The 113,816-nt window shown below is 64.5% G+C and carries 103 protein-coding genes and 1 tRNA gene (1 of these 104 running past the window's edge); 41 read left to right on the plus strand and 63 right to left on the minus strand.

Features of this window, described 5'->3' with window-relative positions:
- On the plus strand, positions 1 to 582 hold a 582-nt coding region (locus OSH05_RS18335; protein WP_266352766.1), incomplete at its 5' end, for a GDP-mannose 4,6-dehydratase.
- Positions 583 to 921: 339 nt separating this feature from the next.
- On the opposite strand, the gene rpmG is transcribed toward OSH05_RS18335, so the two are convergent.
- The 7 genes from rpmG to OSH05_RS18370 all read right to left on the minus strand — a co-directional run bounded on the left by rpmG (position 922) and on the right by OSH05_RS18370 (position 7,512).
- A complete protein-coding gene (rpmG, locus tag OSH05_RS18340) occupies positions 922 to 1,089 on the minus strand; it encodes a 50S ribosomal protein L33 (protein WP_073058119.1) in 168 nt (55 codons plus the stop codon).
- Positions 1,090 to 1,203: 114 nt separating this feature from the next.
- The gene (locus OSH05_RS18345) at positions 1,204 to 2,370 is read right to left on the minus strand and encodes an MFS transporter (RefSeq protein WP_104218190.1); all 1,167 of its coding nucleotides are present in this window, start codon (positions 2,368 to 2,370) and stop codon (positions 1,204 to 1,206) included.
- Between the two features lie 84 nt (positions 2,371 to 2,454).
- On the minus strand, positions 2,455 to 2,907 hold the full coding sequence (locus OSH05_RS18350; protein WP_104218189.1) for a DUF983 domain-containing protein: 453 nt from the start codon (positions 2,905 to 2,907) through the stop codon (positions 2,455 to 2,457).
- A gap of 70 nt (positions 2,908 to 2,977) precedes the next feature.
- Positions 2,978 to 3,949, minus strand: a complete 972-nt coding sequence (locus OSH05_RS18355) for an ABC transporter permease (protein WP_104218188.1) — start codon at positions 3,947 to 3,949, stop codon at positions 2,978 to 2,980.
- Positions 3,946 to 4,965: an ABC transporter permease gene (locus OSH05_RS18360; protein ID WP_104218187.1), complete on the minus strand. Its 1,020-nt coding sequence runs from the start codon at positions 4,963 to 4,965 to the stop codon at positions 3,946 to 3,948. Before OSH05_RS18360 ends, OSH05_RS18355 begins: the two co-directional genes overlap by 4 nt.
- Positions 4,962 to 6,425, minus strand: coding sequence for a sugar ABC transporter ATP-binding protein (locus OSH05_RS18365; RefSeq protein ID WP_104218186.1), 1,464 nt, complete (start codon positions 6,423 to 6,425; stop codon positions 4,962 to 4,964). The genes OSH05_RS18360 and OSH05_RS18365 overlap by 4 nt, the downstream gene beginning before the upstream one ends.
- A gap of 61 nt (positions 6,426 to 6,486) precedes the next feature.
- A complete protein-coding gene (locus OSH05_RS18370) occupies positions 6,487 to 7,512 on the minus strand; it encodes an ABC transporter substrate-binding protein (RefSeq protein WP_104218185.1) in 1,026 nt (341 codons plus the stop codon).
- A gap of 206 nt (positions 7,513 to 7,718) precedes the next feature.
- On the opposite strand from OSH05_RS18370, the gene OSH05_RS18375 reads away from it, so the two are divergent.
- The 4 genes from OSH05_RS18375 (at position 7,719) to dprA (ending at position 11,895) form a co-directional block, all read left to right on the plus strand.
- A complete protein-coding gene (locus tag OSH05_RS18375; RefSeq protein ID WP_104218184.1) occupies positions 7,719 to 8,696 on the plus strand; it encodes an aspartate carbamoyltransferase catalytic subunit in 978 nt (325 codons plus the stop codon).
- Entirely contained in the window at positions 8,693 to 10,012 is a 1,320-nt protein-coding gene (locus OSH05_RS18380; protein ID WP_104218183.1) for a dihydroorotase, read from the plus strand. Before OSH05_RS18375 ends, OSH05_RS18380 begins: the two co-directional genes overlap by 4 nt.
- A gap of 59 nt (positions 10,013 to 10,071) precedes the next feature.
- Positions 10,072 to 10,677 carry a glycerol-3-phosphate 1-O-acyltransferase PlsY gene (gene plsY / locus OSH05_RS18385; RefSeq protein WP_104218182.1) on the plus strand — a complete coding sequence of 202 codons (606 nt, stop codon included), beginning with the start codon at positions 10,072 to 10,074 and terminating at the stop codon, positions 10,675 to 10,677.
- A gap of 72 nt (positions 10,678 to 10,749) precedes the next feature.
- Positions 10,750 to 11,895 (plus strand): DNA-processing protein DprA, encoded by a 1,146-nt coding sequence (dprA, locus tag OSH05_RS18390; protein ID WP_104218181.1) that lies wholly within the window; start codon positions 10,750 to 10,752, stop codon positions 11,893 to 11,895.
- A gap of 20 nt (positions 11,896 to 11,915) precedes the next feature.
- Here dprA and OSH05_RS18395 read toward each other — a convergent pair whose 3' ends face one another.
- Positions 11,916 to 12,113 carry a hypothetical protein gene (locus OSH05_RS18395; protein WP_104218180.1) on the minus strand — a complete coding sequence of 66 codons (198 nt, stop codon included), beginning with the start codon at positions 12,111 to 12,113 and terminating at the stop codon, positions 11,916 to 11,918.
- 239 nt (positions 12,114 to 12,352) lie between these two features.
- Here OSH05_RS18395 and topA point away from each other — a divergent pair, with 239 nt between their 5' ends.
- The 3 genes from topA to OSH05_RS18410 all read left to right on the plus strand — a co-directional run bounded on the left by topA (position 12,353) and on the right by OSH05_RS18410 (position 19,291).
- Positions 12,353 to 15,028 (plus strand): type I DNA topoisomerase, encoded by a 2,676-nt coding sequence (topA, locus tag OSH05_RS18400; RefSeq protein ID WP_104218179.1) that lies wholly within the window; start codon positions 12,353 to 12,355, stop codon positions 15,026 to 15,028.
- 153 nt (positions 15,029 to 15,181) lie between these two features.
- Positions 15,182 to 17,545 carry a ribonuclease R gene (gene rnr / locus OSH05_RS18405; RefSeq protein WP_104218178.1) on the plus strand — a complete coding sequence of 788 codons (2,364 nt, stop codon included), beginning with the start codon at positions 15,182 to 15,184 and terminating at the stop codon, positions 17,543 to 17,545.
- Between the two features lie 102 nt (positions 17,546 to 17,647).
- Positions 17,648 to 19,291 (plus strand): acyl-CoA dehydrogenase family protein, encoded by a 1,644-nt coding sequence (locus OSH05_RS18410; protein ID WP_104218177.1) that lies wholly within the window; start codon positions 17,648 to 17,650, stop codon positions 19,289 to 19,291.
- Here OSH05_RS18410 and ruvX read toward each other — a convergent pair.
- From ruvX to OSH05_RS18425, 3 genes are all read right to left on the minus strand, one after another.
- Positions 19,270 to 19,785, minus strand: coding sequence for a Holliday junction resolvase RuvX (ruvX, locus tag OSH05_RS18415; RefSeq protein WP_104218176.1), 516 nt, complete (start codon positions 19,783 to 19,785; stop codon positions 19,270 to 19,272). The two genes, OSH05_RS18410 and ruvX, sit on opposite strands and share 22 nt — an antisense overlap.
- A 3-nt stretch (positions 19,786 to 19,788) precedes the next feature.
- Entirely contained in the window at positions 19,789 to 20,409 is a 621-nt protein-coding gene (locus OSH05_RS18420) for a YqaA family protein (RefSeq protein ID WP_266352767.1), read from the minus strand.
- A 117-nt stretch (positions 20,410 to 20,526) separates the two neighbouring features.
- Complete coding sequence (locus OSH05_RS18425; protein ID WP_104218175.1) at positions 20,527 to 21,954, minus strand: SIMPL domain-containing protein; 1,428 nt, start codon at positions 21,952 to 21,954, stop codon at positions 20,527 to 20,529.
- A 360-nt stretch (positions 21,955 to 22,314) separates the two neighbouring features.
- Here OSH05_RS18425 and OSH05_RS18430 point away from each other — a divergent pair, with 360 nt between their 5' ends.
- Both OSH05_RS18430 and OSH05_RS18435 read left to right on the plus strand, forming a co-directional pair.
- Positions 22,315 to 22,878 (plus strand): inner membrane-spanning protein YciB, encoded by a 564-nt coding sequence (locus OSH05_RS18430; RefSeq protein WP_104218174.1) that lies wholly within the window; start codon positions 22,315 to 22,317, stop codon positions 22,876 to 22,878.
- 204 nt (positions 22,879 to 23,082) lie between these two features.
- Entirely contained in the window at positions 23,083 to 23,784 is a 702-nt protein-coding gene (locus tag OSH05_RS18435) for a metal-dependent hydrolase (protein ID WP_104218173.1), read from the plus strand.
- A gap of 60 nt (positions 23,785 to 23,844) precedes the next feature.
- On the opposite strand, the gene sciP is transcribed toward OSH05_RS18435, so the two are convergent.
- Entirely contained in the window at positions 23,845 to 24,120 is a 276-nt protein-coding gene (gene sciP / locus OSH05_RS18440; RefSeq protein WP_104218172.1) for a CtrA inhibitor SciP, read from the minus strand.
- A 324-nt stretch (positions 24,121 to 24,444) separates the two neighbouring features.
- Between sciP and mnmA the strand changes: the two genes are divergently transcribed.
- The 4 genes from mnmA (at position 24,445) to OSH05_RS18460 (ending at position 27,477) form a co-directional block, all read left to right on the plus strand.
- Positions 24,445 to 25,638, plus strand: a complete 1,194-nt coding sequence (gene mnmA / locus OSH05_RS18445) for a tRNA 2-thiouridine(34) synthase MnmA (protein ID WP_104218245.1) — start codon at positions 24,445 to 24,447, stop codon at positions 25,636 to 25,638.
- A gap of 27 nt (positions 25,639 to 25,665) precedes the next feature.
- Positions 25,666 to 26,355, plus strand: coding sequence for a class I SAM-dependent methyltransferase (locus tag OSH05_RS18450; protein WP_104218171.1), 690 nt, complete (start codon positions 25,666 to 25,668; stop codon positions 26,353 to 26,355).
- A 93-nt stretch (positions 26,356 to 26,448) separates the two neighbouring features.
- Positions 26,449 to 26,525, plus strand: a tRNA-Met gene (locus tag OSH05_RS18455).
- A gap of 346 nt (positions 26,526 to 26,871) precedes the next feature.
- Positions 26,872 to 27,477 carry a BRCT domain-containing protein gene (locus tag OSH05_RS18460; protein ID WP_104218170.1) on the plus strand — a complete coding sequence of 202 codons (606 nt, stop codon included), beginning with the start codon at positions 26,872 to 26,874 and terminating at the stop codon, positions 27,475 to 27,477.
- Between the two features lie 82 nt (positions 27,478 to 27,559).
- Here OSH05_RS18460 and OSH05_RS18465 read toward each other — a convergent pair whose 3' ends face one another.
- The 6 genes from OSH05_RS18465 to OSH05_RS18490 are packed head-to-tail and all read right to left on the minus strand — an operon-like array spanning position 27,560 to position 33,824.
- Positions 27,560 to 28,012, minus strand: coding sequence for a GtrA family protein (locus OSH05_RS18465; protein ID WP_104218169.1), 453 nt, complete (start codon positions 28,010 to 28,012; stop codon positions 27,560 to 27,562).
- The gene (locus tag OSH05_RS18470) at positions 28,009 to 29,325 is read right to left on the minus strand and encodes an NAD(P)/FAD-dependent oxidoreductase (protein WP_104218168.1); all 1,317 of its coding nucleotides are present in this window, start codon (positions 29,323 to 29,325) and stop codon (positions 28,009 to 28,011) included. The genes OSH05_RS18465 and OSH05_RS18470 overlap by 4 nt, the downstream gene beginning before the upstream one ends.
- A gap of 10 nt (positions 29,326 to 29,335) precedes the next feature.
- A complete protein-coding gene (locus OSH05_RS18475; RefSeq protein WP_104218167.1) occupies positions 29,336 to 30,262 on the minus strand; it encodes an NAD-dependent epimerase/dehydratase family protein in 927 nt (308 codons plus the stop codon).
- Positions 30,259 to 31,014, minus strand: a complete 756-nt coding sequence (locus tag OSH05_RS18480; protein WP_104218244.1) for an SDR family NAD(P)-dependent oxidoreductase — start codon at positions 31,012 to 31,014, stop codon at positions 30,259 to 30,261. The genes OSH05_RS18475 and OSH05_RS18480 overlap by 4 nt, the downstream gene beginning before the upstream one ends.
- A 5-nt stretch (positions 31,015 to 31,019) precedes the next feature.
- Positions 31,020 to 32,354 (minus strand): FAD-binding oxidoreductase, encoded by a 1,335-nt coding sequence (locus OSH05_RS18485; protein WP_104218166.1) that lies wholly within the window; start codon positions 32,352 to 32,354, stop codon positions 31,020 to 31,022.
- Positions 32,355 to 33,824, minus strand: a complete 1,470-nt coding sequence (locus tag OSH05_RS18490; protein WP_104218165.1) for a UbiA family prenyltransferase — start codon at positions 33,822 to 33,824, stop codon at positions 32,355 to 32,357.
- A 41-nt stretch (positions 33,825 to 33,865) separates the two neighbouring features.
- On the opposite strand from OSH05_RS18490, the gene OSH05_RS18495 reads away from it, so the two are divergent.
- Both OSH05_RS18495 and OSH05_RS18500 read left to right on the plus strand, forming a co-directional pair.
- Positions 33,866 to 35,572 (plus strand): ArnT family glycosyltransferase, encoded by a 1,707-nt coding sequence (locus tag OSH05_RS18495; RefSeq protein WP_266352769.1) that lies wholly within the window; start codon positions 33,866 to 33,868, stop codon positions 35,570 to 35,572.
- A gap of 229 nt (positions 35,573 to 35,801) precedes the next feature.
- Positions 35,802 to 37,904, plus strand: coding sequence for a hypothetical protein (locus OSH05_RS18500; RefSeq protein ID WP_165801517.1), 2,103 nt, complete (start codon positions 35,802 to 35,804; stop codon positions 37,902 to 37,904).
- A gap of 60 nt (positions 37,905 to 37,964) precedes the next feature.
- Here OSH05_RS18500 and OSH05_RS18505 read toward each other — a convergent pair whose 3' ends face one another.
- The 6 genes from OSH05_RS18505 to OSH05_RS18530 all read right to left on the minus strand — a co-directional run bounded on the left by OSH05_RS18505 (position 37,965) and on the right by OSH05_RS18530 (position 43,489).
- The gene (locus tag OSH05_RS18505; RefSeq protein WP_104218162.1) at positions 37,965 to 38,357 is read right to left on the minus strand and encodes a DUF2934 domain-containing protein; all 393 of its coding nucleotides are present in this window, start codon (positions 38,355 to 38,357) and stop codon (positions 37,965 to 37,967) included.
- Positions 38,358 to 38,616: 259 nt separating this feature from the next.
- Positions 38,617 to 39,384, minus strand: coding sequence for an ABC transporter permease (locus OSH05_RS18510; RefSeq protein WP_104218161.1), 768 nt, complete (start codon positions 39,382 to 39,384; stop codon positions 38,617 to 38,619).
- Entirely contained in the window at positions 39,381 to 40,313 is a 933-nt protein-coding gene (locus tag OSH05_RS18515; protein WP_104218160.1) for an ABC transporter ATP-binding protein, read from the minus strand. Before OSH05_RS18515 ends, OSH05_RS18510 begins: the two co-directional genes overlap by 4 nt.
- On the minus strand, positions 40,310 to 41,518 hold the full coding sequence (locus tag OSH05_RS18520) for an ABC transporter permease (protein ID WP_104218159.1): 1,209 nt from the start codon (positions 41,516 to 41,518) through the stop codon (positions 40,310 to 40,312). Before OSH05_RS18520 ends, OSH05_RS18515 begins: the two co-directional genes overlap by 4 nt.
- Positions 41,519 to 41,531: 13 nt before the next feature.
- Positions 41,532 to 42,473, minus strand: coding sequence for a glycine betaine ABC transporter substrate-binding protein OsmF (osmF, locus tag OSH05_RS18525; protein WP_104218158.1), 942 nt, complete (start codon positions 42,471 to 42,473; stop codon positions 41,532 to 41,534).
- Positions 42,474 to 42,712: 239 nt separating this feature from the next.
- On the minus strand, positions 42,713 to 43,489 hold the full coding sequence (locus OSH05_RS18530; RefSeq protein WP_104218157.1) for a cysteine hydrolase family protein: 777 nt from the start codon (positions 43,487 to 43,489) through the stop codon (positions 42,713 to 42,715).
- Positions 43,490 to 43,765: 276 nt separating this feature from the next.
- On the opposite strand from OSH05_RS18530, the gene OSH05_RS18535 reads away from it, so the two are divergent.
- From OSH05_RS18535 to OSH05_RS18545, 3 genes are all read left to right on the plus strand, one after another.
- On the plus strand, positions 43,766 to 44,296 hold the full coding sequence (locus OSH05_RS18535) for a nucleoside deaminase (RefSeq protein WP_266352770.1): 531 nt from the start codon (positions 43,766 to 43,768) through the stop codon (positions 44,294 to 44,296).
- Between the two features lie 82 nt (positions 44,297 to 44,378).
- A complete protein-coding gene (locus OSH05_RS18540) occupies positions 44,379 to 46,544 on the plus strand; it encodes a hybrid sensor histidine kinase/response regulator (RefSeq protein ID WP_266352771.1) in 2,166 nt (721 codons plus the stop codon).
- Positions 46,545 to 46,594: 50 nt separating this feature from the next.
- Positions 46,595 to 48,235, plus strand: coding sequence for an FMN-binding glutamate synthase family protein (locus OSH05_RS18545; protein ID WP_104218155.1), 1,641 nt, complete (start codon positions 46,595 to 46,597; stop codon positions 48,233 to 48,235).
- Positions 48,236 to 48,237: 2 nt separating this feature from the next.
- Here the strand turns inward: OSH05_RS18545 and OSH05_RS18550 are convergent, their stop codons facing one another.
- From OSH05_RS18550 to OSH05_RS18560, 3 genes are all read right to left on the minus strand, one after another.
- Positions 48,238 to 49,407: a cystathionine gamma-synthase gene (locus OSH05_RS18550; protein ID WP_104218154.1), complete on the minus strand. Its 1,170-nt coding sequence runs from the start codon at positions 49,405 to 49,407 to the stop codon at positions 48,238 to 48,240.
- Positions 49,404 to 50,810, minus strand: coding sequence for a pyridoxal-phosphate dependent enzyme (locus OSH05_RS18555; protein ID WP_104218153.1), 1,407 nt, complete (start codon positions 50,808 to 50,810; stop codon positions 49,404 to 49,406). The genes OSH05_RS18550 and OSH05_RS18555 overlap by 4 nt, the downstream gene beginning before the upstream one ends.
- Positions 50,811 to 50,952: 142 nt before the next feature.
- Positions 50,953 to 51,177: a hypothetical protein gene (locus OSH05_RS18560; protein ID WP_104218152.1), complete on the minus strand. Its 225-nt coding sequence runs from the start codon at positions 51,175 to 51,177 to the stop codon at positions 50,953 to 50,955.
- 214 nt (positions 51,178 to 51,391) lie between these two features.
- Here OSH05_RS18560 and OSH05_RS18565 point away from each other — a divergent pair, with 214 nt between their 5' ends.
- Both OSH05_RS18565 and OSH05_RS18570 read left to right on the plus strand, forming a co-directional pair.
- A complete protein-coding gene (locus OSH05_RS18565) occupies positions 51,392 to 51,586 on the plus strand; it encodes a hypothetical protein (protein WP_104218151.1) in 195 nt (64 codons plus the stop codon).
- Positions 51,587 to 51,755: 169 nt separating this feature from the next.
- On the plus strand, positions 51,756 to 52,043 hold the full coding sequence (locus tag OSH05_RS18570) for a hypothetical protein (protein WP_104218150.1): 288 nt from the start codon (positions 51,756 to 51,758) through the stop codon (positions 52,041 to 52,043).
- Between the two features lie 6 nt (positions 52,044 to 52,049).
- Here OSH05_RS18570 and OSH05_RS18575 read toward each other — a convergent pair whose 3' ends face one another.
- Genes OSH05_RS18575 through OSH05_RS18585 form a run of 3 tightly spaced genes read right to left on the minus strand, consistent with a single transcriptional unit; the run spans position 52,050 to position 54,783 of the window.
- Complete coding sequence (locus OSH05_RS18575; RefSeq protein ID WP_104218149.1) at positions 52,050 to 53,114, minus strand: D-TA family PLP-dependent enzyme; 1,065 nt, start codon at positions 53,112 to 53,114, stop codon at positions 52,050 to 52,052.
- A 23-nt stretch (positions 53,115 to 53,137) separates the two neighbouring features.
- On the minus strand, positions 53,138 to 54,019 hold the full coding sequence (locus OSH05_RS18580) for a MurR/RpiR family transcriptional regulator (protein ID WP_104218148.1): 882 nt from the start codon (positions 54,017 to 54,019) through the stop codon (positions 53,138 to 53,140).
- A gap of 2 nt (positions 54,020 to 54,021) precedes the next feature.
- The gene (locus OSH05_RS18585; RefSeq protein WP_104218147.1) at positions 54,022 to 54,783 is read right to left on the minus strand and encodes an SDR family oxidoreductase; all 762 of its coding nucleotides are present in this window, start codon (positions 54,781 to 54,783) and stop codon (positions 54,022 to 54,024) included.
- Positions 54,784 to 54,918: 135 nt separating this feature from the next.
- Between OSH05_RS18585 and OSH05_RS18590 the strand changes: the two genes are divergently transcribed.
- Together OSH05_RS18590 and OSH05_RS18595 are read left to right on the plus strand one after the other, a co-directional pair.
- Entirely contained in the window at positions 54,919 to 55,290 is a 372-nt protein-coding gene (locus OSH05_RS18590; RefSeq protein ID WP_104218242.1) for a RidA family protein, read from the plus strand.
- Positions 55,291 to 55,302: 12 nt separating this feature from the next.
- Positions 55,303 to 56,781, plus strand: coding sequence for a M81 family metallopeptidase (locus OSH05_RS18595; RefSeq protein ID WP_104218146.1), 1,479 nt, complete (start codon positions 55,303 to 55,305; stop codon positions 56,779 to 56,781).
- Between the two features lie 16 nt (positions 56,782 to 56,797).
- Here the strand turns inward: OSH05_RS18595 and OSH05_RS18600 are convergent, their stop codons facing one another.
- Positions 56,798 to 58,051 (minus strand): YwqG family protein, encoded by a 1,254-nt coding sequence (locus tag OSH05_RS18600; protein ID WP_104218145.1) that lies wholly within the window; start codon positions 58,049 to 58,051, stop codon positions 56,798 to 56,800.
- Between the two features lie 143 nt (positions 58,052 to 58,194).
- Here OSH05_RS18600 and OSH05_RS18605 point away from each other — a divergent pair, with 143 nt between their 5' ends.
- The 6 genes from OSH05_RS18605 (at position 58,195) to OSH05_RS18630 (ending at position 67,260) form a co-directional block, all read left to right on the plus strand.
- A complete protein-coding gene (locus OSH05_RS18605) occupies positions 58,195 to 59,631 on the plus strand; it encodes an MFS transporter (RefSeq protein WP_104218144.1) in 1,437 nt (478 codons plus the stop codon).
- A gap of 55 nt (positions 59,632 to 59,686) precedes the next feature.
- On the plus strand, positions 59,687 to 60,940 hold the full coding sequence (locus OSH05_RS18610; RefSeq protein ID WP_104218143.1) for an aminopeptidase: 1,254 nt from the start codon (positions 59,687 to 59,689) through the stop codon (positions 60,938 to 60,940).
- Positions 60,941 to 61,212: 272 nt separating this feature from the next.
- On the plus strand, positions 61,213 to 63,831 hold the full coding sequence (mprF, locus tag OSH05_RS18615) for a bifunctional lysylphosphatidylglycerol flippase/synthetase MprF (protein WP_266352778.1): 2,619 nt from the start codon (positions 61,213 to 61,215) through the stop codon (positions 63,829 to 63,831).
- Between the two features lie 2 nt (positions 63,832 to 63,833).
- Positions 63,834 to 65,243 carry a virulence factor family protein gene (locus OSH05_RS18620; protein ID WP_165801516.1) on the plus strand — a complete coding sequence of 470 codons (1,410 nt, stop codon included), beginning with the start codon at positions 63,834 to 63,836 and terminating at the stop codon, positions 65,241 to 65,243.
- A gap of 161 nt (positions 65,244 to 65,404) precedes the next feature.
- A complete protein-coding gene (locus OSH05_RS18625; RefSeq protein WP_104218141.1) occupies positions 65,405 to 66,130 on the plus strand; it encodes a virulence factor family protein in 726 nt (241 codons plus the stop codon).
- 80 nt (positions 66,131 to 66,210) lie between these two features.
- The gene (locus OSH05_RS18630; RefSeq protein ID WP_104218140.1) at positions 66,211 to 67,260 is read left to right on the plus strand and encodes an endonuclease/exonuclease/phosphatase family protein; all 1,050 of its coding nucleotides are present in this window, start codon (positions 66,211 to 66,213) and stop codon (positions 67,258 to 67,260) included.
- A 14-nt stretch (positions 67,261 to 67,274) separates the two neighbouring features.
- Here the strand turns inward: OSH05_RS18630 and OSH05_RS18635 are convergent, their stop codons facing one another.
- From OSH05_RS18635 to OSH05_RS18665, 7 genes are all read right to left on the minus strand, one after another.
- The gene (locus OSH05_RS18635; protein ID WP_266352780.1) at positions 67,275 to 69,164 is read right to left on the minus strand and encodes a DUF2207 domain-containing protein; all 1,890 of its coding nucleotides are present in this window, start codon (positions 69,162 to 69,164) and stop codon (positions 67,275 to 67,277) included.
- An 11-nt stretch (positions 69,165 to 69,175) separates the two neighbouring features.
- Positions 69,176 to 69,724, minus strand: coding sequence for a LemA family protein (locus OSH05_RS18640; protein WP_165801523.1), 549 nt, complete (start codon positions 69,722 to 69,724; stop codon positions 69,176 to 69,178).
- Between the two features lie 302 nt (positions 69,725 to 70,026).
- On the minus strand, positions 70,027 to 70,497 hold the full coding sequence (locus tag OSH05_RS18645; protein WP_104218138.1) for an HXXEE domain-containing protein: 471 nt from the start codon (positions 70,495 to 70,497) through the stop codon (positions 70,027 to 70,029).
- 79 nt (positions 70,498 to 70,576) lie between these two features.
- Entirely contained in the window at positions 70,577 to 71,782 is a 1,206-nt protein-coding gene (locus OSH05_RS18650; protein WP_104218137.1) for a lytic murein transglycosylase, read from the minus strand.
- A gap of 95 nt (positions 71,783 to 71,877) precedes the next feature.
- On the minus strand, positions 71,878 to 72,276 hold the full coding sequence (locus OSH05_RS18655; protein WP_104218136.1) for an MmcQ/YjbR family DNA-binding protein: 399 nt from the start codon (positions 72,274 to 72,276) through the stop codon (positions 71,878 to 71,880).
- 28 nt (positions 72,277 to 72,304) lie between these two features.
- Entirely contained in the window at positions 72,305 to 73,888 is a 1,584-nt protein-coding gene (locus OSH05_RS18660; RefSeq protein WP_104218135.1) for a peptide chain release factor 3, read from the minus strand.
- Between the two features lie 76 nt (positions 73,889 to 73,964).
- Positions 73,965 to 74,315 carry a DUF423 domain-containing protein gene (locus OSH05_RS18665; RefSeq protein WP_165801514.1) on the minus strand — a complete coding sequence of 117 codons (351 nt, stop codon included), beginning with the start codon at positions 74,313 to 74,315 and terminating at the stop codon, positions 73,965 to 73,967.
- Positions 74,316 to 74,399: 84 nt separating this feature from the next.
- Between OSH05_RS18665 and OSH05_RS18670 the strand changes: the two genes are divergently transcribed.
- Both OSH05_RS18670 and OSH05_RS18675 read left to right on the plus strand, forming a co-directional pair.
- Positions 74,400 to 75,242 carry an NAD-dependent epimerase/dehydratase family protein gene (locus OSH05_RS18670; protein ID WP_104218133.1) on the plus strand — a complete coding sequence of 281 codons (843 nt, stop codon included), beginning with the start codon at positions 74,400 to 74,402 and terminating at the stop codon, positions 75,240 to 75,242.
- 25 nt (positions 75,243 to 75,267) lie between these two features.
- Positions 75,268 to 75,840: a TMEM175 family protein gene (locus tag OSH05_RS18675; protein ID WP_104218132.1), complete on the plus strand. Its 573-nt coding sequence runs from the start codon at positions 75,268 to 75,270 to the stop codon at positions 75,838 to 75,840.
- A 9-nt stretch (positions 75,841 to 75,849) separates the two neighbouring features.
- On the opposite strand, the gene OSH05_RS18680 is transcribed toward OSH05_RS18675, so the two are convergent.
- Positions 75,850 to 76,617 carry a glucose 1-dehydrogenase gene (locus tag OSH05_RS18680; protein ID WP_207778710.1) on the minus strand — a complete coding sequence of 256 codons (768 nt, stop codon included), beginning with the start codon at positions 76,615 to 76,617 and terminating at the stop codon, positions 75,850 to 75,852.
- Positions 76,618 to 76,801: 184 nt separating this feature from the next.
- Between OSH05_RS18680 and mgrA the strand changes: the two genes are divergently transcribed.
- The gene (gene mgrA, locus OSH05_RS18685) at positions 76,802 to 77,809 is read left to right on the plus strand and encodes an L-glyceraldehyde 3-phosphate reductase (RefSeq protein ID WP_104218131.1); all 1,008 of its coding nucleotides are present in this window, start codon (positions 76,802 to 76,804) and stop codon (positions 77,807 to 77,809) included.
- Positions 77,810 to 77,821: 12 nt separating this feature from the next.
- Here the strand turns inward: mgrA and OSH05_RS18690 are convergent, their stop codons facing one another.
- The 3 genes from OSH05_RS18690 to OSH05_RS18700 form a co-directional block, all read right to left on the minus strand.
- The gene (locus tag OSH05_RS18690; protein ID WP_104218130.1) at positions 77,822 to 78,406 is read right to left on the minus strand and encodes a hypothetical protein; all 585 of its coding nucleotides are present in this window, start codon (positions 78,404 to 78,406) and stop codon (positions 77,822 to 77,824) included.
- A complete protein-coding gene (locus tag OSH05_RS18695) occupies positions 78,403 to 79,050 on the minus strand; it encodes a TerC family protein (protein WP_104218129.1) in 648 nt (215 codons plus the stop codon). The genes OSH05_RS18690 and OSH05_RS18695 overlap by 4 nt, the downstream gene beginning before the upstream one ends.
- A 123-nt stretch (positions 79,051 to 79,173) precedes the next feature.
- Complete coding sequence (locus OSH05_RS18700; RefSeq protein WP_104218239.1) at positions 79,174 to 80,175, minus strand: aldo/keto reductase; 1,002 nt, start codon at positions 80,173 to 80,175, stop codon at positions 79,174 to 79,176.
- 202 nt (positions 80,176 to 80,377) lie between these two features.
- Between OSH05_RS18700 and OSH05_RS18705 the strand changes: the two genes are divergently transcribed.
- Together OSH05_RS18705 and OSH05_RS18710 are read left to right on the plus strand one after the other, a co-directional pair.
- Positions 80,378 to 81,226, plus strand: coding sequence for a GNAT family N-acetyltransferase (locus OSH05_RS18705; protein ID WP_104218128.1), 849 nt, complete (start codon positions 80,378 to 80,380; stop codon positions 81,224 to 81,226).
- Positions 81,227 to 81,282: 56 nt separating this feature from the next.
- Entirely contained in the window at positions 81,283 to 82,515 is a 1,233-nt protein-coding gene (locus OSH05_RS18710) for an SAM-dependent methyltransferase (protein ID WP_104218127.1), read from the plus strand.
- Here the strand turns inward: OSH05_RS18710 and OSH05_RS18715 are convergent.
- The 6 genes from OSH05_RS18715 to OSH05_RS18740 all read right to left on the minus strand — a co-directional run bounded on the left by OSH05_RS18715 (position 82,512) and on the right by OSH05_RS18740 (position 89,282).
- Positions 82,512 to 83,609 (minus strand): DUF1513 domain-containing protein, encoded by a 1,098-nt coding sequence (locus OSH05_RS18715; protein WP_266352784.1) that lies wholly within the window; start codon positions 83,607 to 83,609, stop codon positions 82,512 to 82,514. The genes OSH05_RS18710 and OSH05_RS18715 overlap by 4 nt on opposite strands.
- A gap of 2 nt (positions 83,610 to 83,611) precedes the next feature.
- Positions 83,612 to 84,718, minus strand: a complete 1,107-nt coding sequence (locus OSH05_RS18720) for an imelysin family protein (protein WP_104218126.1) — start codon at positions 84,716 to 84,718, stop codon at positions 83,612 to 83,614.
- Positions 84,715 to 85,932, minus strand: a complete 1,218-nt coding sequence (locus OSH05_RS18725; RefSeq protein WP_266352786.1) for a di-heme oxidoredictase family protein — start codon at positions 85,930 to 85,932, stop codon at positions 84,715 to 84,717. Before OSH05_RS18725 ends, OSH05_RS18720 begins: the two co-directional genes overlap by 4 nt.
- On the minus strand, positions 85,929 to 87,386 hold the full coding sequence (locus OSH05_RS18730; RefSeq protein ID WP_104218125.1) for a multicopper oxidase family protein: 1,458 nt from the start codon (positions 87,384 to 87,386) through the stop codon (positions 85,929 to 85,931). Before OSH05_RS18730 ends, OSH05_RS18725 begins: the two co-directional genes overlap by 4 nt.
- Before the next feature lie 88 nt (positions 87,387 to 87,474).
- A complete protein-coding gene (locus OSH05_RS18735; RefSeq protein ID WP_104218124.1) occupies positions 87,475 to 88,746 on the minus strand; it encodes an imelysin family protein in 1,272 nt (423 codons plus the stop codon).
- A gap of 35 nt (positions 88,747 to 88,781) precedes the next feature.
- The gene (locus OSH05_RS18740; protein ID WP_104218123.1) at positions 88,782 to 89,282 is read right to left on the minus strand and encodes a hypothetical protein; all 501 of its coding nucleotides are present in this window, start codon (positions 89,280 to 89,282) and stop codon (positions 88,782 to 88,784) included.
- A 322-nt stretch (positions 89,283 to 89,604) separates the two neighbouring features.
- Between OSH05_RS18740 and OSH05_RS18745 the strand changes: the two genes are divergently transcribed.
- From OSH05_RS18745 to OSH05_RS18760, 4 genes are read left to right on the plus strand one after another with little or no spacing between them, the layout of a single operon-like run.
- Positions 89,605 to 89,865, plus strand: a complete 261-nt coding sequence (locus OSH05_RS18745) for a hypothetical protein (RefSeq protein WP_266352787.1) — start codon at positions 89,605 to 89,607, stop codon at positions 89,863 to 89,865.
- Positions 89,866 to 89,872: 7 nt separating this feature from the next.
- The gene (aztA, locus tag OSH05_RS18750) at positions 89,873 to 90,628 is read left to right on the plus strand and encodes a zinc ABC transporter ATP-binding protein AztA (protein ID WP_104218121.1); all 756 of its coding nucleotides are present in this window, start codon (positions 89,873 to 89,875) and stop codon (positions 90,626 to 90,628) included.
- A gap of 44 nt (positions 90,629 to 90,672) precedes the next feature.
- Positions 90,673 to 91,497: a metal ABC transporter permease gene (locus OSH05_RS18755; RefSeq protein ID WP_104218236.1), complete on the plus strand. Its 825-nt coding sequence runs from the start codon at positions 90,673 to 90,675 to the stop codon at positions 91,495 to 91,497.
- A gap of 30 nt (positions 91,498 to 91,527) precedes the next feature.
- The gene (locus tag OSH05_RS18760) at positions 91,528 to 92,451 is read left to right on the plus strand and encodes a metal ABC transporter substrate-binding protein (RefSeq protein ID WP_104218120.1); all 924 of its coding nucleotides are present in this window, start codon (positions 91,528 to 91,530) and stop codon (positions 92,449 to 92,451) included.
- 31 nt (positions 92,452 to 92,482) lie between these two features.
- Here OSH05_RS18760 and OSH05_RS18765 read toward each other — a convergent pair whose 3' ends face one another.
- Positions 92,483 to 93,403 carry a sugar kinase gene (locus OSH05_RS18765; protein ID WP_211199043.1) on the minus strand — a complete coding sequence of 307 codons (921 nt, stop codon included), beginning with the start codon at positions 93,401 to 93,403 and terminating at the stop codon, positions 92,483 to 92,485.
- A gap of 90 nt (positions 93,404 to 93,493) precedes the next feature.
- Entirely contained in the window at positions 93,494 to 94,372 is an 879-nt protein-coding gene (locus tag OSH05_RS18770; protein ID WP_104218119.1) for an aldo/keto reductase family oxidoreductase, read from the minus strand.
- 94 nt (positions 94,373 to 94,466) lie between these two features.
- On the opposite strand from OSH05_RS18770, the gene OSH05_RS18775 reads away from it, so the two are divergent.
- A complete protein-coding gene (locus OSH05_RS18775; RefSeq protein ID WP_104218118.1) occupies positions 94,467 to 95,375 on the plus strand; it encodes a LysR family transcriptional regulator in 909 nt (302 codons plus the stop codon).
- 30 nt (positions 95,376 to 95,405) lie between these two features.
- Here the strand turns inward: OSH05_RS18775 and OSH05_RS18780 are convergent, their stop codons facing one another.
- The 5 genes from OSH05_RS18780 to OSH05_RS18800 all read right to left on the minus strand — a co-directional run bounded on the left by OSH05_RS18780 (position 95,406) and on the right by OSH05_RS18800 (position 102,140).
- Positions 95,406 to 96,581, minus strand: a complete 1,176-nt coding sequence (locus OSH05_RS18780) for an iron-containing alcohol dehydrogenase (protein ID WP_104218117.1) — start codon at positions 96,579 to 96,581, stop codon at positions 95,406 to 95,408.
- A 41-nt stretch (positions 96,582 to 96,622) separates the two neighbouring features.
- Complete coding sequence (locus OSH05_RS18785) at positions 96,623 to 98,026, minus strand: aldehyde dehydrogenase family protein (RefSeq protein WP_104218116.1); 1,404 nt, start codon at positions 98,024 to 98,026, stop codon at positions 96,623 to 96,625.
- 33 nt (positions 98,027 to 98,059) lie between these two features.
- On the minus strand, positions 98,060 to 99,424 hold the full coding sequence (locus OSH05_RS18790) for a glutamine synthetase family protein (RefSeq protein WP_104218115.1): 1,365 nt from the start codon (positions 99,422 to 99,424) through the stop codon (positions 98,060 to 98,062).
- A gap of 119 nt (positions 99,425 to 99,543) precedes the next feature.
- The gene (locus tag OSH05_RS18795) at positions 99,544 to 101,121 is read right to left on the minus strand and encodes an amino acid permease (RefSeq protein ID WP_104218114.1); all 1,578 of its coding nucleotides are present in this window, start codon (positions 101,119 to 101,121) and stop codon (positions 99,544 to 99,546) included.
- Positions 101,122 to 101,309: 188 nt separating this feature from the next.
- Positions 101,310 to 102,140, minus strand: a complete 831-nt coding sequence (locus OSH05_RS18800; protein ID WP_165801512.1) for an N-formylglutamate amidohydrolase — start codon at positions 102,138 to 102,140, stop codon at positions 101,310 to 101,312.
- Positions 102,141 to 102,303: 163 nt separating this feature from the next.
- Between OSH05_RS18800 and OSH05_RS18805 the strand changes: the two genes are divergently transcribed.
- Positions 102,304 to 103,161 carry a MurR/RpiR family transcriptional regulator gene (locus tag OSH05_RS18805; RefSeq protein WP_266352792.1) on the plus strand — a complete coding sequence of 286 codons (858 nt, stop codon included), beginning with the start codon at positions 102,304 to 102,306 and terminating at the stop codon, positions 103,159 to 103,161.
- Between the two features lie 7 nt (positions 103,162 to 103,168).
- Here the strand turns inward: OSH05_RS18805 and OSH05_RS18810 are convergent, their stop codons facing one another.
- From OSH05_RS18810 to OSH05_RS18845, 8 genes are all read right to left on the minus strand, one after another.
- A complete protein-coding gene (locus OSH05_RS18810; RefSeq protein ID WP_104218112.1) occupies positions 103,169 to 103,585 on the minus strand; it encodes a DUF4260 domain-containing protein in 417 nt (138 codons plus the stop codon).
- 111 nt (positions 103,586 to 103,696) lie between these two features.
- Positions 103,697 to 105,247, minus strand: coding sequence for a serine hydrolase (locus OSH05_RS18815; protein ID WP_104218111.1), 1,551 nt, complete (start codon positions 105,245 to 105,247; stop codon positions 103,697 to 103,699).
- A gap of 69 nt (positions 105,248 to 105,316) precedes the next feature.
- Positions 105,317 to 106,699, minus strand: a complete 1,383-nt coding sequence (locus tag OSH05_RS18820; RefSeq protein WP_104218110.1) for an FGGY-family carbohydrate kinase — start codon at positions 106,697 to 106,699, stop codon at positions 105,317 to 105,319.
- Positions 106,700 to 106,780: 81 nt separating this feature from the next.
- On the minus strand, positions 106,781 to 107,884 hold the full coding sequence (locus OSH05_RS18825; RefSeq protein ID WP_407660445.1) for an autoinducer 2 ABC transporter substrate-binding protein: 1,104 nt from the start codon (positions 107,882 to 107,884) through the stop codon (positions 106,781 to 106,783).
- Positions 107,885 to 107,970: 86 nt separating this feature from the next.
- Positions 107,971 to 108,936, minus strand: a complete 966-nt coding sequence (locus OSH05_RS18830) for an ABC transporter permease (RefSeq protein WP_104218108.1) — start codon at positions 108,934 to 108,936, stop codon at positions 107,971 to 107,973.
- 2 nt (positions 108,937 to 108,938) lie between these two features.
- Complete coding sequence (locus OSH05_RS18835) at positions 108,939 to 109,922, minus strand: ABC transporter permease (RefSeq protein ID WP_104218107.1); 984 nt, start codon at positions 109,920 to 109,922, stop codon at positions 108,939 to 108,941.
- Positions 109,919 to 111,448: a sugar ABC transporter ATP-binding protein gene (locus OSH05_RS18840; protein ID WP_104218106.1), complete on the minus strand. Its 1,530-nt coding sequence runs from the start codon at positions 111,446 to 111,448 to the stop codon at positions 109,919 to 109,921. Before OSH05_RS18840 ends, OSH05_RS18835 begins: the two co-directional genes overlap by 4 nt.
- Positions 111,445 to 112,257 (minus strand): DeoR/GlpR family DNA-binding transcription regulator, encoded by an 813-nt coding sequence (locus OSH05_RS18845; RefSeq protein WP_104218105.1) that lies wholly within the window; start codon positions 112,255 to 112,257, stop codon positions 111,445 to 111,447. The genes OSH05_RS18840 and OSH05_RS18845 overlap by 4 nt, the downstream gene beginning before the upstream one ends.
- 267 nt (positions 112,258 to 112,524) lie before the next feature.
- Here OSH05_RS18845 and OSH05_RS18850 point away from each other — a divergent pair, with 267 nt between their 5' ends.
- A protein-coding gene (locus OSH05_RS18850; protein ID WP_104218104.1) for a bifunctional rhamnulose-1-phosphate aldolase/short-chain dehydrogenase crosses the window boundary here: on the plus strand, positions 112,525 to 113,816 show its 5' portion. The gene runs 811 nt beyond the window's last position; the window shows 1,292 of its 2,103 coding nt (coding positions 1–1,292); it begins with the start codon at positions 112,525 to 112,527; the stop codon falls past the right edge of the window.

A 113,816-nucleotide genomic window follows, 5' to 3' on the forward strand; every position in this document is an offset into this window, starting at 1 on the left:
AAGCTCTATGCCTACTGGATCGTGGTGAACTACCGCGAGGCTTACGGCATGCATGCCTCGAACGGCATCTTGTTCAACCATGAGAGCCCGCTGCGGGGCGAGACCTTCGTGACGCGCAAGATCACGCGCGCCGTCGCGGCGATCCATCTGGGTCGGCAGGAGAAGCTGTATCTGGGCAATCTCGACGCCAAGCGCGACTGGGGCCATGCCAAGGAATATGTGCGCGGCATGTGGCTGATGCTGCAGCAGGACAAGGCCGAGGACTATGTGCTGGCGACGGGCGAGACGCACACGGTGCGCTCCTTCGTCGAGAAGGCCTTCGCCGAGGTCGGAACCCAGATCGACTGGATCGGCACCGGGGTCGAGGAGAAGGGCCTGGACAAGGCGACCGGCAAGGTCCTGGTCGAAGTCGATCCGCGCTATTTCCGTCCGACGGAAGTCGACCTGCTGATCGGCGACCCGACCAAGGCGCATGAGAAGCTAGGCTGGCACCACGACACCGGCCTCGACGTCCTCGTCAAGGACATGGTCGCCGCAGACCTCGTCGTCATGGCCAACGCACCCGTGTTGCATAATGCCTGAAGCGGCAGCGCCTTAACCTTAAACATTTACGCAAATTCAAGCTTTGTGGCTCGGCCGGCGCGTTTCGCTGTCGTGGGGCCCCGAAGCGCGATAGAGCTTGCCGATAGCGGTCCCATTGGCGGGGCGGCCCGGCGGCAAGCCGGCGAACCGTTCCTGGCGCGATACCCTACGGAGTGCTCAGGTCCGCCGCATCTCCTGGGTCCGTAGGGTCGGCCCGGCCGGGTGGCGAGAGTGGCCTCCTCTATGACCCATTTCGGCCGGGCCACGACGCTTTCCGACTAGCCTCAAAAGAAAAAGGCACCGCGAGCGGTGCCTTTGCAGTTCAATCGAAGCGAGGTCTTACTTGATCTTCGCTTCGCGAAACTCGACGTGCTTGCGCACGACGGGGTCGTACTTCTTGACCGCGAGCTTCTCGGTCATGGTGCGGGAATTCTTCTTCGTGACGTAGAAGAAACCGGTGTCGGCCGAGCTGACGAGCCGGATCTTGATGGTAGTGGCCTTAGCCATGGTCGAACCTCTGAAATCTATGCCTAAGCGATCCGGAGACCGGCCCGGCGCAATCGTGGGCGCACCCTACGGATTCAAAGCTGATTGTCAAGAAAGCATCACGCTGGCCCACGCTTATGTCCCGCGCGCCAGCACGATGCGGCCGATGACGAGTGTCAGATAGGCGATGAAGAAACCGGCTATCGCGATAACAAAGCCGTGCGGGGAATAGGCGTCCATCGCCGCGCCGATCACCGCGGGACCCGCGAGACCGCCGAGGGAATAGCAGAAGATGAAGGCGGCGTTCGCCGCGGCGAGATCCTCGCCGCTGAAGCGCGAGCCGAGATGGGCGAGGCCGACGGTGTAGAGCGCTCCGACGACGCCGCCCCAAATGGCAAGCATCAGCATGAAGGGCCAGAACGACGCCGCGACCATGGGCAGCAGCGCTGCGCCGACGATGCCGAACCCGGCGATCGCGAACAGCAGCTTGCGGCGATCGACCCGGTCAGAGAGAAGCCCCATCGGCATCTGCAGCGCGATATTGCCGATCGTCACGCCAACGCCCAGCAGGATGACGACGTCGCGGGCATGGCCGACCCTCTGGCCATAGAGCGGCAGCAGCGCGAAGGCCCCGCTTTCGATCGTGCCGAAGAGCAGGGCTGCGCCGGTGGCGACAGGAGCCAGGACGAGGAAACGCACGAAGGATGTCTTGTGCTGGTCGGTCAGGACCGGCGCGACCTTGAGGCCCGACAGGACGGGCAGCGTGCCGACGGCAAGCACCACGGCGCCAACCAGGAACGGAAATATGCCGCGCGTGCCGGTGAACCACAGAATCAATGGACCCAGGGCAAACCCCACGGACAGCATCGTCGCATAGATCCCCATGACGATGCCGCGCTTGCCGGGCGGGGCGGCGGTGTTGATCCAGAACTCGGACAGCACGAAGGTGATCGTCAGCGCCGCACCGGCCACGAGGCGCAGCGGAAACCAGAGCCAGAACGGCGACAGGAAGAAGATCGGAAGCGCGGCGGCGAGCACGAGGATCGAGGCGGCAAGCGTCTGGGCGGTGCCGAAGCGGGCCGCCAGGCGCGACACGAAGGGCGTGATCGCGAGGGAGGACAGGCCCCAGAACGCGGTGTTGATTCCGATCCAGGTCGGCGAGATGCCGCGGTCTTCCAGCGTCAGGGCGAGAAGGGGGAGGGTTATGGAAAAGCCGAGGCCGACGCCGGCGATCGAGCCGATGGCGGCCACAAGGCCACGCATCCCGCCGCCGTCCTGGTCGCGACTCACTGCACTAGTCATTGGAAGTCTCTGGATTCGTCGTAGGCGGCGAGAGAGCTTGGCGGCTCGCCGTTTGCGCCGGGCAGTCTGACCTGCTGCCTCAGGTCAGCCGATATCCGGCCGCCATGCCGCTGGCGCCTCGTCCGAGACGCCGTCCGGATCGAATCCATGCATATAGAGCGCCCATTGCAGGCCGACGACAGCGCCTTTGATCGGCCGCAGCAGGCCGAGCGTCAGGATCAGCGTCAAGGGCAGCCAGATCGCCAGATTGGTGAAGTTGGACAGATGCCATGTCATCTCGACCATCAGCATCAGCGGCACGATGATGTGGCCGACGGCGAGAATGGTGAAATAGGGCGGGGCGTCATCGGCGCGCTGGTGCGAGAGATCCTCGCCACAGGCCTCGCAGCGGTCGACGACGGTCAGATAGCCGCGGAAGGCCTTGCCCTTGCCGCAGGCCGGGCAACGACAGGCGAAGCCGCGCAGCATGGCCTGCTGGACCGAGCGCGGCGGCCGCTTGGCTTTCTCACTTTCGCTGCTGCTTTGCCACGTCGTCATCAGGTTCTCCTTGCCCCTTCATATCGTGGCGGGGCGCCGTCCCACAAGACGATGCGACGAACTTGCTCCCTTAGCGTGTCGAGCGCGGCCGGCTCGCGGCAACGATGACGGCGATGATGATGCCGCCCGTGGCCAGATAGCGCAGCCCCGCGCCGAAACCGTAGGTATTCAGCATGGTCACGACCAGGAACAGGAACAGCGCCGCCCCCCAGAGGCCGGGTACGTTGGAGTTGCCACCTGCCACGGACGAGCCGCCGATGACGACCAGCGCGATCGAGGTCAGGAGATATTCCTCGCCCATGGAGAGCGACGAACCGCCGGAAAAGCCGGACAGAAGATAGCCGCAGAGCCCGGCGAAGACGGCGCTCATGATGTAGGCGGCGAAGCGCGTCCTGCCCACGGGCACGCCGGCGAGGCGGGCGGCGCGGATATTCTGGCCGATCGCCGTCACCCAGCGGCCATAGAGCGTCCGTCGCAGCACCAGTTCCATCACCGCCGCCAGCGCGATCACGCAGATCGCCAGCACCGGCATGCCCAGCACCTGACTGGTGGTGAAATCGGCGAGGGCTGGCGGCGGCTTGATGCGGATGCCGCGGCCATAGGCGATCGCCGCCGACTGGACCAGGAAGCTCGACGAGAGCGTCGCGATGATTGGCGGAATGCGCAGCAGCAGGATCAGCGCATAGTTGAAGATGCCGACGCCGATCCCGCAGGCGAGGGCGACCAGCAGCCCGACGAGGATCATGCCGTCCTGCGTATCCATCACCTTGGTGGCGACGGCGCCAGCAAGCGTGATTGTCGCTGGAATCGATAGATCGACATTCCCAGGCCCGAGCGTCACGACATACATCTGGCCGATGCCGACGATCACCGAGAAGGTCGCGAAGGTGAAGGCGGCGGTCAGCACCTCGCCGCCGCTGCGTCCGCCGGTGAAGAGGATCGTGATCACCCAGACGACCATGGCCGCGACATAGGCCCAGAGCCATGGCCGCGACATGAGGCGCTTCAGCGGGGAGGGCACGGCCGGCGCGGCGTCGCTCATTTGCGCTTCTCCGCATGGTCGATGAGCGCACGCAGCGCCAGGACGAGGATCAGGATCGCGCCCTGGGCGCCGATCTGCCAGTCCGGCGAGATGCGCAGGAAGGAGAGAAACGAGCCGGCGAGCGTCAGCGTCACCGCGCCGATCACCGCGCCGACGGGCGAGATCCGGCCGCCGACGAACTCGCCACCGCCGAGGATGACCCCGGCGATCGACAGCAGCGTATAGCGCAGCGCGATATTGGCGTCGCCTGATGTGGTGAGCCCGATCAGCGACAGGCCGGCCAGCATGCCGAAGAAGCCGGCGAGGGCGAACATTGTCATCTTGACGCGCAGCAGCGACCAGCCGGCCCGCTCGATGGCGCGCGGATTGCCGCCCGCGCCGCGCAGCACGGCGCCATAGGACGTTCGCATCACGAGGAAATGGGCGCTGATCGCGATCACCGCCACGGCGATGATGGGGAACGGAATGTAGAGCGGCTTCAGCGTCATCAGCGAGCGGATCCATGTCGGTGCCTGCCCGCCTGGAACCGGGAGGATCAGCACCGAGAGGCCGAGCCAGACGAAAGACATGCCGAGCGTGACAACGATCGACGGGAGGTCGCGCCAGTAGATGAGCGCGCCGAGCAGAGCGTAGACCGCAATACCGAAGAGAAGGACAATAATCCCGGCGATCGGCGTCGTGAAGATCCAGGGCAGTTCTGCCGGCAGCGTGCCGCTGGCCTGCAGTTCCTTCACAAAGGGGAGGGCTTCCATTCCGCCCGAAAGCAGTGTCGCGCCGACGCAGGCGACGAAGCCGACATAAGTGCCGATCGAGAGATCGAGATCGTTGACGGTAATGACGCACATCTGCGCGATCGTCGCGAAGGCGATCGGGATCGCGAGGTTGAGCATCAGGTTGAAGCCGACATAGCTCATCGCGCGCGGCTGCAGATAGAAGATCGCGGCGAGCAGGGCGGCGAGCGAGAGTGCGGGCAGCAGGCTGCGCAGCATTTTCGGCGAGAGGATCTGGCCGTTCATGCGACCTCCGCGAAGGATGCGTGCAGCACCTTTTCCTCGGTCAGTTCGCCTCGCGGCAAATCGGCGACGATGCGGGCATCACGGAAGACATAGACGTGATCGCAGTGCCGCAGTTCGTCCATCTCGGTCGTGTACCAGAGAAAGGTGCGGCCCCCCGCCGCCTCGGCGCGAATCATGTCGTAGACTTCCTGCTTGGTGCCGATGTCGACGCCGCGCATCGGATCGTCCATCAGCACCGTCTCGGCGGTCGAGCCTAGCGAGCGCGCGAACAGGGCCTTTTGCTGGTTGCCGCCCGAAAGCGACAGGATCGGATTATCGACGTCGGGCGTGCGGATCGCGATGCGCTGCCGCCATTCCCCGGCCATCGCTGCCGTCAAGGCCCGGTCGATCAGGGGACCACGGCGCAGGCGCGCGAGCGAGGAGATCGTTATGTTCTCGGCAATCGACCAGAGCGGGAAGACGCCATCGGTTTGCCGGTCGCCGGCGACGAGCGCCACGTCGCCCTCGACCTCGATGCCGCGGCGGGCGCGCCGGGCGCCGTCGAAGATGCGTACCAGCATTTCGGACTGGCCCTGGCCGCCCAGCCCGGCGAGGCCGACGATCTCACCGCGATGGGCGAGAAGCTCGATGCCGCCGGCCTGAACTTCGGAGCGGGCGCGGACCCGAGGCTGGCCTTGGCGCTTGCTCGGCGCCGTCGTGGCAGCCGTCTCCTCGCGCGCCACCGAACCCATCGCCGCGACGAGCGAGGTTCGGTTGAATTCGGCAGCCGGCCGCTCGGCGACGACGCGGCCATCCTTCATGACGACGACGCGGTCGGCGGCCGAGAGAATTTCGCCGAGAAGATGGGAGATCAGCACGACGCAGCCGCCTTCGCCGACGAAGCGGCGGACGAAGGCGAGCAGCTGCTTCGCCTGATGCGCGTCGAGCGAGGAGGTCGGCTCATCGAGGATGACGAGGCGGGCGGCGGCCGTCGTGACGGTGAAGGCGCGCGCGATCTCGACCATCTGGCGCCGCGCAATGGGCAGATCGCCGACAATGTCGCCGGCCGTGATCCCATGGCCCGGAAACACGGCGTCGAGCTGGCTCAGGATCAGTGTTCCCGCACGGCGGCGCCAGCCGACGCCACGCAGCGAAGCATGCATGATGCGGGCATTCTCGGCCACGGTGAGGTTCGGGCAGAGCGAGAGTTCCTGAAAGACGCAGCGTATGCCATGGGCCTGCGCCACCGCGACGGAATAGCGCGAGCCAATCTCGACGCCGTCGAGCGCGATCCGGCCTTCGGCGCCGAAGACGCCGGCGAGCAAATTCATCAGGGTCGATTTGCCAGCGCCGTTATGACCGACGAGGCCGATGCACTCGCCGACGCGGCAGGCGAGATCGACGCCTTGGAGGGCACGGACGGCGCCGAAGCTTTTTTCGACGCCGTCCAGGCTGATGATGGGCACTTCCACGCGGGACATTCACGCCTTCCAGTTCGAACGCGTTTCCCGCGCGACAGGGCTTGGCCGGGGCTAGCCGAGACTACTTCTTGGCTGCGGCGTCGACGACTTTCTGGGCGTCCTCGGCCGTGTATTCGACATTGGCGACGCCGCCCTTTTCCGTCGTCTCGAGGGCCTTCTCCAGCCCATCCTGGTCGATGCGCAGGAACGGCACGACGAGATCCTTCGGCACTTCCTTGCCGTCGAGGATCTGCTGGGCGACCCAGAAGGCGAGGGTGGAGACGCCCGGCGCGATCGACGAGGAATAGGTCTGGTAGCCGTTGGCGTCCTTCTGTTCCTTCCACCAGGCGAGCTCATCCTGGCGATTGCCCATGATGATGGTCGGGATGGTGCGGCCGGCGGCCTTGAAGGCCTGCGCCGCACCATAGCCGTCACCGCCCTGCGTCACGACGGCAACGATATCGTTCGGCAGCGATGGCAGGATGCCGGCGACGGCGGCCTGGGCCTTGGCCTGGTCCCAGTCGCCATGGACCGAGCCGACGATCTTGAACTGCGGGTTCTCGGTGGCGCCCTCATGGATGCCCTTCGAGATTTCGTCATCGACGAAGACGCCGGCAAGACCGCGAATCTCGAGCACGTTGCCGCCGGCCGGGATCTTCTCCTTCAGATAGCTGATCTCGTCCTTGCCCATCTGCTTGAAGTCGACCGCGATGCGCCAGGCGCAGGGCTCGGTGACGATGCCGTCGAACGAGACGACGATGACGCCGGCGTCGCAGGCTTCCTTGACCGCGCCATTGAGCGCGTCCGGGGAAGCGGCGTTGAGGACGATGGCGTTATAGCCCTGCAGCACCAGATTCTGGATCTGGGCCGCCTGCTCGGTCACCTGGTTTTCGGCCGTGGTGAACGGATCGGCCGCGGCGACGATGCCGGCCGTCACGGCAGGCTTCGTCACCTTGTCCCAGCTGCGCAGCATCGCCTGCCGCCAGGAATTGCCGGCATAGTTGTTGGAAAGGGCGATCTTCTTGTCGGCCGTCGCGGCGAGTGCCGAGCCGGCGAGCAGAGTTGCCGCGAGGGCGGCAAGCGAAATGGTTCCCGCAAATCGGGTCATGGCGTATCTCCTCCAGGCTCGGCTTTGACTTTGGCCTATCGTTGCGATCGTGGCCTTTCGCGAGCTTCCCGCAGTCAGGCCGACAGGAGACATCTTGTCAAGAAGAAGGCGCGCTCGCTTTGTTTCCAAGGAGCGGTGAACAAGGTCTTCGAGTTCGCGGCTTTGCCTTGCCGTCCTGGCCCTTTCCCCCTATAGGCATCGCTTCGATGACAGAGCCTTCTTCCCCGGTCGCGGCCTCACCCGCGGCGGTGTTCGCGCACCGCCACCTGCTCGGTATCGAAGGTCTCCTTCCCGAGGAAATCGTCGCCCTGCTCGACCTTGCCGAAGAGGCGGTCGAGGTCAGCCGGCAGGTCGAGAAGAAGAAGTCGGTCCTGCGCGGGCGCACGCAGATCAATCTGTTCTTCGAATCTTCGACGAGAACCCAATCTTCCTTCGAACTGGCGGGTAAGCGGCTCGGCGCCGACGTCATGAACATGTCGGTCGCCTCGTCCTCGGTGAAGAAGGGCGAAACGCTGATCGATACGGCGATCACGCTGAACGCCATGAACCCCGATCTCCTGGTGGTGCGCCATCACGCCGCCGGCGCCGTCCATCTCCTGGCCCAGAAGGTCGGCTGCTCGGTGATCAATGCCGGCGACGGGGCGCATGAGCATCCGACGCAGGCGCTGCTCGACGCCCTCACCATCCGCCGCCACAAGGGTCCGATCCACGATCTGACGATCGCGATCTGCGGCGACATCCTGCATTCGCGCGTCGCCCGGTCCAACATCCTGCTTTTGAACGCGCTCGGCGCGCAGGTGCGCTGCGTCGGTCCCTCGACTCTGCTGCCGCGCGGCCTCGACAGGCTCGGCGTCGAGATCTTCACCGATATGCGGAAGGGACTGGCCGGCGCCGACATCGTCATGATGCTGCGCCTGCAGCGCGAGCGCATGGATGGCTCCTTCGTGCCTTCCGTTCGCGAATATTTCCATTTCTTCGGCCTCGATGCCGAAAAACTCGCCTATGCCCGGCCCGGTGCTCTCGTGATGCATCCCGGCCCCATGAACCGTGGCGTCGAGATCGATTCGGCGATCGCTGACGGGGCGCACAGCCTCATCCGCGAACAGGTCGAGATGGGTGTCGCCGTCCGCATGGCGGTGCTGGAGGCACTCGCCCGCAACCTCCCGAACGGGGCTGGAATATGAACGTCGGCAAGCCAAGCGACGTGCGCCCGGTCGTCCTGACCGGTGGGCGGGTTGTCGATCCCGCGCGCGGCTTCGATGCTCCGGGCGTGGTGATCGTCGCCGATGGACGCATTGTCTATGCGGGGCCGGAAGCCGGCGCTCCGCCAACGCCGGCCGGCGCCGAGACGATCGATTGTCGTGGCGCGGCGGTGTTGCCGGGCCTCATCGACATGCGCGTCTTCATTGGCGAGCCGGGGGCGGAGCACCGCGAGACTTTCGCCTCGGCAGGGCAGGCCGCGGCAGCGGGCGGCGTGACGACCATCGTCATGATGCCCGACACGGATCCCGTTATCGACGATATCGCGCTGGTCGATTTCATCGGCCGCCGAGCCCGCGATACGGCCGTCGTGCGCGTGCTGCCGATGGCGGCGATGACCAAAGGACTCGAAGGCCGCGAGATGACTGAGCTCGGCCTGCTGATGGAAGCGGGCGCCGTCGGCTTCACGGATGGCCGCCATTCCGTGACCAATGCGCTCGTGCTGCGCCGGGCGTTGACTTATGGCCGCGATTTCGGCGCGCTCATCGTCAATCAGCCGGTTGATCCGCATCTGTCAGGCGCCGGCGTGATGAACGAGGGCGAGACGGCGACACGGCTGGGGCTACCTGGCATTCCGAAGGAAGCCGAGATCATCGTCGTCGAGCGCGACGTTCGCCTCGCGGCCCTGACCGGCGGGCGCTACCACGCCGCGCAGATCTCCTGCGCCGAATCGCTCGACATCATCCGCCGTGCCAAGAAGGCGGGGCTCGCCGTGTCCTGCGGCGTCTCGGCGGCGCACCTGGCGCTGAACGAGCGTGACGTCGGGCCGTATCGCACTTTCTTCCGCTTGTCGCCGCCGCTCCGGTCGGAGGATGACCGATTGGCCATGATCGAGGGCATCGCCGACGGGACGATTGACGTCATCGTCTCCAGCCATGATCCGCAGGACGTCGACACCAAGCGCCATCCCTTCGCGGAGGCTGCCGACGGGGCCGTCGGGCTCGAGACGTTGCTCGCCGCCTCGCTCCGCCTTTATCATAATGAAGAGGCGGGCCTACAGGCGATCCTGAAGGCGCTGACCGTGCGACCGGCGGAACTTCTCGGTATAGACAGCGGCCGGCTCAGTGCCGGTGCGCCGGCCGATATCATCGTCGTCGATCTGGGCGCGCCGTGGGTTTGCGAGGCAGAGAATCTGCATTCCCGCTCCAAGAATACGCCCTTCGAGGGCGCACGCTTCGAGGGCGCCGTGTTGCGAACGATCGTCGCCGGGCGCACCGTCTATGAAAGCGGCGCGGCTTGAGCTAATTCCGGTTGCATGGGACGCGGCTCGAGGGGGCGGCGCGAGAGCCGGGGGCAAGCATGATGGAGTGGCAGATCGGACCCGGGCTGACGCTCGCCATGCTGGCGCTCGGCTATGCGCTCGGATCCATTCCCTTCGGCCTGCTGCTGACCCGGGCAGCCGGGCTCGGCGATATCCGCTCGATCGGGTCTGGCAATATCGGCGCCACCAATGTGCTGCGAACCGGCAATCGATGGCTGGCCGCCGGCACGCTGCTCGGCGACGCGCTGAAGGGTACGGTCGCCGTGATGCTGGCTGACCAGTGGGGACCCGACGCGGCGCTTGTCGCTGGCCTCGGTGCCTTTCTCGGGCACATCTTCCCCCTCTGGCTGGGTTTCAAGGGCGGCAAGGGGGTCGCGACCTTTCTCGGCATCCTGATTGGGATCTCCTGGCCGATCGCGATTGTCTTTGCGGCGATCTGGCTGGCCGTCGCCCTGGTCACCCGCTACTCCTCGCTCGCCGCGCTCCTCGCCGCTCTGGCGGCCCCGCTCGTGCTCGTGGCGCTCGGCGACTATCGAAAGGCGCTGCTGTTCGCCTTGCTAACAATCCTGATCTGGTACAAGCATAGCGCGAACATTTCGCGCCTCCTGGCCGGCAAGGAAAGCCGTATCGGGCAGAAGGGCTGAGATCTGTCGGATTGTCCGGACGGGTTCCGTCCGAGGGGGCGCGGTGCAGCAGCCGGATCGGATGGGGGCTCGATGACGGACGCCGAGCGTCGCACGGCCGGCATGCGTTTGACGGACGACCAGCGCATCTCCTGGCTGCGGCTTATCCGCAGCGAGAATGTCGGCCCGGCCACGTTCCGCGAACTCGTCAACCATTTCGGTTCGGCCTCGGCCTCGCTCGCGGGTCTTCCGGATCTTGCCGGACGAAGCGGGAGGCGTATCCGCATCGCCGAGACCCGCGACGCAGAGCGCGAGCTCGCGGCGCTGGATTCGATAGGTGCGCGCCTCGTCGCGATCGGAGAGCCCGACTATCCGCCGTGGCTGCGCGAGATCGACGCCCCGCCGCCGCTTCTCTCCATCCGTGGCGGTGCCGAGGGGTTGATGCGGCGGCCAATGGTCGCAATTGTCGGTGCGCGCAACGCCTCCGTCGCCGGTCGCAAAATGGCGCAGATTCTGGCGCGCGATCTCGGCCGGGACCATTTCGTCGTTGCCTCGGGGCTGGCGCGCGGCATTGATGCCGCGGCGCATGAGGCGGCGCTTGATGGCGGAACGGTTGCCGTCTTTGCCGGCGGCCTCGATCGGCTCTATCCGCCGGAGAACGCCGATCTGGCAGAGCGAATCCTGGCCAAGGGTGGCGCGCATGTCTCGGAGATGCCGCATGGCTGGGAGCCGCGGGCGCGCGACTTCCCGCGCCGCAACCGCCTTGTCTCCGGCATGTCGGCCGGCGTGGTTGTCGTCGAGGCGGCGGAGCGTTCCGGCTCGCTGATCACCGCGAGGCTGGCGGGGACCCAAGGACGCATCGTCTTCGCCGTCCCGGGGTCACCTCTCGATCCGCGCGCGACAGGTGCCAACCGCCTGATCAAGGAAGGGGCGCATCTCGTCACGTCCGGCGAGGACGTGGCCGAATTGCTGGCGCCGATGCTCGGCCGCAGCTTCTCCCCGCCGCCCGACTGGTCCGAGCCGTCGCTGGAAGGCGAATTCGCCAGCCGGCAGCCTCCGGATGACAGCGACCGGGCGCTGCTGATCGAGGCGATGGGTCCGGTGCCGACCTTGATCGACGATCTGATCCGATTTACCGGCCTTTCGGCTTCGTCGGTGCAGGTTCTGCTGCTCGAACTCGACCTCGCCGGCCGCATTGAGCGTCATCCGGGGCAAAGGGTGGCTCTGATCGAGCCATAGCGCCAAAGGCCTGGGCTCGTTCAGCGATCCTGGCTCGCCGCGCTCTGGCGCGAGGCCTCCTCTTCGACCATGCCGAGTAGATAGGCGAGAAAGCCGAGATCGGCCTTGGCGGAGATCAATCGCAATTCGGAGGCCATGCGCCCGACATATTCAGCCGTCTGGCGCTGGTCGCTGCGCATGGTCGGCGTCTCCTGGCTTTTTTCCTTCGGCAGTCCCATATCGAGCCTTCCTCAAGCTGACAGAACGAGGTTGCGAGCCTCTATAGGTTGCAAAACAACTATTCAGCAATCTTTGAGAGTGGGCAATGGGTTTCTGCAGCTTCATTGACACGCCCTGTGCTTTCCGGGATTGTCCTGCCCGGTCGCGACCCTGCCGGCCGACCCGGCGCGATCCTTGATTTTCCGCCGGCTCGTCGTCGGGTTTGACCGACCGATCCGGCCTCTTGCAAATGGCACACATGAATCTCGTCATCGTCGAATCGCCTGCGAAGGCGAAAACGATCAACAAATATCTCGGCCCGGCCTATCAGGTCGTGGCCTCCTATGGTCACGTCCGCGACCTGCCCTCCAAGGACGGCTCGGTGCTCCCGGACGAGGACTTCGCCATGAGCTGGGAGGCTGACCCGAAGTCGGCCAAGCGCCTCTCCGAGATGGCAATCGCCGCCAAGGCTGCCGACCGCATCATTCTGGCAACCGACCCGGATCGCGAGGGCGAGGCCATCTCCTGGCACGTGCTGGAGGTGCTAAAGCAGAAGCGGGCGCTGAAGGACAAGCCGGTCGAGCGCGTGGTGTTCAACGCGATCACCAAGCAGGCCGTGCTCGAGGCGATGAAGAATCCGCGCCCGATCGACGAGGCGCTGGTCGATGCTTATCTGGCGCGCCGGGCGCTCGACTATCTGGTCGGCTTCACGCTGTCGCCGGTTCTGTGGCGCAAGCTGCCTGGCGCGCGCTCGGCAGGCCGCGTCCAGTCGGTGGCGCTTCGCCTCGTCTGCGACCGCGAGAGCGAGATCGAGACCTTCAAGCGCCGCGAATATTGGTCGCTGGTCGCGAGGCTCGCGACGCCGCGCGGCGATGAATTCGAGGCTCGGCTCGTCGGCGCCGACGGCAAGAAGATCGCCCGTCTCGATGTCGGCACGGCCGATGAGGCCGAGGCGTTCCGCAAGGCGCTCGATGCCGGCCGGTACAGCGTGGTCGACGTCGAATCGAAGCCAGCCAAGCGCCATCCCTTCGCCCCGTTCACGACCTCGACGCTGCAGCAGGAGGCGAGCCGAAAGCTCGGCTTCGCGCCGAACCGCACCATGCAGATCGCCCAGCGCCTCTATGAAGGCGTCGATATCGGCGGCGAGACCGTCGGTCTCATCACCTATATGCGAACCGACGGCGTCGATATCGCACCGGAGGCGGTCGCCTCCATCCGCGGCGTGATCGGCGAGGATTTCTCGGCCCGCCACCTGCCCGGCGCGCCCCGCCGCTATCAGGTGAAGGCCAAGAACGCGCAGGAAGCGCATGAGGCCATCCGCCCGACGGATCCGCGGCGTCGGCCGCGCGAGGTGGCGCGCATGCTGGATGCCGACCAGGCCAAGCTCTATGAGCTGATCTGGAAGCGCACCATTGCGAGCCAGATGGAATCGGCCGAGCTGCAGCGCACGAGTGTCGACATTCTTGCCGAGGCAGGCGGGCGAAAGCTCGACCTGCGCGCTTCCGGTCAGGTCGTCACCTTCGACGGTTTCCTCGCGCTTTATAATGAAGACAAGGACGAGGACGCCGACGACGAGGAGGGCCGTCTGCCGCGCATCGACAAGGGCGATGCGCTGGAGAAGCGGGCCATCCAGGCGACGCAGCATTTCACCGAGCCGCCGCCGCGCTACAGCGAGGCGACGCTGGTGAAGCGGATGGAGGAGCTCGGCATCGGCCGGCCCTCTACCTATGCGGCGACGCTGACCGTTCTGCGCGACCGCGAATATGTCCGCATCGAGAAAAAGCGCCTCGTGCCGGAGGACAAGGGCCGCCTGGTCACGGCGTTCCTGCAGAGCTTTTTCTCGCGCTATGTCGAATATGATTTCACCGCCGACCTGGAAGAGAAGCTCGACCAGATCTCGGCCGGCGAAATCTCGTGGAAGGATGTTCTGCGCGAGTTCTGGAAGCAGTTCTCGTTCGATGTCGGCGAGACGAAGGAATTGCGCGTCACGCAGGTCCTCGACGCGCTCAACGATCTGCTCGGACCGCACGTTTTCCCGGAGCGGGCCGATGGCGGCGATCCGCGCGCCTGCCCGACCTGCGGCACAGGCAAGCTGTCTTTGAAGCTCGGCAAATTCGGCGCCTTCATCGGTTGCTCGAATTATCCCGAGTGCCGCTATACGCGTCAGCTCGCCGTGACCGGCGAAGAAGCATCGCCCGGCGAGGCGGGGGAAGGTGGTTCCGTCCTCGGCGCCGATGGCATCAAGGTGCTCGGCAAGGATCCCGAGACGGGCCTCGACGTGACGCTGCGTTCGGGCCGCTTCGGCAATTATGTCCAGCTCGGCGAAGCCGAAGGCAAGGAAAAGCCGAAACGCGCCAGCCTGCCCAAGGGCTGGGAGGCGGCGAGCCTAGATCTCGACAAGGCGCTGGCGCTGCTGTCGCTGCCGCGCGAGGTCGGGCTGCATCCCGAGGATGGCAAGCCGATCCAGGCCGGCATCGGACGCTACGGTCCGTTCGTGCTGCATGACGGCAAATACGCCAATCTCGATAGCGTCGATGAAGTGTTCATCGTCGGGCTCAACCGAGCCGTCGCGGCGATCGCCGAGAAGCAGGCTAAGGGTCCACGCGCCGGCCGCGGTGGCGCCGAGCCCTTGAAGAACCTCGGTGACCACCCGACATTGACAGGAGCGATCACGCTGCATTCGGGCAAATATGGCCCCTATGTGAAGCATGGTGCAGTCAATGCGACCCTGCCGAAGTCGCTTTCGCCCGAGACGATCGGCCTCGACGCCGCCGTCGCCCTGATTGCCGAAAAGGCTGCCAAGGCACCGGCCGGCAAGACGCGGACGACCACCGCCCGCTCCAAGGCGCCGGCCGCCGCCAAGACGAAGAAGGCTGCCGCCCCGAAGAAGACGGCCCAGCCAAAGAAGACGGCTCGAAAGGCCGTGGCGGAATAGACCGCTTCCGGCAGTCTTCGACCCTGAAGCTTCGCCCGCGCGGTATGCCGCCGGGCGAAACGATCATTCGCATAAATCGCCCGGACGGCGTAACTTCCGAGGGCGGCGAACGGTCCCCGTTCAATCCCCCCATAAACCATTGGAATTCACTACTTGGCCAAGACGCCAGAAACACAAGATAAAACACGGCGCGTACGAACCGCCGGCGCGAGGAACGCGACCGGTTCGAAGCCCAAAACCCAGCCGATCGAACGCAAGGCTGACGAGCTTCCCTCTCGTGAGGCGTTGCTCGCTTTCATCGCCGAACATCCCGGGCAGGCCGGAAAGCGCGAAATCGCACGCAATTTTGGCATTGCGGGCGGTGCCCGCATTGCGCTGAAGCGGGTTTTGAAGGAACTCGGCGAGGAGGGGCTGGTCCAGAAGGATCGCCGCCGCCTCGTGCGGGCCGGCGATCTGCCGACCGTCAGCGTGCTCGTCATTCTGGAGCGCGACAAGGATGGCGATTTCATCGCCCAACCGGTGAGCTGGGATGACAAACATTCCGGGCCGCCGCGCATCCTGATCGAAACGCATCGCGGCCGCCCACTAACGCCCGCCCCCGGAATCGGAGACCGCGTGCTGGCCAAGGTCCAGCCGGCCGCGAAGGACGAGACCGAGGTCGCCTACACGGCGCGCGTCGTGAAAGTCATCGAGAAGCGCCCTGCCTCCATCCTCGGCGTCGTTCGCACCGCCTCGGACGGCGTGCTGCGCATTGAGCCGGTCGACCGCAAGCAGAAAGAGTTCATCGTAGATCCCGAGGATCTGAACGGTGCCAAGAACGGCGACCTGGTTGCCGTCGAGGTGAAGCATGTCGGACGGTTCGGGCTTGCCCGCGTCCGTGTGGCGGAAGTCGTCGGCGAGGTCCATAGCGAGAAGGCGGTCAGCCTGATCGCCATTCACCACCACGACATTCCGCACGTCTTTCCGCCGGCGGTGCTGGAGGCGGCGGACAAGGCCAAGGCCGCACCGCTGTCCGGCCGCGAGGATTGGCGCGCGGTTCCGCTCGTCACGATCGATCCGGCCGACGCCAAGGACCATGACGACGCGGTCTATGCGGAAGCCGACACCGATCCGGAAAATCCGGGCGGCTTCCTCGTCACCGTCGCGATCGCCGATGTCGCCTGGTATGTGCGGCCCAATTCGCCGCTCGACCGCGAAGCGCTGAAGCGCGGCAATTCGGTCTATTTCCCCGACCGTGTCGTCCCGATGCTCCCCGAGCGAATCTCGAATGATCTCTGCTCGCTGCGCGAAGGCGAGGACCGGCCGGCGATCGCCGTGAAGATGCAGTTCACGGCCGAGGGTAAGAAGCAGTTCCACTGGTTCCATCGCATCATGATGCGGTCGGCGGCGAAGCTCTCCTATCCGCAGGCGCAGGCGGCCATTGATGGCCGTCCGGACGAGAAGTCCGGGCCTTTGCTGGAGCCGATCCTGAAGCCGCTCTGGGCGGCCTACGAAGTCATGCGGCGCGGCCGCGATAGCCGCGAGCCGCTGGAACTCGACCTGCCGGAACGCAAGGTGATCGTTGGCGCGGACGGCGCGATCGAGCGGATCGTGATTCCGGAGCGGCTCGATGCGCATCGCCTGATCGAAGAGTTCATGATCCAGGCCAATGTCGCCGCGGCGGAGACGCTGGAGCGGCGGAAGTCGCCGCTCGTCTACCGCGTCCACGATGCGCCCTCGCTCGCCAAGCTCGAAGCGCTGCGAGAATTCCTCGCATCAATCGAGATGAACCTGCCACGCAGCGGCAATCTCCGGCCGAGCCATTTCAATCTAATTCTCGGCCGCGTGAAGGACAGCGAGCATGCCGCGCTCGTGAACGAGGTCGTGCTGCGTTCGCAGAGCCAGGCTGTCTATAGCCCCGAGAACATCGGTCATTTCGGCCTGAACCTGCGCCGCTATGCTCATTTCACCTCGCCGATCCGCCGTTATGCCGATCTGATCGTGCATCGCGCGCTGATCCGCTCGCTCGATCTGGGCGAGGGTGGGCTTCCCGATGGGATGGAGCGGGAGCTTGAGGCGATCGCGCAGGAGATTTCCGGCGCCGAGCGTCGGGCGATGGCGGCCGAGCGCGATACGATCGACCGCCTCGTGGCGCATTGGCTGGCCGATCGGATCGGCGCCAATTTCCAGGGCCGGATCGCCGGCGTGACGCGCTCCGGGCTGTTCGTGAAGCTCGCCGAGACCGGCGCCGACGGCTTCGTGCCGATCGGGACGCTGGGCGCCGATTTCTATCAGTTCGACGAGGCGCGCCATGCGGTGATCGGGACCCGCACCGGCGAGATGTACCGCCTTGGCGACATGGTCGAAGTCAAGCTGGTCGAAGTCGCGCCGATCGCCGGCGCGCTCCGGTTCGAGATCGTCAGCGAAGGCAAACGCCTGCCGAAGGGTCAGCGAAAAGTCACGGAACGCGGTTTCAGGTCGTCCTCGGGCGGTCCGGCACGGCCTGCCAAGGGTCGTCCGGGTCCGAAGCGGCGATGAACGTTGCGCTTTCGAGGCGCGAGGGCAGACTCTCGCGCCTTTTCCACATATTAACCTAGTAGCGGCAGTATCGCGCCGACATCGGACGGGGCAGGGAGTGGCATGGTTTCGCCGGACTTCGAGACGCATGAGGTCAGCAACCAGGTCTCCGTGCGATCGGGGGTCAATCTCTATTCTTCCGATCCGGTCCTGGCGGCCCTGATCGAGGGCCTGCCGCAGCCTGTCCTCGACACGCTGTCGACCCACGGCGCGCAGTGGGGGTCGGCCGAAATGGCGGATCTGGCCCGGCTGGCCAACACCGTGACGCCGATCCTGAAGACGCATGATTCGGTCGGCCGCCGCATCGATCTCGTCGAATATCACCCTGCCTATCACGCGCTGATGCGCCGTAGCGTTGCGTCTGGCATCCATGCTTCAATCTGGGATGCGAGCGGACCGGAGGCTAGCGTGCGCGCCATGGCACGCGGCGCGCGGATCTACATGTCGGCGCAGGTCGAGGTTGGCCATCTCGGCGTCATGTCGCTGACCAGCGGCGGTATCGCGGCGCTCGCCCATGCCCCGGCGCTGGCGCAGGGATGGCTCACGCCGCTCCGCTCGCGCCGCTATGATTCGCGCGTTCTCCCGGTCGAGCAGAAGAGCGGGGCGCTCCTCGCTTTCGCGACAACCGAGAAGCAGAGCGGCTCGGATCTGCGCGCCGGCTCGACGCGGGCGGATGCCAGCAGCGATGGCACCTATCGCCTCATCGGCCATAAATGGTTCGTCACGGCGCCGATGAGCGACGCCATGCTGGTGCTCGCGCAGACGCTGGAAGGCCTGTCGCTGTTCCTCGTCCCGCGCTACCTGCCGGACGGCAAGCGCAATCCCATGCGCATGATGCGCATCAAGGACAAGCTCGGCACGCGGTCGACCGCCAGCGCCGAGATCGAGCTGCCCGGCACGGCCGGCTTCCTCGTCGGCGAGGCGGGACGCGGCGTGTCAACGATTGCCGAAACCGTGACGCTGCTTCGCCTGGATCAGGGTCTGGTAGCGGCGGGCCTCCTGCGCGCCGCACTTGCCGACGCCGTTCATGCCGTTCGCCATCGCCGTGCCTTCGGGGCACCGCTCATCGACCAGCCGCTGATGACGCGCGTGCTCGCCGACATGGCGCTTGACGTCACCGCCGCCGCGGCGTTGGTCTTCCGCCTTGCCGAGGCGATCGACCGCTCGCACGACAATCCGGCAGAAGCCGCCTTCGCGCGGCTGATGACGCCGGTCGTTAAATATTGGATCACCAAGATCGCCCCGGCTTTGGTCGCCGAGGCGATCGAATGCGCCGGCGGCAATGCCTATGTCGAAGAGGGGCCGATGGCACGGCTCTATCGCGACGCGCTGTCGCTTTCCCTGATCGACGGTCCCGGCAACGTCCTCTGCCTTGATGTGATGCGCGTGATGCGGCGCTCCTCAGAGCCGCTCGAGGCGGCGCTGCGCGTGATCGAGGATGGTCTCGGACCGGCGGCGCGCTCGACGCTCAACGTGCTTCGGGCCGCGACAGCCGTCGCCCTGGCCGATGAGGGCTCGGCACGCATCCTGACCGAGCAACTTGCGATGACCGTTGCCGCCGCGACCTTGCGCCGCCGCTTCCCGGCCGTCATCGCCGATGCCTATCTCGAATCGCGCCTCGGCAAGCCGTGGCGGTCGACCTACGGCATGCTGGATGCTCGCTTCGATGCGCGCGCCTTCCTGGATTATGTCTGCCCGAGGGGCTGATCTGCATCGTCCCGGCGATCGCGGGCAAGCTTCTGCAGGCGGTCCAACGCGCCCTGCAGGATGAAGGCGGCGGCCATCTTGTCGACCAGTTCGGCCCGGCGCTTGCGACTGGTATCCGCTTCCAGAAGTGTCCGCGTCACCGCGACAGTCGACAAGCGTTCGTCCCAGAAGGCAATCGGCAGTTCCAGCTTCGGGAGCAGGCTGCGGACGAAGGCGCGCGTCGCCTGGGCGCGTGGGCCTTCCGAACCATCCATGTTGAGCGGCATGCCGACGACGAGGGCCGCCGCCTGCCGCTCGGCGAGCAGTGCGATCAGCGTCTCGGCATCCTGGGTAAACTTCTTCCGCTCGATCAGTTTGAGCGGCGACGCCATGCGCCGGCCGAGATCGGAAATCGCGACGCCAATTGTCTTGGTACCTAGGTCGATGCCACCGATCGTCGCCGTGCCGGGGAGGATGGTGGCGAGGTCGGTAAGCTCAATCAGTTGTCCTGCCATGGGTCAGATATAGACGATCAGGACGAAGCCCAGGACGACGAGGATGGTTCCGGCGATCATTACCTTGGAAAAATGCTCGTCGATGATGGTGCGTGCCTGCGGGCCGAACCGGTAGAACAGCCAGGCGACGAGGAAGAACCGCAGCCCGCGTGTCGCGAGCGCGGCGACGACGAAGGTCAGGAGGTTGAGGTGCACGACGCCTGAAGCGATCGTCACCAGCTTGAACGGGATCGGCGTCAGACCCTTGGCGACAATGATCCAACCGCCCCATTCGTCGAATTTGAGCTGAAAGTTATGGAACGCGTCCTGCAGATGATAGAAATCGACGAGTGGCTGGCCGATCGCCTCATAGAGGCCGGCACCGATGGCATAGCCGGCGAGGCCACCGACCACCGAGGCGATCGTGCAGACCGCGGCTGCGATCCAGACGCGATCGCGCCGCGCCAGGACGATGGCAGCAAGGATCGGGTCTGGCGGAATCGGGAAGAACGAGGCCTCGGCGAAGGAGACGGCAGCCAGAAGCCACAGCGCATGCGGGCCGGCAGAAAGCGCCATGATCTTGTCGAACAGGCGCTTCAGCGGCCCGCGGGGTTCCTGTATGGGGGTCGCTTCCAAGTCCGTCACGCGCGCACCTCGTTTCTGTCCGTGGACCTTATCGGCCATCGCGCGCCCGTCGGCAACCGGCGGCCGGGGTCCGCTCGTCGAACCCTCTAGGCCGCAGTGGGGCTCGTTGCGGGTCCTTCAAGCCAGTTCGATCCGGATCGGCTCGGAGGGCTCCGCCAGAAGCTCTCCGGTGCCGGCATCGACATAGCGATCGCCCAACCGCACGAAGCTCTTCGATTCGCCAAAGAGCGTCGTGACCGGCCCGGGTGATCCCGTGCGAGCGCCAATATGTTCGGCCACGACATGCAGGAGCAGCGCCTTGTCCCTGTCCGTTCCCGAGCGGAAGCGCAGGGTCTCGTCCGGCATGGCGATCCGGTTGCGGCTGCCGAAGATGGAAGCTGCGTCGTCGATGGAGCGAATGACGTCGATGGCATCCTCGACCGCCGACAGCGTGCCGGCCAGCCGCCGGCTGTTCGGCTGTTGCCGCGCGACCGCCAGATAGGGTCGCAGGTCTTTCACCAGGGTGGAACGGAATGCATAGAGAACGCCCTGGGAAGCCTCGCTGTCGTCGTCGTCCAGCATCCGTTGGACAGACTCAAGCGAGGCCGCTCCCAGAAGCGCCCGCAGATACCGCGCCAACGGATCCTCTGGGCGCCTTATCCGCGGTCGCGACAGTGCAAATTCGACCTGTCGTAAGCGAACGCCGAAGAAGGCGTCTATCCTCGCCACGATCTCCTCGAGCTGGTCGTCCGGGAGATTGGTCTCTCCGGATTCCAGATCGAACGTGCCTGCCACAGCGATGATCCGGTTCATGTCCTCATGCAGCCGGTCGAACGCCTGCTGCGCATCGCCCGATCGCGCCTGCGTCACCCAATTCCGCCAGTCTTGCGGAAAGTAGAGCCTGTTCTTGCCGTAGAACCACCAGGGCTCGCCATTGGCGTTCCAGCCGAAGGCCGACGTATGGGATGGGCTGCTCAAGGCGACGATATGGGCGACAGATCCTTGCGGCATCGTCATGGCCAGAGCGGCGAATATCGCCGTCTCGTCGACGCATGACGTCACGCCGCGAACCGAGGCGTGCGACTTTCCGGTCAGCCTTCTATTGGCCCGGACCAGGTCGATGTTGCCATAGATGTAAGCGGGAAAACGGCCTCCCGTCATGCGATCGATTGCGGGCTGAAGCGCTTCGGGCGGAATATCTCCGGTCCGAATTCTGGCTTCGAACGTGCGAAGAATCTGTCGGAGCGCCGCATCGACACTTTCATCGCCGAGCCGGGTCCGCTCCTGCGCGATGTCGATCTCCCCGTAAAGTTCGGCCACCTGCGCGACATGCAGATGCTGGAAGTTGCGGTCCAGGATCTTCTGGATCTCACCAACCAACGATCGGCTCGAAGGCTCGCCGGTCCCAACTGCCTCCGCGGCCCGCTTCTGGATCTTGTCGGATAGATCCCAGGTGGCCGGTGACAGGAGATTGCTGGCGACGAGGTAGAGCAGCAGGTTGGGATCGGCATAGGCGTCGAAGATATTCGGCGCCACAAGCGATTTGAAATGCGGGGTCGATGTCATGAAGCCGTCCTGGCATTCGATCGGGGCAAAGCGCGGTCGATGGGCGAGCCTGCAAGCCGACGAAGGACCCGGGTTCCTGCTGCGCTGTCCATCGCCAAGTCATAGCATCCGGGCGATTTCCTTGTCCTCAGCGGGCGATAATCGGCGCTGCCAAAAGGAGTTCCAGGCGAGGCCAGAGGCGGCTGGAGGGCCGCATGGTGGTGTGCGCGGCGCGGCATCGAGGGCTCGTCGTTCCTAGGCCGGCCGACGGCCCGCGACCGGATCCCTAGCGTTGCTCGCCATCGCTGTCGCTGGTGGCACGGCACGGACTGCACTGCAGCGCTATCGATGCTACTGTCGCAGCCGGGAACGGGGCATCAGATGAAAAGTCTATTTTCAGCGGCGTCCGTACTGCTCGCCGACATGGCGTCGACGTTTCTTTTCCTGGTCGTTTATCTGGTGACGAAGAACCTGCCGCTGGCCATCGTGCTCGGCATGGCTCTCGGAATCGGCCAGATCGGCTGGCGGCTCGTGTTCAAGAAGCCGATCGAGACGATGCAGTGGATGAGCCTGTTCCTGGTGCTGGGCTCGGGCGCCGCCACGCTTGCCACCGACGATCCCCGCTTTGTCATGTTCAAGCCCAGCGTGATCTACGTCATCGTCGGGATTGTGATGCTGAAGCCGGGTTGGATGATCCGGTATCTCCCGCCGGTTGCCACTGCGCTCGTGCCCGACATCGCGGTGATCGTCGGCTATGCGTGGGCTGGCCTGATGTTCTTCTCCGCAGCGTTGAACATCGTGGTCGCCATGAATTTCAGCCTCGTGACGTGGTCGGCGTTCATGTCGGTCTACGCCATCCTCAGCAAGGCCGGGCTGTTCCTGATCGGCTACGCCACCATGCGCTATGTCGGATTTCGTCGCCGCGTCCCCGAGGCGGTGCCCTGAACCCGCCGTCGGACGACCTCTCCCAGAGGCCCCGCGGTCGCGCGACCCGCAGGTTGACTTGGTGAACCGCAATTTCGAGCTTGGTTGTCGGTCGGCGGCCAGGCTGGTTCCTGACGGCCGCCCGCGGCACTTGAATCACCCGTCGTCAGCCCGGAGAATCTCTCCTAAGAATTGGGTACCAGTCCCCACTGATGGAATTCACGCATGAAACTGACCTGGCTCGGCCATTCCGCCTTCCGGATCGAAATCCGCGGCGCCAATCTTCTCATCGACCCGTTCTTCAGCGGCAATCCGAGCTTCCCCGGCGACCGCGCCGCCGCTACCGCGGGGCTGACGCACATTCTCCTGACCCATGGCCACGGGGATCATCTCGGCGACACGCTGGCGATCGCCAAGGAGACCGGGGCGAAGATTATCGCCGATGCCGATATCGTGGCCTATCTCGGCGCCCATGGCGCCAAGAATCTCGATCCGATGAATACGGGCGGCACGACGGACCAGGACGCCTTCCGCGTTTCGCTGACGGTGGCGCACCACTCATCGGGCTTCCTCGCGCCGACAGGCATGTCGCATTCCATGGGGCATCCGCATGGCATCGTCATCCGCGCCGAGGGCGAGAAGACGCTCTATCATGCCGGCGACACCGACATCTTTTCCGACATGGCGCTGATCGACGAGATCTATGAGCCGAAGATCGGCATCCTGCCGATCGGCGACCGCTTCACCATGGGCGGGGCCGTGGCGGCGATGGCGGCCCGCCGCTTCTTTCATTTCGAAACCGTGCTGCCCTGCCACTACGGGACGTTCCCGCTGCTCGATCCGACGGCGGATCGCTTCGTTGCGGCGATGCAGGGGTCTTCGACGCAGGTTCTCGTCCCGAAGCCCGGCGAGACATTGTCGCTTTAGGCTGCCATGACAAAGGGGCCGGTAGAAGCCGGCCCCTCGCAGACGGGATCAGAGCATAATTTACTGGCGATATTGCTGAATTCGGGTCGTGCGAAGACCTGCAAGGCCGTGTTCATCGATCGACTGTTGCCAGGAGATGAATTCTTCGACGGTCAGCGTATAGCGCTGGCATGCTTCTTCCAGACTGAGCAGTCCGCCACGAACCGCGGCGACGACTTCGGCCTTGCGGCGGATAACCCAGCGCTTCGTGTCCCGCGGCGGGAGATCCGCGATCGTCAGCGGACTTCCGTCCGGTCCGATCACATATTTAACGCGCGGACGAATTGGATCGGTCATTCTACACTCACACTCAACCTGACCTTGTCATCCACGAGACTACGGATCGGCTCTTAAATTTTGGCTAAGCGCAATCTAACAATTTGCTAAGATATGCAGTTATTTGCGGCGCTTCATGGGGCGCCGCGACGGCCGAAACCCTCGCTCGGGATCGTCTATCCAACGCCTTGCCTTGCGCGTTGATCGTCTGATTCGCCGGCGCATCGTCTTGAAGATGGCTCGATCGAGGTTATATTCGCCGCGGACCCGGCTGTTGCCGCCGGAGCCCTATCCTGGCCGGCCTTGCTGCCGAGTGCCAAGTCGGAAAAGGCAGAGACAGCGGCCATGCTCAACAGCCTCGATCTTCCTGGACGCCCGCAGGACAACCGCGTCGTCGTCGCGATGTCGGGCGGCGTCGATTCCTCCGTGGTTGCCGGCCTGCTGAAGCGTGAGGGCTATGACGTCGTCGGCATGACGATGCAGCTCTATGATCATGGCGAGGCTACACACCGTCCCGGCGCCTGCTGCGCGGGGCAGGATATCCGTGATGCGCGCCGCGTCGCGGAGCGCCTGGGCATCCCGCATTACGTGCTCGACTATGAGGATCGCTTCCGAACCTCCGTCATGGATCGGTTCGCCGAGAGCTATATGGCCGGCGAGACGCCGATTCCCTGCGTCGCCTGCAACCAGACGGTCAAGTTCTCCGATCTGCTGGTGACGGCGCGCGAGCTCGGCGCCGCGGCGCTCGCCACCGGGCATTACGTATCGACCCGGCGCCTTTCGGACGGACGACGCGGCCTGTTCCGGCCGGCCGATCTCGCTCGCGACCAGAGCTATTTTCTCTTCGCTACGACGCCGGAGCAGCTCGGCTTCATCCGCTTCCCGCTGGGCGGACTGACCAAGCCGGAGACGCGCGATATCGCCCGCGAGCTCGGATTGGAGATCGCCGAGAAGCCCGACAGCCAGGACATCTGCTTCGTGCCGGGCGGTCGTTATTCGGACGTCATCGCCAAGTTGAAGCCCGGCGCCGCCGAGCCCGGCGATATCGTCCATGTCGATGGCCGCGTGCTCGGCACGCATCGCGGGATCATCCACTTCACCGTCGGCCAGCGCCGTGGCATCGGCATCGCGCAGGCGGAGCCGCTCTACGTGCTGCGGCTGGACGCGGATCGCCGTCAGGTCGTTGTCGGCCCGCGCGAGGCGCTGCTTGTGCGCCGCCTGCGCCTGCGCGACGTCAACTGGCTCGGCGACGAGGCTCTTGACGCGCTGCCGGCGGAGGGCCTGCCAGTCTTTGCGCGCGTTCGCTCGACCCGCCCGCCGCAGGCCGCCAGGCTCAGCCTCGTCGAGGGCGAAGTCGCTGTAGATCTGCTGGGCGAGGAGACCGGCGTCGCGCCCGGCCAGGCCTGCGTCCTCTATGAGCATGCCGGCGAGGGCGCTCGCGTCCTCGGTGGCGGGTATATCAGGCGCAGCGAAAGGGCAGGGGAAACGGAACGCGCATCGGCGCCCACCGTTGAACCCAAGGTTATGCTGGCCATCTGAGCCGAAACGGCCATCTGAGGGAGCGAGATGCCGGATTTCTTCGAGGATGTTGCGCGAAAGTGGAAGTCGTTCTCGGGCGGGCGCCATCCGTCGACCCGGATCGACGAGGAGGCTGTCCTCACGACTTATGCGCGCTGGGCACCGGTTTATGATGTGGTCTTCGGCGCCGCGTTCCGCGCCGGGCGCCGCGCCGCGGTCGGCTTCGTCAATGAGCTGCCGCCGGGCCGCATTCTGGAATGCGGCGTCGGCACCGGTATATCGCTGCCCTATTACGCGAATGATCACCGTATCCATGGCATCGATCTCAGCCCGGAGATGCTGGAGATCGCCCGGCAGCGTGTCGCCGACCAAGGACTGCCAAATGTTGACGCGCTGGTCGAGGCCGATGCGTCGGATCTTCCCGATGGCGACGCAACCTTCGATGCCTCCGTCGCCATGTTCGTGATGACGGTCGTACCCGATCCGCAGGCCGTGATGTCCGAACTGATCCGCGTCACGAAGCCCGGCGGCGCCGTCGTTCTGGTCAGCCATTTCGCCGATCAGAAGGGCTGGCGCAAATGGTTCGGCGAGAAGCTCTCACCGCTTTCGGCCTCGCTCGGCTGGCACATGGATTTTTCCGTCGAGCGCATCCTCGGCCGCAGCGAATTGCGGCTTGTGCAGCGCCGCCGCGTCGGTCCGTTTGGGTTTTTCACGCTGATCGTGTTCGAGCGGCTGTGAGTGACGGGCCCGGAATGGCCAAGCCCGCTTGACACGATTTGCCTGCACTCCCTATAAGCGGGCCGTTCGCGCCTCGGCGGAACGGCCTTTCGGGGCGGGGTAGCTCAGCTGGTTAGAGCAGCGGAATCATAATCCGCGTGTCGGGGGTTCAAGTCCCTCTCCCGCTACCAAAATTTCTCAATGAATTAGGTGACTTGTTGACTATGCTGCGTCGGGCAGCTTCAAGGGAGTGCTGCGGCTTGTCGTGAATTTCGACGGTCACTACCCATTAGGCGTCTGATCCTATCGAATGTGGCACGTGGCCCTAATGAGGATGTTGGATAGGTCCTTCGTCAAAGCCGGCACCAAGAATGAGTTGGCGGGTGGCATTCATACGGCGAGGTGCCACCTTTGCCGGGAATTCCAAATGAACCTTCGGTCTGGCCACAGTGCGGTATAGCGGCATTTGATCTATGGGCTGACTCGACTCGTGCGTGTATAGTGTTAACCTACACAAGTTGGCGAGAGGGGGACGTGATGGACGATGCTTTTCTCAACCGTGTCGGCAACGATCGCATCTCGAATCGCCAAGTCAACGAACTAATCGGCATTTCTCGAGGGCTTGTCGCGGATGGGATAGTCAATCAAGCTGAAGCTGAATTTCTACAGCGATGGTTGGCAGCCAATTTCATTGCAGGTGATCAGCCACTAATTCGCGACCTATACAATCTCGTCGCTGGATTTCTTCAAGATGGAGTCTTGGACGACGAGGAGCGCGCTACACTCTTTGATACATTGAGAGAATTTACGGCAGAACAATTTGAACTTGGAGAATTATTGAAGCCAACGACACTCCCACTGTGCCGTCCGGCACCCAAACTGGTATTTTATGGCAAGCAATATTGCTTTACGGGTACTTTTGTTTACGGGCAGCGCAAAGCGTGTGAAGAGGCCGTGTTGGAAAGAGGGGCGGATGTAGGAAGTCTGACGCAAGGAACAGACGTCTTGGTCATTGGGTCCTACGTCACAGACTCGTGGAAGCACTCGTCCTTCGGTACTAAGATTTTGAGAGCAGCTGAGTGGCGATCAAAGGGGCGCCCCATTTCGATTGTCTCAGAAGACCATTGGCGGCAGCATTTATAGAATCGCCGGGCTACGAGTTTCTCGGCTGGACTTCTTTATTTTTGTATTATGAGTAACGTCGAGAATAACCGGTGAATATCCTTCAATTCCCCACACCCCTGAACGTCACCATCTTATGCGCGACGAAGTTCACGAACACCGGCAGGACGATCGCACAGCCGTGTGAAACCGCGCGGGCGAGGCCTTCGGGCAGGAAATGCGAGAAGACATACCGGTCGAAGCCGATCGCGGCGAGAATGACGACCGGGAAGGCGAGGGCGTTGAAGAGGAAGAACCAGGCCATTTCCTGATGCAGCGGCTTGCCGGAGGCCGGGAAGACGAAGACGCGGTTCAGGAAGAAGGCGGTCAGGAAGCCGACGACATAGGCGGCGGCGACGGCAGCCCAGAAGCCCATGAAGGGCTCGAAGGCGAAGCGGCTGGCAAAATTCGCGATGGCCGCGAAGCCGCCGGCGATGAGGAACTTGCCGAATTGCCCCGTGAAATAGAGCGAGGCGAGGCGGCGGAGGCCGGTCGGGGTTGCGGACGCGTCGCTCATTGGAAGATCGGCTCCCGGCGCGGCTGGTGATCGGTGCCGATCGCCTTGGCCATTTCGATGGCGAGCCGCGCTCCCTCGGAAACGCCGCGGTCCTCTGGGTAATAATAGCAGGTATCGGCAATCTGGAGGCCGGCGATCTCGGTGCGGATCGGCGGGATGCGGGCCGCGAAGCCCGGCTCGCAGAGCGGCTGCGCGTGCTTCAGCCGGCCAACGGTCGACGATATCCGATCGGCATCGGTAAGCGACGGGTTGACCCGCTTCAGATAGCCGAAGCTCTCCTCGATGAAAGCCTCGTCGCTCGCCGCGAATTTCGGGTTCGTCGTCGGCATGTAATAGGGGATGTAGACCACGGTGTCGTCGACCGGGCGCAGGTTGGAGAACTCGATGAACCCAGGGATCTGCATGGTCTCATCGACGACATTGACCCAGAAATGCGGCGTCACCGGTTTCTTCAGCTTGTGCAGCACGCAGACGACGCCAATGTTCTCGATGCTGTCATACGAGGCTTTTGTCGCGTCGGTGAAATCCGGCACGAGGCGCGAGACGTAGGGCGTCGGCACGGTGGCGATGACCGCGTCGGCTGGGATGAACTCGCCGCCAGCCACGACGCCGGTGACACGGCCATCGGCCGAGACGACATGGGTTGCGGCGCTCGCCAGCCGGATGCGCCCGCCGAGCCGCTCGATCGCGGCGACCAGCGCCTTCACCAGCGTTTCGGAACCGCCTTCGATATAGCCGAGTTCTTCCTGGAACATGGAACGGCGGGACGAGCCGACGCGCTTCACGCGTGTCGCGATCCAGGCGGCCGAGACATTGTCGGCATATTCGTAAAACTTCAGCTCCATCAGGCGGCGCCACATGCGCTCATAGACCCTGCGGCCGGCGCCCTTCTCGATCCATTCGCGCGCCGAGACGTTTTCGAGGTCGTCGAAGCTCTTGCGCTTTGTCGTCAGGAAGGCCTGCGCGCCATAGCGGATCTTGTCGACGAGACCCAAATGAGGAAAGCGGAGCAGCGAGATCGGATCGCCCCATTTGTAGAGCGCGCCTTCCGTCCAGTAGCCCATCGATGTCGGCCGCCAGCGCATCTTGTCGCCGATGCCGAGTTCGTCCAGCAGGGCGAAAGTCGGCCGGTCCGTCTTGCAGACGAAATGATAGAAGCGCTCGATCGAGAGGCCGCCAAAATCGAAATGCGCGGCCATGCCGCCAGCGATCTTGTCGGCCTCGACGACATCGACCTCATGTCCCGCCTTCAAAGCATGGTAGGCGGTGGCAAGGCCCATGGCGCCGGCGCCGATGACGACTGTCTTGACCATGGTGGCCCCTTCAGAAGGAAAGCGTGATTTCGGCGTAGCGCTCGTCGAGGAAGGTTTCCTCTATCGCCTTGCGAAGCGGCGTTTCCGTGACGCTAAAGATACCCGGCCAATCGATCACCGGAAATGTCTCGGGAATGACGAGCGCCTCAAGCTGGCGGACGGTGAAAGGCGGATTGCTGTCGACCTTGGTGTAGGCCCAGAGCAGCACCCAGAACAGCCGGTAGGGGATGTGGACGATCCGCGCCTTGGCGTGGGTAACGTCCTTGATCAGGCGGATCAGATCGCCATAGCCGATCGGCGTCCGGCCGGAAATGTCGTAGCTCCCGGTGATCCGCGTCTCGACCGCCGAGGCGATGATGGCGGCAAAGTCGCCGGCATAGAGCGGCTGGCGCACGAAGCGGCCATCGCCGGGAATCGGGAACACCGGCGCCTTGTCCATGAAGCGGCGCAGCCAGCCGAGATGCTTGCGGTCGAACCAGCCGAACATCAGCGTCGGCCGGAGAACGACATGCGGGATTTCGACCGTCGCGAAGAGCTTTTCCTGCGCCGTCTTGGTGCGGGTGTAGAAATCGTCAGCGCGCGAATTCACCACCGAGGAGGATATCTGCACGATATAGCCAACGCCATGCGCCCGGGCGGTTTCGATCAGCCGTTCCGTCGCGGTGACGTTGTTGCGGACGAACTCGCTCTCGTCGAGACCGCCGATCTGCGCTTGCAGGATGATCAGCGTGTCGGTTCCGACGAGATGGTCCTGCCAGGTGCCGGCCACCGAGAGATCCGCTTCGACGACCTCGATATCGGGATGGAGCTCGCGCAAGATCGCCGTATTCTCGCGATGCTTGTCGAAGGCGACGATGGAATAGCCGCGCGCCTTCAGCCGCGGGACGAGATTCTGGCCGACGAGACCCGCTGCACCGGTGATGGCAATTCGCTTCATAGACGGGTCTTGTGAAAGATCGGCGCGGGAACCAGGCGGATGATGAGCAGGATGAAGCGCCAGAACCATGGCGCATAGACGATGGGCCCGCTGCCCGCCGCCGCCTTGCGGATGATGGCCGCGACCTGCTCGGGCGTCGCCCAGAGCGCGCCGCCCTTCTTGAGGCCATCGGTCATCGGCGTATCGACGAAGCCCGGCTTGACGAGAACCGCGTGCAGGCTCTTGCGGCGCTTCAGGGCGAAGCGATGCGCGATGCCCTGGACCAGCACTCCGAGCCCGGCCTTGGCGGCGCCATAGACATAGTTGGATTGCCGGCCACGGTCGCCGGCGACCGAGCCAACCACGACCAGCGCGCCGCTGCCCTGCGCTTCGAGGTGCTTGGCCGCCGCGAGCGACCAGAGCGCTGCCGAGGTGAAGTCGATGTCGAGGATCTTCCGGGCTTCCGATAGATCGCGTTCTGCCTCCGCCTGGTCGCCGAGTACGCCGTAGAAGAGCAGGACATGGTCGATGCCGCCGAGGTCGGCGACGACGCCATCGAAGGCTGCCTCGATGCCTTCCATTTCCGCCAGATCGCGGGCGAGGATCGACGTGGCGCGGGCACCGCGTGCCGACAGGTCTGCCGCGATCGTCGCGAGCCGTGTGGGGTCGCGCCCGGCGAGCGCTATGGCGGCGCCTTCGACTGCATAGAGCCGCGCGGTGGCCTCGGCCATGGCGGATGTCGCGCCGAGGATGAGTATGCGGAGGGTCTTCATGTCCGTCACGGGGCGACGCGCCTCCAGAATGCCGAAGAGAAATGCGGATCGACGTGGGGGGTGAATTCCGCCAGGCGAGGATAGCCGTTTTGGAACAGGCGTGCACTCATTCGCCCATCCTTGGCCGGGTAGAGGCGGCCACCGGCGGCGAGTACGATTTCGTCCAGTCGCGCCATCAGGGCGAGTGTCTCCGTGCCGCGATTGCGGAAATCCAGCGCCAGCGTGGTGCCCTCGCGCGGGAAGGAGAGCATTCCCGGCGATGCGCGGTCGCCAAAGGTCTTCAGCACCGCGAGGAACGAGCCCTCGCCGCTGGCCGCGATGGTCTGCAGGAGTTCCGCGATCACGGGCAAAGAATCGGTTGGCGGGACGACGCATTGATATTGATACATGCCGGGCCGACCATAGAGCCGGTTCCAGTTCATGATGCTGTCCAGCGGGAAGAAGAACGGCGCGTAATGGGTGAGGCTCCTCCCCGCCCGCCAGCGGCCGAGGCGGAAATAGAGATCGTTGAAGAGGCGCAGGCTCAGCGGGTTCAGCGCAAAGCTCGGGAATTCGATCGGAATGCCGGCCTTCGGCTTGGCCGGATGGGGCAGGCGGGCCGGGTCGCGGCTCCAATTGCCGCGCGAGAACAGCCCGCGCATGGCTGTGCCTTCAACGCGGGTGCAATCGATCCAGGAGACGGTGAATTCGTGGCTCGCAATGCTCTCGTCGGAGAGCGCGAAGAACTCTTCCAGCGAATGGAAGGGAACCGTCTCGCCGTCGATCGACGATCCGTCGATGCGGGTGAGTTCGAGTTCGACCCATTCTACGAGGCCGGTGAGTCCGAGGCCGCCGATCGTTGCGGCGAAGAGGCCGGTCGAATCGTCCGGGCCGAGTTCATGCAGGCTGCCGTCCGAACGACGGAGGCCGAGCTTGCGGACGTGATTACCGAAGGAGCCGGACCTGTGGTGGTTCTTGCCATGCACATCGTTGCCCACGGCACCGCCGAGCGTGACGAAGCGCGTGCCCGGTACGACGGCCGGAAACAGGCGATGCGGCAAGGTCGTGCGGATCAACGCGTCGAGCGATAGTCCCGCATCGGCGCGCAGAACGCCGCTCCGTGGATCGAAGGCGTGGATGCGGTCGAGCGCCGTCATGTCGACTACAGCGCCACCAGGATTAAGATTGCTGTCGCCATAGGAACGCATCAGCCCGACGGCGAGGAGCGGTGTGCTGCCCCTCACCGCCTCGCCGACGAGCGGCGGGACCTCGTCGGGGAAATGCGGCTTCGCCACCTTCTGCGTCGGCCGCGTGACCCGTCCCCAGGATTGTCGCCGATCGGTCGAGATGAATCCGCTCATTCAGACGGCCAGCAGGAAAGCGACGACGACCACGAGACCGAGACCGAGGCTCAGCCTGTCTTTGAGCGCGAAGATGACGGGGTCGTCTGTCATGAAGCCGCGATGGGAAAGCAGCCATACCCGGCTGATCCAGAGAAAGATGACGGCGGGTACCGCCCAGAGCCAGTTCGCGTTTGAATAGACGTCGCGGGAGAAGACTTCCGCCATCAGGAACTGGACCATGATCAGGATGGACGCAATGGCCGAAGCCACGCCGAAGGCCAGCGTCACCTCGCGATCCTCGACATGATAGCCGCGTCCGCCAATCTTTCCGGTGGTCCGTTCGCCGGCCCGGAGGATTTCGGTGTGCCGCTTGGCGATCGCCAGCGAGAAGAAAAAGAACATCGAGAAGGTAAGCAGCCAGGGCGACGGCTCGAGAGCAGCGGCTTCAGTACCGATCAGCAGGCGCAAGGAGAACAGCGCCGCGATGATGAAAGTGTCGAGGATGGCGACGCGCTTCAGGCCGAAGGAATAAGCGAGCGTGATGACAACATAGGCGAGCAGGCCGAGGCCGACCCCGGGCGACACGAACGCACCAAGGATGAGTAGCAGCGGAATGCCGAGGGCCGCCGCGATCATGCCGTCGCGAACCGGGATGCGGCCTGAGGCAAAGGGTCGATTGCGCTTCGACCAGTGACGCCGGTCGGCGCCGAGATCGGCAATGTCGTTGACGCAGTATGTCAGTGAAGCAACGGCACAGAGCAGCAGCGCCGCGATCAGCGTCGACACCAGGTTCGTCATACCGATCTGCGTCCAACCTAGGGCCGGCGGGATGAAGACCAGGGCGTTTTTGGCCCATTGGTGCGGCCGAAGCGCCTTCCACCAGGCGGCGATCTTGTCGGAAGGCTCGGGGAATATCCGCTCGATCGGCGTCCCCAGAGCGTTCACCTTCTTCGGCAATCCGTCGCCCCGATCGACGATGAGCGCAGCCTTCGCCGCAGCCCAGACCGGCAGGTCGGTCGTACTGTCACCGACATAGGCATATCCATCCGGAAAATGCTCGGCGAGGCGGGCGGCCTTGCTCGATCCCTTCAGATTCCGCGTCCCATCGCTCGCGTCAAAACCATCAAAAAGCTGGTACTCCTCGACGACACGCGCCGCGATGCGCCGGTTCGCGGCCGTAGCGAGATGAATGTGTCGTCCCTTGCCGCGTTCCTGGCGGATGAACTCCACCAGATCCTCGCGGACCGGCATGATCTCCGCGTCGGGCACGGCAATGTCCGACAAAGCGGTCTTGAATCGCGCGATTCCCAGCGGCAACTTGCTAAAAGCTGCAAAAGCCCGCCACGGCTGGCTGAAGACCGCCAGTGCGAAGGTTTCGTATAGCGTGTCGACCTTGAGGAATGTCCCGTCCATGTCAACGACCAGGGGCCAAGAGCGCTCCGCGGTTGTTGATTCCAGACGGTCCATATCGGGTTCTAGACGGTCCATGTCTGCCTGCTGCTGCGTGTAACGCTCTCTATGTCAGGCCGATGCAACAAGCAATTGTCGATTCCGGACACGGCGGAAAGAACGCGGCACTTGCGACCCTTCTGGCGTTTCGACTTCACAGGGTGCTTCTTCCTAGGTCACCGCTCTTGCCAAGATGGGCAAAGCGTCCCTTTATCCCGGCCTCAGCACCAAGAACGGAACCGCCGTCAATGCAACTTGCGATGCCCTCATCTCTTGCTCGGCCGCTGGTATTTGTGCTGGCGGCCTTGGTGCTGGCTCTCGTCGCCTATGACGTCTATTGGCTGGTCATCGGTCTTGACCAACCTATTCTGGGGAGCCATGCGTTCCGCCAGACGCAGACCGCTATCTCGGCATATTGGCTCAAGCAGGGCGGTCCCCTCTTCGCTTATGAGACTCCGGTCGTCGGTGCGCCCTGGTCGATCCCGTTCGAGTTTCCTCTCTATCAGTGGTTGGTCGCGCTGCTGTCTTTGACCGGCCTTTCGATCGAGGTCTCGGGTCGTCTGATCGCGTTTGGCTTCTTCCTGGGCTGCCTCTGGCCGATGCGCATGCTGTGCCGGCAATACAAGCTGCCGGATACGACGTTCCTCTTCGCGGCCGCGCTCTTTCTGGCTTCGCCGATCTACACGTTCTGGTCCCGAACGTTGATGATCGAGACGACGGCACTCTTCTTCGCGATGGTGTGGCTGGCGCTTTTCGCCAGAGCTCTCGACCGACAGTCCGTGCTGGTGGGCATCGCGACGTTTGTTTGCGGCACGGGTTCGGTTCTTGCGAAATCGACGACGTTTCCGGCATTCGTCGTGTGCGCTTTCTGTCTCTTTGTCGCGCGTGTCTGGCCGTTGGTAACTCGGCGTAAATGGCGCCATGCGATCGGTCTCAGCCTCCTTGCGGGAATCGTCACGCTTGGGCCGTTGGCAGTCGGAAGCTATTGGGTTCACTTCTCCGACATCGTCAAGCTACGTAGCCCGGGCGGTACGTTGCTAACGTCTTCCGCCTTGACCGATTGGAATTTTGGCGCCTGGGACGCGCGCTTCTCCGCCAAGCTCTGGGTAGAGACTATTGGCAACCGCGTCGCCAACGATTCTTTCGGAAAGCTGGCCGTTGTAGCGCTGATCCTCACGCTCTTTGCCCTGACCCAGCGGCGCTACGTCCTGCCGACGTTAATTTGCCTGCTCGGCTTCCTGACGCCGTTCCTGCTTTTTACCAACCTCCACACGACGCACAATTACTATCAGGTCGCCAATGTGGTCTTCGCCATCGGGGCCTGCGCGCTTGGGATCCAGGCCCTGTTTGATCGCGCATGGATTGCTGGAATTGCGGTGCTGGTCCTCGTGCTGGCCTCGCAGATCAGTTTCTTCGGGCAAACTTTCGGGAAGGAGGTGGTGGAGGATTTTACGACCAATGAGGTCTACCAGATCGGCCAGATCATCCAGCAGAAGACGCCTGATAACTCTGTGATCGTGGTCTTCGGTCAGGACTGGTCTTCCGCTGTCCCTTATGAAGGCAAGCGTCGCGGTGTCGTCCTGGCAACTTGGTTCCCGCGGACGATGTTCGAGGCTCTGGTCCAGCAGCCAGACGCGTTGCTTGGCAGTCTGTCGCTTGGCGGCATCGTTGATTGCGGCACCAACGGCTACGACGATGTCATGGATCTAGTCGGACCCTATCTCGCCGGTCGCTCGGTTCTTGGCGAGGCCGGAAAATGCCGGCTTCTGTCGCCCGTCAAGCCTTGACTCGCGGCGGAGCGGAAGAGGCGTGAGCAAATCATGGAGCTATTCAGCTTTGGCGGCGGATACGGCGCGGTCTAGGATTTTTCGGCTCGGGATCTGGGGCCTTGTCGTGGTTGCGCTTGCCTGGGCGGCGGCTGGTCTTTGGACGGGGCTCAGTTCATCCGGTGCGCCCCGTGCGTTGGTCATGGCCGATGGCTGGACAGCGACTGGCGATTTTGCCGAGACAGCGGGCATGTCCAACGAGCAATCCATCCCATCCGCTTTCTTCCTCGATCCCAACTTTCGCTTCTGGCAGGCGATCGGCGACAAGGCCAAGCCGGCACGAGGCACCGTCGTATCCGCATCTTTCGCGGCGCCCGGCTTTCTCGCCGTTCCTTATGCCGGGTTTCCCGACGAGGTGATCGGAAATCGGATCGCAATCCAGTGTGTGGCTTCGGGAGACGAGTTTCCCGTGTCACGGTTCCGGATGAACGATCAGCGCGCCACCAGTTTTGTCCAATTGCCCGGAGAGTTCTGCTCGGGTCCCGTGCGGGTCGTTGCCTCCATTGATGGCAGTGAGTTCATCTCCGTGGGAACGCCTTTTGCGATCTCGGAAGCGATGTATGTAGGGCAGACCGGGATACACTCCCGCGCCATGGTTGTCGCTGCAACATGGGCGATGGGGCTCATCATCTGGTTCCTGTCGGCATTCGCCGTTTCGCGCGGTTCAACCCAAATCGGAGCGGTCACATCAGGGATGGTGGGGACCGCTGTCGTCGGTATGGTGTTGATTGCTGCCTTCACGATCGGGCCCGTGTCGGGAAAGGCGGTGGTCTCCACCCTGGCTGTCGCGGCTCTGGTCGGCGCAGCGCTCGTCTCCTGGAAATGGCGGGACTGGTCGATCGGCTGGCTGCGGAATGTCGCCCTCCCGGCCTCGCTTTGGCTCTTGTTCGCGTTGTTTGCCGCCGGCCTCGTCACCGCAGCCGACAATGGCAGTGGCGCGTGGTGGATCAATTCGCTCTTCACTCCGCTTCGATGGTCTTCGGACAATCAGATTCCCTATCAGTTCGCAGAGGCTCTTGTTACCGGCACGCCTCCGTCCGATATCCACTGGGGCCCCTGGCTGGCGACCGATCGCACGCCGCTGCTGAGCGGATTTCTCCTCGCAGCGCGCGTATTGATAATCACGCCTTTCCAGCGCAGCTTCGGACCGACCTTTATCCCGATCGCCTACATGATGAGTTCGATCGTGTTCTTGACGGCCTGGGTCGCCGTCTTGGTAGAGATTGTGCGCAGGGCCGATGTAAAGGCCTTGGCGGTCGTCGTACTTCTGGCCTGCACGACCCCCTTCCTGCTGTTCAATTCCGTCTATGCTTGGCCGAAACTGCTTGGCGCGGCCTATGTGCTGATCGCGTTTGGCCTGCTTATGGACCTGTCGGTTCGCCGCTCGCGCAATCCGATCGCTCTCTATCTGGTCGCTCTCGCCGCCGTGAGTGCAATACTGGCCCATTCGAGCAACGCTTTTGCGCTCTTCCCGATCGCGCTTCTGTTTGCGCCAACGCTACTGCGTCAAGGGATTGTGCCCCTGTTCTGCGCTGCGCTCGCCGCGATACTCGTGACGTTGCCATGGCTCTATTGGCAGGCCATTCTGCAGCCTGGAGGGAATGCCCTTCTGCGCTTCGCTCTCGCCTTCGACTATGAAGCGGGCAACCGCAGCCGTCCGCTGCTTTCGGCCATTCGTGATGCCTATTCGTCCATGACGTTCAATGGCTGGCTGGCTGGGAAACGGTCCTCCGCGGCACTTATGCTCGGGTTGGAGGCGCCTGATTTCGGAATGCCGGAAATGGCGGCGCATTCCGCCGGGGCAGGGCCGCTCGGGGCGGCCCGCGTCCTCGACTTTCTTTCTGTCGGCCACGCGCTATCCATCGCTGGCCTGGGTCTGCTGGCGGTCCCGTTCCTCTCGCACTTTGCCCGCACGGGATTTGCGGCCTCTTCCATGGCGCGGATGGCAGCGCTCGCCGGTGTGACCGGTGTGCTGCTCGGTCTCCTTGTCATGCTCCCGCCGGGGATCGTGCACCACCAGCCTTATGGCTCGCTGCTGCTCCTTGTTTTGGCGGGAGCACTTGCTATTGCCGCTGCGCCGGCCTGGCTCACGGCGAGCGCGACAGTACTGTCGGTTGGCTATTTCGCGGTTGTCTGGGTCTGGCATCCCATTGCTACGGCGGTCACCGTCCATGGATCCGCCATCGCGCTCATGGTCTGGTCGGCCGCGGGGATCGGCTGGCTGCTCTTCATGTGGCCGAGAGATGACGACGCGGTCCTCCGCGGCTCCAGCGTGGAGGCCAAAGAAGCATAGCCGGCTTACGAACTTTACGCGGCGCTGCCGACGACCAGAATACGGCGGCTCTTCCCTTCGCTATTCGACAGGCTTCGCGGTCACCTTGCTTGCCGCCGTGCCTTCCTTCGCCTTAGGCTCGGCCTTTGCTTTCGGCGCTGCCTTCGTCTTGGGTTCGGCTTTTGCCTTGGGCTCGGCCTTGGGCTTCGCTGGCTTCTCAGCCCTCTCGGCGGCGGGCGCTTCCGAGGGCGCGAGTGCGGCAGCCTTTGCCTTCGCCTTGGCCGGCTTCTTTTCGGCTCGCTCGGCCACATCGGTCTTGACCGGGCTGGCTTTCTTGGCTCTTGGCGTCAACTCGATTTCGAGCTGCGAGCGGGCGAGCCACCAATGGTCGTTGTCGCGGCCATGGGGCCGGCCTTCCGCGACCCAGATCTCATAGGCTCTGACACGGATCTGTTCGTCGTTCGGTCCTGGCATGCTCGATCTCCTTGTCGTCCGCGAAACGGGGCGTTTGCCAACGCCTCAAGGCCACCAGAGTTCCAGGATGGCCGCCCCAGACCATACTGCCATCGAGGCGGAGTCCTTAGGAAGTCTTACTTGTCGTCATCTGGCCCGGTTTTGCAGCTTTGGTTGCCCGAAGATTCATCCTGCGCGTTGCAAGCCGGGAGATGAATAAAGGCGCGACAAGACAAACGGATGTAGCGGCGCGCCGTAGAACGGCGCCTCGCCACGGCTCTCAGCCTTTCCAGGAGCCAAGATGCCGGCCGAGACGATCGAAGGCGAGGTCGGTGACGATGGCGAGCAGGGCGACGACGAGTGCGCCCTGCAGCACATAGGCCGTGTTGAAGCCGGAGAGGCCGACGATGATCGGCAGGCCGAGCGTCTTCGCGCCGACCGTCGAGGCGATCGCCGCCGTTCCGATGTTAATGATGACAGAGGTTCGCACGCCCGACAGGACGACCGGCGCTGCCAGAGGCAGCTCGACGCCGAACAGGATGCCTCGCTTTGTCATCCCGATGCCGCGTGCTGCTTCGCGCACGCTAGCGGGAACGGATTCGATGCCGGCGACGGTCGCCTCGGTGATCGGCAGCAGTCCGTAAAGCGCCAGTGCGATCAGCGCCGGCGCCGGCCCGAAGCCGAGGAGGGGAACCGCGACAGCGAGGACCGCGACGGGCGGAAAGGTCTGTCCCATGGCGACCACGGTCTCAAGCAGCGGCCGAAACTCGCGCCCGGACCGGCGCGTGACGAAGATCCCGCCCGCAACGCCGACCAAGGTCGCGGCGGCGCTGGAGATGGCGACGAGGCCGATATGAGCGAGGGTCAGGCTCCAGAAGCTGTCCTGCTCGAAAAGCGGTCGCTCCTGTCCAGGGAAGAGCGCCGCGAACACCGGCTTCAGCCACGGCATGCCGAAGACGAGCGCGACCAGTGCGAGGAATGCGACTACCAGCGGATCGATCGCGAACGGGCGCCGGGCTGGCGCTGGATCGGCAGGGGCAAGGCTCATGATCGCGGCACCGCGAGGTCGGCGAGATGCAGGACGCCGAGCGGCCTGCCGTCGGGACCGACCACCCCCAGCTTGTCGACGCCGCGCGACACCAGCAGCGACAGCGCCTGGCGCAGGCTCGTGGACGCCGCGACCGGCTCGCCCGGCGCCGTCTCCCCGGGGCGCAGGCGCTCGGCGACGGTCTCGATGGCCAGCAGCTTGATGCCGATGTCTTCGCGGCCCACGAAATCGGCGACAAAATCGTTGGCTGGCCGGGTCAGGATCTCGCGCGGGGTTCCGGTCTGCGCAATCCGGCCGCCTTCGAGAATTACGATGCGCGAGGCCAGCCGCACCGCCTCGTCCATGTCGTGCGTGACGAGGACGATGGTCGTTCCCGATCCCGCGTGGATGCGGAGCATTTCGGCCTGCAGCGTATCGCGGGTCACCGGATCGAGCGCGCCGAACGGCTCGTCCATCAGGAGGATCTGAGGGTCAGCTGCCAGCGCCCGTGCCACGCCGACGCGCTGCTGCTGACCGCCCGATAGGTGGTGCGGATAGCGGGCGCGATAGGTTTCGGGGTCGAGGCCGAGGAGGGTGAGGAGTTCGGTGACGCGGTCGCGGATACGCGCCTTTGGCCATTTCAGCAGCTTCGGCACCGTCGCGATATTCTCCTCCACCGTCCGGTGCGGAAAGAGGCCGATGGACTGAATGGCGTAGCCCATGCGGCGGCGCAGTTCCTCGATCCGGAACGACCGGATCTCTTCGCCGGCGAAGAGGATGCGGCCGCGGTCGTGCTCGATCAGGCGGTTGATCATCTTCAGCGTCGTCGTCTTGCCGGAGCCGGACGGGCCGATCAGCACGCAGAACTCGCCGGCCTCGATCTTGAGAGAAAGATCGTCGACGGCGGCAAACTCGCCATAATGCTTGCCGACATGTTCGAACTCGATCATGCGGCGTTCCTCCTCATCATCGATATGGCGAGCTTCAGCAGGACATCGGCGGCAACGGCGAGCGCGACCAGCGGCACGACGCCGAGCAGCACCAGATCGAGAGCGCTCGCCGCGAGGCCCTGAAAGATGATGGCGCCGAGGCCGCCGGCGCCGATGAGGGCGGCGACCGCCGTCATGCCGACCGCCTGGACTACCGTGACGCGCAGCCCCGCCAGCAGCACGGGCAAAGCGAGCGGCGCCTGGACGCTGCGGAAAATCTGGCCGCGCGTCATGCCCATTCCAGTGGCGGCATCGACGGCGGAAACGGGAACCTGTTCGAGCCCCGCCGCGGTACTCCGCGCGATCGGCAGCAGCGAATAAAGCGTCAGCGCGATGATCGCCGGGGTCGCACCAATGCCGGAAATGCCGAGCGCTCCCAGCGCTGGGGCGATCGCGACGAGGCCGGAGAGCGGCGCGATCAGCAGGCCGAAGAGGGCGATGGAGGGGATCGTCTGGATGACGTTCAAGACGGCGAAGAGCGGGCCTCGCAGGCGGGCGCTCCGAAAGGCGGCGATGCCGAGCGGGATGCCGATGAGAAGCGTCGGAACAAGCGTCGCGCCCACGATCTGGATGTGGCGGAGGACCGCCTCGGCGAAGACTTCGCGGCGATTGGCATATTCCTTGAGGATGGAAAGGCTGTCGGCGCCGCCCAAGAAAAGCACGGCGAGCGTCGGCAGCGTCAGCGCCAGGCCGGCCGCGAGCCTTGCGGCGGGAGAAAGACCCAGGCGCTGCATCGCGTCGGCCGCGATCAGGACAGTCGCCGCCTCCAGGATCCAGAACGCGCCGCCGAAGGAGGTTCGCGCCGCTGGCGCAGCCGGATCGAACAGCCGAAGCGCGGCGTCGCCGGCAAGCCAGAGCAAGGAGGCCGCGAGGATCGCGGCCGCAAGCGCCACGGCGAGGTGAAGCCCGCGTCGTCCCGGCATGAAGATGCCGACGAGGATCACCACCGCCGGAGCGAAGGCGACGATACGGCCGCCCTCAATGATGACGCCCCACGGCACGGGCTGGCCGGAGAGGAGCCGATTGGGCGAACGCGACAGGAAGTCGAGCGCAACGGCTCCGATGAGGCCGATGGCGACGAGGAGGAGACGGACCCGGTTCAGCCGCGGCTCCGCCTCGCCCTGATCACCTTCGACTTCGCCAGCCGGCTCCGATGCGGATCGCATCGAACCCTACCGCCTATTTCAGCAATCCCTTCGACTTCAGATAGTCCGTCGCGACCTGCTTCGGATCGAGGCCGTCGACCGCAATCTTGGCGTTGAGGCTCTGCAGCGCCGGGCCGTCCAGCGTCTGGAAGACGGGCGCCAGAAGGTCGGCGATCTGCGGATAGTCCTTCAGCACGGCCTCACGAATGATCGGCGCGGGCGCATAGACTGGTTGGACGCCCTTGTCGTCGGCGAGCGCAATGAGGCCGAGCGCGGCGAGCGCACCATCCGTGCCATAAGCGAGAGAGCCGTTGACGCCCGAGGTCTGCTCGGCGGCCGCCTTGATGAAGGTCGTGGTGTCACCGCCGGCCAGCGTCACGATCTGGTCGGATCCGAGCTTGAATCCATAAGCTGTCTGGAAGGCCGGCAGGGCAGCAGGGCTTTCGACGAACTCCGCCGAAGCTGCCATCTTGAAGGTGCCGCCCCCATTGATCCAGGTCGCGAACTGCTCCAGCGACGCCAGCTGGTTGGCGTCGGCCACGTCCTTGCGGATGGCGATCACCCAGGTGTTGTCGGCCGGGGCGGGCGTCAGCCAGACAATCTTGTTGGCGTCGAAGTCGAGCTGCTTGACCTTCTCGTAGCCTTCTTTCGCATTCTTCCAGACCGGATCGCTGTCGACCGAGAAGAAGAAGGCGCCATTGCCCGTATATTCGGGATAGATGTCGATCTCGCCGGCCGTGATCGCGCCGCGCACGATCTTGGTATTGCCGAGCGACACCTTGTTCACCGTCGGGATGCCGTTCGCATCGAGCACGGCGATAATGATGTTGCCGAGAAGCGACCCCTCGGTATCGATCTTGGAGCCGACTTTGACGGGTTCGGCTGCGAAAGTCGCGGAAGGAATGGCCAGCGGTAGCCCGGCGGCCAGCGTGATCGCGGCCGCGAGGAGCGTGCGGCGGCTGATGAAGGGGGACATCGCGTTGTCTCCAGTGGGGGCGGCGAAAGCCGCGTCGGATGACGGTACGGGGTTGCAACGCCTGAGGACCGGCAGGCGATCCATTGTCTAAGTTTAACCTGACGGAGGGATGAAATCATCGGTCGATAGGCGAACGTTCGTGCTTTGTTCCTTAAACGATTAGAATGATTTTCCGTATCCGTGCGGAGCTAGGAACATCATTCCCGAACGGTGTCAGTGGCCTTTGCCGGGGATGCCCGTTATGCCGAAACAATGCCGGCGAGAACATCCGCGGAGCGCGTCACGAATCCGAAGCATTGGCGAACATTGTAGACCGTTGCCTGCATGCAGTAGTCGGGCGACGTCGTCGCCGAGCAATCTTCCAGCAGCAACGTGTCATAGCCATGGAAATTCGCGTCCATCAGGGTCGCGAGCACGCATTGGTCGGCGTTGACCCCGGCGAAGAGCAGCGTCGTCAGGCCGAGATTGCGCAGGATGCTGTCGAGAGCAGTGTCGACGAAGCCGGACATGCGATATTTCGCGATATGGATGTCGGAGGGCTCCGGCACGAGTTCATCGACGATCGCCGCCGCCCAACTCCCCGCTTCCAGCACTGGTGCGCCATTCTTCGGGAGCGGGTCGCCGAGGCCGATGCCGGCGCCCGTCGGATTATAGACGTGGAGAAGGGCCGGGCTGAGATTGAGCTTGTCGGGCCGGTTGCCCCAGTTCACCCACAGGACGCAGACGCCCTCACGGCGCAAAGCTGGCAGCAGGTGCGCCAGCGGTTCGATCGGGCGACGGGCCGGCTCGACGTCGACGCCGATGCCGGCGAGCCATCCATCCGGATGGCAGAAGTCGTTCTGCATGTCGATGATGACGATGCCAGTCCGCGCCAGGTCGATGCTGATTTGTTTGGGCGGGGCCGCGAAGGTGATCGGCCGCACTGGACGGGGAGCGCGCGCGAGATCGGCGCTCGTATCGCTCACCTGCCAGACGTTGCGCTCGCTGGATCCCAGAGGCCTCAGCCTTTCATTCATGTCGCTCTCTTCCGTGTCGCATTCGAACTGGTGCCGATGGGCCGGCACAGATTTTAGGCAGGTAGGACCCGTGCTTCGACGCAATTTCACGTCGATTTGGATCCCGATGGCGCAAAACGCGAACTGCGTTCAACACAAGCAATCCGTTCAGCAAGAATCGAGCCGGCAGAGCCGCGCTCGTGCATGGTACAGTGGGTTATAGATGCTCGTGTGCCAGACCCTGAAGGAAAGACCTTCCGGGGACGCACCATGGCCGCGCATCCACAGGAGAACGACGTGTCGTCCGAACCCGCCCAGCCTGCCGTGACCGGTCTCGATCACGAGCATTTCCTTCGCCTCGCCTTCGTGGTTGCCGAGCGCTCGCTCGCCAGCGGCCAGCACCCCTTCGGTGCCATTCTCGTCGATGGCGCCGGCAAGGTTCTGATGGAGCAGGAAAACGGCTTCATGCCGTATCACGACATGACGGGGCACGCCGAGCGCGTGCTGATGACGCGCGCGGGCATCGCCTTTGGCGCGGAGACGATGGCGGACTGCACGCTCTACACGTCGGCGGAGCCGTGCGCGATGTGCGCGGGCGCTGCCTATTGGGTAGGTGTGGGCCGGGTCGTCTACGGCCTCAGCGAGAAGCGCCTGAAGGCGATGACAGGGAATCATCCGGAGAACCCGACGCTGGATCTGCCCTGCGAGGTCGTTTTCGCCGCGGGACAGCGGAAGATCGAAGTTATCGGGCCGTTGCTGGAGGACGAGGCGGCAAAGCTCCATGAGGCGGCGTGGGCCAAACATGGCCAAGGCGATGTCGGCGGCTGAAACGTTGCAGCGCCTTCTGGCGCGATGCCGGATCCGCCTATAGGTTCTCCGTGGATGGTTGCGATGGGACGGGGCGGGCCAGGTGGCGGTGGAACTTCTGAAGCGTATCCGGGCGCGGTTGGATGTGACTTCGCTCGTCGCGGCCATCGGGCTTCTTGGAATTTTCCTGACGATCGCCGGCTCCGCCATTTTCGCGCGGATGGAGTATTCGCGGCGATTTGATGATATTCGCGCCCAGCTTCGCAGCGAAGACTTCTTCCTGACCGATCACGCCAATCGGCTCTTCGAAGTGGCCCGAGTGGCCCTCAAAGGTTCGTCAGCGTTAACCGTCGGCCTGGATTGGGACGGGATCGCGTCTTCGACTGAACTTAGCCGGCAGATGACAAGTCTCGTCCGAGCGATTCCCTATATCGAGGACGTCTGGTTCAATGATGAGACGGGGGAACTGCGCGCCACGACGTTCGACTGGCCGGCTCCGAAATCGAATGCGGCGGATCGAGAGAACTTCAAGGCGGCGAAGTTGCCGATCGACGATCTTTTCATCGGGCCGCGAATCGTCGGCCGGGTAACGCACAAGCCGACTTTCCTGCTGTCTAGCCGGCTCGAAAATCCGGACGGCAGCTTTCGGGGCATGGTCTCCGCAACGGCGGGGATCAGCTATTTCAATGATTATTGGAGCGGCATCGCGCTTCCCTATGATGCACGGGTGACGCTGGCCCGAGCGCCGATGGCCGAGGTCGTCGCTCAATTTCCAGATCAAGGTCTGGTCCAGCCCGATGGGCTTGCCGAGCAGATCGCCGAACTGCCCGCATCCGGGAGCTATTCGAGCCAGGGCGAGGATGAGCGCTTCGGCCAGTTTCGCCGCGTCGGTGACCATCCCCTCTATCTGAGCGTGGATGTCTCGCGCAGTGCCGTTGTCGCCGGCTGGCAGCAATGGCTCCTGCGCATGCTGGCCTTGCCGGCGATCGCGGTCGTATTGCTCGCGATACTGACGGGGCTCGCTATCCGCGATGCGCGGCGCGAGCAGAATGCCCGGCGTTCCCTCGCCGTCGCCAATAACGAGCTGACTTTCGAGATGACGCGCCGGGAGCGCGCCGAGGATCAGGTTCGCCAGCTTCAGAAAATCGAGGCGATCGGACAGCTTACGGGCGGCATCGCGCATGATTTCAACAACATGCTGGCGATCATCGTCAGCAGTCTGAATCTGATTGAACGACGGCTGCAACGCGGCGACACCGATATCGGCAAATATGTTTCGGCCGCGCAAGAGGGCGCGCAGCGCGCTGCCTCCCTGACGCAGCGCCTCCTCGCCTTTGCGCGCAAACAGCCGCTCTCACCCCAGACTATCGATCCGAACCGGTTCGTTGCCGGCATGTCCGAATTGCTGCAGCGAACGCTGACAGAGGCGATCCAGATCGAGACGGTTCTGGGTGCCGGGCTATGGAAGACGCACGCCGACCCGGCCCAGCTCGAGAACGCCCTTCTCAACCTCGCGGTGAATGCCCGTGATTCCATGCCTGAAGGCGGTAAGCTGACGATCGACACAGCCAATGCGAGCCTGGACCCTGGATACGCTTCCGAGCATGCGGGAATACCGGCCGGTCAGTATGTGCTGATCGCCGTGACGGATACCGGCTCCGGCATGACGCCGGAGGTGGCCAGCAGGGTTTTCGAGCCGTTCTTCACCACAAAGGCCGTCGGCAAGGGCAGTGGGCTGGGCCTTTCGCAAGTCTATGGCTTCGTCCGGCAGTCCGGCGGCCATGTGAAGATCTATTCCGAGGTGGGACAGGGCACGACGGTCAAGATCTATCTGCCGCGCTATTATGGTTCCGACGCGGAGGCCGGACAGGAGCGTTCCGCGTCGGTGCTGGTTCCAGGGGTGCCAGGCGAGGTTGTCCTCCTGGTCGAGGACGAGCCGGAAGTGCGGCGCCTCACCGTCGATGCGCTGCGCGAGCTGGGTTACACGGTGGTCCACGTCGATCGCGCCGCCGCTGCGCTCGACATTGTCCAGTCCGACCGGCGTATTGATCTGTTTTTCACCGACATCGTCATGCCGGAGATGAACGGTCGCCAACTGGCCGAGATGGTGCTCGCGGTTCGGCCTGGGCTGAAGATTCTCTACATGACGGGCTATACGCGCAACGCGGTCGTGCACAATGGTCTGCTCGACCCCGGCGTCCGCCTCCTCGGCAAGCCGTTCTCGATGGAACAATTGGCCGCCAGCGTACGAGGCGCGATCGACGGCTGAGTTGAAGCGGTCGGCGGAGGCGGGGAATTCCCGGAAAGGGATGTCGAGCAATGCAGCGATATCATGGCTTTGTCGTGCCCTCTATTCTGAATCGGTACATCATCTTCGGGCTCTGTTGGCTTCTCGCCGTGATCGCGCTCATCCTCGTGGTCGATACAGGACGCTACTGGGTGCCGCTCGGGATATTCCTAGGGCTTGGACTTCTCGGCCTGTACGATATTGTACAGACCCGTCACGCCGTGCTGCGCAATTATCCGGTCATCGGCCATGCGCGCTATCTCTTCGAGTCCGTGCGACCGGAGCTTCGGCAATATCTCTTCGAGAATGACAGCGACAAGGTCCCGTTCTCGCGCGTCCAGCGCTCGCTCGTCTATCAGCGGGCGAAGAACGAGCCGGATCAGCGCCCCTTCGGAACGCTGCAGGATGTCTACCAGCGTGGCTATGAGTTCATCGGCCATTCGGTCCGCCCCGCCCCGGTTGCGGACCCGAAGACCTTTCGGGTGACGATCGGGAATGATCAGTGCTCGCAGCCCTATTCGGCGTCGGTGCTCAATGTATCGGCCATGAGCTTCGGCTCGCTCTCGGCCAACGCGATCCGGGCGCTCAATCGAGGCGCCAGCCTGGGCGGCTTCTGCCACGACACGGGCGAGGGCAGCGTCAGCCCCTATCATATGGAGAATGGCGGCGATCTGGTCTGGCAGATTGCGAGCGGCTATTTCGGCTGCCGCACCGAGGCGGGGCTGTTCGACCCCGAGAAGTTCGCGGCCCGCGCTGCCAGCCCACAGATCCGCATGATCGAACTGAAGCTGAGTCAGGGCGCCAAGCCCGGCCATGGCGGCATCCTGCCCGGACACAAGGTCTCGGCAGAAATCGCAGCGGTTCGCGGCGTGCCGGAGGGCGTCGACTGCATCTCGCCGGCCAGCCATCCAAGCTTCGATACGCCGATCGGCATGTTGCACTTCCTGGCCGAACTCCGGCGGCTCTCCGGTGGCAAGCCGGTCGGCTTCAAGCTGGCGATCGGCCACCCCTGGCAATTTATGAGCATCGTGAAGGCGATGCTCGCGACCGGGATCGTTCCGGATTTCGTGGTCGTCGATGGTTCCGAAGGGGGGACCGGCGCCGCGCCGGTCGAGTTCACCGATCACATCGGCGTGCCAATGCGCGAGGGACTGCTGTTCGTCCACAACACGCTCGTCGGCGTCGGATTGCGGCATCGGGTCCGCGTCGGCGTCAGCGGCAAGATCATCTCGGCCTTCGACATGGCCCGCGTTTTCGCGATCGGTGCGGATTGGGCGAACTCGGCGCGAGGCTTCATGTTCGCGATCGGCTGCATCCAGTCGCTGCACTGCCACACGAACAAATGCCCGACCGGCGTCGCCACGCAGGACAAGTTACGCCAGCGCTCGCTCGTCGTTCCGGACAAGGCCGATCGCGTCGCCGCCTTCCACCGTCATACGCTGGGCGCGCTTGCCGAGATGCTGGCGGCGGCCGGTCTTAGCCATCCCTCCGAACTCGGGCCGCAGCATCTGGCGCAGCGGGTCTCGTCTTCCGAGATTCAGCTGCTGTCGCAGCTGCATGTCTTCCTGAAGCCCGGCGAACTCCTCGATCCGCCCGAGAGCGCCAGCACAAGCTTCTACCATCGCAGCTGGTCGCTCGCGCAGGCGGAATCCTTCGACGTGCTGCCGAGCTGAACTCAGCCGAGCGCCTGCTCGATATCGGCGATGAGGTCGTCGGCGGATTCGATTCCCGCCGAGAATCGGACGAGCGAGTCCGATATGCCGATCGCGGCGCGCTGATCGGCGGGAATCGAGGCGTGGGTCATCGTCGCCGGGTGCTCGATGAGGCTCTCGACGCCGCCAAGGCTTTCGGCGAGCGTGAAGATCTCCACCCGTTCCAGGAAACGCTTGGTGCCGGCAAGGTCGCGGTCGAAGTCGACGCTGATCATGCCGCCGAAGGCGTGCATCTGCCGCTTCGCCAGCTCGTGCTGCGGGTGGCTTTCGAGCCCTGGATAGACGACGCGGCGCACGTCGGATCTCTGCTCCAGCCAGCGCGCGATGGCGAGGCCGTTCTCCGAGTGCCGCTGCATGCGGAGCGCGAGGGTCTTGAGGCCACGCAGCGCCAGAAAGCTGTCAAACGGTCCCGAAATGGCGCCGACGGCGTTCTGCAGGAAACGCATCTGGGCGACGAGGTCCGAATTGTCGCCAACCACGACCGTGCCGCCGATCATGTCCGAATGGCCGTTCAGATATTTGGTCGTCGAATGCACGACGATGTCGAGGCCAAGCTCCAGCGGGCGCTGGACGTAGGGGCTGGCGAAGGTGTTGTCGGCGACGGCGATCAGGCCGCGGCGCTTGGCGAGTGCGGCCACCGCTTCGAGGTCAACGATGCGCAGCATCGGATTGGTCGGCGTCTCGACCCACAGCATCTTCGTCGTCGGGCGGATCGCCGCCTCGACGGCGGCGAGGTCGGTGAAGTCGACAAAGTCGACCTCCAGCCCGGCCGAACGCTTGCGAACGCGCTCTAGCAGGCGGAACGTCCCGCCATAGATGTCATCGGTCGCGACGACATGGTCGCCTGAGGAAAGCAGTTCGAGCGTCGTTGCGATCGCCGCGAGGCCTGAGGCAAAGGCAAAGCCCGCCGTGCCGCTTTCGAGGTCGGCAATGGCCCGCTCGAAGGCGAAGCGCGTCGGATTCTGCGAGCGCCCATACTCGAAGCCCTTGTGGACGCCGGGGCTCTCCTGCGCATAGGTCGATGTCGCATAGATCGGCACCATGACGGCGCCGGTCAGCGGATCGTGGCTCTGCCCGCCATGGATGGTCCTCGTAGCGAAGGCGAGGCGGTTCGGTCTTTCGGTACGGGTCAAGGCGCGAGTCTCACGTGGTTGATCAGGTCCATGCGCGTGATGAGGCCGACAAAATCCTGGCCGTCCATGACGATGGCGACCTCATTGCGCTCGAACACCGGCAGCAGAGCTTCGATCGGGGCGTTTGCGGGCAGCGTGTTGAGCGTCGTCACCATGGCGTCGGCGACCTTGGCCGCGAAGCTCGGGCCGCTGCCCTCGTGCGAAATGTGGAGCGAGTTCAACACGTCGCTTTCGTCGAGGATGCCGACCAACTGCCCGTGCTCGATGACGGGAAGCTGCGAGACATCGGCGGAGCGCATGCGGGCATAGGCGGTCGAGAGCGTGTCGCTGGGCGCAACGGTGACGGCGGCGCCGCCGGCCACCGAACGGGCGACGAGATCGCGAAGATTGCCATGGCGGACGCGGTCGGAAAGGCCCTGCTCGGCGACCCAGACGTCGTCGAAGACCTTTGACAGATATTTGTTGCCGCTGTCGCATACGAACGTCACGACGTTCTTGGCCGTCGTCTGCTCGCGGCAATAGCGCAAGGCTGCCGCCAGCAGCGTACCGGAGGATGAGCCGGCCAGGATGCCCTCGCGGGCGAGAAGGTCTCGCGCCGTGGCGATGCTCTCGCTGTCGGAAATCGTGAAGGCGCGCGCGACGAGCGAAAGGTCGGCATTGGGCGGCACAAAGTCCTCGCCAATGCCTTCGACCGCCCAACTGCCCGCCTCGATCATCTGGCCGGTCTCAATCAAGGGAGCCAGCACCGACCCCTTCGGGTCGGCGAGCACCATTTGCGTCGTCGGCGAGACGCGCTTGAAATAGCGGCCGATGCCGGAAAGCGTTCCGCCGGAGCCGACACCAACGACGATCGCGTCGACCTTGCCGCCCAGCTGCTCGAAGATCTCCGGGCCGGTCGTCGTCTCATGCGCCAGGGGGTTGGCCGGATTGCCGAACTGGTTGACGTAGAAGCCGCCGGTCTCCTCGGCGATACGCTCGGCCATGTCTTGGTAATATTCGGGGTGACCCTTGCCGACATCGGAGCGCGTGGTCCGCACTTCGGCGCCGATGGCACGCAAATGCTGAACCTTTTCACGCGACATCTTGTCGGGAACGACGAGGATCAGCCTGTAGCCCTTGGGCAGGCCGACCTGGGCGAGACCGAGGCCCGTATTGCCGGCGGTAGCCTCGACAATGGTCCCGCCCGGCTTGAGGCGGCCGTCACGCTCTGCCGCGGCGATCATCGACAGCGCGACCCGGTCCTTGATGGAGCCCCCGGGATTCTGGCTTTCGAGCTTCACGAACAGCCGACAGGGGCCGACATCGAAGGTCGACAGCTCCAGCATCGGCGTCTTGCCGATCAATTCCAGGCTGGAATGCACCAGCTTCGGGATTGGCGGGGAAGAAACCTCAGTCGTCGTCATGAGTCACATCCTGCTGCGGGATCGCAGCGATCGAGTTCGGCATGACGTCTATTCGGAGGCAGCGGCCGGCTCAAGCTCAATGCGGGGTGCGGCGGTCCGGCCTGTGGAACGATTTTTCTACAATCGGCCCGTCCGGGAGCGACTATGCCGCATGGCTCGCATTTATGGCCCTCGATTCATGCAGCGCCACGCGTTCGATCTTCGGGATCAGTTCTTCCTCATACAGATTTCGCTGGTTCTCGTTGAGCACGGTAACGCCGTTCTCGATCACCAGCTTCATCACGCGGAAGGCATTCGATCGGCGCCGGATCTCGCCTTCTTCGATGAGGCGATCAAGAGCGGCCGTCAGAAACATGCGGCGCATCATGGCGAATCTCCCATCGCATTGATTCGTTAATGAAAGAATCCGCCATGGATCCACGGCAGGTCAAGCCGAAGCGGCCCTTATCCGGGCAGAGAGGTCGGTATTCCCCAGCAACGACGTGCTATGTCTCGGAATGAAGGCGCCATGGTCTCAAATCCGCCATTGCCGGCTAGGGCGTGGGTCCTATAATGCGCGCCGTTGTAGGAGTAGTGATTTCATGAACAAGAAGCTTACCGTTCTTCGGAGCCGTCTCGTCGAGCAGCAGCAGAAGCTGATCAGCCAGGCGGCCCTCGCAGATGGGCTGCCAACGGACAGCGCCATCCGGAAGATTTCGGATCTCGAGAACGTGATCATGGCTGTAGAGCACATGATCGAGGAGCTTGGCCCGTCGGGCGCGGGCAAGGGACGCTGACACCGTCGGTGTAACAGGGCCGCGCGGGTACTCGGCGCGGACGCGGGTTGCGCAAGCGAGCGGTAGTCGCGTCAGCAAAGTGCAGGGGGCGCATGTCGTGCTTTTTCCACGGTTTCGGTCCAGGGAGAGAGATCTCCGAGCCGACATAGAGCGGCTTTCGACGATCCAGGTGGCGATCGATCGGGCCATTGCCGACGCCGCAAGCGAACGAACGGGGCTGGCCAACCGTGTGGAAGATGCGAGATCGCGCGCGGCCTTTCTCTACGGCGATGTCATCGACGGTGAAGTCGAGGGCGACCGCAAGAGCGCGGCGATGATCGTCGATGCCGAGCAACTCCTGGTCAGGGGCGAGCTTCGGCGCGAGGAGCTCGAAGCTCACTTCGAGATCCTGCAGGATTTGAAGCGCAGGATCGACGCGGCGATCCAGGCGCTTGCCGAGGAGAACGTCGAGGACTGAGCGGTCCTAGTCGACTCGTCCCCGCGCCTCGACGCGTTCGGTGCGAACAACTCGGCCTCCCGAGACGAGATGGACGCGGTCAAACAGATTGACCACCGGGCAGACGTGGTTCGGCAGAATCTGTACCCGCTCCCCGATAGCCGGCTTTTCCTTGGAGGCCGAAAGGTCGATCGTGCCATGCTCTTCGCTGAGGCCGGCGATCACGGCGTCGGGGTAGCCGAGCATCTGACCATAGCCCGACATGCCGAGCAGGTCGCTGGTGAGTGATTTGGAGCCGGCATCGACGATCGCCCGTCCGTCGTTGGGGCGGCTTACCACCGTGGTGAGCACCGTCAGCGCGCAGTCATCGATCGTGCCGACGCCCTTCGCGACCTGGAAGCGGTCGAGATAGATATAGGTGCCCGGACGATATTCGGTGGCGGCGGCCGTCTCGTGCGCATGCCAAAGATCCGGCGTACCGCCGGTCGACACGATCTTGGGCGGGAATCCAGCATCCGTCAGTGCTGCGACGGCCGCATCGAGCCAGGCGCGGGCTTCTGCTGCCTTGCCCGTCGCGGGATAGGTCATGATGCCACCGAAGACGAGGCCCGGCGTCGAAGCGATATGGCGAGCGAGCGCCAGGGCTTCCTCCGGGGTCTGTACGCCGGCACGCCCCATGCCCGTATCGCATTCGACGAGCACGACGAGGGGCGTGGCGCTGTCGGCGAAGGCGCGCCCATAGCCGTCGATGACGAAGGCGCTGTCGGCGGTCACGGCGAGCTTCACCCGTTCGGAAAGCTGGCGCAGCCGGGCCAGCTTCGGCTCGCCGATCAGATTGTAGGGCAGGAAGATATCCTCGATGCCGGCATCGGCCATGACCTCGGCCTCGCCGAGCTTCTGGCAAGTGATGCCGATGGCGCCGAGTTCGACCTGGCGCCGGGCGAAGGAGGGCAGCTTGTGCGTCTTGATATGGGGCCGCAGATGCACGCCATGGGCGTCGGCATAGTCCTGCGCGCGTTTCAAATTCGCCTCGGCCTTATCGAGGTCGATGAGGATGCAGGGCGTTTCGAGCGCGTCGATGGATTGGGACATTGTCGTTTCCTTGCTTGAAAAGGTCAGTCGCCGATCGGCAGGCGAGGGTCGTTGTGCTTCAGTGTGTTGATGCTCTGCTTGATGCGGCGCAGCCGTTCCAGGACCTGCGGACCCAGCGCCTCCGCCGTTGCGATCGCCAGCATGTCGACGCAGCCGATCAGCGCATAGCGGGTTGGGGAGGGGCGCAGCAGCAGGCCTTCGTCCTCCCCGACCAAGAACGGCACGAGAATTTCGCCGGCATCCGCCAAAGGCGAGCCGGGGGCGGTGACCACGATGGTCGAGGCGCCGTACTGACGGGCGATGGTGACGGCATCGATGATCGGCCGCACATGGCCGGAGATCGAGAAGGCCACGACCGTCGTTTCCGGACCGGCGGCCGATGCGGTCATGCGCTGCAATTCGCCATCGGAATAGGCGGCGATCGCGAGGCCCAGGCGAAAGAGGCGATGCTGCAATTCGCTGGCGGCAATCGATGAAGATCCGCCGGAGCCGAAGGCGAGCACCGAGCGCGCGCCGGCCAGACGCTGCGCCGCGGCCTCGATCCGCTCGGGATCCGCGCTGGCCCTCAGCGTCTCGATCGCGAGGATTGCGCCGTCGGCGATGGTGTCGACGATCCGCCGGCGACCTTCGGTGCCTTCGGCGCGCGGATTGAGAAAGACGCCGCCGACAGCCAGTGCCTGGGCCAGGCGGAACTTGAATTCGCGAATCCCGTCAGCCCCGAGCGTCCGGCAGAATCGCGTCACCGTCGGCTCGCTGACGCCAGCGCGTGCGGCGAGATCGACGATCGAGGCCTTGGAGGCGAAATCGAGGTCGCCGAGCACCGTCGTTGCGAGTCGGCGGTCGGCGCGGCTGCCGTCCGCCTCGATCTCGCGAAGGCGCGCGATGACGTCGATGATCGGCACCATGGTCAGGCGCCGATGATCTCGCGCACGAAGCGCAGATTGCCCGCCATCAGCCCGGCGTCCACCGGCAGGGCTACGCCGGTAATCCCGCCCGACAGAGGCGAGGCGAGGAACAGCACGGCCTGCGCAACCTCTTCCGGCGTCACGATGCGGCCGAGCGGATAATATTTCGACACCTCGGTGATGAGGTCGGGTTCCTTGGATAGGCGATGGTCCCAGGCGGGGGTACGCACAGAGCCGGGGCAGACGACATTGGCGCGGATGCCGGAGCGGCCGCATTCGACCGCCAAGGAGCGCGCATAGCCGATCAGGCCCGCCTTCGCCGCCGAATAGGCCGGGTTGCCAAAATGGGCGAGGCCATTCACCGAAGAAACGAAGACGATCGAGCCGCCGCCGGCCTCGGTCATAGCTGGCAGGAAAGGGGCAACGAGATTGTAGCCGCCGGTCAGGTTGATCGCGATTTCCAAGTCCCACACGGCAGGCGTGACATTCGCCATGCCTTCGGCGCGGGTGAAGCCGGCATTGCCGATGATGACGTCCGGCGCGCCCGAACGGGCCAGGATCGCCTCAGCGGCGCGCTGCGACGCCTCGTGATCCGTGAGCTCAAAGCACTCCGTCTCGACGCCCGAAAGCGCGGCCAGAAGCGCCGGATCTCGGTCGCAGGCGGTGACGCGGGCGCCCGCTTGCAGAAACACCGTCACAAGCGCACGGCCGATGCCGCCGCCGGCGCCGCTCACGACAACGTGCTTGTCTTCCAATCCGAACATGATTCACCTCCGAGGAGCCTCAGATTTCGCGCAATCGTGAAAAAAAGCAACATGAGTGCTGCGCCCAAACGCCCCTTGACGCCGCTCTATGTCGGGAATTTACATGGACGCGACGAATCCGAGGAGAGTCCGATCATGCTCAAGAAGATCACCTATGGCGGCTCGCATGTGCCGCTGTCGCCGGCCGTGCGCGCTGGCGACTTCGTCTACGTGTCGGGGCAGGTGCCGACCGATTCCACCGGCGTGGTCGTTACGGGGGGCATCGAGGCGCAGACGCGCCAAACGCTGGAGAATGTGAAGGCGGCGCTGGCGCTCGCCGGATGCACGATGGATCAGGTCGTGAAGACCTTCGCGATCCTTGATGACGCCCGCGAATTCGGTGCGTTCAACAAAGTCTATGCCACCTATTTCCCGTCCGAGCCGCCCGCACGCACGACAGTAGAGGCGCGCCTCATGATCGACATCAAGGTCGAGATCGAGGCTATCGCCTACGCGCCGCTCGGCTGATCGGACCCCTCCATGCGCATCTTCGCCGCCTCGCTCGCTACAGAGACCAACACTTTCTCGCCGGTACCCACCGATCGCGCGAGCTTCGAGGCGGCGTTCTATGCCGGCCCCGGTGATCATCCGCCGACGCCGACGCTGTGTTCTTCGCCGATCGTCGCGCTCCGCGCGCGTGCGAAAAGCGATGGCATCGATCTCGTCGAGGGCACGGCGACCTGGGCCGAGCCCGGCGGGCTCGTGCAGCGGGCTACCTATGAAACGCTGCGCGACGAGATCCTCGGCCAGCTCCGCGCGGCGCTACCGGTCGACGCCGTCGTGCTGGGGCTGCATGGCGCGATGGTGGCGCAGGGCTATGACGATTGCGAGGGCGATTTGCTCGAGCATGTGCGCGCGATCGTCGGCCCCGACGTGATCGTCGCCGCCGAACTCGATCCGCATAGCCATTTGACGCCGAAGCGCGTCGAGAATTCGAACATTCTCGCCGCGTTTCTCGAATTCCCGCATACCGATTTCTACGAGCGCGGCGAGCACGTCGTCGATCTCGCGATCCGGACGATCCGCGGCGAGATCAAGCCGGTGATCTCGACCTTCGACTGCCGCATGATCGACGTCTATCCGACCAGCCGCGAGCCGATGCGCTCCTTCGTCGACCGGATGAAGGCGCTGCACGGCAAGGACGGCATCCTCTCCGTCTCGCTGATCCATGGCTTCATGGCGGGCGATGTCCCCGAACTGGGCACGCGCGTCCTCGTCGTCACCGATGATCGCAAGGCCGAGGGCGACGCGCTGGCCGAGCGCCTCGGCCGCGAGGTCTTTTCGATGCGCGGCAAGACCATGGTGCCGCTGCTGTCGATCGATGCAGGCATCGACAAGGCGCTGGAGATCGCGGCGACCAAGCCGGGCAAGCCGGTAGTCATCGCCGACACCTGGGACAATCCGGGCGGCGGCGTCGCCGGCGACGGCACGCTGATCCTCCGCCGCATGATCGAGCGCGGCATCGAAGATGTGGCTGTCGCGACGATCTGGGACCCGATCGCCGTCACTTTCTGCCTCGCGGCTGGGACCGGCGCTCGCATCCAGCTCCGCTTCGGCGGCAAGGCGGGACCGGACGGTGGGGCGCCGATCGATGCGCTGGTCGACGTTCTGAACGCCACGCCCGAATCCTGGCAGAGCTTCGGCAAGAGCCGGGTGACGCTCGGCCCGGCGGCGCTCGTCCGCATCGTCGGGACCAAGACCGAAGTAATCTTGAACACCAACCGGACGCAGACCTTCGAGCCCGACATCTATTCCAATCTCGGCCTCGACCCGCTCGCGAAGTCGATCCTGCTGGTCAAGTCGACCAATCATTTCCACGCCGGCTTCCTGCCGATCGCCGCCGAAATCCTGTATATCGATGCCGGCGCGCCCTATCCCTCGAACCCGCGCATCACGGACTACAAGAAATTGAACCGCCCGATCTGGCCGCGGGTCGAAGATCCGTTCGCGGTGGGCTGAAGCGGATTGCGGGGCGCTAGGTGCATTGCAATATCGAGGCGCTGACGCGGCAATTGTCACACCAGAAGAAATAGCCAACGCCGCCGCTACCCCAGAGCCATTCATAGCCGGACCGCGTCGCCAGAAGAGAGTCGAACTGGGCGATGAAGGGCATAACTATCTGGCACTTCGGACAATTGGGAAAGTCCGGCTCCTGTACCCACGTTGGGCGCCCGCCGAGGCGATTAATGTTCTGTTCCCCCCAGCGTTGTTCTTGCCATCGTGAGGGCGTCTGGGACACTCGCACGACCGTCTCAGCGAGCGGTTCGGCGGGAAACTTGGGTTCGTGAAATTCGCCGTTGCCATCGAGGCTATGCGGCAAACCGCTATCGTCGTGCTCGTAGGAGAGCACGTGCTGCTCCCAAAAGAGACAACTGAGGCAGGTGGCAAGCACGAGCCGTGGAGCGCTGACGCGAAACTCCGCAGGCAGCCCGGATAAGTCCATCAGTTTGTGAAGTTCGCCGCCGCAGATGCCACAGGTGTCCTCCAACGCGCCGCCGAAGGCTCGGACGAAATCGTCACTCGAAGTCAAATTAAGTGTCGGATTCAGGTTTTCTCTTGCACCAACCCTTTCCCGATCGAGTTTTACTTCTTGATTGTAGGCGTCAGGTTCGTACTCGAAATGCAGATGATGACAAGGTCCGACTGTCAGCCGCGTCGTATGGCCCTGATCGACGTGCAAGGCCGAGAAAAGTGACCAATATTGGAGAGTGCGGCTTGGTATTGCCGGGTGGCAGCCGATCGTTTCGTCAATTACGCCGATGTCGGAAGTCTCGAAGAGACACATCAGAGGCTGTATCGGATCCTCCTGATCCAGCAGTCGTTCCAGTCGCGCCACCTCCGCCGCATCCGCCGCGCGCCAGGCCGGCGTCAGGCTGTCGCTGAAGGGTTCGATGAATTCATAGAGACGTGCAAGGTGCGGTCCCAGGACCGACGGCAGTTGGTAGGCAGCCGCAGAAAGTACTGATAGCTGCGCGTCCGAGGCGCGTTCGGTCCGCAGCTCCAGCGCCAGTTCCCCCAGTTCGGCAAGCTGCTTTTCTTCAAGGTGATCGAGCAGAACCGTCACAAAGATCGGCAGCTCTTCGAGTTCACGCAGTGCCACGGCCGCGACGTCATAGATCAATGGAGATTTGGTTGTAATAAGATTCCGGACAGTCTCGAAGGGATCGGGCTTCATCCCCCGCCAACCGCATCTTTTGAATTCGAGAATGAAGTCTCTGGCAGAGTCCATCGCGCACCCAATTCAACCCAAAGACGCATTGGGGCACATAAGGACCTCTGCCGGCAACAGCTTTGACGGTCCTTGAAGGCTTGTGCCGGCGACGATAAAGCGCGAAGAGAAAGACCCGCCCGCGACCGTCTGCCCGCCTTTCCATGACCAACTCAACGCCGAAGAGCGAAAAGCCCTCTGCTCTCATCGCCTATCTCGTCGCCGGTGCGTTCTTCATGGAGAACCTCGACGGGACGGTGATTGCGACGGCTTTGCCGCAGATGGCCAAGTCGTTCGGCGTCGCGCCGGTCGACATGAATATCGGCATGTCGGTCTATATGCTGACGCTGGCGATCTTCATTCCGGCGAGCGGCTGGATGGCGGATCGTTTCGGGGCTCGGACGGTGTTTGCCTGGGCGGTCGCTGTGTTCACCATTGCGTCGATCTGGTGCGCGATGGCGACCGGGCTGACGAGCTTCACGCTGGCGCGCATTCTTCAAGGCGCGGGCGGCGCCATGATGGTGCCGGTCGGCCGCCTTGTTGTTCTGCGCAATACCAGCAAGACCGATTTGATGCGCGCGATCGCGACGCTGACCTGGCCCGCGCTCTCGGCTCCCATCCTCGGGCCGCCGCTGGGCGGGTTCATCACCACCTATGCGTCGTGGCACTGGGTGTTCATCCTGAACGTGCCGCTCGGCATCGTGGCGCTCTTGCTTTCGCTCCGGATAATCCCCAACGACAAGCAAGCCGGCCGCCCGGGTTTCGATTGGCTCGGCTTCCTGCTGACGAGCCTGGCCTGCGCCGGGCTCATGTATGGTCTCGACATGGTCGGCCAGAGCGAGGCGAAGTGGATCGTCGGCGCAGGCGTGCTGGTGGGAAGCTTTGTGATCGGCATCGTGGCCGTGCGCCATTCCCGACATCATCCGCATCCGCTGCCGGATCTCGCCGCCTGGCGGATCCAGACCTTCCGCGTCACGATGAATGGCGGCTCGCTGTTCCGCACGGCGGTAAGCGCGGTGCCGTTCCTCGTGCCCTTGATGCTGCAGATCGGTTTCGGGCTCGATCCGTTCCAGGCCGGCCTCTATGTGCTGGCGCTCTTCGCCGGCAATCTCGGTATGAAGCCGATGACGAGCTGGGTCCTGCGAACCTTCGGCTTCCGCACGACGCTGATCGGCAATGGTCTCGTCTTCGTCGCAACGCTGCTGGCGCTGGCCTTCGTGACGCCGTCGACGCCCGGTATCGTCCTTGTCGTCGTGCTCGTCATCTCCGGCGCTGCCCGGTCGATGCAATATACGGCGATCAATACGATCGCCTTTGTCGACGTGCCGGAAGGCCAGATGGCGGGCGCCAACACGCTGTTCAGCCTGGTGCAGCAGATCACTTTCGGCCTCGGCATTGCGCTCGGCGCGGTCGCGCTCCGGCTCTCCGATGCGTTTGTCTCGCCCGGCAGCCAGACGCTGACGGTCGCGGACTTTCATTCGGCCTTCCTGATCGTCGGTGTTGTGGCCCTCATGGGGCTCTACGACACCCTGGCTCTTCCCCGCGATGCCGGCGCGCTGGTGAGCCGGCATCGCCGTGCCATGGTATCGCCACGCTCTTGACGATGGTCGGTCCCGGCGATACGTCGCGCCGACGTTGAAACGGAAACCAATCTCCATGAACATGGTCAACCGCGATCCCTTCCTCACCCAGGAATCCAAGCTGGACCGGCTCGGCGAAGTCGCCGTCCGCGTCGGGCTCGGGCTTCAGAAGGGTCAGGAACTGGTGATGACGGCGCCGATCGAGGCGTTGCCCCTGGTCCGCCGGATCACCGAGCATGCTTACAGAGCCGGCGCCTCGCTGGTGACGACGCTGTTTTCCGATGACGAGACGACGCTGATGCGCTTCCGTCATGCCCCGGACGGCAGCTTCGATATCGCCTCGGGCTGGCTCTATGAAGGCATGGCCGGTGCGTTCCGGAATGGCGCCGCGCGGCTTGCCATCGCCGGCGACAATCCCGCGCTGCTGTCGGGTCAGGATGGCGACAAGGTTTCGCGGGCCAATCGTGCCCGCTCGAAAGCCTATCAGCCGGCCCTTGAGCTCATCGCGGGCTTCGACATCAACTGGACGATCGTCTCCTATGCCTCGCAGGCCTGGGCGAAGGCGGTCTTTCCGGACGAGCCGGATTCGATTGCCGTCGCGAAACTCTGGGACGCAATTTTCGCCGCCTCGCGCGTCGATCGCCGCGACCCGATCGCAGCCTGGGCAGAGCACAATGACGCCCTGCATGCGCGGACGGCGCTGCTGAACGCCAAGCGCTTCTCCGCTCTCCATTTCAAGGGTCCGGGCACCGATCTGAAGGTCGGGCTTGCCGACGATCATGAATGGGAGGGAGGCGCGTCGACCGCCAAGAATGGCATCGTCTGCAACCCGAATATCCCCTCGGAAGAAGTCTTCACCACGCCGCACAAGGATCGGGTCGAGGGCACGGTGACCAGCACCAAGCCGCTCTCCTATCAGGGTACGCTGATCGAGGACATTTCGGTCCGCTTCGAGGCGGGCCGCATCGTCGAGGCGACGGCGCGCACGGGCGAGGATGTCTTGAAAAAGGTGCTCGACACCGATGAGGGCTCCGCGCGTCTCGGCGAGGTGGCGCTCGTGCCCCATTCCTCTCCGATCTCCGCGAGCGGGCTTTTGTTCTACAACACGCTCTATGACGAGAACGCCGCCTGCCACATCGCGCTCGGCCAGGCCTATGCGAAGTGCATTCGCGGCGGCGACAAGATGAGCGCCGATGAACTCGCCGAGAAGGGCGCGAACAAGAGCCTCATCCATATCGACTGGATGATCGGTTCGGGCTCGGTTGACGTCGACGGCATCGATGCGGCAGGCAAGTCCGAGCCGCTCATGCGCCAGGGCGAGTGGGCCTGAATTGCCGGTCTTCTCGCACGTTGCATGCACATTTCCGTGAGGCGCGACGGAAAGGCCGGGATGCGGCATTTGGCCGTTTTGGCAGCCATGCCGCAGCCTCAATACAGCCCAATTTGAGCCTCTTGAAGCTGCTATCGCAACATGTAGGCGATTTGCAGGGAAGGGCGGCCAAGTCCGCGAAACGTAGGACCAAGACGTTTCGGATGAGGCGCCCTGCTGGGGCCATGGTCGATAGAGCACTGACAGTAGATTCCTCGAGCCAGAACGAGCCGGTGGCGCACAAGGCGCCGCCGGCATCGGAGGCGGGACCTGAATCGCGCGGATTCTGGGTACGAATTGCGGAACTGGCATCGAGCTGGAAGCCGTTCCTGACGATGGCTGCCGGGATTGGCGTCCTGGTTCTGGTGTGGCTGGCGATCAGTCGGCTGATCGGCGAAGTCAATTATGACGACGTCGTCAATACGCTGCATGCGACGCCGATCACCGCGATTCTCGCCGCCGTCGGCTTCACGGCGCTGAGCTTCCTGTCGCTGAGCATCTACGATTATTCGGCGCTTCAATATCTTGGCAAGAAGGTTCCCTATCCGCTCGTCGCTCTGACCTCGTTCTGTGCCTATGCGGTGGGCAACACCGCCGGTTTCGGGCCGCTCACCGGCGGTGCGATCCGCTATCGCTTCTATAGCCGACTCGGTTTTGAGCCCTCCGACGTCGCCAAGGTGGTGGCCTTCATCACCGTTGCCTTCGGCATCGGCCTTGCTGGAGTCGTGGCGCTCGGTCTCGTCTTCGATCCGGTGGATGTCGCGGCGCCGATCGGCCTGCCCCCGTTCATCATCGCAGCGATCGGCGGCGTGATCCTGATGGCGCTTGGCGGGCTGTTCCTCGCCTCCGCGACCGGACGGAGCCGCATCGGCTGGCGCGGCATTTCGATCGTTCTGCCCTCGCCGAAGATCATGGGGGCGCAGTTCGTCGGCACGCTGCTCGACGTTTCGACCTCGGCCGCCGTCCTTTGGGTGCTGCTGCCACAGACCGATCTCGGCTTTCCCGCCTTCGTCGCCGTCTATGCGGTCGCTATCGGCCTTGGCGTAGCCAGCCATGTTCCGGCGGGCATCGGCGTGTTCGAGGCGGTGATCGTCGCCGTCATCGGACGCACGGCCTCGATCGACGAAGTTCTCTCGGCTCTCTTCCTCTATCGCCTGATCTATTACGGGCTGCCCCTGCTGACCGCGAGCGGCGTCGTCTCGGTGCTTGAACTGAGCCGCGCCACGGCGGGGACGCAGGCCTCCCGCGTGCTCAAAGCCGGCGCGCGCCTGTCGCCGCGCGTCCTATCCGCGCTGACGCTGCTGATGGGCGCCGTCCTGATATTCTCCGGCGTGACGCCGGCAGCCGATTCGCGGCTCGATATCTTGTCGCAGATCCTGCCGCTTCCGATCGTCGAAGGTGCGCATTTCATCGAGAGCGTGCTGGGCCTGGGCCTTATCGTCATTGCCCGCGGCCTGGCGCATCGCCTCGACGGCGCATGGTGGGCGGCGGTGATCTCGGTTGGCCTGGCGGCCGTCCTATCGCTGTTGAAGGCGCTCGCGATCTCGGAATCGATCGCGCTATCGCTGCTGTTCCTGGCGCTGCTGGCGACACGTCGCGAATTCACCCGTCCCGCGTCGCTCCTGCATCAGACGCTCTCGCCGGGCTGGTACCTCGCCATCGCCACCGTGGTCATCAGCGCGATCGCGGTGCTGTTCTTCGTCTATAGCGACGTCGACTATTCGCGGAAGCTCTGGTGGCAGTTCGAGTTCTCGGAGGAGGCGCCGCGCAGCCTGCGGGCCATTCTGGGCGTCGTCATCGCCGCCGGCTCGCTCGGCGTCTGGTCGCTGCTGCGTCCCTCGAAGGGCAAGACCGGCCTGCCGACGACACAAGAAATCACACTTGCGACCGAGATTCTGCTCGATCAGGCGCATCCAGACGCCAATCTGGTTCGCCTCGGCGACAAGACGCTTCTGTTCTCGGAAGACCGTAAGGCCTTCATCATGTTCGGCCGGCAGGCCCATTCCTGGGTGGCGCTGTTCGATCCGGTCGGGCCGCGTTCCTCCTGGTCCGGGCTCGTCTGGCAATTCGTCGAAATGGCGCATGCGGCCGGCGGCCGGGCGGTGTTTTATCAGGTTCAGCCCCAGAACCTCGCCTTCTATGCCGATGCAGGCCTGCAGGCCTTCAAATTGGGGGAGGCGGCGCATGTCGATCTCGCAGCATTCGACTTGAAGGGCGGCAAGCGGGCCAGCCTGCGTCATGCCTTCAACCGGGCGCAGCGCGACGGGTTGACCTTCCAACTGCTGTCTCCCGCCGAGGTCGTCGAAGAGATGGACGCGCTGCAGGCCGTTTCCAATCTCTGGCTGGCCGAGCGCAAGGCGCGGGAGAAGCGCTTCTCGATCGGTGCCTTCCAGCGCGACTATGTCGCGACCCATCCGGTCGCGGTCGTTCGCCTCGAGGGACGCATCATGGCGTTCGCGACGGTCATGACCACGAACCTTCGCAGCGAGGCGACGGTCGATCTCATGCGTTGTACGCCGGACGCGCCGGGCGGGACGATGGAGTTCCTCTTCACCGCGCTGCTGTTCCATCTGAAGGGCGATGGCTATCGCACTTTCGATCTCGGCATGGCGCCGCTGTCCGGGCTCTACGAGAGCCCCGCCGCCCCGTTCTGGCACAAGCTGGCCCGCGCCGTCGTCGATCATGGCGAGCACTTCTACAATTTCACCGGGCTCCGGGCCTTCAAGGCCAAGTTCCAGCCCGAATGGCAACCTCGCTACATGGCCGTTTCAGGCGGCGCCAGCCCGGTTCTGGCGCTGGCCGATGTCACGGTACTGATCAGCGGCGGTCTCAAGGGAGTAGTTGGGAAATGAAAATGAAACTGGCCGCCATTTTCCTGGCGAGCTGCGTCGCCCTGCCGGCTATCGCTGATACCCCGGCTCCGGCTCCCATTGATCATTTCACGCCTGGCACCGTCACGACAGCGGATGCCGGCTTCCTTGGCAAGCCGAAAGTCTACCTGCCGACCGGCACGGTCACTGGAGCGGTGTTCCTGTTCTCGGATGCCAACGGCTGGGGAGCCGAAGAGGAGGCGGCCGCCGTCAAGATGCAGGGCGAAGGTGCGGCAGTCGTCGGCGTCGATACGGTGACGATGTTCGCCGCCCTTGAGCAGAACAAGACGGATGATTGCGTCTATCTCGTTTCAGACATCGAGGATCTGAGCCACCGGATCCAGCGCGGCCTCGGAACGCCCAACTACTTCTCGCCGATCGTTGCCGGTGTTGGTACGGCTGGCGCGCTGGGCCTTGCCATCGCGGCGGAAACTCCGGATGCGACCATGGGCCATACGGTCTCCATCGATCCGACCCTTGCCGTGCCGCTCCTCAAGCCGATCTGCACCGATGCCCCGCATGTGGCGGCCAATGGGGGTACGGTCTATGGCCTTGCCCAGGGCGATCTGACCAATCCGGTCGATGTCTACTTCACCTCCGCCGGGGCGCAGGATTCGAAAGACCATGTCGCGCTGCTGCAATCCCAGGGCTTCGCGATCAAGACCAAGGATGTCGACACCACGCCGTTCGACGCCCTCCAGGCTCGTCTCGACAAATTGCTGGCTCCGCCCACGGACGACAATCCGTTGGCCGACCTGCCGCTCGTTTCGCTGCCGGCCAAGCCGACCCACGGCACGATGGCTATCGTGTATTCCGGCGACGGCGGCTGGCGCGATCTGGACAAGTCGATCGGCGACGTCTTCCAGAAGGAGGGTGTCCCCACCATCGGCGTCGACTCGCTGCGTTACTTCTGGTCCAAGAAGACCCCAGAGCAGACCTCGGCCGATCTGGCGCGCATCATCAGCGTCTATTCCGAGCTGTGGGGCGTCAACCGGGTGATCCTCGTCGGCTATTCCTTCGGCGCCGACATGCTGCCGGCCGCCTATAATGGCCTGCCGATCGTCGAGAAGGCCCAGGTCGCGCAGATGTCGCTGCTCGGGCTTTCGGAGCAGGTCGATTATGAGATCTCGGTCGGCGGCTTCCTTGGCACGAGTTCGGGCGACGGCGCGACGCTGCCCGAATTCGCCAAGATCAAGCCGGCTCTCGTCCAGTGTGTCTATGGCGAAGAGGAAGACGACAGCGCCTGCCTCAAGCTGCAGAACACCGGCATCGAGATGATCAAGACGACCGGTGGCCATCATTTCGATGGCGACTATGAAGGGCTCGCGAACAAGATCCTCGACGGCCTGAAGCGGCGCGTCGCGCATACGGGTTATCCATTGGCGGAAAAATAACGGTCGCCGGCCGGGGACCGGCTTTTCCCGGCGACTTGGCGGCTCGGGTCGTACGAAGAAGCGTCGGCGACGGACGAGGGCGCCCTCATCCGTCATTCGGCCACTGCGGAAATCCGCCGGCTCGTTTTATCCTGGTCCGCCATGGGGCATGGCGTTCAAACATGGCTTTGGCGCGGAATCTCTCTGCGATCGTGCTGGCGATTGGTTGCGGCATCCTCTTGCGCGCTGATGCCCGCCACGCCTTGCCGGATTTACCGATCATCGTGATGCCGGTGCAGTCCCCGCGCAATACGATGGCGGTAGTCTATTCCGGTGATGGCGGCTGGCGAGATCTAGACCGGTCGATCGCCGGCATCTTTCAAAAGCGGGGCGTGCCGACCGTCGGAATCGATTCGCTGCACTATTTCTGGTCCAAAAAGACCCGCAAGCGCACCTCGGCCGATCTCGCGCGTATCATCGATCATTATTCCGGGCGATGGGGTGCGACTCGGGTCGTTCTCGTCGGTTATTCCTTCGGGGCGGACGTGCTGCCGGCTGCCTATGATCAGCTTCCGGCCAAGGAGAAGGCGAAGGTGGCGGAGATTTCCCTCTTGGGGCTGTCCGACCGGGCCGATTATGAAATCTCCGCGCGGGGCTTTCTCGGGCTTTCAGGCGATGTAGCGACACTGCCGGATATCTCGAAAATCCCGCCTTTGCTGGTCCAGTGCTTCTATGGCTCGGGCGAGGGCGACAGCGCCTGCTCGCGCCTGAAGGGGAGCGGCGTTGACGTTATCGAGACGGCGGGAGGCCATCATTTCGATGGTAACTACGAAGCATTGGCGATGCGCATCCTGGATGGCCTCGATCGACGGGTGGCCACGGCGCACTTTCCGGTCGCCGCCAGGTGAGACAGGCGGCGGCCCCGCTGATTGACGCGCTGCGTTGCAGTGCAGCATAAACGGCAGGTCGATGCTTGCCAGGAGTCGCCGTGAACGAAGCCGATCTCAAGGGTGTCACGGGGGGCGTTCGATCGCGTTCGCAGCCGAGAGGTGTCGTGATCTCGCATCTGCTGACCATGACCCGGTTCGGTTTCGACGCCATCGTGCTCGCCGCCCTCGTTTGTGTCGTGGCGGGCTATTTCGGTGCGACAGCGTGGCTGCTCGACATGGTAACGTTCTTCCGTCCGCATGTCGCGGCGCTGGCGCTCGGCTTGCTATTGCTGGCGCTATTGTCGCGGAGCCGGCCGCGAATGGTCGTCGGCGCGCTTGTCTTCGCGGCGGCCGCCTATCCGCTGATCGTGCCGTCCACTCCGATGGCAGATCCGGCGAAGATCGGTAACTTCCGGGTCCTCAGCACGAACATCATGGGTGGCGACAATGCCGATACCGAAGGGTATCGGCGACTGGTCGAGGCCGTTACGCCCGATGTTGTCGTGGCTCAGGAGGTTGTGCCGGAATGGCGACAAACGCTGAAGGGCCTCGCCGGCTATCCCTATTTCGCGGGCCCGGAATTTCGCGATGGAGAGAGTTCGGTGATGGTAGCCAGCCGCTATCCGATCCGCGCGTCGCGGCTATACTGGCGCGATCATCCCCAGCAGGATGCGGCGCTGGGCGCCATACCTCTGCGCGTCGAGATCCTCCGCCCCGGTGCGCAGCGCCCTCTCATCGTCTATGCCATACACCCGCCCACGCCGCGCTCCTACGTCGCGTGGAAGGCGCGCAACGTCTATCTCGACGAGATCGCCGCTCATGTCGCCGACGATTTGAAGGGCTCCGATGTTATCGTCGTCGGCGACTGGAACACGCCCTACTGGTCGCCGTTCTTTTCGAAGATGCTGGCCAAGGCCGGGCTTCGCGCCAGCGAGGGGGCATGGCCGGCGCCAACGCGTATCTTCCGTGAGTTCGGGGCACCGGATTTTCTCGGCTCGCCGATCGACCATGTCGAGGTATCGCCTTCGATCGGCGTCGTCGGGTTGAAGATCGGCGATGAATTCGGGTCGGACCATTTGCCGGTCATCGCCGATCTCGCCGTGCCGTAGCCTCGTTTTCGGCCTTACCAGCCCGATCCCCCGCCACCGCCGCCGCCCCCTCCTGAAGAGCCGCCGCCGCTGGATCCCGAGCTCGATCCCGGCGCGGTGGAAGCGGAGGCGACGGTCTGCGAAAGGCTGGAGCCGAGCTGCTCGACGAGGCTACCGACGTCGCGGTTGGAACTCGTTGCGTACCAATGTGCCACGGCCGCCGTTGCGCCGGCTGTCGCCAGGACGTCGGCAAATTTCGCCGCCCATGCGTTCTCGACATCGAGCGCCACCGCATAGGGCAGATAGCGCTCGAAGAGTTCGGGCGTCTTTTCCGGCGGGTGCAGGATGTCGAGACGGTGCTCTTCGGCGACGCCCAGATAGTGGCGGAAACCTTCGATCGCATCGCGAACCTTCTGCCCCTCGGGCGTCGGCGAGCGCATCCAGGAGAAGGCGGAAACGAGGACCGGGAGCAGCACGAACGGCAAAAGCAGGATGAGCGCATCGACGGGGCCGCGCATGGTTTCAAGATAGCCGACAATGCCGATGCCACCGAAGACGACCGCGAAGAGGCCCATGAACAGCCAGGTCGCAAGGCGGCCGAAGATCGATCCGCCGCTGCGGCCCTGATGAATAGCGATGCCAATGACGATGCCCGCCACGGACGCGAAGGCGAGGCTGAAGGCGACGGCACCGGCTCGTTCCGCTCCCATGGAATAGAAGCTCGCAACGACCGTTAGCCCATAGACCCCCAGCGTAATGACGACGCCCGCCGTGAGCCAGCCGGCGTTCCAGTGAAACACCGAGCCGGCATAGGCACTGGAGAGTCCCGATTGAAGCGCTGACTTCGCCGCGGAGAGGATCGCGTGGCTCGATTGCCGGAGCGGTACGGCGACACCGCGGCGGAAGAGGGCCGCCGCGGTGGCTTCCTCCTCCGCGGGCACTGCCTTGCCGCCCTGAAGCATCGACAGGGTCAGCAGCTTTCCGGTTTCGCTGAGCTTGAGCCGGCCATGGACGCCGAGATCGAGGATCGCGGCGGTGAAGGTTCGGTCGTCGAAATCCATCCGCGCGATATAGCGTGTCGCAGCGGCGGAGAGCCCGTCCGGCGGCGAGAACAGCGGGACCATCGTGCCGCGCGGCGGATCGCGTCCGACGACGTGCCAGGCGTGCACGAAATAGAAAATGCCGAGCAGCGTTCCGATCGTTGCGACAAGGGCACCCAGATTATCCTCGATCCACCAGAACGCCCGCTGCCCGCCGCTCGGCGGCGTGATGGCCCCACGCGCCCAGGCGGCGGCGACCGTGAGGCCGCTGCCGGGTGGGAGCGGCGCCGTGGTTTGGAAGACAATGCCGCCCGGTGTCTCGGAGGCGACCCGCGCATCCCTGCCGCGCGCGCCGGCGGGACCTGTGTAGAACGACTTTTGCAAGAACGGGATCGGATCCGGCAGCGTGATCCGGGCCTCGGCCACGTCGATCGGAAATGTCCAGTCCGTGCCGGTCGCGTTCCAGTAGAGCTCGTCATAATCAGCGAAGAAGCCGATCTGGCGGGTCGTGCGGTAGCGGATGACATATTCGTGCAATCCGTAGGGCACCAATATGTCTGCCGAGCCGATACGAATGCGCACGCCATTGCCGAGTGATTCGATCGCGTAGGGTTCGGCCACACCGTCGCGTTGCACCGACTGGACGTCGAATCCGACCACGATCGATGCGCCGTTTCGGTCCTGGTACACGGTGGGAAAATCGCGCAGGATGCCGTGCCGGACTTGGTCGCCCTCGGCGGTGATCCGGATCGTCTCGGCAACGTCCAGCGTGCCGTCGCGCTCGATGCGAACGTCGCTGACGAAGCGCTGGATGCGCTCTTCGGCCAGCGCCGGCGCGGTCCCGAAGACGATCAGAACGAAGAGGGCGAGGCGGCGCAGCATCATCGCTTCCGCGCTCAGAACGAAACCTTGGGCGGGATTTGGGCGGCGGCTCGGTCCTCTATCTCGTAGAAGGGCTCGGCGTGGAAGCCGAGCGCGCCGGCGACGAGCACCGCCGGGAACGACTGCACCGCTGTGTTCAGATCGCGCACGGTGCCGTTGTAGTAGCGCCGCGCCATCTGCATCTGGTCCTCGACCTCGGCGAGCTGGGTCTGGAGCTCGCGGAAATTCGCATCGGCCTTCAGTTCCGGATAAGCCTCGGCGATCGCGATCAGCCGTCCGAGCGCCCCGCTGAGCGCCTGATCCGCCGCTGCCTGGGTGGTGACATCCTTCGCTCCCATCGAGGCTGCCCGCTTGGCGGCGACATCCTCGAAGATGCCCTTCTCATGCGCGGCGTAGCCCTTCACCGTCTCGACGAGATTGGGAATCAGATCGGCGCGGCGCTTCAACTGCACATCGATGCCGGACCAGCCCTCGTGCACGAGGTTCCGCTTGGCGACCAGGCCGTTGTAGAGCGTGATGGCATAGATCGCGACGACGACGATGACGGCGAGAACGATCCAGATGGTCATGGCTTCCCCTTGTAGCTGCCGCTCAAACGATCCCCACTCTACGCCTTGCCGACTATGCGCGCTTGTTCCGTTGCTTCATGGCCGGTCCGATCACGATCAATCGAATTGCGATGCATTGCGGCATCGTTTAGCGGCCACACCTGACAGCGCATTTCGGCAGCAAGGCGGTCAACACCGGACGTTCGCGGCGTGACTATACCGCCGCGCCACGATCCGACTGTGAAGGGGCTCACAGGAAGCCCCGCGGAGCCGTCAAAGCAATGATCGGGCGACGGCCAAGATCGCTTCGAAACCAGTCAGGACTGCTGGAAATAGCGATGCGATCTCAGCTTGATCAGCGTGATGGGAAGCGCCATGAGTGCCGCGCCGCCGAGGAATGAAGCGATGAGTAGGCCGGTGGTAAGCGAGCCTTCCCTGGAAGCCTGCACGAATGTGCCGATCGCCGTCGGATAAAAGAGGACAACAGCCGTCGCGACGCCCGGCGAATAGCGTCCCTTCGTCCAGATGACGGGAGCTACGTGAAAGAAGGTCGCGTTGATGAGCAGTAGGGCGGCGTAGACCAGCGGAATGAGCGGCACGGTCGAGGCAAGTTCGCCCTGCACGATGCCGAGCGCGATGACGGCGCCGTTGGTGACGGCGAAATCGGCCCAGGTCACGGGAAGCTTGACGACGGCGCGGGCCCAGTCCCGCCAGTTCAGGAAATATTCCTCGCAGATGTGGATCGTATAGGCGCCCAGCGCCAGCCAGGCCCAATCGGAGAGCGACATTCTCGACCCCTTCGGCTTTCACGCACCATGATGGCCGCGCCCGGGGCGAAGCGCAACCCGTGAGATCGAGAACGATCGCCTATCCGCCGGAGCGCAAGCGATCGAGCAGGGCTTGATCCGGGAAGGAATCCGCCGGCAGGCCAAGTTCGATCTGCATCGCCTTCACGGCGGCGCGGGTGCCGGCGCCGATCGTGCCGTCGGCCTTGCCGACATCGTGGCCCCGCTTCGCCAGCAGCTTCTGCAATTCGACGACCTGCTTATAGTCCAGTTGCGTCGCGCCGCTGCCGCGCCCGAGCGGCGGCGCTCCGGCGAGACGGGTGGCGAAATAGGCCGCCGTCAGGGAATAAATGAAGGACTGGTTCCAGGCGAGATACACGTTGAAATTGGGGTAGGCGAGGAAGGCTGGCCCCTTGCGGCCCATGGGCAGGATCAGCGACGCCGGAAGGTTGGCCGGTCCGAGCTTCGAGCCTGGAGTCGCCGCGACGCCCATCTGCTGCCATACCGAGACGGGATGCGTAACGGTGAGATCCGCGTCTTTCCAATCGAGCTCGACCGGCACGCTCACTTCGGTAAGCCAGGGCTGGCCGCGCTGCCAGCCTTCATGGACGAGCAGATTGGCCGCCGAGGCGAGCACATCCGGCACCGACTTGATCAGGTCGCGCTTGCCATTGCCATCATAGTCGACGGCGAAATCGCGATAGTGCGTGGCCAGAAACTGAACTTGGCCGAGTTCACCGGCCCAGGGTCCCTTCATCTGCGCCGCCGTCAGGTCGCCGCGGTCGATGACCTGCAATGCCGCCATCAGCTGGTCGCGGAAGAGATCGGGCCGGCGGCAATCATAGGCGAGCGTCGCCAGAGAGCGCAAAGTCGGCATGTCGCCGAGATTGGCGCCGAAATCGGTCTCGAGGCCCCAGAATCCGACGATGACCGGCGCCGGGACGCCATAGTCCTTCTCGATGCGCGCGAAAATCTTGGCGTTGGCCTTGATCAACTGCTGGCCTTGCTGGAGGCGATACTTCGCCACCATGCGATCCGAGAACTGCAGGAAGCTCTGCGCGAACACCTTCTGCGCCCGGTCCTTGGCGACAACGTCGGGGGCGTAAGAGAGGCCGTCGAGCGCGGAGGAGACGGTGGAAGGCGAGACACCGCTGGCGATCGCCTGGCTCTCGAAGGATTTCAGCCAGGCCGGAAAACCAGACGGGTCGCTGCACCCGGCCGCCGAGGCCGCACCGCTCGCTGACGCCAAGAGAAGCGCCACGATCCATCGCTTAGCTACTCGTTGCATCCTATCCTCCGATGGTGGTTCGCCACAGACTCGTTGTCGCCACTATGACTTGTCGACGCCGGTCGTTCCATGATGCCGGTCGCAGAATTTGCGGTTCAGACCGACTTGCAATCGTTCGTGTCAGCGTGATGAGACCCGTCAAGGCCGCTTGGGCGATCCTTGTCGAAGGCAGCGACCAGCCGCCTGGTCGCCTGCATCCGCCAACAACGCTCCACGAGCGGCTGCAGCTGTTCTGAATTGGCCGCTGCGAGCCGAACCAGCACATAGGGATAACCGCGATAATGGTCGGTGATGAAGAAGACATCTGGCGCGAATTCGATCAGGAACCCACGCTCGCCTAGATCGCAGCGCATGGCAAACACGGTATCGTCATCACGGAGGCGACCCAGAAAGCGCTTGGCGACGACAAACGAGATCGTGCCGTGATGCGTACTCTCGGCGACGCCTGGAAGGGCCAGGAAGAGCCGGCGGAGGTCGTCAACATCAACGGGCATTGTAGCTCCGATGAACGTTCGCAGAGGGTCAGGCCGCCTGACGCTGATAGTCCTTGATCTCGCTGGCGGTGATCGCCGGCGAGCGATCGAGCTCGTAGCGGAGCTCGAAGGCCGAGGGTGCCATGAATACCGGCGCGCCGTCGAGATCGGCCGCCATCGACGAGCGGTGACGTTCGACGAAAGTCTCCAGCGCCAGTTTGTCAGCGCCGGTGATCCAACGGCAGACGGTGAAGCGCGACGGTTCGAAGTCGATCGGCAGACTGTATTCGACCTGCATACGCTCCTTCAGCACGTCGAGCTGCAACGCGCCAACCACGCCGATGATCGCCGGGGAGCCATCATGCGGCACGAAGACCTGCACGACGCCTTCCTCGGCCATCTGCTGCAGCGCTTCCTTGAGCTTCTTCGCCTTCATCGGATCCTGCAGCCGGATGCGGCGCAGGATTTCGGGCGCAAAGCTCGGCACGCCGCGGAAGACGAGATTCTCGCCCTCGGTCAGGGTGTCGCCGATGCGCAGCGTGCCGTGGTTGGGGATGCCCACCACATCGCCGGCAAACGCCTCGTCGGCGAGCAGGCGGTCCTGCGCAAAGAAGAATTGGGGGCTGGAAAGCGGGATCGGCTTACCGGTCCGGACCAGCTTCGCCTTCATGCCGCGCTCCAGCCGGCCGGAGCAGACGCGCAGGAACGCGATGCGGTCGCGATGGTTCGGATCCATGTTCGCCTGGATCTTGAACACGAAGCCCGACATTTTCGGTTCGGTCGGCTCGACAATCCGGCCCTCGGCCTGCTGCGGTCGTGGCGGCGGGGCGAACTCGGCCAGGGCGTCGATCAAGTCGCGGACACCGAAATTGCGCAACGCCGACCCGAAATAGACCGGCGTCAGATGGCCCTCGCGGAACGCGTCGCGGTCGAATCCGTTGGCCGCACCGGCGATCAGCTCGATCTCCTCGCGGAAAAGCGCCACGGCTTCGGGCGAAGTCATGGTGTCGATCAGCGGATCTTCCGGTCCGGAGACTTTCTGAACCTCGTTCTCGAGGTCGAGCCGGCGAACGGTTCGATGAACGATATCGTAGGTCCCGGCGAAGTCGCGGCCGCGGCCGATCGGCCAGGTCATGGGCGCCGTGTCCAGCGCCAGCGTCTTCTCGATCTCGTCGAGAAGTTCAAACGGATCGCGGCTCTCGCGGTCGAGCTTGTTGATGAAGGTGACGATCGGGATATCGCGCAGGCGGCAGACTTCGAAGAGCTTTCGCGTACGAGCCTCGATGCCCTTCGCCGCGTCGATCACCATGACCGCGGAATCGACGGCCGTGAGCGTGCGGTAGGTGTCCTCGGAGAAGTCCTCGTGGCCGGGCGTATCGAGCAGGTTGAAGATGGCGCCGCCATATTCGAACGTCATCACCGAGGTCACGACGGAAATGCCGCGCTCGCGCTCGATGTTCATCCAGTCGGAGCGGGTCTGGCGGCGGTCGCGCTTGCCCTTCACCTCGCCCGCGAGCTGGATCGCGCCGCCGAGCAGCAGCAGCTTCTCGGTCAGCGTCGTCTTGCCCGCGTCGGGGTGCGAGATGATGGCGAAGGTCCGTCGGCGTTCGACGGGTCCGGTCGAGGCGTCCATTTGTATCGTCTTTAAGCGGCTATCGGAGTGGCGCATCAGATAGACGAGCCGGCGCCGAAAGGCCAGAGCCGAGCGTTCAGCGCTTGGCGAGGACCGCCGCCACGACGAAGCCGAGCCAGCCGAGGATCATGACTGTACCGCCGATCGGGGCGATGAAGGCCAGGGCGGCGCTGCCGGTCAGATCGTGAAAGGCGAGCGATCCGGCAAAGGCGAGGAGCCCGGCCGCGATCACCCAGCCGACGATGGCGAGGAGCCGCCCGCCGAAACGGCCAAGGAGGCCGATCGTCAGCAGCGCCGGCGCCTGCGCCATGGCGATTGAGCCTGCCGTCGCCATGCGCTCGGCGCCGGGAATATGCGAGCCGGCGGCGGCGAACGCGACGCCGATCGCGCCCGCGAGGCCGGCGGCGGCAACGAGACTTCTGTTCATCGAAAGCATCTCCATGGGTGGCGCCGGAGGCAAGGCCGGCCTAGATTCGGATTTCAGCTTAGGCGAGACGATAGGGAGAAGACGATGATTGTCGTAACGGGAGGAAGCGGCCTTGCCGGCCGTGCCGTGGTCAAGGATCTCGTGGAACACGGTTATGATGTGACGTCCATCGACATGGCGCCGCAGCCGGCCGGGCAGGGCGTGCGCTTCTCACGCGCCGACATCACCGAATATGGCCAGGCGGTCGCGGCGCTTTCGGCGATCGACGAGCGCGTCGCCAAGGTTACGGGCATCGTTCATCTCGCCGCGATCCCGGCACCGGGCCTTGCGCCGAACCATGTGATCTTCGAGACCAATATGATCTCGACCTACAATATCTTCGAAGCGGCCCGCGTTCTCGGCATCCGCAATGTTGTCTGGGCGTCGAGCGAAACGGTGCTCGGCCTGCCATTCGAGACGCCGCCGCCCTATGTTCCCGTCGACGAGGAATATCACGCGCGGCCGGAGACGGCCTATTCGCTGTCCAAGTATCTCTCCGAGGCGATGGCGGAGGAATTCTGCCGCTGGGATCCCTCGTTCAAGATCTTCGGCCTCCGCTTCTCCAACATCATGGCGCCGGAACGCTATGCCGAGTTTCCCGGCTTCGACGCCGACCCCAAGCTCCGGAAATGGAACCTCTGGGCCTATATCGATGCTCGCGACGCGGCGCAGGCCGTCCGCCTCGCGCTCGAATCGCCTCTGAAGGGCGCCGAAGCGTTCATCATCGCCAATGAGGACGGCGTGATGGGGCGCCCCAACGATGAGTTGCTCGACGCCGAATTCCCGGGCGTTCCCCGGAAGCGGTCCTTCGCGCCGCATGAGACGCTGCTTTCGATCGAGAAGGCCAAGCGCATGCTCGGCTACAAGCCGGCGCACAATTGGCGCTAGTTTCGCGATCCGTGGAGCAGGGTGAATGGGCAAAGGCCGCATTGAGGCGTTCAGCGACGGCGTCATCGCGATCATCATCACGATCATGGTGCTGGAGTTGCACGCGCCGCACGAGACGACGTTGGCCGCGCTCGTGCCGGAGATCCCGATTTTCCTGAGCTATGTGCTCAGCTTCATCTTCGTCGGCATCTACTGGAACAACCACCACCACCTTTTTCATGCGGTGAAGAGCGTGAGCGGTCCGGTGCTCTGGGCCAATCTGTTCCTGCTGTTCTGGCTCTCGCTCATTCCATTCGTTACCGCGTGGATGGGCGAAAACCACCTGGAGGCCGTGCCGGTGGCGCTTTATGGCGCTGATCTGCTGATGTGTGCCTTGGCCTATTCGGTGCTGCTGCATTTCCTGCTGAAGCACGAAGGGGCCGCGTCGACGCTTGCTCTCGCCATCGGCCGTGACCTCAAGGGCTATGGCTCGCTGGTCATCTATCTGGCCGGCATCGCCAGTGCGTTTGTGAACGTCTATCTCGCGATCGCCCTCTACCTCTTGGTTTCGGTGATCTGGTTTGTTCCGGACCGGCGCATCGAGAAGCGGATCGGCTGAGCGGTCCGATCAAACGACCGCCGTTACCCCGCCATCGACATAAAGGATGTGGCCATTGACGTAGCTTGAGGCCTCGGAGGCCAGGAAGATCGCGGCGCCGGCGAGTTCCTCCAATTCGCCCCAGCGCCGCATCGGCGCGCGCTGGACGAGCCAGGCATGAAAGCTCTCGCTCTCCACCAGGGCCTTGTTGAGTTCGGTCTTGAACCAGCCGGGGCCGATGCCGTTCACATTGATGCCATGGGCGGCCCATTCGGCGCACATGGTCTTGGTCAGCATCTTCACCGCGCCCTTGGAGGCGGCGTAGGGCGCGATGGTGGCGCGGCCGAGTTCGCTGGTGACCGAGCAGATGTTGATGACCTTCCCCCGCCCGCGCGGGATCATTTTGCGCGCCACCGCCTGGCCGACGATGAAGGGCGCATCGACATTGGTCTCGATTACGCGCCGGAACTCCTCCAACGGGAAATCGACCAGCGGCATGCGCTTTTGCAGGCCGGCATTGTTGACCAGGATGTCGATCGGGCCGATTCCCTTTTCGATCTCGTCGACGGCGCTCCTCACACCCTCCGGATCGGTCACGTCGAAGGCGATTCCGCTCGCCATGAGACCCTCGCCGCGAAGCTCGCCGACCGCCGCCTCGACCGCCTTCGGGTCGCGGCTGTTCAGCACGACACTTGCACCGGCCTCGGCGAGGCCACGGGCGATGGCGAGGCCGATGCCCCGGCTGGAGCCGGTGATAAGGGCTGTGCGCCCCGTCAGATCGAAAAGCGTCGTGGCCATGTATTCCTCCCGGCTCTTGTGACCATCGTTTCTAGAAGCTGGCGAGCGTCTTGGATAGTTCGTCATCGTCGTGGATGCCTTGACCGGAGCCGCGCCGCGGCGCAATGGCTATACGATTGAATCGATCCATTCTCATTCGGGCGTGCCGCTCCGTTGCAGGCCTGTCCATCCGGGAGACGCCACCATGGTCTATGTCGCCGCCGACGATCGCTATGATCGGATGAAGTTCAACCGTGTCGGCCGTTCAGGGTTGATGTTGCCGGCGATCTCGCTCGGGCTGTGGCACAATTTTGGCTATGACGGCAAAGTCGAGACGATGCGGGCGATGTGCCACCGCGCCTTTGATCTTGGCATTACCCATTTCGATCTCGCCAATAATTACGGCCCGCCTCCCGGATCCGCCGAGGAATTCTTCGGCACGATGACGACCGGCGACTTCAAGCCCTATCGCGACGAACTGATCATCTCGACCAAGGCCGGATGGCGCATGTGGCCCGGTCCCTATGGCGAATATGGCAGCCGCAAATATCTGTTCGCGAGCCTCGAGCAGAGCCTGAAGCGGATGCAGCTCGACTATGTCGACATCTTCTATTCCCACCGCTTTGACGCCGATACGCCGCTTGAGGAGACGATCGGCGCGCTCGATTCGATCGTGCGGCAGGGCAAGGCGCTCTATGTCGGCATTTCGAGCTACAGCTCGGCCCAGACCCGCGAGGCGGCGGCGATTGCCCGCGACCTCGGTACGCCCATCATCATCCACCAGCCGCGCTATTCGATGCTCGACCGCTGGACCGAGCGCGACCATCTGCTCGATACGCTGGAACAGGAGGGCATGGGCTGCATCGTGTTCTCGCCGCTGGAGCAGGGCGTGTTGTCGGACCGCTATCTGAAGGGCATTCCGGCCGATAGCCGCGTCCGCCATTCGCATTTCCTGCAGGAGAGCTCGCTGTCCGAGGCTAACCTCTCCCGCGTTGCGTCGTTGAACACGATCGCCGCAAGCCGCGGCCAGAGCCTTGCGCAAATGGCGCTTTCCTGGGTGCTGCGCGATCCGCGCATGACCTCGGCCCTGATTGGCGTCAGCCGCGTTTCGCAGATCGAGGATGCCGTGGCGGCTCTGGACAAATCGGATTTCAGTGACGAGGAACTGGCCGATATCGACGCATACGCCATCGACGGCATGCTGAAGGGCTAAAAGCCGATCGATTCAGCCCGTCGCCAGGCTCATCCGCAGCCAGAACTGGCCGTAGAAGACGACCCAGAACAGAAGGAGCCCGAGCGCCTTGCGTGGCGGGCTCATTCGCCGGCCGATCCACCCATCGGCGACGGCGACTGCGGCGCTCGCCAGCACGAAGCGGACAAGCCGGACCGGAAGGCTTGCCGCCAGAAACCATGCGAGCGGCGTCATCTGCTGGCCGGCACCAACCGCGAAGATCTTGTAAGGAACGCCGGTAAACGACCCCGTCAGCATGCCGAACGGCCAGTATGGCGCCGCCATCGTCGCCATTCCGCGTTCGATCAGCCCAGGCGTTAGCAAGGGGACTGCGTTCAGAACATCCAGCGCTGCCGGCGGATCGTTGGTCGCGAGAACCCAGAGATAGGCGCCGCCGCAAAGGGCTCCGGTCGCAGCCGCCACGCTCGCGAAGATGGCCGTCCGGAAGCCGAAGCGCAGCGCAATGAAGGTGAGCAGCACATCGGCGACGACAAAGAACCAGGTGCTTTCGGCCACGCCCCACAGGAAAGCCGCGAAGATCGCAAGGGCGGCAGGGCCGCGCCAAGCGCTATTCGTCAAAATGCTCCGACCGCATCAGCAAAGTGGAACATCTCCAGCCCTCCATCCCAAACCATGCGCAGGGCGACGTAGGCGATGACGGCCAAGCCGACATAGGCGATCCAGGGCGCGCGCTTCAGGATGTTGGCGACGAAATTAGCGGCGATACCCATGAGAGCCACCGAGAGTGTCAGGCCCACGATCAGCACCCAGGTATGTTCTCTGGCCGTACCGGCGACCGCCAGCACGTTGTCGAGCGACATCGAGACGTCGGCGACGATGATCTGCCACAGCGCCTGGCCCAGCGTCTTGCCGCCGGTGGCGCCCGCTGGAAGATCGGCATCATGGTCCAACGCCGCATGATGGTCGCTGTTGCGGATCTCTCGCCATAGCTTCCAGCATACCCAGAGCAGCAGGATTCCGCCGGCAAGCGTCAGGCCGATGACGCCAAGCAGCTTGGTGGCGAAGAAGGCGAAGATAATGCGAAGCCCTGCGGCGGCGCCGATGCCGAGGATGATCGCCTTTCGGCGCAGTTCGGGAGGCAGGCCCGCGGCGGCCATGCCGACGACGATCGCATTGTCGCCGGCCAGGACGAGATCGATCATCACGACCGTCGCGAGGGCGAGCAGTTCGGAGCCGATCAGGTTTGAAGAGAGAAATTCCATCGTCTAGGAGACCTCGCGAACGCTGCGGCGCATCTGGGGTTTCGCCCGGCAAATATCCAGAGGACGCGTCGGGGGCGTGACAGTGGGTCGCCCCCGCGCATATCGCGCCGCAACTTCCGCGGGTCAAGCCGGCAGTGGCGATTCCGGATCGATCAGGCCCTCGTTGCGCAGATCCGTCCAGAGCGACGCCGGAATCGGCTGGTTCCACCAGCCGACGATCTGATCGAGTTCAGCCGCGGTGCGGGGGCCGGGAATGACGCTCGACACAATCGGGTTGCCGATGACGAAGCGAAGCGCCGCAGCGGGAAGCTCGACGCCATGCGCGTCGCAGACCCGCGCGATGGCGTTGGCGCGGTCCATGATCGCCTGCGGTGCGCGCGCATAGTTCCAGGTGTCGCGGCCGGCGAGGATGCCGGAATTGAACGGCCCGCCAAGGACGATGGTCGTGCCCGCCTTCTGGCATTTCGGGAACAGGGTATGGAGCGGCTCCTGTTCCAGCAGCGTGTAGCGCCCGGCGAGCAGGAAGGCGTCCCACTGGCCGTAATCAAGGGCCTCGGCGAGTACCTGCCATTCATTGACGCCGATGCCGATCGCCTTGACCGCGCCCGAGGAACGCAGTTGGTCCATCGCCTTGTAGCCGCCATCCATGGCGATCGGGAAGTGATGCGCCTTCCCGGCCTCGCCCAGCGTCTCGGTGCTGACGTCGTGCATCAGCAGGAGGTCGATATGGTCGAGGCCGAGGCGCTGCAGGCTGTCCTCGAAGGAGCGCATCACCCCGTCATAGGAATAGTCATAGACCTGCTCGAAGGGCAGCGGGTCGACCCACTGGTCTTCCGGTCCGCGCGGCGTCACGCGAGGCTTGAGCAGGCGTCCGACCTTGCTGGACAGCGCCCAACCGGAATGTGGGCGCAGGCTGTCGCCCATGATGCGCTCGGCCTTCCCGTAACCGTAGAAGGGCGCCGTGTCGAAATAGCGGATCCCGAGTTCGAAGGCGTGCGTGACCATGGAACGGGAATCGGCGTCCGAGATCGGCGGGCGGACATTGCCGCCCAGCGTGGCCGAGCCAAGGCCAAGCGTTGAGAGCTGCAGACCGGTGCGGCCGGCGGCGCGGGTCTCGAAAGGCATGCTGTTCTCCTGGGCGCGGTCGGCGCGCAAATGTCTCGACGGTATTGGGCGAGAGGGCGGGTTTCCGGATAGAGCTCTTGATTTCGCTGGCGAATGTGGCCCTTAGACGAGAGGTTAGCCGTTCACGTCGTCCTGTTTCAAGCGGCTCGCCGCTACAAGCTGTCGCCGATGGGCTAAACGGTGCGCTCAACGGGAGGGAGACATGTCCAAGGAATTTACGGTTCGCACGATGGGGCCGAACGAACTGGACATCACCCTCGGCTGGGCAAAGGCGGAAGGTTGGAACCCGGGCTGGGGTGACCGCGAGCCGTTCCTCGCAGCAGACGTCGGCGGCTTCCTGATGGGCTTCCTCGGCGAGGAGCCGGTCACCGCTGTTTCGGTCGTGCGCTATGGCGAGAGCTTCGGCTTTCTCGGCTTCTACATCTGCCGGCCCGACCAGCGCGGCAAAGGCTATGGCTGGCGAACCTGGCAGGCGGGACTGACGCGGCTCGAAGGACGAACCATCGGCCTCGACGGTGTCGTCGCACAGCAGGCCAATTATGCCCGCTCCGGCTTCGGGCTGGCCCATCGCAATATCCGCTTCGGCGGTCGGCCGGATCTGGATTCGCTCAGGGATCCGGGAATCGTCGAGATCGGGCCGGGGCTGTTCGATGCGGTTTCCGCCTATGATCGGGGGTGCTTTCCCGCCGGGCGTACCGCCTTTCTGCGCGCCTGGCTGGATGGGCAGGGTGGAAGACGCAGTCTTGCCCTCGTGGAGAATGGCGAGGTGCGAGGTTTCGGCACGATCCGTCCAGCGGTTTCCGGCTACAAGATCGGGCCGCTCTTTGCCGATGGCGAGAACGAGGCGGACCGGTTGTTCGCCGCGCTGGCAGCCGGGGCCGAACGAGACATCGTCTTTCTGGATTGCCCCGAGCCCAATGCGACCGCGCTGGCCCTGGCGGCGAGGCACGGATTGACACCGGCCTTTGAAACCGCCCGGATGTATCGTGGATCGGCACCTTCGCTGCCGCTTTCGCGCATTTTTGGCATCACCAGCTTCGAACTCGGCTAGGCAGGCGGCGATTCCGGCGCTAACCCTCGCCTTGACCAAACCGGCAAGGGAATCCGATGCGCCTTCTTCCTCATTTGCTCCAGCGCTTCGTTCAGAAGGGACGGCTCACGGTCGCCTTTGCCGATGGATCCCGACAGAGCTTCGGCAGCGGCGTCGACGGGCCGATCGTCGCGATCCGCCTCACCGACAAGGCGGTGGAGCGCGAGATCTTCCTCAATCCGGAACTGAAGGTCGCCGAGGCCTATATGGACGGTCGCCTCGTCGTCGAGGATGGCGGGAAGGTCTTTGATCTTCTGTTGCTGTTCTCCGTCAACCGCTCGGGCCTTGCCGCCCATCCGGTGCAGAAAGCGCTCCGCGCCGTCTGGAAGAAATTTCGCCGCCGTCAGCAGTCGAACAAGCTCGGCGGCGAGGCTTCCAGCAATATCCGCTACCATTACGACATTCCGCCGAAATTCTACCGGCTCTGGCTTGATGAGACGATGACCTATTCCTGCGCGTATTATACGTCGCCGGATGTCGGGCTGCATCAGGCACAGATCGACAAGCTTCGCCATATCGCGGCGAAGCTGAAGCTTGAGCCCGGCATGCATATCGCCGAGATCGGTTCTGGCTGGGGGGCGCTCGGGACGTTCCTGGCTCGCAACTACGATGTAAAGGTCACGTCGGTGACGCTGTCGCCCGAGCAGCTTGCGGTTGCGCGCGAGCGGGCCATCGCCGAAGGCGTCGCCGACAAGGTGACCTTCCTCGAGAAGGACTATCGCGAACTCGAGGGCACCTATGACCGCGTCGTTTCCATCGCCATGATGGAAGCCATCGGCATCGACAATTTCGACAATTACTTCTCCGGCATCAAGAAACTGACCAAGCCCGGCGGCTTCGCGCTGGTCCATTGCATCGGCCGCATGTCGCCGCCCGGCACGACGGCGCCGTTCATCCGCAAATACATCTTCCCCGGCGGCTATGTGCCGGCGATGTCGGAGGTCTTCGCCTCTCTGGAGCGGACCGGAACCTGGTGCGCCGACTGCGAGAGCCTGCGCCTCCACTATTATTGGACCATCCGCGACTGGCGCCTCGCCTATGAAGCGAAGCGGGCCGAATCCGTCGAGATGATGGGCGAGCGCTTCTGCCGGATGTGGGACTTCTATCTGGCCTCGGTCGAGCTCGGCTTCCTGCACGGCTCGAATTTCGTGTTCCAGATCTTGATCTCCGACAAGCGCGACGATGTCCCGGTCATCCGCGACTACATCGTCGACGAGGAGCGGCGGCTGGCAAGCATCGGCGCCGTCTAGCCCAAGCGCCTCAAATGATTGTCGAAATGGAACTCTCGGCGCGCGAGCGCCGTGGGCTCGCCTCCATCTTCCACATCGATCAGGATTCCGTCGCCTGATGTGGCCAGGAAGTGATGGCCTTCCCGTCCCGAAAGGCCGCAGCCATCGCGGAAGGGGCGGGCAGCGAGCGGCGTTGCTTTTTCCGCGTCCCAGATGAAGACGGCACCGCCGATCGGTGACGAGGTCGCGATCCGCGTGCCGTCGCGGCTGGCGACGACCGAGCCGATATAGTTGCGCGCCATCCTGGCCCAATCTTCCGGGAACGACATCAGCGTTGCTTGGTCGTTGCTGTCGATCCGGCCGACGAGGGATGGCTTTTCCTGGCGGTTTCCCTCCCACTGGCAGCCGAACCAGAGATTGCCGCGACCATCGAAGCTCATATGGCGCATGGAGAGGCGGTTGAGCGAGGCGGGAAGGGTCGTTTCAGCAATCCGGTCGCCCCTTTCGCGGTCGATTTTCACGATCGAGGGGCGCATCGCGGCGAGGTCGAGCTTCTGGCGACCAAAGTCCGGATGAGTGACGATGCCGCCATTGGCGACGATCAGCGAGGCCCCGTCCGGCGACAGCAGGATCTCGTGCGAATCGACGCCGCCGGTTTCGAACTCGCCGATCCGGACGAAGCCGCCCGTCGCATCATAGATCCCGACGACGCCACGGGGGCTGTCGCCGGCAAAGTCATTCTCCGTCGCATAGAGCAGCTTGCCATCTGCTGAGAAGACACCATGGCCGAAGAAATGGTGGCCCTCGGGCGGGCGCAGCGTCGCGAGCGGCGTGAGACTCGGGACGTCGATGACCAGCGCGAAATAGCCGGGCCGACGGGCGAAGACGACGACCCGCCGATTGACGCTGTCGGTAGCGATATCGTGGCCGCGGCCCTCCAGGGGCAGCCGGCCCAGTTCGCGCCCATCCTCGTCCATCAACAGGGCGGCATGCTGGCGAGGGCCGGTGCGGACGGAGCTGATGAAGACGGGCCCATCCGCCAAGCCACCGCCTGGCTTTATCCGCGGCAGGATCGCGGTAAGCAGGCGGGCGGCAAGGGGGCGAAGCGCCGTCATGATCAGTCGCCGTCCAGCGCGTTGAAGCCGGGCGAGATACCGGCGGCGACGGGGAAGGAATAGTTGTAGATGTCCTCGACCTTCTTCAGCACGTCGAAGCCGACGCGCAGCTTGTCATAGCTCGCCTTGGTCTGCAGCGCCTTGGTCCAGTCATCGCCGACATCCAGCGACGTCTCGAAGGTCGTGAGCGCCGTGTCGGTCTCGGCCTTCAGCGCCGTCTGTTCCTTCGGCGCCAGACTCAACAGGTCGGAATCCTGGACGAGATTGCCGATAGCGACGGCAGAGGCGCGCAGATAGGGCAAGGTCATCCCCGATCGGACGAAGACGCCGCGCGCCGGCTTGGCCGCGTCGAAGGATTTGCCGAGTGCCGGCAGAAGGCGCTGGTCGCGTAGTTGCAGCGCACCGACACCGATCGATTTCAGGATCTCGACCACCGGCTCGGTGACGTCGCGATAGACGATGTTGCTGCCACCGGGCGAGAGCATCAGCGCTTTCCAGCCATCCGCCTTGGTCCAGCCCTCCAGCGTCTCGGCGGCGATGGCGTCGAGGTTTTCGGCGATGCGGACGGCAAGCTGGCAACGATAGTCGAGCGATTCCGTGGCGCTTTCGCTGGCCCAGAGGAGGCTCTCCAGCACCGGCAGGCCCTGGACCGCGGCGGAGAGCTTGGCGACCGCGCCCGGCTGAAGCAGCGCCGGATCCGGCTCGGCGAGGATCTTGCGCAATTGCCGCGCGCCGGTTCCATGCGGATCGGGCAGGAAGGAGAAGCGCTCATGGCGGCCTTGCTCGGCGATCGGGCCGAAGCGGAAGAAATCGACGCCGGCCCACGCGAGCAGGACCGCCTCGAACGCCGCTGTAACCTCGGCCGAGGGCGTCGCGGAGGGCGCCTTGCAGCTTTCGGCGAGCACCTTGGCGAGAACCGCGGTGCTCTGCTTGAGCGTGCCATAAGCGGGCAGGATATAGGCGTCGATCGACTTCGCCGTCACGGCGCGGAAGGCCGCCTCGTCGATGACCGGCGGCGTGTCGAACTGCGCCTGCTGGCGCGCGAATGCCTTGCCGGCCAGCATCATCAACGGCGAGAGCAGGAAGAGGCGCTTGGTGATGGCGATCATAATGTTTCCAGATAGGCGATCAGCGCAGCCCGGTCATCCGGGGATAGAGCCATGAAACGGGAGCGGGCCGCCTCGGCCTCCCCTCCGTGAGCGGAGACGGCGTCCGCGATCGTCGCAGCCCTTCCGTCGTGAAGATAACGCCGATCGGGCGCACGGCGAACGGAAAGCGTCAATAAGGGAGCCGTGCGCCATTCCGATGACAACGCGCCCGGCTCGGCGACACCATCGTCCAACCCGGGGCCCATATCGTGCAGCAGCAGATCGGAGAAGATCCTGACCGTCCCGCCGCCCATGGCAGGCATGTCCGGCACGTGGCAGGCGGCGCAGCCGGTCGCGGCGAACAGGGCCTCGCCACGGGCATCGGGAACCGGCGCAGGTGCCTTCAGGCCATCGATATAGGCGGTGAGGAGGCCAATCATCTGGTTCGAGATCTCCTCGCCGTCGAAGCTGGCGTCCCGCCCGTTCGGTGCCGCGAGGCAGTCGGGCTCGGCCTTCGTGCAATCGCCATAAGGATGGGGAAAGAGCGGGCTCGACATGCCGATATCAAGGCCGAAGGCGTCGGCCGTCTGCGCCGCGATGGTCGGCGCCGCCGCCTTCCAGCCATAGCGGCCGAGCTGTCGCTTGCCGTCGCGCGTCACATAGCGGGGCCGTCCGGAGGGGCCGTCGCCAGCGGCGCGCTGCTCCGCGGCGATCCGTTCGACCGCCGCTTCGTCGACCGCGCCGAGCGCGCCGATGCCGCGTAGCGCTGGAGCCTGGCGCACGCTCATATGCGTCGTCGCGGCCAGCGGCCCCCGCTCGGGCGTGAAGCTCGGCGTCACGCGTGGCGGATTGCCTCCGAGGCGATAGGCGACACGGCCCTCGCTGACGATGCCGGTTACCGATCGCGGCTGGATCTGGCGACCATAGGTCGGGTCGGGATTGCCTTCGACATCGCCGAGGCGCACGGCAAGGCCGCGATCCGTGATCGACCCGTCCGAGGTCACGAGGATCGAAGCGGAAAGCGCGGTGCCGCTATGGCAACTGGCGCAGCTCTTCTCGTTGAAGAGGGGACCGAGGCCGTCATTCGCCTTGGTGGAGGAGGGGGCCTGGACCCACATCCGATGGAACAGCGCCTTGCCAAGCGCAAAGTCGAGCCCGTGATCGGGCGATCCCGCCAGAACGCTCCCCGCGAACACGATGGACGCGCTGGCGGCCAGGGCGGCGAGGCGGATCACGCGACGTCGTACCAGCCCATCATGCCGGTCTCCTGATGCTCGATGATGTGACAGTGCATCATCCAGCGACCCGGATTGTCGGCGACGAAGGCGACGTCGATCTTCTCGTTCGGCAGCAGCAGGACGGTGTCGGCAAAGTGCGGCGGCAGCACCCGCTTGTTCGATCCCAGAACGGTCCAGGAATGGCCGTGGATATGGATCGGATGCATTTGCGGCGTCGCGTTGCGAAGCTGCATGCGATAGCTGCGGCCGCGTTCCAGGCGCACCAGTGGCGGCGGCAGCTTGTCCATGCCGGTGCCCGGCCAGGACGACTGGTTGATCGCCCAGAGATTGGCGGCCGACAGGCACAGCGACCCCAGCGGCAGGCCGTCATCGCCGGCCGCGGCGGCGACGCTGCTGCCGGTCGCGGTTGCCGAGAAACTGAAGGGAATGGTCTCGGCAGCCTCGAGGTCTGGCTTGGCGATCCGCGCGGCGGCGAGCGGCGCCGGGTCGAAGTCACCGGTCCGCCTCGGCGCGCCATGGGCGGCGAAACGGGCGAGCGGCACGGGCTTGGCCGCGAAATAATCATAGAGCGTCGCGGTGCCGCCATCGGCCGGCGTACGGATGACCACATCGATCCGCATGGCTGGGCCCATCTTCCAGGAACGGAGCGGGAAGGGGGCGCACGCGAGGCCGTCGATCGCGACGACCGCCGCCTCCGCGCCCTCGATCCCAACCTCGGAAATGCGGGTGGCATCGACATTGATGATGCGCAGCCGCACATCCGCGACGGCGGGGAGCGGAATTTCGGGGTTGGTGGCGCCGTTGACGCTGCGAACCGTGCCGAAGCTGCCGGCGCGGCCGGCACCGGCGAGCGTCAGGAACGGAAGGAAGGCGCTTCTCGCCTCATCCAGCCGCCAGTCGCGCAGGACGACGAGCTGGTCATGGTCATAGGGCTCGGGCGCGTCGCCATCGATGATCAGGATGCCGGCGAGCCCGCGGCCGAGCTGTTCCACGGTGTTGCAATGGGTGTGGAAGAAGAAGGTGCCGGTATCGGGCGGCACGAAGGAATAATCATAGCTGGCGCCGGGCTCGACAGGCGGCTGCACCAGATAGGGCACGCCGTCCTGGTCGTTCGGCAGGCGGATGCCGTGCCAGTGGATCGAGACATGCTCGCCCGGCCTGGTCAATCCATTGACGAGGTGCGTATCGAGTCGGTCGCCGAGATTGAGGCGTACGACCGGCGGCAGGGCCTGGTCGGCAAAGGTCCAGAGCGGCAGGTCATGGCCATCGAAGCAGGGCAGCGACAGGCTGTGCTCCTTCGCGATGAGATCCAGCCTCACCACCTTTTCGTCGCCGGGACGCGCCACGGGAGCGAGCGGGCGGGTGAAGGCCCTTGCGCCGCTGGCGTTGCCGAGGAGCGCGGTTCCGGCCAGTCCAGCCGCGCCGGAGAGCAGCGTGCGACGCGAAATCATGATCGTCCGCCTGTGAAGCGAGGTCCCGGCCGCCCCCCGGCCCAGCCGGGACCTCTTTAGGGCGCCGTGGCGCCCCGGTCTATGCGGCCTATTGCGCGACCGCGGCCGGATTGTCGAGGCTGTCCGATCCCTCGAGCTTGATCGTCAGGCCGAGGGCGGAAACGACGCCTTCGGTCGCGCGGGCCTGTGCCACGAGCGTGTCAACCACGTCCTCGACGATCTTGTTGCCCTTGTCGTTGCCAGCCGCGATCATCTGGTCGAACTTCTCGCCGCCGTCGGACGTATCCTTCAGGACCTGCATCTTGGCAGTCGCCGCCGCCATCGCCTCGTCGAGACGCTTGGCCGCTTCGGGGTGCTTGGCGTCGACATAGTCGCGCAGGCTCGCGCCCGAGACGACCGTGCCGTCCGTCCGCTTGTAGCTGGCCTGCCAGATCGAGACCATGCCGGCCTGATCATAGTAGTGGCTGTTGGCAGTGTTGTCGGAGAAGCAGTCATGCTCCTCTTCCGGATCGTGCAGAAGCAAGGCCAGCTTGGTGCGCTCGCCGGCGAGTTCGCCATAGGAGAGCGACCCGATACCGGTCAGGATCGTCGCGAGACCGCCATCGGCACCCTTTTCGGCGAGCTGCTTGCGGGCCGCGCCGTCCGGCTGCCAGTCGGCCACCATTTCAGCGAGATCGGCAGCGAGCAATTCGGTCGCGGCCTTGAGATAGGCGGCGCGGCGATCGCAATTGCCATTGGTGCAATTCTGGGTGTCGTAGTCGGTGGCGGGGCGGTTGCCGGCGCCCGGACCATTGCCGTTCAGGTCCTGGCCCCAGAGCAGGAACTCGATCGCGTGATAGCCGGTCGCCACATTGGCCGAGACGTCGCCCGCCTCCTGAAGCTTGTTCAGCAGTTCCGCATTGATCACCGTGGCGTCGACCTTGTCCGGGCCGATCTGGATTTCCTTGTTGGCGATGACGTTCGCGGTATAGAGCGGGTTCGCGTCCGAGCTGTCGCCATAGGTCTTGGGATCGACATAGTCGATGAGGCCTTCGTCGAGCGGCCAGGAGTTCACGCGGCCTTCCCAATCGTCGACGATCGCGTTGCCGAAGCGATAGCCCTCGGTTTCCATATAGGCGGGGCGCGAAGCGATCCAGGCCGAGCGGGCCGCATCGAGCGTCGCCTGCGAGGGCGAAGCGATCAGCGCGTCGACCGCCGTCCCGAGTGTCTTCGCGCCGGCGAGGGCGTCCTCATATTTTGCCTGCGCGATGTCGCCATACGTCTTCAGCACGGCGTCGGCGGTCGGGGGCTCGGCCGCAAAGGCGGCTGTCGCCAGCAGCGTCGCCGCTGCGGCGCCGAGGATCAGTCGGAAAGCGTTCATGGAATTCTCCGTTGGAACGGCGCCTTCGAAAAGGCTCAGTGGAACGCCCGGCGTTCCGGTCTTTCAGCGATGTCCCGGACGATGGCTGCCGGGACGGGGAGGAGATGGTGGCCATAGCCGGTGAGGGCCTCGGCGAAGCCCTCGGCCGCCGCCGCCGCCGGCTCGATGCCTTCGGGAGCGACGAGGCGGCGCGTTGCCGCGTCAATGCCGTCGCGATCGCCGGATTGCGCCGCGGCGATCATGGCGACGGCCATGCATTCGTCCTGACACAGCATCGGGCATTCGAACGGGCTGGAAAGTGCCGGCCGCTCCATGAACGCGCCGACCGTATCCAACCAGCGGACGAACAAGGAGAACAGCCTGCGTCCTTCGACAGGACCCAGTTCATCGACGAAGAAATCGGCGGTGCGCTGGAAATTGGGGAATGAGCCGCTCTCGCCGCCGCGGTTCCAGCGACGGAACGCTTCGACGACCAGTCGTTCGGGCCGGCGGTCGAGATAGCGGCATTGAGCGCCGCAGCGCCGAAAAGTCCCCATGTCCCGTCCTTTGCCAATCCCGCATCCAAACGATCGTCCCGCAGCGGGCGCCATCGGAACCTCATCGCGCGCCGGCTGAAAGATTAGCCGGTTTCCATGACGGAGGCGCGAACCTCGCGGAACCATTCAGCATGTTGAAATCGAAAGTCAAGAAATACCAAGAGATTGAAATTATTCTAATTCTAGACTTGCAGGCGCCCGTCCTGACAGTGCTTTCGTTTCAATGGACTTGCGCCGGGCCGATGCGGGAGTGCCATCCTGTCGCATGCCCCCCAGCCGCGTGATTTGGGCTTGCGAGTGATGAAATGATATAACATAACATATGTCCAAGGACGGCAGACGGATTGGCATGGCGATGCGCGTAGCGTTGAGTGACACGGCACAGAAGGTTGAGGTCGCGGCCGCCCCGGTTGTGGCCAAGCTTCACGCCGATCACACCGGACATCGGCACGATCACGACGCGCCCGAGCGCAAGCGGCGGTTCGGAGAGTGGCTCTTTCTCGCCTCGGCCTTCGACCGGCTCCTCTTCGTGATCCTCGTCGTCGCGCTGATCTGGCTCGCCGTCGTCTGGGCTATGGGTTGATCACGACATGGGTTCCACCTTGGCTCCTTCTGTCCGCTGCACGGACCTGACGCTCTCCTATCGCCGCCATCCGGCGGTGCATCATCTATCCGGGAGCTTCGCTCCTGGGTCTTTCACGGCGATCGTCGGGCCGAACGGCGCCGGCAAATCGACGCTCCTGAAGGGAATGGTCGGGCTGATCAAGCCGGATAGTGGCCGGGTCGAGATCGACGGCGCCCGCCGCAACGAGATCGCCTACCTCCCGCAGCTCAGCGCGCTCGACCGCGCCTTCCCGATGCGCGTCATCGAACTCGCCTCGATGGGCCTGTGGCGGCGTTTCGGGCCGTTCCGCCGCATCGGCGGCAAGGCGATGGCCGACGTCCAGGCGGCGCTCGAGACGGTCGGGCTTTCCGGCTTCGAGGATCGCAGTGTCGGCTCGCTTTCCGGCGGCCAGTTCCAGCGTGCGCTCTTCGCCCGTCTGTTGCTGCAGGATGCACGGCTGATCCTGCTCGACGAACCCTTTACGGCGATCGACGCGCGCACGACCGAGGCGCTGATGGACCTCGTCTGCGCCTGGCATCGTGAGGGCCGGACCGTGATCGCCGTGCTGCACGACATCGACCTGGTGCGCGAGCACATGACCGAGACGCTGCTGATCGCGCGCGAAAAGGTTGCCTGGGGGCCGACGGCCGAAACGCTGACCGAGGCCAATCTCATGCGCTCCCGCCATATGCAGGAAGCCTTCGAGGACGATGCCGAGCTCTGCGAGAGGCCTGCGGCGTGAGTTTCTACAGTCTCGTCTTGGCGCCGTTCGCCGATTTCGGCTTCATGCGGCGCGCGCTGGTCGGCTGCGTCACGCTATCGATCTCGGGCGCCCCGATCGGCGTCTTCCTGATCCTGCGTCGCATGAGCCTGATGGGCGATGTGATGGCGCATGCGATCCTGCCGGGCGCCGCGATCGGCTTCCTGCTGTCGGGCTTCTCGCTCTTCGCCATGACCACGGGCGGCGTCATTGCCGGCCTGCTCGTGGCGCTGGGGGCGGGCGCGATCTCGCGCTCGACGCCGCTGCGCGAGGATGCGAGCTTCGCCGCCTTCTATCTGGTGTCGCTCGGGCTCGGCGTGCTGATCGTTTCGCTCAAGGGCTCGAACATCGATCTGCTGCATGTGCTGTTCGGCAATGTGTTGGCGCTCGATGACCCGGCGCTGTTCCTGATCGCCGGCATCGCCACGGTAACGCTGGTGACGCTGGCGTTCATCTACCGCCTGCTGGTCGCCGAATGTTTCGATCCGGGCTTCCTCAAGAGTGTCGGCGGCAGTGGCGGGCTGGTGCATTTCCTGTTCCTGGCGCTCGTCGTGCTCAACCTCGTTGGCGGCTTTAATGCGCTGGGCACGCTGATGGTCGTCGGCCTGATCATCCTGCCTGCGGCCTCGGCCTCGTTCTGGAGCGAGAGCATAGCCGGGCAGATCCTCGCCGCCGCGCTCATCGGCATCGTCTCTTCCCTGGTCGGCCTGCTGTTCTCCTTTCACGCCGATCTTCCCTCTTCGCCGGCCATCATCCTGACCGCCGGCGCCATCCATGCCGGCTCGATCCTTGTCGGCACGCGCGGCAGCTATCTCGCCCGCGCCTTCCGGCCGCGGCACCTCCGCGGCTGAGACACTCATTCGAGAAACAGGAGCCTAATCATGCAGCTCAAGCGTTTTTCCCTCGCGCTTGCCATGGCGCTTTCCCTTGCCGGGACGGCGCTGGCCGCTGAACCGGTCAAGGTGGTGGCGAGCTTTTCCGTCCTTGGTGATCTTGCTGCCGAAGTCGGCGGCGACCATGTCGAGGTCACGACGCTGGTGGGCCCGAATGGCGATGCGCATGTCTTCGAACCCAGCCCGAAGGATGCCAAGGCCCTCGGTGCCGCCAGCCTTCTCGTCGAGAACGGGCTCGGCCTCGAGCATTGGCTGCAGCGCCTTGTCGACGTCTCCGGCTTCAAGGGAACGACGGTGATCGCCTCGACCGGCGTCGAGCCGCGCCTGTGGACCGGCGATGCGGACGAGGCCGAGGAACTCGCCAAGGATTCCTCCGGCCGTGCGATTGATCCGCATGCCTGGCAGAATGCTGCCAACGGCATCCTCTACGTCAACAATATCGTCGCCGGACTTTCGTCGGTCGATCCGGCCAACGCCGCCGACTACAAGGCGAATGGCGACAAGCTCGTCGCCAAGCTCCAGACGATCGATGCCCGGCTCAAGGCGGATTTCGGCGCGTTGCCGGAAGCCAAGCGCAAGATCGTCACCAGCCATGACGCCTTCGGCTATTTCGGCGCCGCCTATGGCGTGACCTTCATCGCGCCGGAAGGCCTCAGCACCGAGAGCGAAGTTTCCGCCTCGGCCATCGCCGCGATCATCAAGCAGATCCGCGACGAGAAGATCCAGGCGATCTTCGTCGAGAACATCACCGATCCGCGCCTCCTGAAGCAGATCGCGCAGGAGACCGGCGTCAAAATCGGCGGCGAGCTCTTCTCCGACGCATTGTCGCCTGCCGATGGCCCCGCGCCAACCTATGTGAAGATGTTCCAGAACAACGAAGCGCAGCTGCTATCCGCCATGAGCGGCAGCTAGCTTCAAATCCCCAATCGTCGGGCGGGGTGCATCAGCCTCGCCCGACGAGCGCCGCCTCGACGGCGGCACGCCTCGGCATCGGTGCGACGGCGCCGTAGCCCTCCGTGGCGAGCCCCGCCGCCGCATTGGCATAGCGCGCCGCCGCGAAGGGATCGCCCTCGCGTAGATATTCAGACAGGAAGGCGCCGTCGAACGTGTCGCCCGCGCCTGTCGCATCGACCGGCTTCACAGCAATGGCGGGCACGGTCACGCGCTGGCTTGGCGTCGCGACCAGCGCTCCCTCCGCTCCCATGGTGACGATGACGATCTTCGGCCCGAGGCGGAGATAGAAGTCGGCGATCCGGTCCGGCTCGGTGGTTCCGGCCAGTTCCTTCGCATCTTCGGAACTGGTCTTCAGGATGTCGGAAAGCCCCGCCGCCGCATGGATGGTGGCGCGGGCGCGATCGATCGGCCAGAGCCTGAGCCGCAGATTGGTGTCGTAGGAGACAAGCGTCCCAGCGCTGCGCGCCGTGCGCATGGCCAGGAAGACGAGGTCGGTCGCGGCCGACGAGATCGCCTGGCTGATGCCCGAGGCATGGATAACGCGGGCATTGCGGACATAATCCAGCGGCAACTCCTCCGGCGTCAGCCGGCTCGCCGCAGAACCGGCGCGACGGTAGGAGAAGACATGGCCATCCGGACCATGGGTGACGAAATAGATCCCGGTCGGCGCCGAGGGGTCGATCTTCACCGCGCTCGCGTCGATCCCTTCGGCCTGCCACAGATCGAAGAAGGATTGGCCGAAGCTGTCGGCGCCAAGTGCGGTGATCATGCCGACCGAGGCGCCCTGGCGCGCGGCGGCGACGGCGCAGTTCGACGCGTCGCCGCCATGGCCGGGGTGGAAATCGCCGCCCTGCTTTGGCTGGTTCAATTCGACCATCGGCTCGCCGATGCAGACGATTTCCGGACCCAAGACGCTCTCCCTTGCAGAACCGCGCCTTTCTGGAGCCTCCTTCGCTGCTGCGCAAGAGCGGTCGAATGGGGAGAGGGTCGCGAGGAGGGCTCAGCCGGCCTTGGTGGCTTCGGCGATCCCATCCAGCGCCCGCAGCGCAGCCTCGGGCAGCTCGATTTCGGCCGCGGCGAGATTCTCCCGCAGGTGCGCCACCGAGGACGTGCCGGGGATGAGCAGGATGTTCGGGGCGCGGTGGAGCAGCCAGGCGAGCGCGATCTGCATCGGTGTGGCGCCAAGCTCTGCCGCGACCTCCGATAAGGTCGAGGATTGCAGCGGCGTGAAGCCGCCGAGCGGGAAGAACGGCACATAGGCGATTCCGTCCCGGGCGAGATCGTCGATGAGAGCGTCGTCGTCGCGATGGGCCAGATTATAGAGGTTCTGCACGCAGGCGATCGGAGCAATGGCGCGCGCCGTCTCGATCTGAGCCCGCGTCGCATTGCTGAGGCCGATATGGCGGATCAGGCCGCTCCCCTTCAAGGCGGCGAGCGCCTCGACCTGTGCTTCGATCGGTCCTTCCTTGGGGCCATGAACGTCGTAGATGATGCGCAGATTGACAACATCCAGCGTCTCGACACCGAGATTGCGCAGATTGTCGTGCACCTGGGCGATCAATTCGTCCGGCGAGAACGCAGGTATCCAGGAAGCGTCTTCTCCGCGCCGCGCGCCGACCTTGGTGACGATCGTCAGATCGTCGGCATAGGGAGCAAGGGCTTCGCGGATCAGCCGGTTGGTGACGTGGGGGCCGTAGAAGTCGCTGGTATCGATATGATCGACGCCCTGCGCAACGGCTTCGCGCAATACGGCGACAGCCGCCGCCGGGTCCTTTGGCGGGCCGAAGACGCCGGGCCCGGCAAGTTGCATGGCGCCATAGCCGAGCCGCGTGACGTCGCGGTCGCCGAGACGATAGATTCCGGATGTCTGGATGGTCATTGTCAGTCTCCCGTGAGGACAGGCGTTAGCTAGGCCTTGCGACGCCGCACGAAAACCGGGCACTATCTGCACGGGCTGTACGAAAGATCGAACGATGAAATCGGACCTCGGGGATCTCGATTCCTTTGTCGCTGTGGCTGAGGCTGGCGGCTTCCGCGACGCAGCGCGACTCACCGGGGGGAGCGCGTCGGGACTCAGTGAGGCTGTACGGCGGTTGGAAACGCGGCTCGGCGTCCGTCTGCTCAATCGCACCACACGCAGCGTCCTGCCCACCGAGGCTGGGCGACATCTCCTGGAGCGCGTCGCGCCCGCGCTGAGGGAAGTGGAATCGGCGCTCGACGGCGTCCATGGATTTCGAGATCGTCCCGCTGGGACGTTACGGCTGAACGTTCCCGTCAGCGTAGAGAAGATCGTCCTACCCGAGATCTTACCGCCATTTCTTGCGGCCTATCCCGAAATCCGGCTGGATGTGACTGCCGAGGACGAGTTCGTCGACCTGCTGGCTGCGGGCTGCGATGCCGGGATCCGATATGATGAGCGGCTGGAGCAGGACATGATCGCGGTGCCGATCGGCCCGCGCATTCAGCGCTTCGGGGCGGCCGCCGCGCCGGCCTATCTCGATCGGCGAGGCCGCCCTCAGCATCCTCACGATCTGCTGGACCACGCCTGCATGCGCTTCCGCTTTTCGAGCGGTGTTCGTCCCTTATGGGAATTCGAGCGCGACGGCGAGGTGGTGAGGATCGATCCCACCGGACAACTCGAAGTCCAGCCGGCAGGGGCCATCGATCTTGCAATAAAGGCTGCGATCGGCGGCGTCGGAATTGTCACCAGCTTCGAGGACTGGCTCCGCCCTCATTTCATCAGCGGCGCGCTGGAGCCTGTGCTGGAGGATTGGTGGCCGTCCTTCTCAGGACCCTTCCTCTACTATCCCGGCCGCCGTCTCGTGCCGGCGCCGCTGCGGGCCTTCATTGATTTCATCAAGGCGCCAGCGGCCATCCGCTGACGCCAAGCTGCATGGAGAAGGCTTCGCGGCTCAGATCTCGCCGTTGATCGCCTGGCGGAAGAGAACGTCGTATTCCGCCGTGCCCATCTTCACCGGATTGCCGCCGTTCGACGGGTCATGCTCGGCCATCTTCGCCGCGTCCGGCAGCACGCTCTCGTCGACGCCGATTTCCTTCAGCGTATGCGGAATAGCAAGCTCGCTGCGGAGCGCCAGCACCCAGTCGATCACGCTCGCCGCCGACTGGCCGGGCAGATCGAGATAACGGGCCATGGCGGCGAGCTTTTCGTCGATCGCCGGCCGGTTATGCGTCAGCACATAGGGCATGACGACGGCATTGGTGAGGCCGTGATGCGTTCCGCGCAGGCTGGAGCAGGGATGGCTCATGGCGTGCATCGCACCGAGGCCCTTCTGGAAGGCGACGGCGCCCATGGACGAGGCGATTAGCATGTAGGAGCGAGCGTCGATATTGGCGCCGTCCTTGACCGCGGCCGGAAGCCAGTCCTTGACGAGGCGCATGCCTTCCAGCGCAATACCGGCCGAGAGCGGATGGAAGAACGGGCTGCACCAGGCTTCCAGCGAATGCGACAGCGCATCCATGCCGGTCCAGGCGGTGATTTTCGCCGGCAGGCCGACGGTGAGCTCGGGGTCGGAGATAACAACCTTCGGCAGCATCAGCGGATGGAAGATGATCTTCTTGGTGTGGTCGCTGGGGTCAGTGACGACGGTGGCGCGGCCGACTTCCGAACCGGTGCCCGCCGTGGTCGGGACGGCGACGATCGGAGCGATGCCTTTCGGGTCCGCTCGCGTCCACCAATCCTCGCGATCCTCGAAATCGAACACCGAGCGTGTCTGGCCACTCATGAAGGCGATGGTCTTGCCGATATCCATGGCCGAGCCGCCGCCGAAGGCGATGACGCCGTCATGGCCGCCAGCCTTGTAAGCTTTGAGCCCGTCGTCGAGATTGGCCAAGGTCGGATTGCCGTCGACCCTGGAGAACACGGCATAGGGCACATTGGCGGCGTCGAGCACGGCGAGCGCTTTCGCCACCACCGGCAGGTCGGCAATGCCGGGGTCGGTGACGAAGAGGGGCCGGGCGATGCCGGCCGTCTTCACCGCGTCGGCGAGATCGGCGATCCGTCCGGCGCCGAAACGGATGGCGGTCGGATAGGACCAGTTCGCGGTCAGCGAGGCGTAACGGTCGAGCATGGGATCGTCCTTGGGTAGGGAAATGCGTCGGGTTGTCTGGATCAGGACGTCTTCGTCCGCAGATGGAAGCTCTTCGGGCGCGTCAGATGCTCATAGCCGACGCGGGAGAGCGTCGCGCCGCGGCCGGTCTGCTTGACGCCGACCCAGGGCAGGGCCGGATCGAGGAAGTCGCAGCGGTTCATGTAGACCGTGCCGGTCTCGATGCGGTCGCCGATCGATTCCGCAGCTTCCACATCCTCGGTCCAGATCGCGGCAGTGAGGCCGAAGGGGGAATCGTTCATGAGGGCGATCGCCTCTTCGTCCGACTTGACCTTCATGATGCCGAAGGCCGGGCCGAAGGTTTCCTCGGTCATGAAGCGCATCGAATGGTCGACCTCGACCAGCACCTGCGGCGCCAGATAGGCGGTGCCTTCCTGCGCTTCGGGGAAGTGATTCGGATCGATCAACGCCTTGGCGCCCGCGCGGATCGCCTCGTCGACCTGGCCCTGGATAAAGGCCGCCGCCGAGGCGCGAACCACGGGACCCAGCGTCGTCGCCGGATCGGTCGGGCTGCCGAGCTTGTAGGCGTTCACGGTCGCGACCGCGCCTTCGACGAACGCGTCATAGACGGCCTCATGGACATAGACGCGCTCCATGGCGCAGCAGGACTGTCCGGAATTGAAGAAACCGCCATCGACGATGTTCTCGATCGCGAAAGCGAGGTTCACGTCCCGTCGGACATAGGCCGGGTCCTTGCCGCCGAGTTCGAGGCAGGTCGCCGGGAAGTTCGGCGCGCCGGCGACCGAGCCCATGATGTGGCGGCCGCCAGCGGTCGAACCCGTGAACCCGACCTGATCGACGAGGCCGGAGCGGATCACCTTGTCGGTCGTCTCGTGGCTCATATTGACGAACTGGAACACGTCCTGCCAGAGGCCGGCCTTGGCGAAGGCCGAAGCGAAATGCTCGGCGACCAGCGCCGTCTGGCTCGAATGCTTCATGACGACAGTGTTGCCGGCGAGGATCGCGGGCAGCACCGCATTGAGCGCCGTCATGTAGGGAAAGTTCCAGGCGGGGAGATTCAGGCAAACGCCGAGCGGCTCGCGGCGGATATAGCGCTTGAAACCCTCTTTGGGACCAACATCGATATCGGCGAGCGTTGCCGGCGCGATATCGATCATGTAGCGCGCCCGCTCCTCGAAGCCGCGCATCTCGCCATGGCCGTAACGGATCGGCCGGCCCATCTGCCAGGCGAGGAGTTCGGCGACCTTGTCCTTCTCGGCCACCATGGCGTCGACGAAGGCCGCGGCAATCTTCTGCCGCTCGGTCATGGAGGAAGTCCGCCATTCGCGCTGGGCGGCCTTCGCCGCTTCCAGCGCCTTCAGGACTTCGGCCTCGGAAGCGAGCGGCCGCTCGGCATAAAGCGAGCCGTCGACGGGGGTGACGATCTTCAGCACGGGGGCGTTCATGGCGGTCACTCGAATGATGATGCGTGGCGGCAGCTAGTACCGTTCGAAGCCGCGCTGCAACTCCCAATCCGTGACGCGACGGTCATATTCGAACTGCTCCCAGCGGGCGGTATGCACATAGTGATCGACGACGCCGTCGCCCAGCGCCGAGCGCAGCAGCTTTGACTTTTCCAGCGCCGTCGTCGCGTCGCGGAGCGTCTTCGGCACTTCGCGCAGCTTTTTGCCGACATAGGCATCGCCGGCAAAGGCGGGTTCCAGATCCAGCTTGCGGTCGATGCCGTCGAGGCCGGCGGCGATCAGGGCGGCGAAGGCGAGATACGGATTGAGGTCCGCGCCGCCGATGCGGCACTCCGTGCGGATCGACTTGCCCTCGCCGACGACGCGGAAACCGGCCGTGCGGTTGTCGATCGACCAGATCGCCTTGGTCGGCGCGAAGGTGCCGACCTGGAAGCGCTTGTAGGAATTGATGTAGGGCGCCAGGAAATAGGTGAAGTCCTTGGCGCTGGCGAGATGGCCGGCCAGCCAGTGTTTCATCGTGTCCGACATGCCGAGCGGATCCTTGGCATCGCTGAACAGCGACTTCTTCGCACCCGCATCCCAGAGCGAGGAATGGATGTGCGATGAGGAGCCGGCGAGGTCGTAGCGCCATTTGGCCATGAAGGTCACGGCGCGGTTCTGGAGATGGGCGATCTCCTTGACGCCGTTCTTCAGGATGACGTGCCGGTCGGCCGTCTCCAGAGCCTCGGCGTAGCGGACATTGACCTCTTCCTGGCCGGGGCCCCATTCGCCCTTGGAGTTCTCGACGGGGATGCCGGCTCCCATCAATCCGTTGCGTATGGCGCGTAGGAGCGGCTCGTTCTTGGTCGTCTGGAAGATGTGGTAGTCCTCGATATAGTTGCCCATGGTCTTCAGATCGCGCCAGCGCTTGGCGTCGGCGGTCTCATAGGTCTCGTCGAAGACGTAGAATTCCAGCTCCGAGGCGAAGAAGGCGCTCATCTTGCGGTCGGCGAGCTTCTTCAACTGCGCCTTCAGCATGGAGCGCGGCGCATGCGGCAGCTCTTCGCCATGATGGTCGCAGACATCGGCGAGCATCAGCGCGGTGCCTTCGAGCCAGGGAATGCGGCGCAGCGTCGAGGCGTCGGGCTTCAAGACGAAGTCGCCATAACCCTTCTGCCAGCTCGCGGCCTCGTAGCCGGGCACCGGCTCCATATCGATGTCGACGGTAAGCAGGTAGTTGCAGGCATGGGTCTCGTGGACGGCGCTGTCGAGGAAGAAGGCGCCGGTGAAGCGCTTGCCGATCAGCCGGCCCTGCATGTCGGGGAAGGCGACGATGACGGTGTCGATCGTCCCGGCCTCGATCTCGGCCTCGAGTTGCTTCAGCGTCATGTTTCCGGCCATCGGCGGCTCCTTGTCGGTTGGGGCCGTCGGCCCGTCAGGCTTGGCGAACCTCGCCGGTGGCGCGGTTCGAGGCAGTTGGCCGCCCCGGCTGAACCGGGACGGCGTTGCGCAACGCGAACTCAGCCTGTCTCGCCGACCGCCTTTTCGGCGGCTGCGATGGCGGCCTTGCGCTTGGCGATGACGTCGCCGATCGGCGGTCCCTGGAAGCGCCGGCTTTCGAAAGCCACCCAGACGATGCCGGTCAGGACCAGGAAGCCGATGGTGATGTAGAGCGCCCAGTCATTCGGCGGTTGCACGCCGATGAAGAAGATCAGGGCCATGGCGATGATCGAGAGCACGGCGAACAGCGAAAACAGCCCCTTGCCCATGTTCCAGGGGCCCATGGTCGGCCACTTCTTCGTGCCATAGGCGAAGAGCCCGAGCGCGATTGGGATCGCGAAGGAGAAGAACAGGAAGATGACCGTGCAGGATACGACGATCGAATAGGCCGTCGAGCCGCCAAACGTCACGAGAGAGGCGCCCCAGACGAACAGGACGGCGAGGATCGACGCGGTCCAGATCGCCGCCACCGGCGTGCGGAACTTCGGGCTGACCTTCGACAGCGCCTTCGATGCCGGCAGACCGCCGTCACGCGAGAAGGCGAAGATCATGCGGGAAGCCGAGGTCACCGTCGCCAGACCGCAGAGAAACTGCGACACCAGGATGGCGAGATAGAGGATCACCTTGATCGTGGGGTTCACCTGGGCATCCATGGCCCAGAAGAAGACGTTCCAGCCCTGCTTGGCCGCGTCGTCCATGTTCGGGATCATCAGGACGAAGGAACACAGCATCAGATAGCCGAACACGGCCGACCAGATGACCGACATGATCATGCCGCGCGGCACGGAATGGGCGGCCTTCATGGTTTCTTCCGACGTATGCGCCGAGGCGTCATAGCCGGTGATCGTGTAGATCGGCATCAAGAGGCCGAGCAGGAAAATGTACCAGATCGAATCCGTATGCGGCCACACCGCGGCACCGGCATCGCCCGAATAGTTGGTGAAGGTGAAGAGCCGCGCGAAATCGAGATGTCCGGCGGAAGCCAGGCAGACGATCGTCAGGATGATGGCCGTTGCGAAGATCAGATAGCCGGACCAGTCCGTCAGCTTCGCGGTGAGGCGGATGCCGAAATGGTTGATCAGCGCCTGGCCGCCCGTGATGAGCGCGACGAAGATGATCTGGTTGGCGAAGCCGGCCGAGGTCGTAGCGTCGGTGTTGATGCCAAGATGCGGAGCCAGTGAGCCGGCGAAAAAGCCCCACGTTCCGGCATTGATGGCGCCGAGCACCGTGACGAGGCCGAGCAGGTTGAACCAGGCGGTGACCCAGCCGGTGAAGCGGTTGCCGAGGATCGAACCCCAATGATAGAGGCCGCCGGCCGTCGGATAGGCCGAGGCGATCTGCGCCATGGCAAGTGCGAAGACGCCGGATATCAGGCAGCCGACCGGCCAGCCGATTCCGATCGCCGCACCGCCGGCGCCCGAGGTTGCCTGGGCCAGCGAATTGATGCCGCCCGATAGAATGCAGATGATCGAGAACGAGATCGCGAAGTTCGAGAAGCGGCTCATGCGCCGCTCCAGTTCCTGCGCGTATCCCATGGAATGAAGGACGTGGATGTCCGCCTTCTTGTCCTTGTCGGTATAGCCGTCGACATTGCTCATAGACTTCTCCCGTCACAGTCCCGATCGGGCCGAGCCCCTCGTTCCGGCACCCGATCCAGCCATGGCCCCTCTGAAGTACGGCGTATGGCGCGGCCTTTGCCATTCGCCGCGTCCGTCTGCGGTCTTGCTGCCGCTCGATCGGACCGTTCGCGCCTCCCGGCGCCGAATCCCCTGGTTTCGTCGGCCTCTCAGGCCTTGGACCGTGCCTTTCCCGGCGCCGCGATCGCGAAGCCGATGGTGCGCGCCGCCTCAGTCAGGGCATCGCCCAGGCCTTGTACCCAGGCATCGACGTCGCGCGACGAGTGAAGCAGGTCGTTGCGAATTTCGATCATCACATGCGGCAGGCCGCGTTCGCGGCCATGGCGGCGGATCGTGTAGTCGACATTGTCCTTCGGCGAATAGGGTTCGTTGTCGCCGACGACGAGGTCGCCGCCGCGGGCGAGATGCGTGAGCATCGGCCCGGCGATGCGGCGATCGTCGGTGGAGATGAGACCGACATGCCAGGGGCGATGAACGCCGCGATAGACCGGCGTGAAGGAATGGACGGTCACGAGGATGGTGTCGCGACCTTCGGCGATCCGGCGATTGACGACACGGTCGATGGCGCCATGGAAGGGCGCCCAGATCGCGGCGATTCGAGCGTTTCGCGCCTCGGGCGAAAGGCGCGCATTGCCGGGTATCGGCGTATCCTCGGAAAGGACCGTGATCGCGTCAGGCAGATGCGGCTCGCGGTTGCAGTCGATCACGAGGCGCGAATAGCGCTGCAGCACGGTCGCGCCGCCGAAGCGCGCAGCGAGGCCGCGCGCAACTGGCGCTGCGCCTGGATCCCAGGCGATGTGACGTTCGAACTGTTCGGCCGAAAGCCCAAGATCGCCGAGGGCGACCGGCACGCGGTTCGATGCATGCTCGCAGACAAAGAGGAAAGGACCGTCGCCGCCCTCCTGCCAGTCGGCAGAAGGCGGCTCATCGACCGCGAGCAACGGATTGCCGTCCTTGAACGTCTCTGCGCTTTTCGGCAACGATGCGCCCCACCATCCGGTCCGGCTTCCGGATTTCGCGGACGCCGGCTCAAGAATCCAGATTGTCACCCCACTGAAACATACGTTACAGCAGCCTATGGTGGGGTCAATTCTGAAATGAAGGCGTCAGGTGCCTTCCAATAAGGCATGGGGAGGCGAGAGCGTGACGCAGGAAGTCCAGCCGTCCTTGGCCGAGCGGCTGAAGCGTGAACTCTCGCGCATGACGCCGAACGAGAAGCGCGCGGCCGTGCGGCTTCTCGCCGATTTTCCGATGGCCGGCCTCGACACGGCGGCGCGGTTCGGCGATGCCGCCGGAGTCAGCGCGCCGACCGTGCTTCGGATGATCGCCAAGCTGGGCTTCTCCAGCTATGGCTCGTTCCAGGACGCGCTCAAGGCGGAACTGGCGGCGCAGCGCGAGACGCCACTCGCCAAGGGAGCCGGCGTGGGTGCCCGCTTGCAGCACGGCGACCCGCTGTCGGATTTCGCCGCCGCCACCATCGAGAATTTGCGCGCCACCTCGGCGAATGTACCCCGCGACGAACTTGCTACCGTGGCGGCGTTGCTCGCCGATGGGCGGCGCGCCGTGCACCTCCTCGGCGGACGGTTCACCGACGCGATCGCGGAATATATGACGGTCCATCTGCGCGTGCTGCGGCCGCGCGTGCGCCGGCTCGCCGGCCAGCCGCCGGCCTGGCTTGATCAGTTGCTCGACATCGACAAGCGCGACGTCGTGCTGCTCTTTGACATACGCCGTTATTCCGACGATCTGCTCGCCTTTGCCGAGCGGGTAGCCTCGCGCGGTGCGATCGTGGTGCTCGTCACTGACCAGTGGCTTTCGCCGATCTCGCGGGTGGCGCGCCACGTCCTGCCCGCCCATGTCGCCGTGCCGTCGGTGTGGGATTCCTCCGCCGGACTGATGCTCATCGCCGAAACCCTGCTCGCCGAAGTCGCCAAGGCCGAAAACGGTGCGGGCACCAAGCGGCTGGAAGCGCTGGAAGCGATCCGCGGGTTGGAAGAGTAGCCTCTGACTACGGCTTGCCCTTTCTCCCGAGATGGGTGTCGCCGAATCCGGATCCATATTTGAGGCCGTAGCCCAGCATCCTGTCCATGCCGATATGGGCGGCCCAGATCAGTGCACCGAGGAGCCATAGCGGTTGGTCGGTGACAAAGCCGGCCAGTGCCATCAGGGCGGGGGCCAGATAGGTGTGCGCCGCATTATAGGCCGCGGCCCCTATTCTGGGTCCGGCCAGATAGAAGAGCATCGCCAGATCAGGGAGCAGCAGCAGGCCGGCGAACCAGGCCCAGTTGCCGCCGAACTGGTGATAGGCCCAGGCGGAGGCCGCGAGCGCGACGGCGCCTTCGATCCGCAGCAGGGTGAGCGGGGCACCCATAACCGCCAGACGGGTTGCCGCGCGGCCGTCGCTCAAGGCTTCCGTCTTTGTCATGATGAGCTCCCATTGTTTCCGCAGCGGCAATGGAGCCAATCTGACACCGAACGAACTTCAACGAAATTGGTTGAAACCGTCTAGCGGATATACGGGAATGTATGCCTATGGTCAGTCGTCCACCCGCTTGAACGTCCCGAAGCCCAGATCGTCGAGGCTCTCGATCTGAACGCTCGCGGCTTTGCCGTCGTAGCCGATCGCGAAGGTGACCGTCGACAAGAAGTCCGGCATTTCCTCGGCCGGATGCTGGAGGAAGAGGTCGCGTTCGAAGGGTACGAGCGGGAAGCGGCGCCTGCCTTCCGGGCCGAGGCCGAGTACCAGCTTGCCTGCCTCTTCGGTGATGAGGGCCGTGCCGAAATAGTCATTGCTGAAGCGCCCGGCATAGGCGGAAAGCGACAGGGCCGGCGAATCCGGTTGCGGCGGCTTCGCAAACCGCGCCTTCGATGCCTCGATCGCCGGGCCGAACAGCCCAGCAAACACCGCATCCCAATCCTTGGTCCAGTCCTTCGAGACCTTCCCGTCCAGGACCTGATCGAAGAAGGAATCGGCGAGGCCTTCGGGCAGGCCGGAAGGGAATGCGTTGGCAAGGACCACGATCCCGAGCTGCTCGTCCGGCAAGATGCTGACAAGCGTGCGGGCGCCCATAGAGAAGGCGCCGGCATGGCCCCAGTTCAGGCCGTGCTTCCCGAATTCGACGTTCCAGCCAAGTCCATAGAAGGTGTGCGCGCCGGTTACGGGGTTGAGGCCGCGGTCGATGAGCGGGCGGTGGGTCGCGGCGAGCGCGTCCTCGGCAATGAGCTGGCGTCCCTCAAAGCGGCCATTGTTGATCTCGAGCTTCAGCCATTGGGTCAAGTCCCGCGCGGTCGACGAAACGCCGGCGGCCGGGGACTGCGCATCGGGCTCGCGTTTCGCCAGCGCCGTCCATTTGCCGTTGAACTGCGCATGCAGCGTGGCGCGATCCTCGTGGGCCACGAAATCGACGTAGCGCGAACTCGTCGCGCTCATGCCAAGCGGGCGGTAGAGCTTCTTCTCCGCGAGGTCGGGCCATGACGCGCCGACCGATTTGGCGACGGCGACCGAGCCTTCGGTGATGCCGAAATTGGAATAGGAATAATGGGAGCGGAATCCATCCAACGGCACGAGGCGGAGGCGGCGCAAGATCTCCGCCTGGTCGAAGCCCAGATCTTCCAATTCATTGCCGGCAAGGCCAGGCAGGCCGCTGCGGTGATTGAAGAGATCTTCGACCGTCAGCACCGATGTCGGATAGGCGTCGGCGAGGCGGAAGGTCGGGTCGAGATCGGCGATCTTCGAATCCCAGGCGACATGGCCCTCGCTGACCACCGCCGCTACCACCGTCGCCGAGATCGGCTTCGAGAACGAGGCGAGTTGGAAGACGGTGTCCGGACCGACCGCGCCGGGCTTGCCCGCCTCGCGGACGCCGAAGCCCTTCAGGTAGAGCACTTCGTCCCCGCGCACGATGGCAATGGCAAGGCCGGGGACCTCGCCCCTCGCGATCGCGGCCTCCGCCAGTTCGTCCAGCATCGGCAGCGCGGCGACGACCTTGTCGCGACTGACCGGCTCGGCGGAAGCGGGTGGCGGCAGGATCAGGCATGCCAGGGCGACGGCGCTGAAAAGGGGGGCTTGCAGGGCGAAACGGCGCATCCGGTGGTTTCCTTCCGTCGGTTCTGCGTGCTTTCCTTAACACAGATCGGCGAGGAGGCGCGGCCGGGCTTAATCTAGCGCCTCGCGCCACGCCGTGGCATAGCCCGCAATATCGGTAGCGAGCGGCGCGATCGGGTCGCCATCCGGCAGGCCCGGGCCTGCACCCTCGGGCCCGTCGGCCAGAAGGGCTGCGCCCTCCGTCGTTCCTGTCGCGTCGGTGCGGGCGACGACCGGCCGGCCGATAAGGCTCGCCAGTGCGGCGAGGAAGATCGCGTTCTTGGCGAGCGGCCCCTCGACCACGATCGGGCCGGCGGCGCTGGTCAGTTCCAGGCAGGTCTGCGCCACCAAGGCGCAATAGAGGCTCGCCCCGGCGGCGCGCTCGCCTGGGGAGAGCGTCTCCGGATCTTCCGTCCAATGGCCTTCGAGAAAGGCATAGGGGCCGGTGCCGGGTGCGAAGGAGGGCAGGGCCATGACGCCGCGCGCCACGATCGCCTCGACTTCGCCCGCCGTCGGCACGGTCTTGTCGCCGCCGGTCAGCCGCTCATATTCGCGGCCCGCCATGAACCGGGCCGATGGCACGGGGCGGCCGAGCGCATCGACATTGGCGAGGCAGTCGCGCGCCGGATCGAGATGGGCGATCTGACCGCCGACGGCGAACAGGATCAGCCAGGTGCCGGTCGACAGTACCGAGAACGGAGCGCGGCGGCGCAATATATGCGGCAGCAGGCTTGCGTTCGAATCATGGATGCCGGCGACGATGCGGCACGACTCCGGGAGGCCGGTCTTCTTCGCCAGCGCCGGACGGATGGTGCCGGCCGTGTCCCACGGATGGACGACGCTTGGGATCAGTTTCGCCCACCCGCGATCTTCGGCGAGGCGCGAGAATGTGCCGGCCTCCGGGTTCCAGAGGTCGGAATGGCAGCCGAGTGAGGTCGGCTCGGCGGCAACGGCGCCGGATAGGCGCCAGACCCAATATTGCGGATAGGGCAGGATGGCCGTCGCGCGGCCGAAGGCCGAGGGGAAGGTCTCCTCCAGCCAATAGAGCTGGCGGCCGATATTCAGCCCGCCGGGCAAATCCGGCGACAGCGTCTCCCAGAAGGCGCCGCGCAGCGGGCGATAGGCCTCGGCGATCGAATCCGGACCGTTATACTCATAGTCGAGGATCGGCAGGACAAGGCCGTCCTCGTTCAGGATGGCGACGGCGGCGCCATGCGTCGTCGTCGAGATGCAGCGTATATCCGCCTCGCTCGCATATTCCGTCAGTCCGGCGACGATCCACGCCCAGAGGCGATCCGTGTCGAAATGCGGATAGAGGCCCTCGCGCAACACTTCGTTCGGGGTCGTGCGGAGCTTGACGATGGTCCGCGTCCCGGCATCGACGAGCGCGAGCTTCGCGTTGGTCTTGCCGATATCGAGAACGACGGTGGCGACCGGGCGGGACGAAGCGGACATGGGAGGAGATTCCGGCACAATGGAACGCGGGCCGCGCTATATCGCACGACCCGCGCCCAGCTCCAAAGCCTTGGTTCGAGACTAGAAATCGAACTGGGCGATATTGCTCTTGTCGAAGATGAACGGGGCGCCGAGCAGGATCTCGGAACCGTTCACGACCTTGAGTTCACCGAGCTTGCCGGCCTTCACCGAGGCGTCGCCCGCCTTCAGCGTGCCGTCAGCCGTGGCGCGCAGGACCTGCATCGCGGCGTAGCCGAGATCGACCGGGTTCCAGAGCACGACGGACTTGACGCAATCCTTCTCGACATAGGGCTTCATGGCGTTCGGCGTCGCGAGGCCGACAATCGCGATCTTGCCGCACTGGCCGGCCTGGGTGACGGCTTCGGCGGCGGCCGGAGTCGCGACCGAGGTCATGCCGAAGATGCCTTTGAGCTGATCGCCGTACTTGTTGATCAGCGTCGCGGACTGGTTGAAGGACAGGACGTTGTCCTCCTGCGCCTCGACCGTCTCGAGCCACTTCATGTTGGGGTGGCACTTGGCCGCGTAGGCCGACATCTCGTTGATCCAACGCGCCTGGTTCGGCGTGGTGAAGGTCGAGGTGACGATGGCGAAGCCAGCATCCTCGCCGGCTTCCTTGGCGAGCGCGTCGACCAGCGACTTAGCGATGCCGTTGAACTCGGCCTGGTTGACGAACCACTGCCGCGCATCCGGCGTGGCGTTGGCGTCATAGCCGACGACGTTGATGCCGGCGGCCAGCGCCTTCTTCAGCACCGGCGCGATGGCGACAGGGTCGTTGGCGGCGAACAGGATGCCATCGACGCCGCTGGTCACATAGTTATCGATGAAGGTGATCTGCTCGTCGATATTCGCCTTGGTCGGACCGTCGGTCTTGGCGTCGACATTGCCGAGTTCCTTGGCCGCTTCCTGGATGCCCTTCGTCGTGGCGGCGAAATAGCCGACGCCGATGAGCTTGGGAATGTCGACCACGGTGATCTTCTTGCCGTTGCGATCCGGCGCATTGGTGGGCACGCCGCCGTCATAAGGCTTGGCCGATACCGTGCCTGGCGTCGCGTCGCAGGCGAGCGGATTGGTCGGCAGTTCGTCGCCACCGGTCCACGCCGAGGCGGCGAAGGCAGTGGAGCTGGCAAGGCCGAAACAGGCCGCCAACAAAAGGGACTTCTTCAGCATTTCATTCTCCTCCTGAATGCATCCCCTCGGGTCCTCCCTTCGGGGAACTTGGTCGGCGAACCTCCAAGCCGTCTTGTTCTTGGTCAGCCGTCGCCGTTGCGGCTGAAGAGATTGCTCGCGAGGATCGCGAGTATGAGGACGAGGCCGATCACGACGATCGTGCCATCGCCCTTGACGCCGGAGAGGGACAAGCCATTCTTCAGCGCCTGTACGAGAACGAGGCCGACCACGGTGCCGATGATCGTGCCGCGGCCGCCGAAGATCGACGTGCCGCCCAATACCACCGCTGTGATGACGTCGAGTTCGACTCCCGTGCCCATGTCGGAGCGCGTCGTCGAGACGCGCGAGACGAAGATCACCGCCGCGATGCCGGATACGAGGCCGGCGGCGGTGTAGATGAGAAGCTTGGTCCGGTCGACATTGATGCCGGAGAAGCGCGCTGCCGTCTCGTTGGCGCCGGCGGCATAGGTCGCGCGGCCGAAGGTGGTGAAGCCGAGGATGAAGGCGGCGATGATGGCGAAGATCACGAAGATCCAAAGCTGCGTCGGTATGCCGAGGAAATCACCCTGGCCGAGGACGTAGAACCAGTCGGGATAGCCGCGCACCGAGCGCGCCTGGCTGATGCCTTCGGCGAGGCCCCGATAGAGCGCCAGCGTCGCCAGCGTCGCGATCAGCGGCGGGACCTTGAAGCGGGTGATGATCAATCCGTTGACGAGACCGCCAACGCCGCCCACCAGAACCGCCAGGACCATCGCGACCGGCAGCGGCAGGCCAAGATTGTGCCAGAAGACGCCCATCAGGATGGCGCAGAGGCCGAGGATCGAGCCGACCGAGAGGTCGATGCCGCCAGTGATGATGACGAACGTCATCGGCAGGGCGATCAGCCCGACCTCGGTCATCAGGCGGCCCTGGTTCAGGAGGTTCGCCGTGGTGAAGAACTTGTCGGATTGCTGCGACAGGATCGCGAGCACGACGACGAGCAGGATCGCGAGGATCGTCTCGTGGCGCAGGAAAGACTTGACCGTCGCGGAGAGCGGAACGTCGGACATGATCACGAGATCCTGTGGCGGCGGGCCATGTCCGCGAGGACCGTGGCGAGGATGAGAAGGCCCTGGACGGCCCGCAGCCAATAGGCGGAGACGTTCAGGAAGATCAGCGACGAGCCGATCGCGGCGAAGAGGATGGCGGCGAGCGTCGAGCCGATCACGGTACCGATGCCGCCGAGGATCGAGACGCCGCCGACCACCGAGGCGGTGATGATCGTGAGCTCCAGATTGGGCGGCACGGTCGACTGGATCACCTGCAATTGCGTGGCGAAGAGGATCGCGGCGATGCCGGCGAACATGCCGTGGATGGCGAAGATCATCACCGTCGAGCGCTCGACCCGGATGCCCGCGACGCGGGCCGCTTCCGGATTACCGCCAATCGCATAGATCGCGCGGCCGAACGCGGCCGAGCGCATCCAGATGGCGGCGAGGATCGTCAGGATCCCCATGAACCAGACGGGCGAGGGGACGCCAAGGAGGCGGAACTGCGCGATCAGATAATCCGGCGGCAGATTGGTGATCCAGGCGCCGCCCGTGGCGCTGATCAGGCCGCCCTTGAGGATCGACAGCATGCCGAGCGTCACGACGATCGAGGGGATCTTCACATAGGCGACGAGGACGCCGATGAACGAAGTGATGACCATGCCGACAAGGATCGGTGCGAGCCAGGCAATCCAGACCGGGTATCCGGCGACGGCCAGCGATCCGGAGATCGTCGCGAGCACACCGATGAGCGAGCCGACCGAGACGTCGATATGGCCGGAGATGATCACCATCGACATGCCGATCGCCGCCACGGCGATATAGGCGTTGCCGACGAAGATCGAGGTGAGGTTGTTCTGGCTGACGAAACGTGGCGCGATCGTGCCGACGACGACGAACAAGACGACGATCGCGGTCAGGATGATCAGTTCCTGGCCGTAGGCGGAGAGCGTCCGCGACAGGGCGCTCGGGAACACGACGCGGCGGGCGCTGACCTCGAAGCTCATGCCGCGCTCTCCCCCTTCGCCGCGCCCGCATGGGTCATGGCGGCGCCGATGACATCCGGTGTCGCCTCAGCCCGATCGTAGATGCCGACCATCGTTCCCCCATTCATGACCAGGATGCGGTCGCTCATGCCCAGCACCTCCGGCAGTTCGCTCGAGATCATGATGACCGCGAGCCCTTCACCGGCCAGACGGCTCATCAATGCGTGGATTTCCGATTTGGCGCCGACATCAATGCCGCGCGTCGGCTCGTCCATGATCAGCACCTTGGGCTCGGTCGCGATCCATTTGGCGAGCACGACCTTCTGCTGGTTGCCGCCGGAAAGCTGCCGCGCCGGCTGCTCCGGACCGCGGGCGCGGATGCCGAAGCGCACGATCGCGTCCTTGGCGAGCGTCAGTTCGCGGGCGCGGTCGACGATGGTGGCGGTCGAGATCCGGTCGAGCAAAGCGAGCGAAACATTCTCACGGATCGTCTGCGGACGGATCAGGCCCTGAAGGCCACGATCCTCCGGCACATAGGCAATGCCGAGGTCTCGTGCCTGCTGCGGGCTCTTGATCGACACGGGTTGACCCTTGAGACGGATCTCACCGGCGGTTGCAGGCGTGATGCCGAAGATGGTGAGCGCCAGTTCGGTGCGGCCCGAGCCGACGAGGCCGGCAATGCCGAGGATTTCGCCGGCTCGCAGCGTGAAGGAGATGTTCCGCACTTCGTCGCGAAAGGAGACGCCCTTCAGCTCCAGCACGGGCTCGCCGATCGGCACCTCGACCTTGGGGAAGAGCTGGTCGATCGAACGGCCGACCATCATCGAAACGAGCTCGGCATGGTCGACCTCGGCGATCGGCCGGGTGCCGATCAGCGCGCCGTCGCGCAGCACCGTGACCCGGTCGGCGAGGGCGAAGACCTCCGGCATGCGGTGGCTGATATAGACGATGGCGACGCCCCGCGCCTTGAGACGGCGGACGACATCGAGCAGGCGGCGGACATCGGCGTCGGCCAGGGATGCTGTCGGCTCGTCCATGATCAGCAGCTTCGCGTCCATGGAGAGCGCCTTGGCGATCTCGACGCGCTGGCGGTTCGCCACCGAGAGGCCGCCGACCCGCGCGTCGACATCGAGATCCGGACTGTCGAGATCGTCCAGCAGCGCGCGGGCGCGGGTTCGCATCGTCGTCCAGTCGAGCCGCCCGAAGCTCGTGCGCGGCGCGTGGCCGAGGAAGATGTTCTCGGCGACCGTCAGGTCCGGGAACAGCAGCAATTCCTGATAGACCGTGGCGATGCCGGCATCGCGGGCGTCGCGCGGTGAGGCGAAATGCACCGGCTGACCCTTCACCGTCATCGCGCCGCCTTCATCCGGGCGGTGAAAGCCGGAGATGATCTTGATCAGCGTCGACTTGCCGGCACCGTTCTCACCGAGCAGGGCATGGACCTCGCCGGCGCGCACGTCGAAATCGACGTCCTTCAGCACCTTGATGCCGGAGAAGGTCTTGGAAACGCCGGTGAGGCGGATGAATGGGGCCGGCTCGTCGCTCATTCGCTCGCCTCTGTTGCAACAAGGGATTCAGTTTCCGCCACATCGACCACCACGAGCCGCACGCCGGCCTGTTCGATCATCCTGGCGTCACGGGTCGACACGCCGCTGTCGGTGATGATCACGTCTAGGCGGTCGAGCGAGCAGAGGATCAGCGCCGAGCGCCGCTCGAACTTGGAGGAATCGACCAGAAGCACGAGTTCGTCAGCCTGATTGATCAGTTTCTGCTCGGCCTGGATCAACAGGGGGTCGCCTTCCATGACGCCGAGCCGGCCGATGCCCTGCGCGCCCAAAAACATGCGGCGGGCGTAGAAATTGCGCGTGACGTCATTGTCGAAGGGCGAGAGGATCAGGCTCTGCTCGCGGTAGACGGCGCCGCCCGGCAGGATGATCGAGTTTCGCGATCCCTGCACCAGCTGCTCGGCGATCGCGAAGGAGTTGGTCAGGATCTGCATGCGACGGCTGGCGAGGCCAGCGACCATTTGGAAGGTCGTCGTGCCTCCATTGATGATGATCGAGTCGCCATCCTCGCAGAGATCGACGGCTGCCTGAGCGATGGCGCGCTTGGCGCCGGCATTCATTTCCTCGCTCACGGAAAAATGCCGCCCGCCGATGCCGACCAGCTGCGGCGGATGCAACGCCTCGGCGCCGCCACGGACCTTCCGGAGCTTGCCGTCGACATGCAACGCGTTGATGTCGCGCCGGATCGTCGCCTCCGAGGCGCCGGTCAGCTCGACGAGCTGCGACACGGTCACCACCGGTCGATCGGCAACCTCGCCCAAGATCAGGCGCTGGCGTTCAATCTCGTGCATAGGTCCTCCCAGACGGCGCGATCATGCGAAGTTGCGCACCGATGTCAATCATAATCGATCAAATTCAACTATACGGCACTGCAATAAGCTTGGTTGTGATTGTATTGCGCTGCAATATGATCTGAATTGATCGCTCATGATTGACAAAGCCGAGCATGACTGACAGATCATAGCCGCAACGAACCGTCCGATCGCTGGATCGCGGCGCTTTCCGGCTTGCGGATCCGCATGGCGGTCTCGCAGGCGCCATCAAGCGGATCTTTGGCAATGACATCCCCCGTTTCGACCACCCTTCTCGACAATCGCTGGGACGACGCCCGGGCGGCGGGCATGAGCGAGCCGGAGCTGTTGCTCTATCGCTCGAACCTGCTCGGTTCCGACAAGCGGATCACCAATTTCGGCGGCGGCAACACATCGGCCAAGGTGAGCGAGACGGATCCGTTGACGGGCGAGGCGGTCACGGTCCTCTGGGTCAAGGGCTCGGGCGGCGACCTCGGCTCGATGAAGCTGGACGGGTTCGCGACGCTCTACCAGTCGAAGCTCGATGCGCTCCATCGCATCTATCGCGGCCTCGAATTCGAGGACGAGATGGTCGGCTACCTGCCGCACTGCACCTTCGATCTGAACCCGCGCGCCGCTTCGATCGACACGCCGCTGCACGCCTATGTCCCCCGCAAGCATGTCGACCACATGCATCCCGACGCAGTGATCGCGCTCGCCGCGACGCCGAACTCGAAGGAACTGACGAAGCTCGTCTATGGCGACGAAATCGGCTGGCTGCCCTGGAAGCGTCCGGGATTCGAGCTCGGCCTCTGGCTGTCGAAATTCGCCATCGAGAACCCGCAGGCGAAGGGCGTCGTGCTGGAGAGCCATGGCCTGTTTACTTGGGCCGATAGCGCCAAGGAGTGCTACGAGCTCACTGTCGCGATCATCAACAAGGCGATCGCCTGGCTGGACAAGGAAACCGCCGGCAAGGCGGCCTTTGGCGGCGCCGTCACGACGTCGCTGGATGCCGATAAGCGCCGCGCCGTGGCGGCCGCGCTGATGCCGGAGATCCGCGGCCGCATCGGCAAGTCGGAATCGAAAGTCGGCCATTTCGACGATCAGTCAGCCGTGCTCGACTTCGTGAATTCCGCCGATCTCAAGCCGCTGGCGGCGCTCGGCACGTCCTGTCCGGACCATTTCCTGCGCACCAAGATCCGTCCGCTCGTGCTCGATTATGATCCGGCGCGCGACAATCTGGACGAGGTCATCGCCGGCCTCGATGCCGCGATCGAGGAATACCGCGCGGGCTACGCCGCCTATTACGAGCGTTGCAAGCGGGCAAACAGCCCGGCGATGCGCGATCCAAACGCGGTCGTCTACCTGGTGCCCGGCGTCGGCATGATTACTTTTGCCCGCGATAAAGCGACGGCACGCATCTCGGGCGAATTCTATGTCAACGCCATCAATGTGATGCGCGGCGCCTCGACGGTCTCGACCTATGTCGGGCTCAACGAGCAGGAAGCCTTCGACATCGAATATTGGCTGCTTGAGGAGGCCAAGCTGCAGCGCATGCC

The sequence above is a fragment of the Kaistia algarum genome, from assembly GCF_026343945.1.
Classification (GTDB): Bacteria; Pseudomonadota; Alphaproteobacteria; order Rhizobiales; family Kaistiaceae; genus Kaistia; species Kaistia algarum.

Bases quoted from the DNA above. Each gene is read 5' to 3' on its own strand.
- OSH05_RS18375 (WP_104218184.1), top strand. From the start codon at position 7,719: ATGACAGAGCCTTCTTCCCCGGTCGCGGCCTCACCCGCGGCGGTGTTC.
- OSH05_RS18505 (WP_104218162.1), bottom strand. From the start codon at position 38,357: ATGCCAGGACCGAACGACGAACAGATCCGTGTCAGAGCCTATGAGATC.
- mgrA (WP_104218131.1), top strand. From the start codon at position 76,802: ATGGTCTATGTCGCCGCCGACGATCGCTATGATCGGATGAAGTTCAAC.
- OSH05_RS18515 (WP_104218160.1), bottom strand. From the start codon at position 40,313: ATGATCGAGTTCGAACATGTCGGCAAGCATTATGGCGAGTTTGCCGCC.
- topA (WP_104218179.1), top strand. From the start codon at position 12,353: ATGAATCTCGTCATCGTCGAATCGCCTGCGAAGGCGAAAACGATCAAC.
- OSH05_RS18395 (WP_104218180.1), bottom strand. From the start codon at position 12,113: ATGGGACTGCCGAAGGAAAAAAGCCAGGAGACGCCGACCATGCGCAGC.
- OSH05_RS18770 (WP_104218119.1), bottom strand. From the start codon at position 94,372: ATGACCATCCAGACATCCGGAATCTATCGTCTCGGCGACCGCGACGTC.
- rpmG (WP_073058119.1), bottom strand. From the start codon at position 1,089: ATGGCTAAGGCCACTACCATCAAGATCCGGCTCGTCAGCTCGGCCGAC.
- OSH05_RS18835 (WP_104218107.1), bottom strand. From the start codon at position 109,922: ATGAGCTTCGAGGTCAGCGCCCGCCGCGTCGTGTTCCCGAGCGCCCTG.
- OSH05_RS18460 (WP_104218170.1), top strand. From the start codon at position 26,872: ATGGACGATGCTTTTCTCAACCGTGTCGGCAACGATCGCATCTCGAAT.
- OSH05_RS18785 (WP_104218116.1), bottom strand. From the start codon at position 98,026: ATGAACGCCCCCGTGCTGAAGATCGTCACCCCCGTCGACGGCTCGCTT.
- OSH05_RS18470 (WP_104218168.1), bottom strand. From the start codon at position 29,325: ATGGTCAAGACAGTCGTCATCGGCGCCGGCGCCATGGGCCTTGCCACC.
- OSH05_RS18585 (WP_104218147.1), bottom strand. From the start codon at position 54,783: ATGTTCGGATTGGAAGACAAGCACGTTGTCGTGAGCGGCGCCGGCGGC.
- dprA (WP_104218181.1), top strand. From the start codon at position 10,750: ATGACGGACGCCGAGCGTCGCACGGCCGGCATGCGTTTGACGGACGAC.
- osmF (WP_104218158.1), bottom strand. From the start codon at position 42,473: ATGTCCCCCTTCATCAGCCGCCGCACGCTCCTCGCGGCCGCGATCACG.
- OSH05_RS18595 (WP_104218146.1), top strand. From the start codon at position 55,303: ATGCGCATCTTCGCCGCCTCGCTCGCTACAGAGACCAACACTTTCTCG.
- OSH05_RS18790 (WP_104218115.1), bottom strand. From the start codon at position 99,424: ATGGCCGGAAACATGACGCTGAAGCAACTCGAGGCCGAGATCGAGGCC.
- OSH05_RS18755 (WP_104218236.1), top strand. From the start codon at position 90,673: ATGCGGCGCGCGCTGGTCGGCTGCGTCACGCTATCGATCTCGGGCGCC.
- OSH05_RS18760 (WP_104218120.1), top strand. From the start codon at position 91,528: ATGCAGCTCAAGCGTTTTTCCCTCGCGCTTGCCATGGCGCTTTCCCTT.
- OSH05_RS18545 (WP_104218155.1), top strand. From the start codon at position 46,595: ATGCAGCGATATCATGGCTTTGTCGTGCCCTCTATTCTGAATCGGTAC.
- OSH05_RS18670 (WP_104218133.1), top strand. From the start codon at position 74,400: ATGATTGTCGTAACGGGAGGAAGCGGCCTTGCCGGCCGTGCCGTGGTC.
- OSH05_RS18665 (WP_165801514.1), bottom strand. From the start codon at position 74,315: ATGAACAGAAGTCTCGTTGCCGCCGCCGGCCTCGCGGGCGCGATCGGC.
- OSH05_RS18705 (WP_104218128.1), top strand. From the start codon at position 80,378: ATGTCCAAGGAATTTACGGTTCGCACGATGGGGCCGAACGAACTGGAC.
- OSH05_RS18645 (WP_104218138.1), bottom strand. From the start codon at position 70,497: ATGTCGCTCTCCGATTGGGCCTGGCTGGCGCTGGGCGCCTATACGATC.
- OSH05_RS18700 (WP_104218239.1), bottom strand. From the start codon at position 80,175: ATGCCTTTCGAGACCCGCGCCGCCGGCCGCACCGGTCTGCAGCTCTCA.
- OSH05_RS18560 (WP_104218152.1), bottom strand. From the start codon at position 51,177: ATGATGCGCCGCATGTTTCTGACGGCCGCTCTTGATCGCCTCATCGAA.
- OSH05_RS18425 (WP_104218175.1), bottom strand. From the start codon at position 21,954: ATGACATCGACCCCGCATTTCAAATCGCTTGTGGCGCCGAATATCTTC.
- OSH05_RS18435 (WP_104218173.1), top strand. From the start codon at position 23,083: ATGAAACTGACCTGGCTCGGCCATTCCGCCTTCCGGATCGAAATCCGC.
- OSH05_RS18575 (WP_104218149.1), bottom strand. From the start codon at position 53,114: ATGTCCCAATCCATCGACGCGCTCGAAACGCCCTGCATCCTCATCGAC.
- OSH05_RS18500 (WP_165801517.1), top strand. From the start codon at position 35,802: ATGTCCAACGAGCAATCCATCCCATCCGCTTTCTTCCTCGATCCCAAC.
- ruvX (WP_104218176.1), bottom strand. From the start codon at position 19,785: ATGGCAGGACAACTGATTGAGCTTACCGACCTCGCCACCATCCTCCCC.
- OSH05_RS18680 (WP_207778710.1), bottom strand. From the start codon at position 76,617: ATGGCCACGACGCTTTTCGATCTGACGGGGCGCACAGCCCTTATCACC.
- OSH05_RS18410 (WP_104218177.1), top strand. From the start codon at position 17,648: ATGGTTTCGCCGGACTTCGAGACGCATGAGGTCAGCAACCAGGTCTCC.
- OSH05_RS18620 (WP_165801516.1), top strand. From the start codon at position 63,834: ATGAAACTGGCCGCCATTTTCCTGGCGAGCTGCGTCGCCCTGCCGGCT.
- OSH05_RS18350 (WP_104218189.1), bottom strand. From the start codon at position 2,907: ATGACGACGTGGCAAAGCAGCAGCGAAAGTGAGAAAGCCAAGCGGCCG.
- mnmA (WP_104218245.1), top strand. From the start codon at position 24,445: ATGCTCAACAGCCTCGATCTTCCTGGACGCCCGCAGGACAACCGCGTC.
- OSH05_RS18745 (WP_266352787.1), top strand. From the start codon at position 89,605: ATGTCCAAGGACGGCAGACGGATTGGCATGGCGATGCGCGTAGCGTTG.
- OSH05_RS18655 (WP_104218136.1), bottom strand. From the start codon at position 72,276: ATGCCCGTTGATGTTGACGACCTCCGCCGGCTCTTCCTGGCCCTTCCA.
- OSH05_RS18495 (WP_266352769.1), top strand. From the start codon at position 33,866: ATGCAACAAGCAATTGTCGATTCCGGACACGGCGGAAAGAACGCGGCA.
- OSH05_RS18580 (WP_104218148.1), bottom strand. From the start codon at position 54,019: ATGGTGCCGATCATCGACGTCATCGCGCGCCTTCGCGAGATCGAGGCG.
- OSH05_RS18345 (WP_104218190.1), bottom strand. From the start codon at position 2,370: ATGACTAGTGCAGTGAGTCGCGACCAGGACGGCGGCGGGATGCGTGGC.
- aztA (WP_104218121.1), top strand. From the start codon at position 89,873: ATGGGTTCCACCTTGGCTCCTTCTGTCCGCTGCACGGACCTGACGCTC.
- OSH05_RS18840 (WP_104218106.1), bottom strand. From the start codon at position 111,448: ATGAGCGACGAGCCGGCCCCATTCATCCGCCTCACCGGCGTTTCCAAG.
- OSH05_RS18795 (WP_104218114.1), bottom strand. From the start codon at position 101,121: ATGAGCAATGTCGACGGCTATACCGACAAGGACAAGAAGGCGGACATC.
- OSH05_RS18810 (WP_104218112.1), bottom strand. From the start codon at position 103,585: ATGACAAAGACGGAAGCCTTGAGCGACGGCCGCGCGGCAACCCGTCTG.
- OSH05_RS18485 (WP_104218166.1), bottom strand. From the start codon at position 32,354: ATGAGCGGATTCATCTCGACCGATCGGCGACAATCCTGGGGACGGGTC.
- OSH05_RS18355 (WP_104218188.1), bottom strand. From the start codon at position 3,949: ATGAGCGACGCCGCGCCGGCCGTGCCCTCCCCGCTGAAGCGCCTCATG.
- OSH05_RS18380 (WP_104218183.1), top strand. From the start codon at position 8,693: ATGAACGTCGGCAAGCCAAGCGACGTGCGCCCGGTCGTCCTGACCGGT.
- OSH05_RS18465 (WP_104218169.1), bottom strand. From the start codon at position 28,012: ATGAGCGACGCGTCCGCAACCCCGACCGGCCTCCGCCGCCTCGCCTCG.
- OSH05_RS18815 (WP_104218111.1), bottom strand. From the start codon at position 105,247: ATGCGCCGTTTCGCCCTGCAAGCCCCCCTTTTCAGCGCCGTCGCCCTG.
- OSH05_RS18360 (WP_104218187.1), bottom strand. From the start codon at position 4,965: ATGAACGGCCAGATCCTCTCGCCGAAAATGCTGCGCAGCCTGCTGCCC.
- OSH05_RS18480 (WP_104218244.1), bottom strand. From the start codon at position 31,014: ATGAAGACCCTCCGCATACTCATCCTCGGCGCGACATCCGCCATGGCC.
- OSH05_RS18735 (WP_104218124.1), bottom strand. From the start codon at position 88,746: ATGAACGCTTTCCGACTGATCCTCGGCGCCGCAGCGGCGACGCTGCTG.
- OSH05_RS18820 (WP_104218110.1), bottom strand. From the start codon at position 106,699: ATGTCCGCTTCGTCCCGCCCGGTCGCCACCGTCGTTCTCGATATCGGC.
- OSH05_RS18590 (WP_104218242.1), top strand. From the start codon at position 54,919: ATGCTCAAGAAGATCACCTATGGCGGCTCGCATGTGCCGCTGTCGCCG.
- plsY (WP_104218182.1), top strand. From the start codon at position 10,072: ATGATGGAGTGGCAGATCGGACCCGGGCTGACGCTCGCCATGCTGGCG.
- OSH05_RS18370 (WP_104218185.1), bottom strand. From the start codon at position 7,512: ATGACCCGATTTGCGGGAACCATTTCGCTTGCCGCCCTCGCGGCAACT.
- OSH05_RS18695 (WP_104218129.1), bottom strand. From the start codon at position 79,050: ATGGAATTTCTCTCTTCAAACCTGATCGGCTCCGAACTGCTCGCCCTC.
- OSH05_RS18555 (WP_104218153.1), bottom strand. From the start codon at position 50,810: ATGACGACGACTGAGGTTTCTTCCCCGCCAATCCCGAAGCTGGTGCAT.
- OSH05_RS18565 (WP_104218151.1), top strand. From the start codon at position 51,392: ATGAACAAGAAGCTTACCGTTCTTCGGAGCCGTCTCGTCGAGCAGCAG.
- OSH05_RS18365 (WP_104218186.1), bottom strand. From the start codon at position 6,425: ATGTCCCGCGTGGAAGTGCCCATCATCAGCCTGGACGGCGTCGAAAAA.
- OSH05_RS18720 (WP_104218126.1), bottom strand. From the start codon at position 84,718: ATGATCGCCATCACCAAGCGCCTCTTCCTGCTCTCGCCGTTGATGATG.
- OSH05_RS18780 (WP_104218117.1), bottom strand. From the start codon at position 96,581: ATGCTCGACCGTTACGCCTCGCTGACCGCGAACTGGTCCTATCCGACC.
- OSH05_RS18845 (WP_104218105.1), bottom strand. From the start codon at position 112,257: ATGCACGAGATTGAACGCCAGCGCCTGATCTTGGGCGAGGTTGCCGAT.
- OSH05_RS18490 (WP_104218165.1), bottom strand. From the start codon at position 33,824: ATGGACCGTCTAGAACCCGATATGGACCGTCTGGAATCAACAACCGCG.
- OSH05_RS18605 (WP_104218144.1), top strand. From the start codon at position 58,195: ATGACCAACTCAACGCCGAAGAGCGAAAAGCCCTCTGCTCTCATCGCC.
- OSH05_RS18715 (WP_266352784.1), bottom strand. From the start codon at position 83,609: ATGACGGCGCTTCGCCCCCTTGCCGCCCGCCTGCTTACCGCGATCCTG.
- OSH05_RS18530 (WP_104218157.1), bottom strand. From the start codon at position 43,489: ATGAATGAAAGGCTGAGGCCTCTGGGATCCAGCGAGCGCAACGTCTGG.
- OSH05_RS18710 (WP_104218127.1), top strand. From the start codon at position 81,283: ATGCGCCTTCTTCCTCATTTGCTCCAGCGCTTCGTTCAGAAGGGACGG.
- OSH05_RS18730 (WP_104218125.1), bottom strand. From the start codon at position 87,386: ATGATTTCGCGTCGCACGCTGCTCTCCGGCGCGGCTGGACTGGCCGGA.
- OSH05_RS18430 (WP_104218174.1), top strand. From the start codon at position 22,315: ATGAAAAGTCTATTTTCAGCGGCGTCCGTACTGCTCGCCGACATGGCG.
- OSH05_RS18625 (WP_104218141.1), top strand. From the start codon at position 65,405: ATGGCTTTGGCGCGGAATCTCTCTGCGATCGTGCTGGCGATTGGTTGC.
- OSH05_RS18520 (WP_104218159.1), bottom strand. From the start codon at position 41,518: ATGCGATCCGCATCGGAGCCGGCTGGCGAAGTCGAAGGTGATCAGGGC.
- OSH05_RS18740 (WP_104218123.1), bottom strand. From the start codon at position 89,282: ATGGGGACTTTTCGGCGCTGCGGCGCTCAATGCCGCTATCTCGACCGC.
- OSH05_RS18675 (WP_104218132.1), top strand. From the start codon at position 75,268: ATGGGCAAAGGCCGCATTGAGGCGTTCAGCGACGGCGTCATCGCGATC.
- sciP (WP_104218172.1), bottom strand. From the start codon at position 24,120: ATGACCGATCCAATTCGTCCGCGCGTTAAATATGTGATCGGACCGGAC.
- OSH05_RS18510 (WP_104218161.1), bottom strand. From the start codon at position 39,384: ATGAGCCTTGCCCCTGCCGATCCAGCGCCAGCCCGGCGCCCGTTCGCG.
- OSH05_RS18830 (WP_104218108.1), bottom strand. From the start codon at position 108,936: ATGTCCGACGTTCCGCTCTCCGCGACGGTCAAGTCTTTCCTGCGCCAC.
- OSH05_RS18610 (WP_104218143.1), top strand. From the start codon at position 59,687: ATGAACATGGTCAACCGCGATCCCTTCCTCACCCAGGAATCCAAGCTG.
- OSH05_RS18660 (WP_104218135.1), bottom strand. From the start codon at position 73,888: ATGGACGCCTCGACCGGACCCGTCGAACGCCGACGGACCTTCGCCATC.
- OSH05_RS18635 (WP_266352780.1), bottom strand. From the start codon at position 69,164: ATGATGCTGCGCCGCCTCGCCCTCTTCGTTCTGATCGTCTTCGGGACC.
- OSH05_RS18650 (WP_104218137.1), bottom strand. From the start codon at position 71,782: ATGCAACGAGTAGCTAAGCGATGGATCGTGGCGCTTCTCTTGGCGTCA.
- OSH05_RS18475 (WP_104218167.1), bottom strand. From the start codon at position 30,262: ATGAAGCGAATTGCCATCACCGGTGCAGCGGGTCTCGTCGGCCAGAAT.
- OSH05_RS18450 (WP_104218171.1), top strand. From the start codon at position 25,666: ATGCCGGATTTCTTCGAGGATGTTGCGCGAAAGTGGAAGTCGTTCTCG.
- OSH05_RS18600 (WP_104218145.1), bottom strand. From the start codon at position 58,051: ATGGACTCTGCCAGAGACTTCATTCTCGAATTCAAAAGATGCGGTTGG.
- OSH05_RS18775 (WP_104218118.1), top strand. From the start codon at position 94,467: ATGAAATCGGACCTCGGGGATCTCGATTCCTTTGTCGCTGTGGCTGAG.